Source organism: Micromonospora sp. WMMA1363 (assembly GCF_030345795.1).
Lineage (GTDB): Bacteria > Actinomycetota > Actinomycetes > Mycobacteriales > Micromonosporaceae > Micromonospora.
On sequence record NZ_JAUALB010000001.1, the window covers coordinates 4952056 to 5063702 of the forward strand.

The following is a 111647-nucleotide window of genomic DNA, read 5'->3' on the forward strand; positions in this document are numbered from 1 at the left end:
GCTGTGGACAAGCCCGGCTTCATCGAGCGGTTGCGGACCGCCGGTGCCGGACTCACGCCGCCGAGAGCTGCTCGGCCCGGCTGATCACATGGTCGACGAGGCCGTACTGGCGGGCCTGTTCGGCGGTGAACCAGCGGTCCCGGTCCCAGTCCCGCTGGACCTCGTCCAGGGTGCGTCCGCTGTGTCCGGCAATCAGCTCCTGCATGGTCCGCTTCACGTGAAGCATGTTCTCCGCCTGGATGGTGATGTCCGCGGCGGTGCCACCCATCCCGCCCGACGGCTGGTGCATCATGATCCGCGAGTGCGGCAGCGCGTACCGCTTGCCCGTCGTCCCGGCGCAGAGCAGGAACTGCCCCATCGAGCCGGCCAGCCCCAGCGCGAGGGTGGCCACGTCGTTGCGGACGAAGCGCATCGTGTCGTACACCGCCATTCCCGCGCTGACCGAGCCGCCCGGCGAGTTGATGTAGAGGGTGATGTCCCGGTCCGGCTCCTCCGCCGCCAGCAGCAGGATCTGGGCGCAGATCCGGTTGGCCGACTCGTCGGTGACCTCGGTGCCGAGAAAGATGATTCCTTCCTTCAACAGCCGTTCGAACACCTGGTCGCCGAAGCTGCGCTGCCCGCCGTCCAACATCTTGATCATTGCGTCCGACCTCCACCGCGCCGGCGGGCGACCGCGCGCCCGGGGAACCGGCGCCTCCAGCCTGCGCGCGCTGGTGGACGGGCTCCCAGGGATTCTGCCGGCGGCAGATCGGCCCAGGGCAGAAGAACCGGAACCGGCTAGCGTGCGGCGAGCCTACGCCGGCCCGTCCGGGCCCGCCGCCGCGCCAGCGCCCCGGTGGTCCGCGCGACGGGGCGACCGGCCGGCGCGGCAGCGATCAGCCGGACCCGCAGCCCGCTCGTACCGAGCGGTGAACCGGCCCGGGCCGGCCCGTCGGCGAGGCGGGGCCCGATCATGTCCGGGGTGGCGCCGACGTGAAGCGGCCGCTCGGGGGACATCGCCCGGAGGGGCCACGAGCCGTGAGTGGTCGCCGGGAGGGGCAACGAGTCGATGGTGGTCACCGAGCGGAATCCGCACGCCGTCGGGCCGTCGGTGTGGAACCCGAACCGTGGCCGCGGCTCACCTGACGTGGCACGTGCGACCGGCACCCGGTCGGACTGGTTCGGCCGGGGTCCGTGCCCCACCCGCTCACCCCGTTCAACGCGGCGGAGGTCGTCACGTGCCTCCTCCAGCAGCTCGGACAGGTGGATCCCCAGCGCCCGGCAGACCGCCGCCAGGATCTCGGACGAGGCTTCCTTGCGCCCGCGTTCGATCTCGGACAGATAGGGCACCGAGACTCCGGCGGCGGCGGCGACCTCACGCAGTGTGAGGCCCTGCCGCTGGCGTAGCCGGCGCAGCACGCCGCCGATCACTCGTCGCAGCAAGGACATGCTCCGCCTCGCCTTCGTGGTCGTCGTCCGGGGTCATCCCCATCATGCCCGCCCGGTGATCCCGGTGGCGTCCCACGGCCTCGGCGTACGGACCGCCAGCTACCCGCTATGTTGTGGGCGTGCAGGCGACAGCGGAGTCCGGGCAGGGCCTACGGTGATCCACTTTCCGGCGCAACGGCGCGACCCGCTCAGTGCGCTGAGTCTCCGGCTGGCCGCCGCGCTGGGTCTCGTCCTCGCCAGCGTCGCGGTGGTCTGGTTCGACCGGAGCGGCTACCGGGACGCCAACAACGAGGGCGAGCTGAGCCTGCTCGACTGCTTCTACTACGTGGTGGTTTCCCTCTCCACCACGGGATACGGCGACATCACGCCGGTCTCCGAGTCGGCCCGGCTGGTCAACGTCCTCTACATCACCCCGGCCCGGGTGATCTTCTTGATCATTCTCGTCGGCACCACCCTGGAAGTACTGACCGAGCAGTACCGGACCGGCCGCCGCCTGTCACGGTGGAGGAGAAGCGTGAAGGACCACGTCATCATCTGCGGCTACGGCACCAAGGGCCGCAGTGCGGTCTCCGCCCTGCTGGAGAACGGCTTCGAGAAGCACCGGATCGTCGTGGTCGAACGCAGCGGTGCCGCGCTGCGGCAAGCCACCTCGGCCGGTCTGGTGGCGATCGAGGGGTCGGCAACCCGCTCGGCGACCCTCAACGAGGCGCACGTCCGTACCGCAAAGGCGGTGATCATAGCGACCGACAGTGACGACGCGTCGGTCCTGGTGGCGCTGACCGTCCGGCAGCTCACCGCCGGGCAGGTACGGATCATCGCGGCCGCCCGGGAGGCGGAGAACGCCCCGCTGCTCAGGCAGAGCGGTGCCCACCACGTGATCGTGTCGTCGGCGACCGCGGGTCGGCTGCTCGGCCTGTCCACCTCGGCGCCGCCACTGATCGACGTCGTGGAGGACCTGCTCACCCCTGGCCAGGGCATGGCGCTGGCGATGCGGTCGGCGGAGCGACATGAGGTGGGCAGGTCGCCACGTGAGCTGGACACGCTGGTCATCGCCCTGGTCCGCAGGGGCAAGGTGGTCACCCTGGCCGACAAGGCGGGCGCGATGATCGAGACCGGCGACATGCTCGTGCACGTCCGTGACGATCGCCCGACGTCGGCTCCCGTACCCTGAGTCAACAGCCGCCCGGTGGGTGCACCTCGCTGAACGTCGACGCAGTTGCCGGCCGTCCCGTGGCTGTCCTAGCAGCTCGTGGAGCGTCTCCCGCGGAGCGTGTCCCGCTTGCCGCCGCCTGAGCCCGTCCGCCACCCTTCCCCGACGAGGCGCCACCGCGCCGAAAGAGTGGCCCTTCCGCAGGAGACAGGCGCTCTTTCGGCGACGTGCCCGCCCAGGTGGGACGAGCTGGCGCCTCGGGCGGGTCGGTCAGCCGATCGTCCAGGTGTCGCCGCTGTTCAGCAGGCTGGCGAGCTGCTGCTCCGGGGTCTCGGTGACCGTCGCCCGGGCGGCGTCGAGCTGACTTCGCACGACGCTGTCGTAGGACGGGCGCTGGACCGACCGGAACACGCCGATCGGGGTGTTCCGGAGATCCAGGCCAGGCAGCCGGGATAGCGCGAAGGCGTACGCCGGGTCGACGACCGTGGTGTCGTGCACGACGATCTCCTCGGCCGGAGTGTCCGCGGTTTCGCGGACCTCCAAGCCGAAGCCGCCGGGCGGGTGGACGACGCAGAACTGCCCGTCCTTGCCGAACGTGATCGGTTGACCGTGCTCCAACCGAATCAAGTGATCGTCTCGGGTGGCCGGCTGCTTGAGCTGGTCGAACGCCCCATCGTTGAAGATGTTGCAATTCTGGTAGATCTCCACGAACGCGGAGCCCTCGTGTTCGGCGGCGGTCCGCAGGACCGACTGAAGGTGCTTGCGGTCCGAATCGATCGTGCGGGCGACGAAGGTCGCCTCGGCCCCGAGCGCCAGCGACAGCGGGTTGAACGGCGCGTCGGCCGAGCCGACCGGAGTCGACTTGGTGATCTTGCCCGCCTCCGACGTCGGTGAGTACTGCCCCTTGGTCAGGCCGTAGATCCGGTTGTTGAACAGCAGGATCTTGAAGTTGACGTTGCGGCGCAGGGCGTGGATCAGGTGGTTCCCACCGATGGACAGCGCGTCGCCGTCCCCGGTCACCACCCAGACCGACAGGTCGGGCCGGGTGGCGGACAAGCCGGTGGCGATCGCCGGGGCCCGACCGTGGATCGAGTGCATACCGTAGGTGTCCATGTAGTACGGGAAGCGCGACGAGCAGCCGATCCCGGAGACGAAGACGATCCGCTCGCGGGGGATGTTCAGCTCCGGCATGAAGCCCTGAACGGCGGCGAGGATCGCGTAGTCACCGCAGCCGGGACACCAGCGCACCTCCTGGTCGGACTTGAAGTCCTTCGCGGTGAGCTTGAGGGCGACGGGCTCAGACATTCTTCAGGACCTCTTCCAGCATCGTCTCCAGCTCGTTCGCCGTGAACGGCAGGCCCCGGACCTGGTTGTAGCCGATCGCGTCGACCAGGTACCGAGCGCGGACCACGTGCGCGAGCTGACCGAGGTTCATCTCGGGGATGACCACCCGGTCGTAGGACCGCAGCACCTCGCCGAGGTTCGCCGGCATCGGGGCGAGATGCCGCAGGTGCGCCTGGGCGATAGCGAGCCCGCGCTGGCGCAGTGCTCGACAGGCAGCGCCGATCGGCCCGTACGTCGAGCCCCAGCCGAGCACCAGCACCCGGGCGTCGCCATCCGGGTCCTCGACCTCGACGTCCGGCACCGGGATCGCCTCGATCCGGGCGGCGCGTGTGCGCACCATGAGGTCGTGGTTGGCCGGGTCGTACGAGATGTCGCCGGTCTTGTCGGCCTTCTCCAGACCGCCGATCCGGTGCTCCAGGCCCGGCGTGCCGGGGACAGCCCACGGCCGGGCCAGGGTCTCCGGATCCCGTAGGTACGGCAGGAAGGTCGTGCCGTCCTCGCCGTTTGGTTGCGTCGCGAACTCGATCCGCAGGTCCGGCAGGGACTCGACGTCAGGCAGGAGCCACGGCTCGGAGCCGTTGGCGACGTAGTTGTCGGACAACAGGATCACCGGCGTGCGGTAGGTCAGCGCGATCCGCGCCGCCTCCAGCGCCGCGTGGAAACAGTCCGCCGGGGACCTCGGGGCGACCACGGCGATCGGGGCCTCGCCGTGCCGGCCGTAGAGCGCCATGTTCAGATCGGCCTGTTCGGTCTTGGTCGGCATACCCGTCGACGGCCCGGCCCGCTGCACGTCGACGATGACCAGCGGCAGCTCCAGGGCTACCGCGAGCGAGATCGTCTCACCCTTCAACGCGACGCCGGGGCCGCTGGTGGTGGTGACGCCGAGCGCTCCACCGTACGACGCGCCGAGTGCCGCGCCGATCGCGGCGATCTCGTCCTCGGCCTGCATGGTGAGTACGCCGAACCGCTTGTGCTTGCTCAGCTCGTGCAGGATGTCCGACGCCGGCGTGATCGGGTACGCCCCAAGGAAGACCGGCAGCCCGGACCGGACTCCGGCGGCCACCAGGCCGAGTGACAGCGCCGTGTTGCCGGTGATGTTCCGGTAGGTGCCGGGCTGCATCCGCGCCGGCTTGACCTCGTACCGGACGGCGAAGTCCTCGGTCGTCTCGCCGAAGTTCCAACCGGCCTTGAACGCGGCGACGTTGGCCGCGACCAACTCCGGGCGGGCTGCGAACTTGCGTTCCAGGAATCGCAGTGTCGACTCGTACGGCCGGGAGTACATCCAGCTCAGCAGGCCGAGCGCGAACATGTTCTTAGCTCGCTCAGCATCCTTCTTGGACACCTCGTGTTCCGCCAGCGAGCCGATGGTCATCGAGGTCAGTGCCACCGGGTGGACCACGTAGCCGGCGAGCGAGTCGTCGTCGAGCGGGTTGGTCTGGTAGCCGACCTTGGCCAGGTTACGCTTGGTGAACTCGTCGGTGTTGACGATGATGTCGGCTCCGCGCGGCAGGTCGGCGAGGTTCGCCTTGAGCGCAGCCGGGTTCATCGCCACCAGCACGTTCGGCGCGTCGCCGGGGGTGAGGATGTCGTAGTCGGCGAAGTGCACCTGGAAGCTCGACACGCCCGGGAGGGTGCCGGCGGGGGCGCGGATCTCGGCCGGGAAGTTCGGCAACGTGGAGATGTCGTTGCCGAGCTGGGCGGTTTCGGAGGTGAACCGGTCGCCGGTCAACTGCATGCCGTCGCCGGAGTCCCCGGCGAAACGGATGACCACCCGGTCCAGCTGACGGATCTGCTTGGTCACGCCCACACCTCGCTTCGGTCGGCGCGGTCGCCCGGGCCGCCAAACCTGATCATGACCTCGCCCTGCCCGGCCACGTGACCTCCTCGGCGCACGGCCGCACCCACTGTCGTGGTTGTCCGGCCCGCTGTCGTTTCTCAACTGAGAGCCTACGTCGGATCACCTCGCCAACTTCTCGAGAGGTCCGCCGAATGGGATCCGGAAGGCTGAACCTGCGACCGATTTGAGGCTGTATGGTCGCGCATGCCGTAATCCCGATCGCCGGTTTCGGTGAGGGGCCGGGCACTGCCCGTCGGCAGGTGGTGGCCTCTCCGCCTTCGAGATTGCGCAGGTGTTCGGCGGGCTCGGGATTCCCGTCGTTTTTCTGACAAGGGAGGCATTCGTTTCTGACATGTGCGGCGCTCGATGTCGCTGGACGACGCCGGATGTGGGATGGGGTTCGGTGTTGGCCAGAGTGTCGGGTCGTCGGGTGGATGTCGTGCCGTCGTTGGCCCGATCACCCACGGCGTTCGCCGCGAGAAGCCGGCCGAGCGCACCGGCCACCGGTGCCGTCAGGGTGAGCGGGGTGCACATTCGTGCCGTGTTCGCTGCGGGCGCCGGGCGGAGCCGGTAGGCTGATCCACCGTGACCGGTTACCTGGGCTCGTACGCGACGCTCGGGCTGCTGCTCCTCGCCGGCGTCCTCTTCTTCGCTGCTGCGTTCTCGGCCAACCGGGTGTTACGTCCCACCAGCCCGGCCGAGCCGGCCGGCAAGCGGGCCAGCTACGAATGCGGCCTCGATCCGGTCGGCGCCGACTGGGCCCAGATGCAGATCCGTTACTACGTTTACGCGTACCTCTACGTGTTGTTCGCCGTCGAGGCGGTGTTCCTCTTCCCCTGGGCGGTGGTGTTCGACCGGCCCGGCTTCGGTTTGGTCACCGTCGTCGAGATGGCTGTCTTCGTGGCGGTACTGGCGCTGGGCATCCTCTACGCCTGGCGGAAGAACATCCTGCGCTGGACCTGACGGCGGCGCCCGCCCACCGGGTTGCGGCGGCGGGTGGGGTTGGTCAGGCCAACCCGCGTCGGGTCAGCGTCGGCGGGCGGTCACCCCGGATCGAGGCCACCATGTCGAGCACGCGACGGGTCGGCCGGACCTGGTGTGCGCGGAACACCCGCGCGCCGAGCCACGCCGAGATCGCGGTGGCCGCGAGCGTGCCTTCCAACCGCTCGGAGACTGGCAGGTCCAGCGTCTCGCCGATGAAGTCCTTGTTCGACAGGGCGACCAGCAGTGGCCATCCGGACCCGGAGAGTTCGTCCAGCCGCCGGGTGGTCTCCAACGAGTGACGGGTGTTCTTGCCGAAGTCGTGAGCCGGATCGATGAGGATCCCATCCCGCCGTACGCCCAGCGCGACCGCTCGTTCGGCGAGCGCGGTCACCGTCGCGACCACGTCGGCCACCACGTCGTCGAAGGCGGCCCGGTGCGGCCGAGTGCGCGGTGCCAGTCCGCCGGCGTGTGAGCAGACCAGCCCGGCACCGGTCTTCGCGGCCACCTGGGCCAGCGTCGGGTCGGCGCCCGACCACGTGTCGTTCAGCAGGTCGGCCCCCGCGGCGACGGCCTCCAGCGCCACCTCGGCCCGCCAGGTGTCGATCGAGATGACCACGTCGGGGAAGGCGGCCCGGACGGCGGCGATGGTGTCGACGGTGCGGCGGATCTCCTCGGCCACGTCGACGACGGCCCCGGGGCCAGCCTTGACTCCGCCGATGTCGATGATGTCGGCGCCGTCGGTCATCGCGCGTTCCACGGCGCGCAGCGCGCTGTCCTGGGTGAACGTCGCGCCCCGGTCGAAGAAGGAGTCCGGCGTGCGGTTGACGATCGCCATGATCACCAACTCGCCAGGGTCGAACGACCGCCCGCCGAGCCGAAGCTCGCCCGCCATCCCGCCTCCCGATGATCCTCGCCGCCGGTCGTCCTGGTCGTCCTGGTCGTCCTGGTCGTCCCGGTCGTCCCGGTCGTCCCGGTCGTCTCGGCCGTTTCGGCCGTTTCGGCCGACCCCCGACGGTAGCCGGTGCCTGGCCGGACCGCCCGACCGCCGTTCCCGTCCGGGCCACGGGTTGGCGGTCCGTGGGGTGGTGGGGTCGCCCCGGTCCGTTCGGCATGCCACGATCTGTTCATGGGTCAGGTTCTGCTCCTGCTGGTCGTGGCGCTGACCGTCGCGGCGGTCGTGTTCGGGGTGACGGTGCTGGTGTCCGGTCGGGATCCGGGGCTCGTGCCGGCGGAGCCGGACGGGACGGCGGTGCCGCTGCCCGGCACCCGCCCCCTACGGGAGTCGGACCTCGGTGAGGTCCGGTTCGACACGGCCCTGCGCGGGTACCGGATGGCCCAGGTCGACCAGGCGATGCGCCGGGCGGCGTACGACATCGGATACAAGTCGGAGTTGATCGAGGTGCTGGAGGCGGAGGTCGTGGCGTTGCGCGAGGGACGCACCGACGACGCAGAAGCGCTGCGCAGCGCGCGCGAGCGGGCCGTCGGCGCGCGGCCGGCGCAGGCCGACCCACCGCCCGGCGTCCCGGAGGACGACCCGACACCGCCCGCAGGTGCGGACGACGTCCAGCTCTCGGCTCCCGGCACGGACAGCCAGACCGGCACCCCGACAGGCGGAGCCGACCGGCCCGGCACCCCGACGGCCGAATCCCCTGCCGACAGCGCGGACCGCGCCGGCTCCACCACCGCCGGCTCCGCGGAGATCCCGCCCGCCCCGACCGGCGGGACGGCCCAGGCCAGCGCGGACGGCGAATCGGGCGACGCTGCCGATGAACCCGAGCGGCCCGACGGTCGGCCGGCAGATGCCGCCGGGGACGCCCCGTCGAGCAGCGGCGACAGCGGTACCGAGGCGGACCGGGGCGCCGGTCAGGTCGGTGAGCGCGGCCCGGTGGTGCGCTCGGAGTCGACGTGACGGCGGCGGACGGCACGGACGACCTGCGCGAGGCGGCGCAACCCGGCGCGGCAGAGGTCACCGCGACCGTGATCGTCGAGGCACCCGCCGACCGGGTCTTCGCGGCGCTGGTCGCCTGGGAGCGCCAGTCGGACTGGATCCCGTTCACCCGGGTACGGGTGGTCGAGGGGAACGGCGACGAGGGCAGCCTGGTCGAGGCGGTGACCACGGTCGGACCGCTCACACTCCACGACGAGATGCGGGTCACCCGGGTGGACGCGCCGTACGAGATCGGTGTCGTGCACTGCGGGAAACTCCTGCGCGGTCCCGGCGTACTGCGATGCACCCCGTTGGCCGGCGACCGCACGCAGGTGGTCTGGCACGAGTGGTTCCACCTGCCCGGCGGGCCCGCCGGACGGGTCGTCTGGCCGCTGCTGTGGCCCGGCTCGAAGGTCAGCCTCACGCAGGTGCTCAAGCGCTTCGGGCGGATGGTGGAACAGGGGCGCCTGCCCTGACGGCGAGGTCCGCCGTATCCGGCCCTCCGGCGATCGTGTCTTGGTCTGCTCGACACCCTCGGCACATCCCTGCCCGGCGGACGGGTGGTCAGGGGATCGTCGCGGACGCGGGTGGTGTGGCCGCCGACGCCGGTTGCCAGCCCGGCGAGCGGAACAGGTGTCCGGCCCGGTGCCGCCAGTTCGTCGCCGCGCGGACGTCACGGGCGATGGCGGCGTACTCGTGGAACGCCACCCGGATCGGGTTGTGGGTGGTGATGTTCTTGGTCAGTCCGTAGACACAGCGTTCCTGTTCGGCGGCGAACGACCCGAAGAGCCGGTCCCAGACGATCAGGATGCCGCCGAAGTTGCGGTCCAGATAGCCACCCTGCGAGGCGTGGTGGACCCGGTGGTGCGACGGCGTGTTGAAGACCAACTCGTACCAGCGGGGCAGCCTGTCGATCCGCTCGGTGTGGATCCAGAACTGGTAGAGCAAATTGACCGAGCCGCAGAACGCCAGCACCGCGGGGTGGACCCCGGCGAGGATCATCGGGATGTAGAAGACCCAGCTGGTGAGGCTGGTCCACGGCTGACGCAGCGCGGTGGACAGGTTGAATCGCTGCGACGAGTGGTGCACGACGTGCGACGCCCACAGGATGCGGATGACGTGGTGTCCCCGGTGGGACCAGTAGTAGCAGAAGTCCTGAGCCAGCAGGATGAGCGGCCAGGTCCACCACAGCTCGGCGATCCGTAGCGGGGTGAGGGTGTAGAGCAGCGCGTACGCGGCCGCGATCGGGACCTTCCAGAGCAAATCGGCGAAGACGCTGCCCAGCCCCATGGCGAGGCTGGTTGCCGTGTCGGCTCCGCCGTAGCCGACGTCGTCGTCGCGGTGGATCAGGTACGAGATTCGCTCCAGGACGATGAGCAGCAGGAAGGCCGGGATCGACCAGGTGATGACGTCCGGTAACTCCTTCATCCGACTGCCTCCCCGTGCCGCTTGCTGTGCCGACCATCACAGCTACCGATCGGTAACAGCACCATAGGCAGCCGTGGGCTGCGGGGCAATGGGTGTCGGTGGGGTGGCCTAGCGTTGACCCGTGACTGATCTGGTGATCGGCGCCGACGGGGTGCCCCGCTGCGCCTGGGGGGCGAGCACCCCCGACTATGTGGTCTACCACGACACCGAGTGGGGCCGACCGCTGCGCGGCGACGACGAGCTCTACGAGCGGATGACGCTGGAGGCCTTTCAGTCCGGCCTGTCCTGGCTCACCATCTTGCGGAAGCGGCGCGCGTTCCGGGGTGCCTTCGACGGATTCCGGCTCGAGTCCGTGGCCGCGTACTCCGCGGCGGACGTGGCCCGGCTGCTCGCCGACGCGGGCATCGTGCGTAACCGTGCCAAGATCGAGGCGGCGATCGCCAACGCACGCGCCGCGCTGGAGTTGCCGGATGGGCTCTCCGCGCTGCTCTGGTCGTTCGCGCCACCGCCCCGGCCGGCGCGCCTGGCCTCGTTCGCGGAGGTGCCGGGGCTGACCGCCGAGTCCACCGCGATGGCCAAGGCGTTGAAGAAGTGCGGCTTCCGCTTCGTCGGGCCGACCACGGCGTACGCGCTGATGCAGGCCACCGGCATGGTCGACGACCACCTCGCCGGCTGCCACGTGTCGGCTGCGGGAGGCGACGTGATGGGATGGGGACCATGACGACCGCCGCGTACCGGACCGATCGGACGACTCGCGCCGACGGTGGGGACACCTGGGCCGTGCTGCTGCCGCCCGGCAGGTACGAGGCCGAGCGTCTCGTGCACCACGACACGCTGGAGCTGACCGGCCGCACCGACGGACCCCGACCCCGCCGGGGCGACCGGGTCGCGGTGCTCGCCGACGAGCCGCTGCGGCTGGTCGCGTTGGGCCGGGTCAGCGACGCCGGTGATCGGCGTCCGGAGGTGCCGGAGGACCCGTTGTCCGAACGGGCCGAGGCTTCGCTCGTCGTGGCGTACACCCGGCGGGTTTTCGACGAGCCGGTGCTGGCTGACTCGCTCGCGCTGGACGGGCCGGTAAGCGCGCTGACCCCGGCGGCCTTCCACGAACTGGTCGATCGCCTCGGTCCGCCGCCGCCCCGACGGACCTGGCTGGTCAGCCTGGATCTGCCGATCGAGGCGGCGTCGCCGGCCGAGGCGGTCCGGCTGTTCTGGTCCTACGTGCAGGAGTTGGGCCCGCGTGAGCTGCCCGCCTTTGTCTCGCCGTCTGGCGACGAGCTGGCGATGCAGGCCTTCGTGCTCGGCGAGGAGGCCAACCAGGACCCCGAAGAGGACGACTGACCGGCCGGCACAGCACCCGGTCAGGCATCCCCGCCCGGCCCCGACGGCCGTGCCGTCCCGACTCGGTCAGCGCCCGGTCCGCCCGGCCGGGCTGTACGTCAGGACGGTGCGGTCGAGGCGCGGAGCCCGCTCAGTGTCCGTCGAAGGCTGGCTTCTGCTTGTTGACGAAGGCCATGGTGGCCGAGCGGTGGTCGGCGGTGGCACCGCAGATCGACTGGGCCTGCGCCTCGGCCGCGAGGGCGTCGGCCAGGGTGCCGGCGTCGGCGATGGAGAGCTGCCGCTTGATCGCTCCGTACGCGACGGTCGGACCGGCGGCGAGTCGGGCGGCCAGCTCCTGCGCGATCGGCAGTACCTGCTCGTCGTCGGACACCAGTCGGTTGAGCAGGCCGAGCCGGCTGGCTTCCTCGGCGCGCACCGGCTCGGCGAGCATCAGCAGCTCGACAGCCTTGGCGTGGCCGACCAACCGGGGCAGCGTCCACGAGGCGCCGGTGTCGGCGGCAAGCCCCACCTTCGCGAAGGCCATCAGGAAGCTGGTCGACGGCCCGCCGATCCGGATGTCGGCGAGGAACGCCAGCGAGGCACCCGCCCCGGCGGCCATACCCCGGACCGCGGCGACGACCGGCTTCGGCAGGTTCGCCAGCCGGGCGGCGATCGGGTTGTAGTGCGCCCGGACGGTGTCCAGCGGGTTGTCGCTCGCCGACTCCAGCGTCTTGACGTGCTCCCGCAGGTCCTGCCCGGCGCAGAACGAGCTGCCGGCCCCGGTGAGCACCACCGCGCGGCAGGTCCGGTCTGTCTCCAGCTCGGCCAGGGTGTCCCGAAGCGCCTCCTTGAGCGTCACGTCGAGCGAGTTCATGGCTGTCGGGCGGTTCAACGTCAGGGTGACGACGGCGTCGGTGTGGTCGACGAGCAGCGGTTCGGTCACGATGTCAACGACCCTTCTGTCGCGCGATGCGGTTGCCGGCGTCGAGACAGTGTTCGACGTACCGGTCGGCGGCCGGCCGCAGCCGGGCCGCGTGCCGGTCGAAGAAACTGGCTGCGGCGGTGCCGGGCCAGCGTTCGGGCAGCAGCGCCGGTGGCAGCTGCGGGTCCCGGAACAGGAAGGTACGCCACGCGTGCACGAGCCGGAACCGGGCGGCGTACGCCTCCTCGTCGGCACTGCGGACGGTCACCCCGGACAGCAGCGGACGCTGCTCGGCGACGAACCGCTCGTACGCCCGGCCGATCTCGGTCAGGTCCCAGGCCCGGCGGACGACGCCCACCGCGCCGGGCGTGCCGGCCGAGTGGGCGGCGGTGAACCGTTCGTAGCGCACACCCGCCTCCTCGAGCAGCAGGTCGACGTCCTCGCCGGGGCGGGTGGCCACCCAGGTGCACTCGTCGAGGGTGCCGTAGCCGAGGAAGCTCAGGTTGGCGGCGAGGCGCTGCCGCTCGCGTCGGGAGGTCGGCGCCGTCAGGACGAGCAGATCGAACCGTCCGTCCCAGGTGATCCGGCCGGTGCGGTAGATCCGCGTGGCCGCCTCGTCCAACCGGCGGGCGGCTCTCGGTGTGATCGCGTAGCCCGGCCCGGAGGCCATCCGGAGGGGTTCGAGCCAACCCTGGCGCACCATGCGGGAGACCGCCGTCCGCACCGCGGGCGGCGCGATGCCGAGCGGCGCCAGCAGCTTGACCAGGGCGGCGACCGGCGCTCGGCCGCCCCGGGGCCGGAGGTAGTCACCGTACAGGTCGAAGAGTGCCGACCGTGCCTGCATGACCGCACATTGTGACAGGCCTTCTCAAGATAAGCTAGATGCTGTTACATCAATACCGCCTCGGTTTGGGTCCGGCGGTGTTCATCAGGGAAAATTGTTGGTCGACACCCCGCACAGTTCGCGGGTGGTCGTGGCGAAATGGCTGTGGGGCAACCCACCGACCCTGGTTCAGGTCTGAGGGGAGACAACATGGCGGCGATGAAGCCGCGGACGGGCGACGGTCCGCTGGAAGTCACCAAGGAGGGCCGGGGCATCGTCATGCGAGTCCCGCTGGAGGGCGGTGGCCGGCTCGTCGTCGAGATGACTCCCGACGAGGCCAATGCACTCGGTGACGCGCTGAAGGCAGCCGCCGGCTGATCGGGGGGCGCGCACCCGCGCACCCGCGCGGACGTTCCGTTAGCCCCTGAGTCACCGGCCCGCCGGTGACTCAGGGGCTTCATCTTCCGCGGAGTGCCGCTCCGCACGCTTTCAGGAGGTACGGCGCCGCGTGCTCGCCATCCGTCTGCTCGCCGAGCCTGACCGGCTCGACGTCCTGGCTCTGCCTGTCCGGCCGGCCACCGGGTCGGAGTCACCGGCGGAGCCGGTGCCCGTGGAGATGGCTCTTCCCGACGGCGTGGCCGAAGAGGTGGCCGCGTTGGCGCCAGCGGCCCGGCTGGCTGGCACCGCCGGTGAGGTCTGGACGCAGGTCCGGCCCGGGCGAGCGCCGGGCCGGCTGCTGCTGCTCGGTGTCGGGATGGGTGACGAGGGTGCCTGGCGGGCGGCCGGCGCCGCCCTCGCCCGTGCCGCCACGCAGGAGAGCCACGTCACCATCGCGCTTCCGGTCGGCGCCTCCGCGGCAGTGGTCCGCGGACTCGTCGAGGGGCTGCTGCTGGCGTCGTACCGGTTCCGCCTCGGCGCTGACGCGGACGCACCCGCGCTGGCCGCGGTCGACGTGCTGGTGGCCGACCCGGCCGGGTACGCCGACGCGCTCGAGGTGGCCCGCACCACCGCGGCGATGACCCGGCTCGCCCGCGACCTGGTGAACATGCCGTCGTCGACGAAGAACCCGCAGTGGTTCGCCGAGCAAATGGCCGGCGCCGTCGCCGACCGGGCCGACCTGCACCTGCGCGTTCGGGAGCCGGACGAACTGGCCGCCGAGGGATTCGGCGGGATCCTCGCGGTGGGTACCGGCTCGGCGAACGGCCCGCGCCTGGTCGAGCTGGACTGGCGTCCGGCCGACGCGCGTACCCACGTGGTGCTGGTCGGTAAGGGCATCACCTTCGACACCGGCGGCATCTCCATCAAGCCGGCACCGGCGATGAAGCTCATGCGCAAGGACATGGCCGGGGCCGCGGCAGTGGTCGCGGCGACCCTGGGTGCGGCAGCGCTGCGGCTGCCGGTGCGGGTCACCACCCTCGCCCCGCTCGCCGAGAACATGGTCAGCGGCGCCGCCTTCCGGCCCGGCGACGTCGTCCGCCACTACGGTGGCACGACAAGCGAGACGACCAACTCCGACGCCGAGGGGCGGCTCGTCCTCGCCGACGCGCTCGCGTACGCGGTCCGCGAGCTCAGGCCCGACCTGCTGCTCGACCTGGCCACCCTGACCGGGGCGAACGCGGTGGCGCTCGGCAAGCGCACGGGTGCCCTCTACAGCGACAACGACCGGCTCGCCGCCGCCGTGCTGTCGGCTGTCGAAGCGGCCGGCGAGGCGGCGTGGCGGATGCCGCTCCCCACCGAGTACGTCGAGTATCTCGGCAGCGATCTCGCCGACCTGTACAGTGCGCCGGCGCAGGGTGCCGGGTCGGTGGTGGCGGCACTCTACCTGCGTGAGTTCACCGGCGAGCTGCGCGATCGGTGGGTGCACCTCGACATGTCCGCGCCTTCCTGGACGGATGGTGACGACGCCGAACTGACCCGCGGCGGCACTGGCTGGGGCGTACGCTCCCTGCTGCGCTGGCTGGCCACCCTGGGCTGAACCAGGATCCTGTCCCGCGACGATCCTGCCCCGTGGTGGCCCTGCCTCGCCCGGCACCCCGGGCTGCCCGGGCGAGGACGGCCCGAGCCAGCCGTGGCCGGTTGGCGGCGAGTAGGCCGTGGCCGGTCAGCAGCGGACGGCGGCGAGTAGGCCGTGGCCGACCGGCAGCAGGGCGGGAGTCCAGTGCTCCGACTCCCGGATCGCTTTCAGGGTCTCCCGGGTGGTCACCGTCTCCACGTCCCGGGCCGCCGGGTCGCCGATCCGGCCGCCCGCCAGCGCGCCGTTGAGTGCGAGCACCCCACCTTGACGCAGCAGCCGCTGGGCGGCGTCCACGTAGGCGGCGAAGCCCGTCGACTCGGCGTCGACGAAGACCAGGTCGTACGCCCCGTCGGCGAGCCGGGGCAGCACGTCCAGTGCCCGACCGGTGATGATCCGGGTGCGGCCGGCGGCAAAGCCCGCCTCGACGAAGATGCGCCGGGCGATGCGCTGATGCTCGACCTCGACGTCGATCGTGGTGAGTACACCGTCGGGGCGCATGCCCCGCAGCAGCCAGACACCGCTGACCCCGGTCCCGGTGCCGATCTCCACGACCGCGCGGGCGTTTCCGGCGGCGGCCAGCAGCCGCAGCGCCGCACCGGCGCCGGGCGTCACCGCGTCGAGGCCGATTTCCCGGGCGAGGCTGCGGGCCGTGCGTAACACGAGATCCTCGGTCACGTACGACTCGGCGAACTGCAGAGCCTGGGTCGTCCAGGGGCCGGAACCGGCGACCGTGGCGATGGGACACCTCCGGGCGGCGCGTGTCACACAGGGCGAGTGGGCACTGTGAGCCTAGAGGCGACGTGGAGCGAGCGCAGCCGCGCATCCCGGCATTGACGATCACGGGTGGCAACGGCCGAGTCCGTCGGGGCGTCCGTGCAATCCTGGAAGCGGTGTCCGTTCGAGCGGGCCAGCGGGCCTCAGGTCGTGGAACGGGCCCCGGGACGAGTGGGAGGCAGCGACGTGACCGACGGCTGGGACTGGCGCCGGCCCGGGACGGGTCCGGGACCGGCGGGCTCGCCGCCGTTCGGGTACCTCCCTGCGGGTTCGCCAGGCGGTCCGGCGGGGACGCCTTCCCCGTGGTGGTCCGATGCGCTCGCCGACCCGTGGCGTGATCCGGCCGCTCCCGCGGCGGTGGTGGTGCCGGCCGTGCCCCTGACCGGCGCCGTGCCGGAGCCGGTCACCGACCCCGACGTCCCCGGCCGGCCAGCCCTGCGGCACCTGGTGCTCATTCCGCTGGTCACGGCCCTGCTCGCTGGCTCGCTGGGCGGCGCGCTCGGGTACGCGTTCGCGGTCCGGAGTGGTGGTGCGGGTCCGGTGCTCGGTGCCGGCCCGGCACGGCCGCCGGAGTTGGCCCAGCGCAAGCCGGAGTCGCTGGCCGGGGTGGCGGAGCGGGTGCTGCCGAGCGTGGTGACGGTCCGGGTGGCAGGCGTCGGCGGGACCAGCGAGGGTTCCGGGTTCATCGCGACCGCCGACGGCCACGTGATCACCAACGACCACGTGGTGGCTGGCGCCACCGGCCGGGCCTCGGTGATCTTCCACGACGGCAGCGCGGCTCCGGCCAGCGTGGTCGGGCAGGACCCGGAGTCCGACCTCGCGGTCATCAAGGTCGCGAAGGGCGGTCTGCCGCCGGTGGAGTTCGGCGACTCCGACACGCTCGCTGTGGGTGACCCGGTGCTCGCCATCGGTTCGCCGCTTTCGTTGGCCAACACGGTCACCGCCGGCATCGTCAGCGCGCTCGACCGGACCTTGCGGGCGGGCGAGCCGGGCGGCCCGACCCGATACTACGCAGCGATCCAGACCGACGCGGCGGTCAACCACGGCAACTCCGGCGGCCCGCTGGTTGACGGAGATGGGCGGGTGATCGGCGTCAACGCCACGATCAAGTCACTCGTCGCGGAGGGACAGGAGGCGGGAAACATCGGCCTCGCCTTCGCTATCCCGATCAATCAGGCCAAACGGATCACCCAGGACATCATCGGCACCGGCAAGGCTCGCCGTACGGTGATCGGTGCCCAGATCGGCGGCGCCGGCCGCAGCGCCGGTGGGGGCGTGCGGCTGAACTCGGTGGAGCCGTCGGGCCCGGCGGCCGGGGCCGGGCTACGGGCCGGTGACGTGATCCTCAAGCTCAACGGTCGCCCGATGACCGAGCCGACCGACCTGATCGCGCTGATTCGCAAGTACGCGCCGGGGTCCGTGGTGACCGTCGAGTACCGCCGCGGCTCGTCCCGGCGGAACACGTCGGTGACGCTCGCCGCAGATGCGAAGTGAAGCCCGCACCCTCTCCCCGACGAGCATGCGACGTGCGTAGGCTTGCGCTAACGCCGGAAGGAGGCCCAGCGCGGTGTTCGACAACCTGAACTGGTGGGAGATCGGTGCGCTGCTGCTCCTGGCGCTGCTGATCTTCGGTGACCGGCTGCCCGCCGTCATCAACGACGGTTTGCGGCTGGTGCGTAGCCTGCGCCGGATGGCGACCAACGCCACCAGCGACCTGAGTCGGGAGTTGGGCACCGACATCCAGCTTGAGGACCTGCACCCGAAGGCGTTCATCCGCAAGCACCTGATCAGCGAGGAGGACGAGGCGGCCATCCGGAAGCCGCTGCAGGGCGTCTACGACAACCTGCGCGCCGACGTCACCGGCGTGCGCGACGAGCTGAAGGACGTCGCGACCGCCGCCGACCCCCGCACGAACGGAAGCCGGCCGGCCACTGCCACCGGAAGTGTTCCCACCACCCCGGCCCCCCGCGTCAGCTACGACGACGCGACCTGACCGTCAGCTTTCCCACGTCCCGCGCGCGCAGATTCGGGAGCCGTCGATCTTGTATCGCCGGGCGGTGGAGCCGGTCCGCGGTGGGCGCGCTAGCGGCCGGCGGGTTTGAGGCCCAGCGGCTTGCCGAGGAGCGATTCACGCCGGACGGCGAGCCGGTCGGCGACCTCCACCAGCGCCTTCGCCGCCGGCGAAGCCGGCTCGGCCAACACGATCGGGTTGCCCTCGTCGCCAGCCTCGCGGACCCGGGTGTCGAGCGGGATCTGGCCGAGCAGCGGCACCGGCGCACCGATCGAGCGGGTCAGCGAGTCGGCGACGGTCTGGCCCCCACCGGCGCCGAAGACCTCCATCCGGGAGCCGTCCGGCAGCTCCAGCCAGGACATGTTCTCGATCACGCCGACCACCCGCTGGTGGGTCTGCAGCGCGATCGCGCCGGCCCGCTCCGCCACCTCGGCGGCGGCGGCCTGTGGCGTGGTGACCACCAGGATCTCGGAGTTGGGCAGCAGCTGGGCCAGGGAGATGGCCACGTCGCCGGTGCCCGGCGGTAGGTCGAGCAAGAGCACGTCCAGGTCGCCCCAGTAAACGTCGGCGAGGAACTGCTGCAACGCTCGGTGCAGCATCGGGCCACGCCAGACGACGGCGGCGTTGCCGGCGGTGAACATGCCGATCGAGATGACCTTCACACCGTGCGACTGCGGTGGCATGATCATGTCCTCGACGCGGGTGGGCCGGCCGTCGGCGCCGAGCATCCGGGGCACCGAGTGGCCGTAGATGTCGGCGTCGACCACGCCGACGGAGAGCCCCCGAGCGGCCAGCGCCGCCGCCAGGTTGACTGTCACGCTGGACTTGCCGACGCCACCCTTGCCGCTGGCGACCGCGTACACCCGGGTGCGGGATCCGGGCTGGGCGAACGGGATCACCGGCTCCTCGGTGGTCCCACCGCGCAGCTTCGCCTGCAGCTCCTGGCGCTGTTCGGGGCTCATCACGCCGAACTCGATCTCCACGCCAGTCACGCCGGGCACGGCGCCCACGGCGGCGGTGATGTCGGCCCGTAGCTTGTCCTTCAGCGGGCAGCCCGCCACGGTGAGCAGCAGCTCGACCCGGGCGACGCCGTCGTCGCCGACCGCGGCGGAGCGGACCATGCCCAGCTCGGTGATGGGCCGGCGGATCTCCGGGTCGTTGACGGTGGCCAGAGCGGCCTGGATCGCGTCGGAGACGGTGCTGACGGGTGCTGACATGCCCGCAATGCTACGTCGGAGGTGATCCGTCACCGCCTCTGCCCGGGGACCGGTGTGAGCGAATCGATGGGCTGGACGGAATCCGGCGGAAATGCGACGATCCGAGGCGAACGCCGCTCGCCTGGCCCCTTGAGGCAAGCGGCGTTCAACGTGTCCCGGGCTCGGGCCGGCCGTCGTGCGCGTAGTCCGTGTCCAACTCGTCCCGGGGTTCGTCCAGCCCGTCCCCGCCAGCCGCCCGTTCCTGCGCCCGGCGCTCCAGTCGCTGCCGGCGCTGAGCGGCGTCATCCAGTTCCTCGGCGAGCCGGGCCAGCTCCGAGCGGAGGAAGTCGCGTGTCGCCACCTCGCCCATCGCGTTGCGGAGAGCGGCGATCTCGCGGGCCAGGTACTCGGTGTCCGCCTTCTGCGCCGTCGCCCGGCGCCGGTCCTCCTCCAGCGCGAGCCGGTCCCGGTCCGCCTGGCGGTTCTGCGCCAGCAGGATCAGCGGCGCGGCGTAGCTGGCCTGCAACGACAGCACCAGGGTCAGGAACGTGAAGGTGTACGGGTCGAAGCGGAACTCGGCCGGGGCGAGCGTGTTCCACAGGAACCAGCTCGCGATGACCACCGTCATGTAGACGATGAAGTGGGCGGTACCCATTCCCCGGGCGATCGCCTCCGACCATCGGCCGAAGGCCTCCGGGTCGAACCGGGGCAGCCGCACCCCCCGGGCCTCACGCGGCTGGTCCAGCCGCTCCGCCCGCCGCCGCTCAACCATCCGTACCGTCCAGCCCCTGGTCGGTGGTGGCCGTGGCCGGTGCGGCGGCGTGCCGGTCGCGCCAGTCCCGGGGCAGCAGATGGTCCAGCACATCATCCACCGTCACCGCACCGACCAGCCGATTGTTCCGGTCGATCACCGGCATGGCGACGAGGTCGTACGTGGCCATCCGGCGGGTGATCTCGGGCAGCGGGGTGGTCGGGCGCAACGGGTCGATGTCGTTGACCACGACGCCGCCGAGCAGGTCGGCCGGGGGCTCCCGCAGCAGCCGCTGGAAGTGCACCATGCCGAGGTAGCGACCGGTCGGCGTGGTCAGCGGCGCGCGGGTCACGAAGACCTGGGCGGCCACCGCGGGGGAGAGCTGGGGTTCCCGGACCCGGGCCAGCGCCTCGGCGACCGTCGCGTCCGGCGGCAGGATCACCGGCTCGGACGTCATCACACCGCCGGCCGTGCCCGGCGTGTACTTGAGTAGTTGGCGCACCGGATCGGCCTCGTCCGGCTCCATCAGGTCGAGCAGCACGTCCTGTTCCGGGGGCGGCAGCTCGCCCAGCAGGTCGGCGGCGTCGTCCGGCTCCATCTGCTCCAGCACGTCGGCGGCGCGTTCCCGGTCCAACGCGGCCAGGATCTCCACCTGGTCGTGTTCCGGCAACTCACTCAGCACGTCGGCGAGCCGCTCGTCGTCCAGCGCCGCCGCCACCTCGTTGCGCCGCGCGTCGGGCAGGTCCTGCAGGGCGTTGGCGAGATCTGCCGGGCGCATGTCCTCGAGCACCGCGAGGAGGTTGGCCGTGCCCCGGGTGTCGGCGATCCCGCTCAGCCCGCGGACCCGATCCCACTCGACCTGGTGCAGGTTGCCCCGGCGGGTCAGCCGGCCGGTGTGTTCACGGATGGCCACCCGGGTCAGCGTCCACTCGCCGCGAGTCGACTCCATCGCCACGTCCACCACGCTGCCCGCCTGGCCGGCCGGGTCGATCTGCACCCGCCGGTCCAGCAACTCCTGGAGAACGAGCAGCTCGTTCGGGCGTTTCTCGAAGCGCCGCAGGTTGAGCGTGCCGGTGCCCAGCACCACCGCGTCGGCGTCGATCGAGATGATCCGGTTGATGGAGAGGAAGATCCGCCGTCGCATCGGCATCTCGGCGACCAGGCCGACCACCTCGGGTGGGCGCTTCGTGGGCCGCAGCCGAGCCACCGCGTCGCGTACCCGGCCGACCTGGTCGCCGTTGGGGTCGTAGACGGCGACGCTGGCGAGACGGGCGATGTAGACCCGGGTCGGCGTGCTCACGGGGACCAGCCTAAGCGCCTAGTGTTTATCAGCATGTCGACCCTGGCCTACGAGATCGTGGACGTGTTCACCGACCGCCCCTTCGCCGGTAACCCGCTGGCGGTGGTGTTCGGAGCCGACGCCTTGGCGACCGAGCAGATGCAGGCGCTCGCGCTCGAGTTCAACCTGTCCGAGACGGTGTTCGTGCTTCCGCCCACCCATGCCGGCGCCACCTACCGGGCGCGGATCTTCACGCCGGTCGAAGAACTGCCGTTCGCCGGGCACCCGAGCGTCGGCGCGGCGGTCACCGCGAGCCGACGCGGCCTGTTCGGCGCCGGTCCGATCACCCAGGAGTGCGGCGCCGGCGTGCTGCCGGTCGAGGTTTCGGCGACCGGCGCGACGCTGACCGGGGGGTCCCCCACCCTCGGCCCCGAACTGGACCCGGAGCCGCTGTTGGAGATGGCCGGGCTCACCGCCGACGACCACATCGGCCCGGCCCCCCGCGTCGCCGGCTGCGGCCTTGAGTTCCCGTACCTGCCGGTGCGTCCGGACGCGGTGGCGCGTGCCCGGGTTGACGCCGTGGCGGCACAGCGATACGGGGTTGAGCACGTCAGCGTCTTTTCCTGGGACGCCGACTCGCAGACCGCCCATGCCCGGGTGTTCGTGCCGGGGCTTGGCGTACCGGAGGATCCGGCGACCGGCTCCGCCGCCCTGGGGCTGGGGGTGTGGCTGGTGGCCAGCGGCCTGCTGCCGGGCGAAGGCCGGTCGAGCTACGTCGTACGCCAGGGCATCGAGATCAACCGCCCCTCGTCGTTGGCCTGCACCGTGACCGCGGCCGGCGGCACGGCTGCCGGCGCCACCGTCTCCGGCCAGGTGATGCCGGTGGCCCGCGGCGAGATCCTGGTCCCACCCTTGGTCGGCTGAGGTAACCGGGAAGGCCCTAACGCCTGCGGTAGAAGGTAAGGACCCGGTTGACCCGCGGGCCCGCGGGCCCTGCGGCGATACGGAAGGATGCGGGAGTGACCGATGCGAACCGGACCACCGCGCCCCTGGTTGGCGAGGCGATGAAAAAGGCCGCAGTGGCGTGGATCAGCGTGCCCGGTGGCCCGGCGCTCGCCCTCTGGTGTGTCCACCTGGAAGAGGCGCTCCTGGTGGTCAGCGGGCCGGGCGAGCAGGCCGCACCGGGCCTCGCCGACGCGACCCGCGCGCAGGTCACCCTGCGTGGGGACCACGGTGGCCGGATCGTCACCTGGCCGGCCGACGTGACCCGGGTGACCCCCGGCACCGAACAGTGGGAGACTGTTGCACCGCTGGTCGCCGCCAAGCGGTTGAACGCTCCTGGGCCGGCCGCCGACCTTGCCGCCCGTTGGGCTGCCGACGGCTGCGCCCTCAACCGGTTGGCCCCCACCGGCGAACAGCTGGCCGGCACCGCGTTGCCCGCCGACTCGCTGGCCGAGCCGCCCCGGGAGACCCCGGCGGTTCGGGCCACCCGTAAGCCCTTGCACCTGCACCGGGTCCGTCGCCGCTGAGACGGGTCACGCGAACCGTGGCGTTCGCTCGGACGCCGCAGCTCCCGCCGGCGCCGTCGAGACATCCGCTGGAGTCGGGGAGGGACCACTTCCGCTATCGCAGGCGCCAACAGGGGCGCTGTCCTCTCCGTTGTGGCCCGCCGGTACCGCCGCTACCAGGTCGACCACCTCGGCGAGGGAGCCCAGCTCGGTCCCGGCCCAGGTGTCGTCCCGGTTGAAGACCATGTGACCGGCGAGGTCGGGGGCCGCCAGGCGGACGGCGGTCATCCCGGTCCGCTCCGCCCCGGTCAGCTCCTGGCTGCCACCATCACCGACGTACAGGCAACTCGTTGGTGCCAGACCGAGCCGACGGCACGCGGCTCGATACAGCTCCGGGTCCGGTTTGCAGCGGCCGACCTGCACGGAGTAGACCCGGACGTCGAGCAGCGGGTCGATCGGCAGTTGCGGCAGGAAAGCCGGCAGCTCGTGGGTGCAGTCGCTGACCACGCCGGTACGCAGACCGTGTCGGCGTAGCGCCGCCAGGGTCGGCACCGCCTCACCGCGGAGCCGGGTGTCGGCCCGGACGGCGTGGTGCCGGGAGGCCACTGCAGACCGGAGGGCGTCGTCCGAGGGTTGGATTCCGGCCTGCTGACAAACCCAGCGCAGGGTCGCCTCGGCTGTGCCGAGGCGACCGGTGGCCCGCTCGTAGAAGGTGCGGTCGAGCACCTCGACAAGGACCTCGGGTGGGCAGCCGAGCAGGTCTGCGGTCGTTCGGTGCGCCGCGCCGCGCTGCACCGAACGGGTCAGCGTGCCGAAGAAGTCGAACAGCACCGCCTGGAACGTGGGCATGGGGGAGGGGACTCCGGTGGGGGACGCCGGGGATCGACAGAGATCGTAACCGAGCGCTGACGATCCGGGGTGAACGGAGTTGTGTGAAGCTTGTTTCCGTGCCGCCCGTTACCCCGGGAAGCGCGCCTACCGGTCGGCCGTCGACAGCGTGTCGAGCAGCGCGGCTTCGGCGCTCCGAGACTGTTCGACGCGTCGCGCGTAGGCGAGCACCTCCGGACTGGTGCCGGCCTTCAGGTGCGCCCGGGCCAGGTCTGCCGCGGAGCGTTGATGGGTGCCGAGCACGTCACACACCACTGTGTCGACCGCGGCATCGGTCGCACCGCGCAGCCGGGCCAGTTCCTCGTCGGAGACCGCGTGGCCAGCATGCTCACCGTGTTCGGCCGCTCCGGCGTCCGGACCGGTTGCCTGCAGCCAGGCTTGTGTCATGGCGAGTTCGTCGGACTCGGTCGCCTCGATCGCGGCGACCAGGGTTTTGATCTCCGGGTCGGCAACCCGGTCACGACCAGATCGGATGATCTCGAGGGTCTGTCCGGTGTGCACCGCCATCATCCTGAGGAACAGCACGTCGGCGCCGTTCGTCGACGTGGCCACCGGCACCTCGTCAGTGGCCGAGGGTCCGGGGGCGTCCTGCTCCGGTGTCCTGGCGCAGCCCGCCATCAGAGCGGCGACGGCCAGCAGGGCGATCAGTGGTAGCCGCCGCACGGCGTACTCCTATCTTCGCGTAGCGGGTAGCGGGTTCGCCGACCGGACGGGGCCGCACCAGCCGGGTGTTCCCACCACGGCTGGTGCGGCCGGTTAGGTCAACTCAGACTCGGCTCCAGAGCGCCGGCACGTGCGGCGGTTCCCAGCCGGGCAGCGCGGTGTGCGCCTGGCGGGCCTGGTAGCGAACGCCGTTGTACGTCACCTCGTCGCCGATCTGGTAGGCGGTGCCGGTTGCCCACGTGTCTCCCGGGGTCGACGTGCCGGTCGGGGTCGGCGAGCCGGTCGGGGTCGGCGAGGCCGCGGTGGTGGTCCAGAGCGCCGGCACGTGCGGCGGTTCCCAGCCGGGCAGCGCGGTGTGCGCCTGGCGGGCCTGGTAGCGAACGCCGTTGTACGTCACCTCGTCGCCGATCTGGTAGGCGGTGCCGGTTGCCCACGTGTCTCCCGGGGTCGACGTGCCGGTCGGGGTCGGCGAGCCGGTCGGGGTCGGCGAGGCCGTGGTGGTTGGCGAGGCGGTCGGGGTCGGCGAGGCCGTGGTGGTTGGCGAGGCGGTCGGGGTCGGCGAGGCCGTGTCCGTCGGGGTCGGCGACGGGCCGCCGAGGATCTCGACGTCCACGCACGAGTAGAACGCGTTGGGCGTGTCGGCGATGTTCCACACCGCGAGGATCTTCTGCCGGCCTACGTGGTCGCCGAGGTCGACGGTGTGCGAGACCCTGGTCGCCGGCCGGCGACCGCCGCCGTCCACGAGGCCCACCCGCTCGTCACCGACGAAGTACTCCCAGTTGCTGGTGTTGTGCGGGGCGGTGTTGATCCAGTTGAAGGTGACCGACCTGCCGACCGTGGTGGCGGGCCAGGCTCGGCTCTCGTCGTCGAGCACGGCGAACTCGGGGATGCCGGCGCTGCAGTTCTTCAGCCCCTTCGGGCCCTCGACGCTCTGTGGCTCGAACTGGATGTCCCCGCAGTTGGGCATCTTTCCCTGTGCGCAGAGTGCCTGACGGCTGGGTGGCCCCGCGACGTATCCGTGTGCCTGGGCGGGCGCGGCGACAGCCAGTGTGGCTATCACGGCCCCCGTCGTCGCGAGCGGCAGGCTGGTCCGTAAACGCATTGCTGAAGCTCCTCGGGTCCTTCCGACTTCCGGAGGCCGCAAGGCTAGCCACATGCTGCCTGACCAGCAAGAACAGCCGGGTTGTTACGGCGTTGTCGGCTGACGATCGACCGGCAAGTCCCATTCTGAGCCTGCCGGATACCGGCAGTACGGACATTGGTCGGCGCCGATGGGAGGGTGTGGGGCGGCGGGGCACCCAGGGTCAGTACATGACGGCGCCGGCCGGGGCGCAACAGCCGCTATTCGGCGATGCCGACCGCCTTCGCGCTGGCGGCCCAGAGTCGGGCGGCGAGCCGCGGGTCGGCCGCCTTTGGCAACGGCCGGCGGAGCTGGCAGTCCTGGTAATAGCCGCCGATGCGCAGTCGCCCCGGGGCCTGGCTGGCGAGCCAGACCAGCGTCTCGGCGCCCTTCTCGGGACTGCGGAACGGCAGCAGGCGCATGCCGATCGTGACCAGCCGGCTGTCGGTGCCGAACCGGGTCCGCACCACTCCGGGGTGGAAGCAGTACGCCGGCACGTCCGGCCAACGCCGCGCCGCCTCGGCGGTGAACAGGATGTTGGCCTGCTTGCTGGTGCCGTACGCGTCCATCGCGCGGTACCGGCGCAGCGGGCGGTTGAGGTCGTCCGGGTCGAGCGCGCCGCTGCGGTGCGCGCCGGAGGCGGTGACCACTATCCGGCCGACCCGGTCCCGCAGGAGGTTCGTCAGCAGGAACGGTGCGAGGTGGTTCGCCTGGATCGACAGCTCGAAGCCGTCGACGGTGGTGACCGGCTGGAGCACGATAGCTCCGGCGTTGTTCGCCAGCACGTCGATCCGGTCGTAGGCGGAGCGTAGCCGCTCGGCTAGGCGTCGGACGTCGTCGAGGACGGCGAAGTCGGCGCGGAACAGCTCAGGTCGCTCACCAGCGGTCGCCCGCACCTGCTCGGCGGCGTACTGGAGGCGGGCTGGGTCGCGCCCGACGAGTACCACCTGGTCGCCGCGGACGGCAAGCTCCACGGCGGCCGCCAGGCCGATGCCGGAGCTGGCCCCGGTCACCACCACGAGTCGCCGCCCAGTGAGATCTTCCACAGGCCCATTCACCCCGATCACGGCACGAGGCTACCGTGGCGTCACAACGCCCTTGGGGATCGTCAAGTTCTTGGTTCTCACGTTCAGGTGGCGCCGGCGTGCCCGCCGGACGCTGGAAGGAGCGCATCCATGGCCGCTGTCGGTCGCCCCCGCCGGTCCTGCCTCGCGGTACCGGGTTCCAGCGTCAAGATGCTGGGCAAGGCCCAGGGCCTCCCGGTCGACCAGGTCTTCCTCGACCTGGAGGACTCGGTCGCCCCGCTCGCCAAGCCGGACGCCCGCAAGAACGTCGTCGCGGCGCTCAACGAGGGCGACTGGTCCGGCAAGACCCGGGTGGTCCGGGTCAACGACCTGACCACCCCCTGGACGTACCGGGACGTCATCGATGTCGTCGAGGGCGCCGGCGCCAACCTGGACTGCATCATGTTGCCCAAGGTGCAGAACGCCGCCCAGGTGCAGTGGCTCGACATGACACTCACCCAGTTGGAGAAGACGCTCGGTCTGGAGGTCGGCCGGGTCGGGATCGAGGCCCAGATCGAGAACGCCGCCGGGCTCGTGAACGTCGACGCGATCGCCGCCGCCTCGCCACGGGTGGAGACCATCATCTTCGGCCCGGCCGACTTCATGGCGTCGATCAACATGAAGTCGCTGGTGGTCGGCGCACTGATCCCGGACTACCCGGGCGACCCTTACCACTACATCTTGATGCGCATCCTGATGGCCGCCCGGATGCACGACAAGCAGGCCATCGACGGACCGTTCCTGCAGATTCGGGACGTTGACGCGTTTCGCGAGGTGGCCAAGCGCTCGGCGGCGCTGGGCTTTGACGGCAAGTGGGTGCTGCATCCAGGCCAGATCGACGTCGCGAACGAGGTCTACTCGCCGGCCCAGGCCGACTACGACCACGCCGAGTTGATCCTGGACGCGTACGAGCACTACACCTCGGAAGCGGGCGGCAGGCTCGGCGCGGTGATGCTCGGCGACGAGATGATCGACGAGGCGTCCCGCAAGATGGCCCTGGTGATCGCGGCCAAGGGCCGGGCGGCCGGGATGACCCGCACCTCGGCCTTCACCCCGTTGTCGGAGTAGTTGCCGCCGCGTGCCGCCCGCACCGGACCCGGGCGGCACGCGGCCCTCCACCGCCGGTCAGAAGCTGCTGCCGCTGCTCGACTCGGAGGCGATGGCAAAGATGATCACCACCACGTAGAAGGCGATCAGCAGCGCCAACAGACCGGTCAGGATCCAGCCGACGATGATGGCGGCCTTCGCCATGCCGTCGCCGCCCTCCCCGGTTTGCCGGATCTGCTTGCGCGCCAGGTGGCCGAGGATGGCGCCGATCGGTGCCGTGATGCAGGACGCGATGCCCACCAGCGACAGCACCAGGGCGATGATCGCCATGCTGTTGGTCCGTGGCGGTGCGTGCCCGTAGCCGGGGTACGCCGGCGGCGGGTAGCCAGTCCCCGCGTACGGGTCGGGCGTGGGGTGGCCCGCGGCCTGCGGGACGCCCGCGTACGGGTCGGCGTACGGGCTCGCGTACGGGCTCGTGGGCGCGTACGGGTCGCCGCCCGTGGGCTGGGCGGGGACGGGCTGACCGCTCACCGGGAGTGTCGGGTCGGCCGGCGGCGTCGACTGCTGACCGGACCACGCCGGGTCCTGCCAGCCGCCGGACGGCGGGTTGTAGGTCATCGTCTGCTCTCCATCGGGGTACGGGTGAGTCGTCAGGGTAATCAGCCGTGGGTGAACCTGAGCACACCGCACCCGGGTGCCGCGTTGCTCCGACCTCGGTGAGCGGGCAGGATCCTGGCATGGCGATTGACGCGAGAGCCGGCAGCCGACCGAGACGGGACGCGAGTCGTCCCGGTCTGGCCCGCCGCAGCCGGCTGACCACCGGCCTGGCCGGTCAGGACGAGCCGGCGCCCCTGCCGGAGCCGGTCACCATGCGGCTTGACGGCAGGGTCGCCCTGGTCACCGGGGCAGGCAGCCCGGACGGCATCGGGTACGCGACCGCGCGTCGCCTCGGCGACCTGGGCGCCCGGGTCGCCATCGTCTCCACCACCCGCCGCATCCACGAGCGGGCCAGCGAGCTGGGCGTGACCGGCTTCGTCGCGGACCTCACCGACGAGTCGGAGGTCGGGGCGCTGGCCGACGCCGTCGCGGACCAGCTCGGTGACGTGGAGGTTCTGGTGAACAACGCGGGCCTGGCCAGCCGGGCGAGCCCGGAGGTGCTGCGGCCGGTCGCCCAGCTCAGCTACGACGAGTGGCGGGGTGAGATCGACCGCAACCTGACCACGGCCTTTCTGTGTAGCCGGGCGTTCATCGGCGGGATGGCGGAACGGGGCTGGGGTCGGATCGTGAACCTGGCGGCGACCGCCGGCCCGGTCAACGCCCTGCCGACCGAGGCCGCCTACGCGGCGGCCAAGGCGGGTGTTGTCGGGCTGACCCGGGCGCTGGCGATGGAGATGATCGCGGACGGGGTGACCGTCAACGCGGTTGCCCCGGGCACCATCCACACCGCTGCCTCGACGATGGCCGAGATCAAACAGGGTCTGGGCACCCCGGTTGGCCGCCCCGGCACTCCGGACGAGGTGGCGGCGGCAATCGCGTTCCTCTGCTCGCCGGCGGCCTCGTACATTACCGGCCAGATGCTGGTGGTGGATGGAGGCAACAGCGTCCGCGAGGCGCAGTTCCGCTGATCACGCGGGCGGCGGACCCGACCGGCAGCGGTCTGGACGGGGACGATTCGGGCCGGTGCGGTGCCGCCGGTCCGGATCGCTCAGTACGACGTGCCGTCGTTGCCGGTGATCGCGACCAGGGCGATCCATCCGCAGCAGGCGAGCACGCCGAGCCCGGTGAAGACATAGCTGAGGATCAGTCCCCAGGTGGCGAGTTGTTCCCCCTCCTCGCCGCTGGTGCGCAACTGCCGTTTGGCGAGGTGCCCGAGCACGATGCCGGCGGGCGCGAACACGAAGGCGAACACCAGGGAGAGGATCGCCAGGACGTTCATGCCGCGCCCGGCGGCCGCCGGCGGCCCGTAGGGGGGGTACGGCGGTGGCGGCCCGTACGGCTGGCCCGCGGGCGCACCGTGGGGCGGCGGCGGCTGGCCCGGGTCGTACCCGGGCGGTGGGGGCTGGCTCGGGTCGTACCCGGGCGGTGGGGGCTGGCTCGGGTCGTACCCGGGCGGTGGGGGCTGGCTCGGGTCGTACCCGGGCGGTGGGGGCGGCGGCTGGCCCGGCGGCGGCTGCTCCCACGGTGACGGCGGCCGGTCCGGGTCCGGCGGCGGTGGTTGGCTCACGGTCTCCTCCTCCTGCCGGATCACAGCCCTATTGCCGGACGCTACCCCGAGCGGTGAACCTTTTCACAGCGGTTGTGTCGACTGGCCACCTTGGCGGCGTCGTCTGCGCGGCCGATACTGACCGAGCGTTCAGTTACCTGTGAGTAATGCGTCGACCCCGGAGGCTGAGATGGCCCGACTCGCCCAGACGCCCGGCCTGACCGACGTGCAGCGGTCGATCCTGGAAACCGTCCGGGAGTTCGCGGACAAGGAGATCATCCCGCATGCCCAGCGGCTGGAGCACGCCGACGAGTACCCGACCGACATCCTCGACGGGATGCGGGAGATGGGGCTGTTCGGCCTGACCATCGCCGAGGAGCACGGTGGCCTGGGCGAGTCCCTGCTGACGTACGCCCTGGTGGTCGAGGAGTTGTCCCGAGGCTGGATGTCGATCTCCGGCATCGTCAATACCCACTTCATCGTGGCGTATTTGATTTCCCAACACGGTTCGGCCGAGCAAAAGGCCCGGTTGCTGCCGAAGATGGCCACCGGTGAGGTGCGTGGCGCGTTCTCGATGTCCGAGCCGGAGTGCGGATCCGACGTCTCGGCGATCAAGTCGAAGGCGGCGCGTGAGGGCGACAACTACGTCCTCGACGGTCAGAAGATGTGGCTGACCAACGGCGCGTACTCCGCGGTGGTGGCCACGCTGGTCAAGACCGACACCGGGGCCGACTCGGTCTACGGCAACATGAGCACCTTCCTGCTGGAGAAGGAGCCGGGCTTCGGCGAGACCGCCCCGGGGCTGACCATTCCCGGCAAGATCGACAAGATGGGCTACAAGGGGGTCGAGACCACCGAGATGGTGCTCGACGGGGTCACCGTCCCCGGCACGGCGGTGCTCGGTGGTGAGGAGAAGGTCGGCCGCGGCTTCTACCAGATGATGGACGGCATCGAGGTCGGCCGGGTCAACGTGGCCGCCCGTGCCTGCGGCATCTCGATCCGCGCCTTCGAGCTCGCCGTGGCGTACGCCCAGCAGCGCCGCACCTTCGGTCAGCCGCTCGCCAAGCACCAGGCCGTCGCCTTCAAGCTCGCCGAGATGGGCACCAAGATCGAGGCCGCGCACGCCCTCATGGTCAACGCCGCCCGGCTCAAGGACGCCGGCCAACGCAACGACGTCGAGGCCGGCATGGCCAAGCTGCTCGCCTCCGAGTACTGCGCCGAGGTGGTCCAGGAGGCGTTCCGTATCCACGGTGGCTACGGCTACTCCAAGGAGTACGAGATCGAGCGGCTGATGCGCGAAGCGCCGTTCCTGCTCATTGGTGAGGGTACCTCGGAGATCCAGAAGACCATCATCTCTCGCGGTTTGCTCAAGGAGTACAAGCTTTGAGCTGCTTCGGTCCTGGGGAGCGGGGCGGTCAGCCCAGGCGGGTCAGGCCGGCGGCGGCGCGCTCGACGACCAGACAGCGGTCCTCGACGTAGTCGATGCCGGCCTCCTCCGCGATTCGCCGCGCCTCGGCGGAGACGATGCCGAGTTGGAGCCAGACCGCGGGCGCGCCGATCGCCACCGTCTCGCGGACGACCTCCACCGCATCCGCCGCCGGCCGGAACACGTCCACCAGATCGACCGGATGCGGGATCTCGGACAGCGAGCGGTAGACCCGCTCGTCGAACAGCTCGTCGGCGATCGGGTTTACCGGGATGATTCGCCAGCCGTACCGCTGCATCTTCGCCGGAACGCTGTGCGCGGCCTTACGCGGATCGCGGGACGCGCCGACGACGGCGATCACGGCGGAGCCGGCGAGGATCTGCTGAGGTGAGCGCACCCGCCGACTGTATCTCCGGAGGTCGGGGCATGCCGCCGAGCGCACGACTCAGGCGGTCGTCTCGTCGTCGCCGAGCCCGGGAAGGATCGGGGCCCGCAGAACTCCGACGGCGAAACCGGCCGGGGGATGCGCCACCGCGGCCGGCCCCGGATCGGGGCCGGCCGCGGCGCGGGGGTGCTGACAGTGGATTCCCGTGTCGGGCGAAGGCGCCCGGAAGGGCTTCCTCGTATCTCAGTGCTTGTGCTCGGCGAGCTTCTGGCGGACGTCGTCCATGTCGAGCGCCTCGACCTGTTCGATCAGGTTCTCCAAGGCGGACTCGGGGAGCGCGCCCGGCTGCGCGAACACGATGACGCCGTCGCGGATCGCCATGATGGTCGGGATGGAGCGGATGTCGAACTTCGCGCCCAGCTCCTGCTGCGCCTCGGTGTCGACCTTGCCGAAGACGATGTCGGGGTGTTTCGCCGAGGAGCGTTCGTAGACCGGGGCGAACCGCTTGCACGGGCCGCACCAGTCGGCCCAGAAGTCGACCAGCACGATGCCGTCGCGGCTGGTCACCTCGTCAAAGTTTGCCGTGGTCAGCTCAACGGTTGCCATGGGAATCTCTCCGATCACCGCGGATTAGCTACGTCTGGTGGAACCAGGGCGTACCTCGTCGAATTCCCGCCCTCCGGGGGACGAAACGCCCCGGCTCCGGGACTGGCCGCCGGCGATCATCGTCATCGATCGGGTTGGTTGTGGGCGCGGATGCGTTGCGCATGTGCACGTCGCATTTGCGTGACCAGGCGTGATGGGAGCGCTCCAATCCCGGCGTGCCGCGATAGCCGTTACGAATGGGTAACTTGGGTTGCGACGTGGAGCTACCCCCATGCTGGAGATCACTCCTGGAAGTGATCTCGGTAACCGAGGGTAGTGTCACAAAAAGATAAATGTGATTCTCGTCTCTGTCGGTAACGTGCCGCGTGCGGCAGAATCCTGACATCAGAGCGTGGGCGGCGGGTGCCGGGGAGGGCCCCGCCGCTCATTGCGTCCGCGCCCCGGTCGGGTCGATGTGACATTTCCCCACGGCTGTCGCCCCGTACACCCGCCTTAACCCCCGATAAGGCATGCTGTGCCGAACTCCATCGCCGTCCGTCGAAGGGGACAAGGATGCAGTTCGGCCGCTACTACGAGGAGTTCGAGGTCGGCGCGGTCTACCGGCACTGGCCGGGCAAGACGGTCACCGAGTACGACGATCACCTCTTCTGCCTGCTCACCATGAACCACCATCCGCTGCATCTGGACGCGCACTACGCCGAGACGTCCAGCCAATTCAAGCGGAACGTGGTAGTCGGCAACTACATCTACTCGCTGCTCCTGGGTATGTCCGTGCCAGACGTCAGCGGCAAGGCGATCGCGAACCTGGAGATCGAGTCCCTGCGGCACGTTGCCCCGACGTTCCACGGCGACACGATCTACGGCGAGACCACGGTCCTGGACAAGCGGGAGTCCTCCTCGAAGCCGGACCGCGGCGTGGTCGCCGTCGAAACCCGCGGCTGCAACCAGGACGGCACGCTGGTCTGTGTCTTCCGGCGCAAGGTCATGGTGCCGAAGAAGGAGTACGCGGCGACCGCGGTGCCGGAGGGCGCTGACCCGGAGCGGCCGAGCTTCCCCGAGCCGCGCTGACCCCGCTTACCGCACCGGACGCGTCGGCGTCCGGTGCGGCAGGCCCTCCCGGCGTTTGCGATTGGAAGGGGTTCTGCCCGGTGAACCGAGGCATATGCTGACGCCGGAGGTTCCCATGAGCCACTCCGTCGCCGGAGAGCCGTCCTCTGCCGGCCGCCGCGCCGCACCGCTGACCACCGCCGTCTACTCCGCCGCCGAGTGGGACCTGCTCACCACCCTGCCCTCTCGGGTGGTCGTGGCCGCCGCCTTGCCGGGCCCGGGGCGTCCAGCACGCGGTGTCGCCGCGGGAGTGGCCGGGCTCGACGCCGTCGCCGCCGGCCGGGCCTTCGACAGTGACCTGGTCCGCGCCGTGGTGGCCGCCATCTACGCCCGCCACGACGGCGCGCCGCTGCCAGGCGGCCGGCTTGCCGACCTCGTCGACGTGCTCGCCGCCGCCCGCGCTGCGGCCCGCGTGCTGGACCGGCGGGCGGACCCCGCCGACTCTGCCGCCTACCGGCAGTGGGTGCAGTCGGTCGCGGCCCGGGTGTGCCGGGCCGAGCCGGGCGGGGACGGGTCGGCGGGTCCCGCCGACCGTCGACTCCTCGACCGGCTCGGCGGCGCGCTGGGGCTGCGCTGACGGACCGGCCGGGTGGTCGTACCCTCAAGGCGTGTGTTCGCCAGGTGCCGCCCCGCCGACCGTTGGCGGTGAGCAGGTTGACGTCGGTGTCGGGCCCTGGACGGGCGACCCGCCGGACGACCCGCGGTATGACCCGGAGCTGGTCGCCACCGGTGACCGGCGCAACGTGGTCGACCGGTACCGCTACTGGCGGCGCGAGGCGATCGTGGCGGACTTGGACCGGCGCCGACACGCGTTCCATGTGGCAATCGAAAACTGGCAACACGACCTCAACATCGGCACGGTGGTCCGCAACGCCAACGCGTTCCTCGCCGCCGAGGTCCACATCGTCGGCAGGCGCCGGTGGAACCGGCGGGGCGCGATGGTGACCGATCGCTACCAGCACGTCCGGCACCACGAGACGATCGAGAGCCTCGTCGCCTGGGCGGCCGGCGTGGGCCTGCCTCTGGTCGGTATCGACAACCTGCCCGGCTCCCGACCGTTGGAGACCACCACGCTGCCCCGGCGATGCGTCCTGCTCTTCGGCCAGGAGGGGCCGGGCCTGTCCGACGCCGCCCGGACCGCCTGCGACCAGCTCTTCTCCATCGCCCAGTACGGCTCCACCCGGTCGATCAACGCCGGGGTGGCCAGTGGCATCGCCATGCATGCCTGGATCCGCGCGTACGCCGAGCGGCCGCCGGTCTGAACGGTGGTCGGCGCGGTGTGCCGCCGGGCGCCCGTTTGATCGCCGGCGCGGTGTGCTGTCGGCCCGGACGATCACCGGCGCGGTGTGCTGCCGACGGTGCGTCGCCGGTCGCGGGCCGCGGGGCGCTTGCTGGTTACGGCTGGTAAACCGAAAGTGGCGCTTCGCTTGACGTCGGAGGTCGCCAGGGTGACGGTGGGGTGGTGAGCGTCGAGGTGAGTTGTCCCCGGTGCGGCGGCGCGGTCCGCCCGCCGGACCTCATGCATTCGGAGTCACGGTGCCTACGGTGCGGTCCGGTCCCGCCGCTGCACGTGCCGGAGCACATCGGGGCGGAGATCGTGGCCAGCGTCGTCGACCGGGTCACCGTCGACGCCGAGCCGCCGCACCGGCCGGCGGTGCCGTTGTGGTGCCCGTGGCCGTTGCCGCAGGGCTGGACAATGACCGGGGTCGCGTACGCCGGCGACGACCGCACCGGGGTGCGCGCCACGGTGGTCGCCTGTGCCGGGCCGGAGCCGCTCGGCGGCGGTCCGGCCGACCTGCTCTTCGTCGCCGAGGAACCGGGCGTCGGACTGGGCACGCGCTTCGCCGGCATCATCGGGCCGGACCCGGGGCCGCAGCTCGCCGAGGCGTTGACCGGCCCGGGTCCGGGGCATCCGGAGCACCACGGGCAGGCCCGGATCCGGGTGGCCGGCCACCCGACTCCACTGTGGCTCGCGAACTCGCCGACGGATCGAAGCGCGTACGCCGGTGAGGCTCGGGGAATGTGGCTGTATGCGATAGCCTGGCCGGCGAGTGCGGGACATCTGCTCGCCGAGGACGTGGTGCTGCACGACCTCTCCGAGTGGACGCCACCCGGGCTCGTGTACGGCGCACCGTCTCCGTACCTGCACGGGAAGGCTTGACAAGTCACCCGGAATGTCGGAGAACGGACGCAGGAGTAACTGTACGACATCACGCTGATACCCTGAGTACTGCTGCGGTATTCGGACCCGGCGCCGCGCGAGAGGATGGCCCGCCATGGTCAAGAAGGTCTTCACCTGGGCCGGCATCGCATTCTTGATCTTCTTCGTCGCCTACCGGCCGAACTCCGCCGCCGACGTCTTCAAGTCCCTGGGGGGCGGCATCGTGGACATCGCCCAGGGGTTCGGCGACTTCTTCACCAACATCGTCGCCTAGCCACCCATGGGTAGCCCCTCCGGTCCACCCTTCGACCCCGACGATCCCGACCGGGAGCGCCGGGAACGAGACACGGAACCAATCCCCCGCGTCGACCCGGATGACGGTCTCGGCTACGGCTCTGATCCCGGCCGCCCCGGCGGCCCCTCCCTCTCGGACGACGCTGGTCTTGGTGACGGTCCGGGCTACCCGGGCGAGGGTCCGTCCGGCCGGGCGTGGATCCGCGACCCCGAGGCTGGCTACCAGTCGCCTGAGATCTCCGAGGACGAACTGGCCGGCCTACGGGCCGACGCCTCCGGTATGGCGCCGCGCCGGGTGCTGCCCCTGGAGGACGAGCCGAGTTCGCTCGTCGCGCGCTATCTCTTCCCCACCGAGCGGTATCGGGGCGAGTGGAAGCGGCACTGGATTCATCTGGCCACGCCGCTACTCATCGGCGTGGCCGCCACCTTCGTGCTCGGCTACCTGTCCGGCTTCCTCGCCGGACGGGACGTGGGCGCCCTCACCACCGTCGCCGTACTGCTCTGGTTCGCGGTGATGGGCTGGGTGGCATGGCGGGTCGCCGACTGGTGGTACGACCGCTTCATCCTGACCAACAAACGGGTCATGGTGGTCAACGGCATTATCACCCGTCAGGTCGCGATGATGCCGCTGGTCCGCGTCACGGACATGAAATATGAGCAGACGCCGGCCGGGCGGGCGCTGAACTACGGCACGTTCGTGCTGGAGTCGGCTGGCCAGGAGCAGGCGCTGCGCGAGATCAAGAATTTGCCCAACCCGAACGAACTCTACCTACGGGTCGTCGAGGAGATGTACGAGCCGCAGGCGGTCGAGGCGCGGCTGGGCAAGGAGGCCGACGAGGCCAAGGCCGACGACGGTGCCTGAGGGCTGCTGCCCGAACATCGAATGACCGCACACCATTCTCGGTGGGAACCCGCCGGGCGGGACGCGGTGCGGAGGTGGATCGTGGCAAGCAGTGATCTTCGGGAGGAGGCGTCCCGTGAGTTCGTGGCGACGGTGGGATCCGGCGACCGGGCAGACGACCGAGCCGCCCAGCGCCCACCGCCGGGTAGCGTCGGGCGATGAGCACGCGGATCGACCTGCACGCCCACTCCACCGCCAGCGACGGCACGCTCACCCCCGCCGAGCTGGTCCGGGCGGCGGCGGAGGCCGCCCTCGACGTCGTCGCGATCACCGATCACGACACCGTCGCCGGCTGGGAACCGGCCGTCCGTGCGCTGCCGCCCGGGCTGTGCCTGATACGCGGAGCGGAGCTGTCCTGCCGATGGTACGGCGAGGAGCCTCCGGTACCGCTGCACCTGCTCGCGTACCTCTTCGACCCGCACGCCCCGGAACTGGTCGCGGAACTGGCCCGGGTGCGCCGTGCCCGCGAGGAACGCGGTGCGCGGATCGTCCGGCTGCTACAGGCGGACGGCGTCGACGTGAGCTGGCCGGAGATCCTGGCCGGGGCGGGCGGCGGGACAGTCGGCCGGCCGCACATCGCCCAAGCGCTCATCCGGGCCGGGCTGGTCGCCACCACCACCGAGGCGTTCGGCCCGCACTGGCTGGGTGGGCGATATCGACTACCCAAGGAGGACATCGACGTCTTCCGCGCGGTCCGGCTGGTCCGCGCGGCCGGCGGGGTACCGGTCTTCGCCCACCCGCGCGCCACCAGGCGGGGGCGGATCGTGCCCGACGCGCTGATCGCGGACCTCGCCGCCGCCGGGCTGATGGGGCTGGAGGCCGATCACGAGGACCACTCGCCCGCCGAGCGGGCGCACGTCCACGCCCTCGCCGCCGAGCTGGGCCTGCTGACGACCGGATCGTCCGACTTCCACGGCACGCACAAGACGGTCCGTCTGGGGGCGTTCACCACCGGTGACGAGGCGTACGAGCGGATCGCCGCAGCCGGGGTGACCGAGGTCGCTTCCGGGTGATCCGAGTTGCCAGCCGTGATCGCACCGCTAGGTTGTTCGGGTGGATCTCAAGCTCTTCGGTGAGGTTTTCGTGACCTTGCTGGTGATCGTCGACCCGCCGGGCATGATGCCCATCTTCCTCGCGTTGACCGGTCCGCTGGCGGCGCGGGACCGGAACCGGGCCGCGTGGCAGGCGGTCGCGCTCGCGCTCGGGGTGATCGTGATCTTCGCGGTGGCCGGGCAGACCCTGCTCGACTACCTGCATGTGGACCTGCCCGCGCTCCAGGCCGCCGGCGGACTGCTGCTGGTGCTCGTCGCTCTCGAACTGCTGACCGGTAAGGCGGACGACCCCAGCCAGCAGGCCACCTCGAACATCGCGCTGGTGCCGCTGGGCACCCCGCTGCTCGCCGGCCCCGGTGCCATCGTCGCCACCATGCTCTTCGTGCAGCAGGCCGACGGCGCAGCCGACGTCACCGCGATCGCGGCCGCCATCGTCGCGGTGATGCTCGCGGTCTGGGTGGTGCTGCGCTTCTCCGGCGGCATCGTCAAGGTGCTGCGCCCCGGTGGGATCGAGGTATTGACCCGGATCGCCGGTCTGCTCCTGGCCGCGATCGCGGTGCAGCTCATCGCCGACGCGGTGGCCGCGTTCGTGGAGCAGTACGCGACCATGGTCTGATCCGGTCGGGGGTGGATGGCAGGATCACGGTGTGCGACGACCCTCCTCCGCCGGACGACCATCCACGGCCACCCCCCGGCCCCGCGGCCCGGAGCCCGAGCAGCTCGGCTTCGAGGGCATGCCGGAGCGGCTGTTCGTCTGCACCCCCAGCCGGCTCGGGGCCTACGCCGACTGCCCCCGGCGCTACCGCTACTCGTACCTGGACCGACCAGCCCCACCGAAGGGCCCGCCGTGGGCGCACAACTCGCTCGGCGCCAGTGTCCACACCGCCCTGAAGAACTGGTTCGCCCTGCCCGCCGCGCGGCGTCGCCCGGAAGTGGTGGGCACCCTGCTCAAGGGCACCTGGGTCCGCGACGGGTACCGCGACGACGAGCAGGAGCGGGCCGCCTACCGGCGGGCGCTGAGCTGGCTCGAGGCGTACGTCGAGACGCTGGACCCGAGCGCCGACCCGGTGGGCGTGGAGCGGGTGGTCGCGGTGAAGACCGGGGTGCTGGCCTTCAACGGCCGCGCCGACCGCATCGACTCCCGACCCGGACCGGTCGGCCCCGAACTTGTCATCGTGGACTACAAGACCGGCCGCAGCGGGCTGGACGCGGACGACGCGCGGGGCTCGCAGGCGTTGGCGCTCTACGCGTACGCGGCCGAGCGGACGTTCCGTCGCCCGTGCCACCGGGTGGAGCTGCACCACCTGCCGACCGGGACGGTAGCCGCGCACGAGCACACCGCCGAGTCGCTTGCCCGGCAACTCACCCGGGCCGAGCAGACCGCCCGGGACATCATGGCCGCCGAGCGTGCGGTCGCCGGCGGCGCCGATCCGGACCAGTCCTTTCCTGTCACACCCGGGCCGCGCTGTGGCTGGTGCGACTACCGGCGCTCCTGCCCGGCCGGGGCGCAGACCCCGGGCAAGGAGCCGTGGGCCGCCCTCGCACGGACGCCGGACGGGGCCTGACGCCCGACGCCGGGTTCGGGGGCGCCGGGGCGAACGCGGTGAGCGACCGGGTTGTCGAGGACGGTGAACGACCGGCCCTCACCGTCGGACGTCGGCGGAGCGGTGGACCTGGCAGGTGGGGCAGAGCCCCCAGAACGTCACTTCCGCCTCGTCCACCTCGAACCCGTGCGCGGGGTGCGGGTCGAGGCAGGGCGCGCTGCCGACAGCGCAGTCGATATCGGCGATCTCGCCGCAGCCCCGGCAGACCACGTGGTGGTGGTTGTCGCCGGCCCGGGCCTCGTAGCGGGCCGGGCTGCCCGCGGGTTCGATCCGGCGGGACAGGCCGGCCCGGGACAACGCGCCGAGCACGTCGTAGACCGCCTGGGTGGAGACCGAGTCGAGGCGCTCCCGGACCCGGCGGGTGATCTCCTCCACCTCGAGGTGGCCGCCCGAGGCCAGCACCTCGAGGACGGCGAGGCGCGGCCGGGTGACCCGAAGGCCCTTCGACCGGAGCAACTCCTCACCACTGGACATGTGCCAATGACAGCACGCGGGTGGGAGGTCGACAACCGAGCTCCCGAACGTGGTCGCCACGACCACCGCCGGAACGGGGAAGCACGTGAACCGGTCCGGGCGGGGGCGCGTGTAGCCCCGGTGAGAGTCCTGGGCGGGTGGGCCGGCGCACCGTAGGCTGACCTCCCGCGATCGCGTCTGCCGGAGGTGCCGATGTTCAAGGAGATCCAGGGTCTACCGGTGCATGCGCTGGTCGTACACGCGGTCGTGGTGTTCGTACCGCTGCTCGCGCTGCTGTCGATCGCGTACGTGGCGCTGCCCCGGTTCCGGTCCCGCATCGACTGGGCGATCGTGCTGCTGGCGGTGGCGGCGCCGGTCACCGCCTGGGTGGCGGTGCAGTCCGGCGAGGCGCTGACCGACGTGTTCGTCGCCCGCGGACTGCAGGGCCCGATCGTCGATCAGATCTTCGAACACTCGCGGTACGGCGACCTCCTGTTTCGGTACGTGCTGCCGTTGGCCGTGGCCGCCGTCCTGCTGCTCGTGGTGACCAGCGGTCACCCCCGTGTCCCGAAGCTTCCGTTCTGGGCGACCCCGGCGTTGTCGGTGGTGGTGGTCGTCCTGGCCGGCGTCAGCCTCGTGTACGTCTACCTCACCGGCCACTCCGGTGCCGAGGCGGTCTGGGGCAACACCCTCTGACCCGGCTCAGAAGATCAACCGCGAGCAGAGCAGGCACATCAGCACCAGCAGCACCATGCCGGCCACGGCGGCGACGGTCCAGGTGACGTGCTGTGCCCGCTGCTCGGCCAGATCCAGCTCGGCCAGGTCCTGCGGGGGGAGTCGCCGGGGCGGTGGCGGCTGCACGTGTAGCGGTGGGCGCCAACCGGTCGGTGGAGGCGTGGTCGGCGGCGGACCGGCGTATCCGCCGGGCGTCGGGTGGGCCGCCGGCCGGTACGCGGCGGGCTCGTCGGGGGCGGCCGGCTGGTCCCCCGGCCCCGGGTCGGGCCGTCGCCAGTAGTCGTCCGGGGAACTGCCGGGGGTCGTCACGCCGTCCGACGCTACCAACGCGACTGCCCATGCCGGCGAATGCGTGGTCGGGGCCGCCGCGCCGAGCGGGAGACGGTGGTCGGGGCCGCCGCGCCGAGCGGGAGACGACGGTGCCGGCGGACGCGCTCGCCGCTTCCGGACCGTGCGCCAGGTCCGCGGTGGCCGGCTGCGCCCAGCCGGCGAGCGGCGGCGCTGCGCTAGTCTTGCCGCTCGTGGGCACCGAGGAGCCTGGGACATCCGGCGTGCGTGGCGACGACGACCGGCGGGTCGACCTGAGCGACGACGATTTCGTGGTGCTGCCCGAGCAGACCACCGACGACACCGACCGGGGCTGGGGCGAGCGTTCGACCGGACACGACGAGTGGCTGCTGGCCGAGCGCCCGCCGCACTGGGACTGATCCGGTCGAGGCGTCACGCCAGGGTCCCTGGTCAACGCGAGGCGTCAAGCAGGGACCCTTCCGTGGCCCCTCAGCTGGAGGTGCTGGCGGCCGGGGCCTTCGTCGAGCCGCCGGTGGAACCGCCGGCCGAGCCGGTCGACGACGGTGAGGAGCCGGACGTCGACGAACTGGTCGATGACGAGCCGGCGTCGCCGCTCGACGCGGCGGGCTTGTCGGCAGCGGGGCCGTTGCCGGAGTCGGAGCTGGAGTCGGAGCTGGCGGAACGGGAGTCGGTTCGGTAGAAGCCCGAGCCCTTGAACACGATGCCGACGGAGTTGAACAGCTTCCGCAGCCGCCCCTCACACGCCGGGCACTCGGTCAGCGGCTCGTCAGAGAAGGACTGCACCGCCTCGAGCTGGTGGCCGCACGTGGTGCAGGCGTACTGGTACGTGGGCACGTTCTCCTCCGGATCTGGCACGGCCGGGTTGGCACTCGACATCTTCGAGTGCCAATGGTGCGTCATCACCGGCGGATTCGTCCAGCGGAAGTGTGGGGCGCGACACCTGGGTGGGCCGGTCACACCCGCGAAGTGGGATCCAGCGCACGCAGCCCGTCGGCGGGGGTGACCACGGCACGGACCCGGCGGTCGTGCGCCTCGGCGGGCAGCGCCTCGACCAACTCGCCGTCGTGCAGCGGCACCACGGTCAACGCGGTCGACGAAACGCGGGCGAGCGCCCGGTCGTACGACCCGCCACCCCGGCCCAGCCGCACTCCCCGGCGGTCCACCGCCAGCGCCGGCACCACCACCAGCTCCGCCCCGGCCACGGCGGTCACCCCGAGCCTGGACCCGGCCGGCTCCCGCATTCCCCGCCCGGCCGGCAGCAGCGCGTCCGGTCCGGTCCAGGGCGCCCAGTCCAGGTCGAGGTCGTCGCGGAGCACCGGCAGCAGCAGCTCGCCGTCCGGCGGCAGCGCCGCGTGCAGCACCGCCGGCAGGTCCCGGCCGCCCGGCTCGGAGGCTACCGGCACGTACGCCGTCATGCGGTGCGGGCGCAGTCGGCGCACCAGCGCCACCAGGTCGGCCTGGACCCGCCCGGCGGCCGCGGCCCGTTGCGGCGCGGTCAGCGCCCGGCGGCCGGCGAGCAGCGCGGCGCGGGTTGCCCGCTTCGCGCCGGTGCGCGCTTCCGCTTCATCAGAAAAATCTGGCACCGCAACACTCCTGACGCAGCGCTCGCCGAGTGGTGGCTCTGTGTCAGCATCGCAGCATCGGCCGGCGAAGTTCCGGGGGGACCGAGTGACACTGCGCGGGCGCCTGACCGCAGCCTTCCTGACGGTGGTGCTCGGCCCGGTGCTGGCCGGGGCGTTCTTCGTCGGGTCGGCCGTGACGGTCGTCGACCGTAGCCGGTCCGCCGAGCGGCTCGCCGTCGCGGCAGCCGCCGTGCGCACCTCGGTCGACGCCCTCTGCCAGCAGCTACGGGCCGCCGCCGACGCGGTGGCGCTGACCGACAACCGCCCGGCCGCCGCCGGCCAGGTGGTCAGCCGGGGCTTGGCCGCCGCCGTGCTGGTGACCGACGTGACGGGCCGTGTCGTGCACGCCACCCCGGACGCGCCGCCGGCCCCCTGGCGGGACTGCTCTGTCGGCGCCCCGGCCGCCGGACCGCTGTGGGCCCTCGCCGCCGGGGTGGAGGTGCGCGACACCACCGGGTCGCCGCTGGGCACCGTCATCGCGGCGCAGCCCGTCGACCCGGCCTTCGTGGCGCGGCTCGCGGCGGTCACCGGTGTAGCGGTCACCCTGCTCGACGGCTCCGACACGCCCGTCCGGCTCCGTCACACCACCGAGCCGGACGGGGTGCGCGAGGCGGTGCTCGCCGCCGCCGGCGGGCTCGACGGCGAGCGGGTCGTCGGCACCGCGGACGGCCGGTACATCCGGCGCGTCGGTCCGGCGGAGGGGCAGCCGCTGCCGCTGGTGCTGTCGGTCCCCAGCGACCAGCCACCCGGCCTGTACGCCGCCCTGGTGGCTGCCGTGCTGGTGGCCACCCTGCTGGCGGTGGCCGCCGCGGGGCGGCTGGCCCGGGCCACCACCCGTCCACTGGTTGAGCTGGCCGGTGCGGCCGACCGGGTGGCCCGAGGGGATCTGACGGCGCGGGTACCGGTGCGCAGCCGCGACGAAATCGGGCGGTTGGCTGGTGCGTTCAACCGGATGACCCGGGAGACGGGGACCTACGTGACCGCGCTGACCAGCAGCCGGGACCAGTTGCGCGGGCACCTGGCGGTGCTGGGCGACACCCTGGCCAGCACCCACGACCTGCAACGCATCCTGCGCGTGATCCTGCACAGCGCGATCGCGGCCACCGGCTCCCGGGCCGGCGCACTGCTGCTGGTGGACGGGGGCGGGGCGCTGGTCGCGCAGTGCACGGAAGGACTGACGGCCCGCACCGACCGGCCCGGCCCGGTGCGGATACCGCTGGACGGTGTGGTGGGTGCGGTCGCGGTGACCGGGGAGCCGCGTCACGGGCGGGTCGAGTCGGCCGCCGCGCCGCCGGGAGAGCCGCGCTGCAGCACGTACGTGGCGGTGCCGTTCGTGACCCCCGGAGAGGGCGCGACACGTCCCGACGGTCCCGCGCCGGACCTCACGGCCCCGGCGACGGTGCTCGGCGTGCTGGCCCTGTACGACCGGCTCGGCGACGACGAGTTCGACGACGACGACGTGGTGACGCTGCGTACCTTTGCTGGTCACGCGGCGGTGGCGGTGAACAACGTGCGGGTGCACGAGGAGGCCCAGCGGCTGTCCCTGACTGACCCGCTGACTGGCCTGTGGAACTACCGGTACCTGCGAGAGTCCATCCGTCGCGAGGTGGAGCGCGCCAGCCGGTTCGGTCGGATGCTCAGCGTCCTCGCTCTCGACCTGGACCGCTTCAAGCACGTGAACGACACCTACGGGCACACCGCCGGGGACACCGTGCTGGTCGAGTTCGCCCGCCGGGTGCGCGGCGAGATCCGCGAGGTGGACCTGGCGTTCCGGCGGGGCGGCGAGGAGTTCGTGGTGCTGCTGCCGGAGACCGACGCCAGAGGCGCGACCATCCTGGCCGAGCGGCTCGGCGTCGCCATCCGGGAGGTGCCGATCACCGTCGACGGTCCGGGCGCACCGGCCCTGGTGCCGGTGACCGTCTCCATCGGCATCGCCGTCTACCCCGACAACGGCGGCACCGGGCATCAGGTGCTGGACGCCGCCGACGGGGCGCTGTACGCGGCAAAGGCCGGCGGGCGGGACACCTGGCGGGTCGCTGTCGTGTCCCGCGCCACGCCACCGCTGCGGGAGATCCCGGTGCCGGCCGGCGCGGTCAGCCCGGACGACGGTCTGCCCCGGGCCGGCAGTGTCCAGGCTGACCCGGAGCCGACCCCCGCCCCTCGTGCCCGTCCGGAACTGACCGGCCCCGGGGCCGCACCCGGTGCCGCGCGCCCGGCTCCGGGGGGCGGCGCGTCTTCCGGTCCTCACCCGCCACGACAGGGCCGTGGCCGATAGTCTCGCGACATGTCGGAGCACTCAGCGAACCCCTCAACGTCGGCCGCCGCGACCGGCCGTCCCCGCGCGGTCAAGGCCGTCATCCCGGCCGCCGGACTCGCCACCCGGTTCCTGCCGGCCACCAAGGCAGTTCCCAAGGAACTCCTCCCGGTGGTCGATCGGCCGGTGCTGCAGTACATCGTCGAGGAGGCCACCCAGGCCGGCATCAACGACGTCCTGCTGATCACCGGGCGGGGTAAGACCTCGATGGTGGACCACTTCGACCGTCGCCCCGACCTGGAGGAGCGGCTGGCGGAGAAGCCCGGACTGCTCGCCGCCGTCAAGCGGACCGAGGAGCTGGCCGCCATCTACACCTGCCGGCAGCCGGAGCAGCTCGGCCTGGGCCACGCCGTCGGGTACGCCGAGTCTCACGTCGGCGACCAGCCCTTCGCGGTGCTGCTCGGTGACGAGTTCGTCAAGCTCGACCAGCCGTTGCTGCCGGCGATGCTGGAGCTCCAGGCCCGCACCGGTGGCGTGGTGCTGGCTTTCTTCGAGGTCGACCCGGCCGAGACCAAGCGGTACGGCATCGCGTCGGTCGAGCCGGCCGAGGCGGAGCTGACCGACGTCGGTGAGGTCGTCAAGGTGACCGGCATGGTGGAGAAGCCGAAGCCGGAGGACGCTCCCAGCAACCTCGCCGTGCTGGGCCGCTACGTCCTGCCCGGCCGAATCTTCGACGCGATTCGTCGGACCGGCCCGGGCAGCGGCGGGGAGATCCAGCTGACCGACGCGATGGAGCTGCTGCGCACCGAGGGGGTGCCGGTGCACGCCATCGTCTACCGGGGTACCCGTTACGACACCGGCATGCCGCTGGGCTACCTCCAGACGGTTGTGCAGATCGCCGCCGAGCGCGACGACATCGGTCCGGATTTCCGCAAGTGGCTCGCCGACTTCGTCAACTCCGACTCGTCGGGTGGTCCGAGTACATGACCGCGACGGCCGACGCCGAGGCGGCCGCGAACGAGTTGACGCCGCTCGCCGACTACCTGGGCAGCGTGCTGCGCAGGTTGCGCGCGTTGCCTCCGCTCGACCTCGACCTCACCCAGGCGTACGGCAACGTCCTTGCCGAGGACATCGTCGCGCCGCACTCCTTTCCCGCCTTCGACCAGGCGGCCGTGGACGGGTACGCGGCCCGGTGGGAGGACATCGCCGGTGGCGGCCGGGGCGTGGGTTACGTCCCGGCCCAGGCCGGCTCACCGGGCGGGCGTACCGTCCGGCTCAACGTGGTCGGCGATCTGGGTGCCGCGAGCTGGCGCCCGGTCCGGCTCACCCCGGGGGCGTGCTTCTCCGTCGCCGCCGGGGCGCCCCTGCCGATCGGCGCCGACGTGGTGGTCCCGGTGGAGTGGACCGACCAGGGCATGGCCGCGGTGGAGATCCGCCGCACCCCCAAGCGCGGGTACGGCGTCCGCAAGGTCGGTGAGGAGATCCCGGCCGGCGTCCTGCTCGCCCGCGCCGGTACGTACGTCACACCGGCGCTGGTGGCGGTGCTCGCCGCCACGGGCATCGGGCACGTGGTGGTCCGCCCCAGCCCGCGGGTGGTCATTGTGGCCACCGGCGACGAACTCGTCGAGGTGGGCCGGGGCAGCCAACCCGGTCAGGTGGTCGACGTCAACTCGCACGCGCTGACCGCCGCGGCGGCCGAGGCGGGGGCGCTCGCGTACCGGGTGGGCATCTGCGACGACGACCCGGAGGGGCTGCGCGGCCTGCTGGAGGACCAGACGCTGCGCGCCGACCTGATCATCACCACCGGCGGCACCGGCACCGGGCCGGGCGACATGGTCCGGCGGATCATGTCCCGGCGCGAGGGGAATCGGGCGGGGCCGGTGACTTTCACCGCGGTGGCGCTCTATCCAGGCACCGCGCTCGGCTTCGGCACGGTCGGCCCTGAGGAGGTCCCGGTGGTGTGCCTGCCCGGTGATCCGGGCGCCGCGCTGATCGGCTTCGAGGTGCTGGCCCGGCCGGCGATCAACCTGCTCGCCGGTGCAGAGCCGGTGTTCCGGCCCAGCGTCCGCGCGCACCTGCTGGAAACCGTCTCCTCCCCGGCCGGGCTGCGCGAGTTCCGCCCGGCGCACGTCGCCGAGCGGCGCGGCGGCGGTTACACCGTCCAGCCGCTGCGCGGGGGGCCGCTGACACTCGCCGGGCTGGCCGAGGCGAATGGGCTGATGGTGCTCGGTGAGCGGGTCACCACCGCGGCCGCCGGCTCCACCGTGGACGTGCTCCTGCTGGACCGCCGCCGGTGAAGGTACTTGCCCCCGGTGCGCCGGGGGGCGGAGGATCGGGCGGGTGAGCCTTCTGGGACGCCGTACGCCTGGCTGGCCGGTCACCCTCACGGACGGTTCGGTTCTGCTGCGACCGTACCGGCGTTCGGACGCCACGGCCTGGTCCGAGGTGCGCCGCGCGAACCAAGCCTGGCTCGCGCCCTGGGAGTCCTCCCTGCCCGGCGGCTGGGACGAGCTGAACTCGCCGGCGGCCTTTCGCTGGGTGTACCGGGACCAGCGCCGCTCCACCCGGACCGGCGAGGGGATGCCGTTCGTGGTCTGCCTCCGCGCGGGCGGGCGGGAGCGCCTGGTCGGGCACGTGAACATCGGCAGCATCGTGCGCCGGGCGTTCTGCTCCGGATACGTCGGCTACTGGGTGGATTCCCGGGTGGCCGGGCGGGGCGTTATCCCGACCGCGTTGGCCCTCGCCGTCGACCAGGCTTTCGGTCCGGGCGGGCTGCACCGGGTCGAGGTGAACATCCGACCGGAGAACCGGCCTTCCCGCCGGGTGGTGGAGAAGCTCGGCTTTCGCGAGGAGGCGTACCACCTGCGATACATGCACATCGACGGCACCTGGCGTGACCATATCGGGTACGCGATGACCAGCGAAGATGTCGCCGCCGAGGGTGGGCTGCTGGCTCGCTGGCACCGGGTGCGCGCGACAACCGGGTGAACCGTCCCACCCGTGACGATCGGCGCGGCGCGGCACCATCGGGCACGGGCGCCCGTAACCTCAGGTAACTGCAAGCTACGGCAAGCGCAGCCCGCCCGTACGATCCTCGTCCCCGAGGCTGATCGGTGAAAATCCTGCGGTCGGTTGGCGGTTGCTCCGAATTCGGTGACGGGAGGGGTGAGGGTGCCGACCTCGGTGCTCCTCGCCGTCCTCGCCGCCGCCGGCCTGCTCGCCCTCGCGCCGGCCCTGGTTCGCCGGTACGACGCCACCGAGCGGCTGGCGGCGGAGCGGGCGCAGTCGACGGCGCGGGTGCTCCAGCGCCGCCGGCGACGTCGCACTGTCCCCGGCCGCCGCCCGGTCAACCCGCCCCGCACTCTCGTCGTCACCTTGAGTGATGATGGCTTGGCCGGTCGGCTCGCGACCCCGATCTCCGGCCCGCCCGCCGGGTCCCGCCGGCCGGACCGGCTGCGTGCCGTGCCGCCGGCGGACCGCTCCGGTGGCACTCGGCTCCGCGCCGGCGGCGCCGGTGACCCGCGTCGCGCGGGCGGCGCTCGTCGTCGTCCGCCGCGCCGCCGGCAGCACACCCCGGCCGTCTACCGGCGCCGCCGGGTGCTCGCCGCGTTGCTGCTGCTCAACGCGGTCGAGCTGGTCGGCGTGCTGGTGGTGGGACCCGGATTTTGGATCAGCTTCGCGGTCACCGGCACTCTGCTCGCGGTGTACATGGTGCACCTGCGCTCGCGCGCCGTCGCCGACCAGCGGCGCCGCCGAGCGCAGGCCCGCGACGCGGCCTGGCTGGCCGCCCGCCAGGCCGAGGTCCGCCGCGAACAGGCCCGCCGGGCGGCTTCCCGCCGTGAGGCCCAGCGTCGCCTGGCGGCCCAGCGGGAGGCCGTCCGCCGTGCCGCGATGGGCCTGGACCGGCCGGCCGACCTACCGCCCGCAGCGAACGGGGGCACGGTCTCCTATCGCCGTACCGGCGGCTTGCGCGGTCGGCCCTACCAGTCCGGTCGCGGAACCCACTCGGCGTGATCACCCCGGCGGCCGGGTCGCTCCGCCGGGGTGATTCGCGGGACGGGCCGGGAACCTGTTAGCCTTGTCGCCGGCCCGCCCGGTACACACCGGGTGGACCGACGCCGGTTCACCGGCGGAGGGGCTGTGGCGCAGACCGGTAGCGCACCTCGTTCGCATCGAGGGGGTCAGGGGTTCAAATCCCCTCAGCTCCACCCATACCGTCAACGACCAGTGGAAACGCTGGTCGTTGATCATTTGGCACAGATCCGGCACAACTCAGCCCGGAAGCGCCACCCCGGAGCGGTTACCCGCAGCCTCCCGGAGCGCCGTGCTGACGATGTTGCGGCGACGGTTCTTCTTCGGCCACCAGTGCACGTAGGTCTCCAGCGTGATTCGCAGGCTGGAGTGCCGTAGAGCGTTCTGCACGTCGGTCGGGTCAGCGCCCGAGGTGATCAGGCGAGTGGCGAAGTAGTGCCGCAGGGAGTGGAAGGTGCCTTCCTCGGGCCAGCCCGCCGCCTTGCGCCAGCCACGCCACAGGTCAGACCAGCGCTGATCATGGATCGGTCTACCCTGTTCGTCGGTGAACAGCAGCGGTACCGCCCGGCACTTCGCCTGCTTTCCTGGATCCGGAGTTCCGGCGGTGATGTCGGACAGCTCGACCAACGCAGGCGGGTACTTGCGGACGTGCTCGGCGAGCACCAGCGCAACATGGTCGTCGAGGTCCACGTCACCGACAGAGCCAGCCTTCGGAGGAGCGAGGTAGAACCCCCCGTACTGGCTCTTGTGGAAGCGAAGCTGCTGAACCACGTGCAGCTCCTGGCGAGGCCGGTCGACGCACCGCACGCCGTCCTCCAGGCCAAGCACTTCACCCAGGCGCAGCCCTTCACCGGCACCACACCAGATGGCCGCCTGGTACCGGTCGGGAACAGCGTCGACCAAGGCGAGCATGTCCTCATCGGTCGGAACCCACTTCGGAGCCCGGGAAAAGCCCCGCAGGATCGCCGACAGCCGCACCGCCTTGCACGGGTTGTCGGAAATGACCTTGTCCGCAACAGCGGCGTTCATGACGGCGTTGAACAGGTCGAAGTAGGTCTTCACCGACGACTGCGCCACGTTGTTGCGCAACAGGAGCGCCACCCACTCCAGTACGTCCGTGACCGTGATCGCCCGCATCTGCCGCTTGCCGAGATGCGGATAGAGATGGTGCCGAAGGCGGGACTCCGTGTGGCGCTGGTAGTCGAGGGCCTGCCCGATCTGCCGCGAGAGCCGCCACCGCTCGCCGTACTCACGGAAGTTCACCTGCCGTTCCGCCTGGTCGACCTTGGTCTCTTCCGCGATGCCGGCGCGGGCCTCCAGGTCGAAGGCGTCAGCGTCGACCTTGCGCTCAAACAGCTTCTCGCGGACCACACCGGCGGCATCGGTGTAGCGCACCCGCCAGCGTTTGCCCCGGCCATGCCGCTTGGAGGGGAGCCGCTTCTTGTCCGGCCCCCGCTTGGTCAGGTACCACAGGTCATCGATAGGCACGTCAGGCCGCTTTCTTGTCGAACCAGGCCCGCACGTCGGCGGGGTCGTATCGGAGATGGGACTGTACAAATAACGGCTGATCGACCGATCAAGGGAGAGACGCCAGATGACGACCGAGACCACCGTGGGACAGCCGGCCGTGGAGCCGGTGGGTGCGGTCACGGATGAGCAGTTGATCGCGATGCTGGTCGATCGGGCTCGTGGTGACGGGTTGAAGCTGACCGGCGAGGGTGGGCTGCTGCAGCAGCTGACGAAGCGGGTCCTCGAGTCGGCGTTGGATGGGGAGATCACCGACCACGTCGGCTACGACAAGCACGACCCGGCGGGTCGGGGTAGCGGGAACACCCGTAACGGCAGCCGGACCAAGACGGTGCTCACCGACGTCGGGCCGGTCGAGGTGCGGGTCCCACGCGACGCCGCCGGGACGTTCGAGCCGCAGATCGTGCGTAAGCGGCAGCGGCGTCTGACCGGCGTCGACGACATGGTCCTGTCGCTGTCGGCCAAGGGCCTGACCCACGGCGAGATCGCCGCGCACCTGGCTGAGGTCTACGGCGCTGAGGTGTCGAAGCAGACCATCTCCACGATCACCGACAAGGTCATGGACGGCATGGCCGAGTGGCAGAACCGGCCCCTGGACCGGGTCTACCCGGTCGTGTTCATCGACGCCATCAACGTCAAGATCAGGGACGGTCAGGTCGCGAACCGGCCGATCTACCTCGCGATGGCGGTCACCGTCGACGGCCACCGCGACATCCTCGGTATCTGGGCCGGTGACGGCGGCGAGGGCGCCAAGTACTGGCTGCACGTGCTCACCGAGTTGAAGAACCGCGGCGTGGCCGACGTGCTGATGCTGGTCTGTGACGGGCTCAAGGGACTGCCGGAGACGGTGGAGACGGTGTGGCCGCGCACGATCGTGCAGACGTGTGTGGTGCACCTGCTGCGCAACTCGTTCCGCTACGCCGCCCGGCAGGACTGGGACAAGATCGCCAAAGCGCTGCGGCCGGTCTACACCGCGGCGACCGAGGACGCCGCCACCGAGCGGTTCCTCGAGTTCGCCGAGGCGTGGGGCCGTAAGTATCCGGCGATCGTGAAGCTGTGGGAGAACGCGTGGGCGGAGTTCGTGCCGTTCCTCGCCTTCGACGTGGAGATCCGCAAGGTCATCTGCTCCACGAACGCGATCGAGTCCGTCAACGCCCGTATCCGCAGGGCCGTGCGAGCTCGTGGCCACTTCCCGAACGAGCAGGCCGCACTCAAGTGCGTCTACATGGCCTTGATGAGCCTCGACCCGACCGGAGCCGGCCGCCGACGCTGGACCATGCGCTGGAAAGCACCACTGAACGCCTTCCAGATCGCCTTCGAAGGCCGGCTCACCCCGGCCAACAACTGACCACCTCAACAACCAAGATCAGCCGTTAACTTGACACTCCCTCTGGCCTGTGTGTCTGCCGCCGGACTCGTCGGCTGTGCTGCGATAACCAGACACTAACAGTTGATAGCTCGACATACCAACTGTTTGGCTCAAGATCTTTTTTGGAGTCCCGTTGAGCAGGGGCTCCGCCCTGAACAACTGATAGGTGACTGATAGGCTCGGTGGCGACGAGCGACATCCACAGCGAGGACAACTCATGCCATCCCCCCGTCCGCGCCTCTCGCCAACAGAGAGCAAGCACCAACAGGTGGCGCGTCACATCCGCAACGACATCGAAGCCGGCGTGCTGCGCGACGGTCAGGTGCTCCCGTCGACCCGAGAGCTGGCGGCAGAGTGGGATACCAGCGTCTTCACCATCAGCGAGGCGATGAGGCTGCTCGTTGGCGAGGGTTTGATCGAAAGCAAGTCACGCTCTAAGCGGGTAGTGCGCAACCCGAACCAGGCTCGCAGGGGCGTAATCCGGCTATCGAAGCCGCACGTCATCCTGATCGGCGGCTACCCCGGCAGCGGGAAGACCGAGCTCGGACGGGTCCTTGCTCGACAGACCGGCTGGCCGATGCTCGATAAGGACACAGCGACTCGCCCGGTTGTCGAAGCCGCCCTTGAGGTTCTCGGCTTATCGCCGCACGATCGGGAGTCCGAGACGTACCTGCGGGAGATCCGACCACGCGAGTACGAGGCACTGGCCGCCGCTGCGCTGGAGAACGTGGGATGCGGCAACAGTGCTATTGTCACTGCGCCGTTCATCCGCGAGTTCAGCGACTCGGCGTGGACCAGTCGAACCGTGGCATCGTTTGCGAATCTAGAAGCGACCGTCACCTTCGTTTGGCTGTACTGTGACCCAGTAACCATGCATACCTACATCCGGCGACGAGGTGCAGCGCGCGACGCTTTCAAACTATCGGACTGGCCCGCCTACCTGGCCACCATTGATTTGGCCTTCCGCCCGGCAGCGCCGCACCTTGTCGTGGAAAACTGTGCATCGAGCGCGCCCTTGCAGGCTCAGGCAGCAGAACTGCTCGACACCATACTCAAACGCACATCCTCATGATGCGCGGGGTCATCCTCTACGGACCTCCCGCCGCCGGCAAGGACACCATTACCCGTGCACTAATCGACATCGATCCGGCCTACCGGCTATTCCCTCGGTTGAAGACAGGGCCAGGGAGGACCGCCGGGTACCGTATGACGACCATCGAGCACATCGACCAACTGCGCGCCGCAGGCGATGTCGTGTGGGAGAACCGACGATACGGAGCCCTATACATTGTCGATCGACCCACGCTAGAGGCGGACCTCAAGCACCACATAACCGTGCTGCACCTCGGCCAGGTCGAAGCCGTTCAGGAAATCAGGTCGTCCGTACCCGCAGCGCGCTGGCTCACTGTCTACATTTACTGCGTCCGCAATGTCGCTCAGGAGCGCATCGCCGCACGAGCAACAGGCGACACTGAAGCCCGGCTACAGGCATGGAGTGAGACGCCCCCGTTGTCAGACGCAGACCTAACCATCGACACCGGGGTCGTCTGCCCAGACGAGGCCGCCCATCAGATTCATGAACGCTTCATGCAGCTCACTGCGTGAACTCGTAGCTATATTGCGACCAAAAGGCGCTGAAGGGAAGCCGTAAAAGCATGACCACCCCAAAAGAACGAGACGAATTTGAGCGAATGAGGCTCGTTGCTCAGATTGAGCGAGCCCGCGCGTTCATCACGCAATACGAGGAACACCAAGAGTTCTACCGACGCCAGGTTGAAGACAGTCGGTACGAACTTGGTAGGCTCGATGAACGGCTAGGAGGCTCGGACCATGACCGTTGATCAGCATATGCAGGCGCTCCGTGACCTGCTGCGCGCCGACCATGAGGCATGGATCGCCGAGGTCCAGGGTTGGGCCGACGACGCGGAAGCAGCTGGCGATGAGGAGCGACACCGACGCCACGTTGAGCACGTCGCGCGGCTCAAGGCCATGCCGTACCCGTGGGAGCAGTCGACCGCCGCGTAGCCGGCTTCTCCTTGTGGCTGAAGCGTGGTGTGTTCAGACTTTCTTTCCTTGGTCAAGGGCGGGCCTGCGGCCCGCCGCCGTGTCGCGCCGGGGCGCGCGTGCGGCCTGGCGGCCGGTCACGCCCCGGCGCACGGCGCGACGTGCAGAGGACGAAACCAGCAGCCAGCGAGGCAGAGCGACAGCGGGACGCGGGGAAGCTGCCCACGTTCGCCGTAGGCAGGTCCGAGGATGCCGCAGCAGGGTTGACCGGCTAGCCCCAAGCATGGGGGCGGTGGCCGTCGAGGGCACGCGGGTCGCCCAGGAGCCGGCGCTGCGGCCGTGCGGGGTCAGATCGACTGCTCACCTGGGAGGGGGAGGGGTGGCCGTTGGTGGCCAGCTTCGCCGCCAGGGGCCGGGTTCGTGTCGGGCGAGGTTGGGTCAACTGCGCCACTGTGGCGGTGTCGGTCGGGGTCGGGGTCCGCAACACGAAGGCCGACTAGTCGATCTGTTGTGCCACTGGTTACCGGACAAGGCGACGGGCGGGGTGCAGACCGGCCACCTGCACGAAGATCTCCCGCTTGTCTGTCGCGCTGCCCTGGCTGTTCAGCACGTATCCGGTCAGCCAAGCCCAACGGTGGTAGGTGGGCTTTGGGCACACCGAGATCACTCGAAACAGGAAGCGTTTGCCCGTGAACTGCACTGATGCGTCACGGGTGATCCAGAACTCCTGGCCAGAGACCGGGGGCTGAACTTCCGCCATCGCCGCACCTCCCTGCCGCTGAGCCCTGCCCGGTCGGGTATGGGGGAGCCCGACCGGGCAGGGGGTGCCGCCGCACCGAGGCGAGTTCGGGTCCTCCACGACCAGCGCAGCGGGATGGCCGCACCGTACCAATCCTGGTCTACCTACGTCTAGATACGTAGAAGGTCGGAGCGGCTCGTGTCGAGACTTCTAGCGTCGAGAGCATGGAGCCCGACCCGGACGCCGACATCGACCACGGTGCGCCGCTGCCGCCCTACCGGCAACTTGCGGGGATCCTGATGGCCCGGATTCGTCGCGGTGACTGGCAGCCCAACCGGGCCATCCCCTCCGAGGTCCAGCTTGTCCAGGAGTACGGCCTTGCCCGCGCGACCGTCCGACGCGCTATCGCCGTGCTCGTGGAACAGGGCGTGCTGTTCGTGGTGCCGCAACGTGGAACGTTCGTCAAGCCGGAGAGCGAACGACCGTCGATGCCCGATGCATGATCATCGGGCACAGATCCGGCACAACTGAGCCCGAAAACCCCTGTAAAACGTCGAGAGTCGATGAGGGCTGCCGCCCTGGTCGGGCGGCAGATCTGCCCGTTTGGGATCGATCTTGGACGTTAGGGGTTCAAATCCCCTCAGCTCCACCCACAAAAACACAGGTCAGAAGGCTCAGCCGCCCGCAGCGGCCGGGCCTTCCGCCGTGCATCGTCAGCTACCCGTATCCGGCCCCGGAGCGGCTGGAAGGCCTCTCCAGACATCGCGGTCGGCCACGGCGGTAGGGAACGCCGGGCCAGGCCCGTTCCCTGGACCATCCGCAGGCTGTGAGTAGAGTGACCTTGCCGCATTGACATCCCCCCGGACCCGGGCCTCGGCCCGGCCACTGCGCAACGGGTCGCGGCCGCCAGCGCCAGATGCGGGCGGACGGGGGCACGGCAGTCGAGGCCTTCGCCATCGTCGAGGCCCACCGCCACGCTGGTGTCTGTACGCGAACACGGTGCGGCTGTCTTTGTGCGAACACGGCGCGGCCCCGGATCACGAGATCCAGGGCCGCGCAGTTCCTGCCTGCGGCTACGTCACCGCCGAGGCGCGCGGGCCGCCTGCCCGTTCGCCCTGATCTGCAATTGCCCAGGCCGACTGGACGCACCGCAGCGCGGTGTGGGTCGCCTTCAGCGGCAGCTCGACGTGCGCGTCGTCGCGCACGTCGTGGCCTGCGATTGCGGCGTCTGCTGTACCGCCTTCGGCAGCACGAGACCGCGGGGCGGCCGAACTGGGCGGAATCTGCCCGCTGACGGAGCAGCACGCGCCCGGTTCCGGCCGGCTTGGGCCCCTAACCTGGTTCTCAGCGTCGACCCGTACGGTAGCCTGAAGATCAACACAACGACGCCATCCGTCGAAACGGGTCAAGCCCGAGGCAAAGCAGCAGCAGAAGCGGTGATCGACATCAACAAGCCCGTCGCGGTCGTGGAACGTCAGCTTGACGCCTACAACAGCCATGACCTGCAAGCTTTCGTCAACACCTACGCCGTCGACGTGCGGATCGACCGCCGTGACGGGTCGCGGATCACCGGGCGGGAAGCCCTCCGTGACGCGTATGCCGATCAGTTCTCTGCAGGGCGATGCCGTGCGGAAATCATCGCTCGCATGACCGAGGGTGACTGGGTGATCGACCATGAGGTGGCGCACGGACTGGCCGACGAGCCGATCCGTGTGCTGGTGGCGTACCGCGTGCACGACGGTCTCATCAACCGCGTCCACTTCTTCGCCTGACAGGATCCTGATGGGTAGATACGTGATCACCGGGGCCACCGGCGGCATCGGCGGAGCTGTCGCGGAGCTGCTGCACGACCAGGGGCATCAGCTGGTCCTGGTGGGTAGCCACGCAGGGCGCCTCGAAGCAGCGGCCCAGCGATTGGGCGGATGCGAATTCCTCGTTCTCGATCTGCTTGACGTGGAGGGGATCACCGCTCGCGGATCCCTCCCGGCCGCTGGAGATAGCCCCGTCGATGGTCTCGTGCACAGCGCCGGTCTGGCCGATCTGGGCACAATCGCCAACTCGACGGCCGAAAGCTGGATGAGTCAGTATGCGGTCAACGTGGCGGGTCCGGCTGCACTCACCCGTTGTCTGTTGCCTGCGCTGCGGACTGCTCGTGGCCACGTCGTCTTCGTCAACTCCGGCCAGGGCCTGCACACCAACGCGGGCTGGGGCGCATACTCCGCGAGTAAACACGCGGCCCGCGCGCTCGCGCAGGCGTTGCGGGCGGAGGAAGGTCCGAACGGTATTCGCGTGACCAGCGTCTATCCCGGCAGGACAGCCACGCACATGCAGCAGGACATCCGTCGACAAGAGGGTGCGCAGTACGAGGCGGAGGCGTACATCCAGCCGCGCAGCGTGGCCCGGACCGTGCTGGCAGCGCTCATGTCGCCCCCCGACATGGAGGTCGCCGACGTGTCCGTCATCGCTCCTGCCGGGTGAGGCAGCAGCCGACCTGCGCGGTCGGCAGCACCAAACCCAGCTCGGACGAAGGCTGCCGCACCACCCTCAACAGCGACGAAGGCCGACTGAATCCACCGACGGGATCGGGCGTTGGGGTTCGTCCGGGGCGTCGCACCGGGCCGCGCCTCCCGGTAGACGCCGCCTACGGCGCCTGGCGGGGGTTCGGTGCGGATCCTGGTGGGGTGGTGGAGAGGCAGGCAACGGAGCCCCGGACGTTACCGTGGTCCCTCGGTCAGGTCGATTACCCATGAACCGGGTGCACGGATCTGCCGCGATGATGTGCCGTGCGAACCGTAGGTCGACCGCTGCGGCCGGTGCGGGTTACCGTCGGCAGGGCGCCGCAGCCGTCCACCGTGTGCTTACCATTCTGATATGCCGCACCCCATCATGTTTGACGAGGCAGACCCACTCCTGAGGCGACTGCGGGCGCTCGCCCTGGCCTTCCCCGACGCGGCCGAGAAGGTTTCCCACGGCCGTCCCGCCTTCTACACCACCAAGGTCTTCGCCTACTACGGGGGATCGGTGAAAGTCGACGGCGTCCATCGGCAGCACGAACAGTCGGTGCTCGTGCTGGTTGATCCCGACGAGCGTGCGGCGCTGTCGGACGAACACCGCTGCTTCGTGCCAGCCTACCTGGGCGCCTCCGGGTGGATAGGGGTCGACCTGACCGGCGACACCGACTGGGACGAGGTCGACGAGCTACTCGACGCCAGCTACCGACGTACGGCTGGAGCGCGCAGGGTTGCCCTGCTCGACTCCCAGCGGTCCCGAACATGACGCCGGCCGAAGCCATACACAGTGACGACCGCCACGACAGCGCCGGCCCCGCCAACGCACGGGGCTGCCGCAGCCCGCGTGGCGCGGATGCCGCTCCGACCCCGCTGGTGAGCGCGTCCAGCGGCCGGTGGAGTGGGCCGTCGCAGTCGAAGTAGACAGAACCAGTGGGTTTTGACTGCTCAGTCGGGGACTAGGTCCAGCGGGCGTGTACCACAAGCATTGTCGGCTGCACCGCCACCTGGACTGCATCGCCCCGCAACTGTCCCGGAATCGCGTTGAATGTGAACAGGCAGTCGTCGTTGACGGTCCACGGTGGGATTTCGCCGGCCTCGTACGCGGCGTGCATCGCGGGAAGGTCGAGCCGGTGGGAGGTGCCGATTGTGCGGTGTGGTCCGCGCAGTGCCACCGGTTCGGTAGGGGCGTGCTGCTTGACCACGACGGACACCCCCCGCCTTTCCAGCCTTGACCGAGCCGTTGAGCGCGTTGTCGTCCGAGGTGACCTCGCTGACGGTACCGGCGTGCCGGCAGCCCGGCGAGTCGGGTTGGCCTACCGTCATGGCGAGCGCCGAGCTGGATGAGTTGATCGTCGCGGATGCCGAGGATATGCCGCGGGCCGCAGCGCGGTGATGACGCCGATTGTGCGTGTCGTTGATCCGGCGTTGTTCGGCGGTGGGGTCCTTCTTCTCCGGGGTGTTGAAGGGCAATTCGGAGACCGAGGTTGTTGCACCCAGCCCCACAACGGCCGCCAGCGCGGTAACGACGGCTTTGAGGAATATGCACTACCTCCCGCAGGCCGGGCGGGGGAGGGTATAAATTCGGCTTCAACGCATGACTCGCGGCGCTGACGCCGGGGGTGGCCGGCAGTGGGCGAAGGTGTTTCCATGACGGCATGACTGAGACGGCAGGTGCGCATCGTGCCGGACGCGGCGGTGACGGTCAGCCACTCCGTCTGGGGGTGGCATTGCGGCCCCGTGTTCCACGCCGGTCTTCCAGGACGGCCCGCGTGTTCATGACCCAACCTCCCGAGCCCGCGATGACGACGCCGTTGCAGGAGGGATCACCGAAGTGAATGACGAAGTATGCGAGGTCGTAATCACCTCCGACAACCCTGACTGGCTCATCCAATTTACCCGAACGTTGGTCGAGCAACGCCTTGCGGCTTGCGGCCACAACATCACAGCTATCCGCTCTATATACCGCTGGCAAGATTCGATCAACGACAGTCAGGAAGCCCGGGTAGCTCTGCACACACGCCGCCCTCTGGTGACACGGATCACCGAACTTGCGAACGCGGAGCACGCCTACGACGTTCCGTGCGTGATAGCCCTACCGATTGTCGCCGGCAGTCCCGCCTATCTGGAATGGGTCCTCGCGGAGACGACAGCGGAGTAGCGGTGCGGGCAACTTCGCGTCGGCTGGGGTGAGTCGTTCGTAGACTCGGCGGCGTGCCCGAGATCGTCCAGTTGTTGGCCTCGCCCGTGCACCGCTACGTGGGCCGGCCCGCGGAGGGCCCCGCGCCGGCGCCACCCGGTGAGCTCGTTGACGAGGTGCGGCTCCGGGCCGGTCTCGGTATCCTCGGCGATCGTTACTTCGGCAAGCCCGCGCACCGCAACGCGAGTGTCACGGTGATCGCCCGGGAGTCGCTACCGCTCGGTTCGGATCTGGTGCAGGTGCGGCGGAACATCCTCACCGCCGGTATCGCCGTGGACGAGCTGGTCGGGGCGGTGCTCGTGCTCGACTCGGGTGACGGGCCGGTCCGGCTGCGGGTGAACCGACCGGCGAACCCGTGTGCCTGGATGGACGTCACGATCGGCCCGGGTGCGTTCCGGGCGTTGCGCCGCCGTGGTGGCGTCCGCTGCGACCCCTTGGACGACGGGGTCCTTCGCGTCGGCCCGGTGGCGGTTGCCGTCGAAGGCTGATGCCGTCCCGGGCCGGTCAGGCCGGGTTCGACCCGGTCGGCGCTCACCCCGCCGCAAGGGCGGCCGCGGTGCGGATGAGCGCGGGCTCGACGGCGAAGCGACCGTGGATCACGGTCGGTGGGTCGGCGATGGGCGCGGCGGCCACCCGGGCCGGGGCGATTCGTGCGGTGAACGTGCCGGCCTCCGGGTCCAGTTCCAGGTGCGCGTCGTGGAAGTCCAGCCAGGTGCCGACCAGCGGGTGCCAGATCTTGTAGACCGTCTCCTTGGCGCTGAAGATCACCGCCGGCCAGGAGGTGCCCGCCGGCAGCTGGGCGAGGATGGCCTCCTCCGCGGGCAGGCAGATCAGCCGGCGTACTCCCGGGGCGAGTTCCTTGTGCTGCTCGGCGTCGAGGCCGACCGCCCGGATCTCGCCGGACCGGGCCGCGGCGGCGGCGCAGTAGCCCCGGGTGTGGGTGATGGCTCCGACGATCCCGGCGGGCCACACCGGCGCGCGGTCGGTGGCGGAGGGTACCGCGACCGGCGGCACGCCGAGCGCGGCGAGGGCCCGGCGGGCACAGACGCGGCCGGCGGTGAAGTCGCGGCGCCGGCTCTCCACCGCACGTTCGCCGAGGCAGGCCAGCTCGGCGGGAAGCAACTCGCCGGTCCAGTCCGCGGTGCCGGCGACCGCAACCGCGACGGCCGGTGGCAGCAGGTCACGCATCGGTGTTCCCGCAGAGGTGGGCCCTGCCATCGGACCGCTCAACCGTCAGGTCGTCCTCGACGGCCAGCTGCGCCTGCACGCCGACCAGCCGGCGGACGCCCTCGCGGCTTCCGGAGCCGGGGGGACGGTGCGGTAGGTGGTGGCGGGTTGGCCAGGCGAGCGCATGGTCCACGGTCGGCGTCGTGACAGCCATGGTCGGTCAACGTACCGCAATCGGGCAACGCCGGAATCCTCGCTGCGCTGTTGTGGCGTCGCCCAGGGGCGAGGACATGAGTGTCCACTGTAGCCCGAACCCGGGCGGACAGGACCGGAAGGGAAGGGATGTGCGCACCGCAACCGATCGGCTGTGGCGCTCCGTCCCGACGTGAGGACGGACCGTCACATGTTGTTGGTAGGGCATCCGTCCGGTGTGGCGTCGGTCGGAAATTTGACCGGAGGCGCCCCATTGTGCCGCTCCACACGGCTGGCTAAGCTCTTCCATGCGCGCTCCAATCGCCCGCTTCCCCCGTGGCAGGCGATCGGAGCGCGCGTCTATTTGCAGCGCGTCTATTTGCAGCGCGTCTACTTCAGCGCGTTGGTGTCGGCCCGCACCGCACACACCTGCGGCCTCTCGTCGTGTGCCCCGCTCCACCGTAGTCCGCCCGGTCAAGCACGGCAGGTGTCCGTCTCGTATCCCGGAGGTGACGGAACACACCGCCGCGACCCGATGGTGGAACGCCGCCGTCGGTCAGATCCAGCGGCCGTCCAGCCACATCCGGTTGGACCAGTCGCCGTACGGGATCGTCTCGCCGACGAAGATCGGATAGAAGTACGCGAAGCAGAGCGCGACCAGCAACACGTACGCGCCGGCGACGACGGCACCGACGAGCCGGCGGTCGTAGCTCGCCTCCCGCACGGCGGCGCCCCCGACCGCCGGCTCCGGCGGTCCGACGATCGTCCCCAGCACGTACGTCACCGCGAGCACCAGGAACGGCAACGCCGGCGCGGTGTAGAAGGAGAACATCGTCCGGCCGCCGTCGACGGCGAACCAGAACCACGGCAGCAGGCCGCCGGCCACGCAGAGCAGGATCGCCCCGGCGCGCCAGTCCCGCCGCGCGAGGCCCAGCCAGGCGAGTGCGGCCAGGGCCGGTAGGAACGACCACCAGAGCAGGGGAGTGCCGAGCAGCAGCACCTCGGAGGCGCAGCTCGCCGCCCCGCAGGGCCCGTCGCCGGACCAGTAGAACGCCACCGGTCGCCCCAACAGCAGCCACTGCCACGGCCACGACTGGTACTTGTGCGGGTCGTCCAGCTGTGCGTGGAAGCCGTACGCGGCCTTGTGGTACTCGACGAGGTTGTTCAGCGCCCCGATGACGGGGGTGTCGCTCAGCGGGGCGTTCGGGTAGCGCTCGGCCAGCCGGTAGTAGCCCTCGTCGCCGAGTAGCCAGCCGGACCAGGTGGCGACGTACGTGACCGCCATCAGCAGCCCGGCCGCCACGAGCCAGGGCACCTCGTCCAGCATCGTGTCCCGCCACGGCCGGCGTACCCCGGCGGAACGGCGTGCACCCACCTCCCAGAGGACGACCAGCAGCGCGAACACCGGCAGGAAGTACAGCGCACTCCACTTCACCGCGCAGGCGCAGCCGAACAGTACCCCGGCGGTCAGCCGCCACCACGGCCAGTTCCGCCAGCCGCCGGCCGGTCGGCCGGCGCGCCCGGGGCGACGTGGTTCGAGGCCGGCTTCCATCGCCCGCGCCCAGCGGCGCCGCCGGGAGTCCCGGTCGAGCAGCAGCGCGCCGAATGTGGCCAACACGAAGAAGAGCAGGAAGATGTCGAGCAGCGCGGTGCGGGACAGCACCAGGTGAAAGCCGTCCAGGGCAAGCAGCAGACCGGCGGCGCAGCCCAGCGCCGTCGATCGGAACATCCGCCGCCCGATCCGCACCAGCAGCAGGACCGACAGCGTGCCGGCGACGGCGGCCGAGAACCGCCAGCCGAACTCCGGGGCGGTGGTCACCAGGTGCCCGGCGACCGACACCCCGTGCTCGGTGTCGGAGTAGCCGAAGGCCCACTCGCCGAGCCCGATCAGCCACTTGCCGAGAGGCGGATGGACCACGTACGACGGGGCGCCGTCCTGGTAGTTCCACTCGACGCCCCGGTCGACCAGCCCCCAGGCGTCGCGGGCGTAGTAGACCTCGTCGAATACCTTGCCCGGCGGGTGGCTGAGGTTGAGGAACCGCAGGATCGCCGCGATCGCGACGATCACTCCGGTGGCAAGCCAGGACCGCCCGTCGAGGTGGGCGTCGACGGTGGCCAGCCGGCGGCGCACGATGCCGGGGACCCCGCCTCCGCTGACACCGGGGGGTGCGTCCCGGTCCGTGAGAGCGACGTGTTCCGGCTCGGCCTGGCCTGTGGGGTGCGCTGTCGACGCCTGGGTCACCCCGCGATCGTAGGCTGCCAGGGTGGCCGGTGGTGTCAGTCGGCCCGCGAATCCGTACGGCCATCGATGAAGGAGAACGTCTCGTGGGTGAAGAGCGTGCTGCCGGGCGTCTGATCCTCCTCGGCGCGCCGCTCGGGAATCCGGCCGACGCGTCCATCCGCTTCCGCGAGGTGCTCACCGGCGCCGACGTGGTGGCCGCCGAGGACACCCGCCGGCTCACGCGCCTCGCGCGTGACCTGGACATGACCGTTCCCGGACGGATCGTCTCGTACTTCGAGGGCAACGAGGAGCGTCGCACTCCGGAGCTTGTCGACGTGCTGGTCGCCGGGCACGTCGTCGCCCTGGTCACCGACGGTGGGATGCCCAGCGTCTCCGACCCCGGCTACCGGCTGGTCCGGGCGGCGCTCGACGCCGGGGTGTCGGTCACCGCCGCGCCCGGCCCGAGCGCGGTCACCACCGCCCTCGCCCTGTCCGGGCTGCCCAGCGACCGGTTCTGCTTCGAGGGCTTCCTGCCGCGCACTCCCGCGGCCCGTCGGTCCCGGCTCCGCGCGCTCGCCGCCGAGGAGCGCACCCTGGTCTTCTTCGAGGCGCCGCACCGGATTGCCGGCGCCCTCACCGACCTGGCCGCCGCGTTCGGCGCCGACCGGCCGGCCGCGTTGTGCCGCGAGCTGACCAAGACGTACGAGCAGGTGCTGCGCCGCCCTCTCGGCGAGCTGGCCGGGTGGGCTGTCGAGGGCTCGCCGCGCGGCGAGATCACCCTGGTGGTGGCCGGTGCGCCGGAGGTTGTGGCTGAGCGCCCGGGCGACGACCGTCTGCGCGCGGCGGTGGCCGAGCGGGAGGCGGCCGGCCGATCCCGCCGCGACGCGGTCACCGAGGTCGCCACCGAGTACGGCCTACGCCGCCGAGAGGTCTACGACATCGTCCACCGCGCAGGTGCGCGATAGGGAGCCCAGTTACTACCTCGGGTGCTGACCGGGGTCGTCCTTACCAGGCGGTCACGAGGAAGCCGACCGTGATGAGCAGCGGGCCGGCGGCCGAGGCGGCGATCGCCCACCGGCGTGCGCGCCGGTCGGCCAGCCGGGTGGCCCCGGTCCAGTGGGCGATCCCCGCGCCGCAGCCCGCAACGGCGAGTAGCCCGAGCAGCCAGCGCAGGTGCCCGCCCGCGCCGGTGCCCGCGTACGCGGTGCCGGCGTCCGGGCCGGTCATCCGGGCTGGCACCAGGCTGCCGGAGGTCGTCAGTTCTCGGGGCACCCCGGTCACCACCACGCCGTGCGCGACCCACCGGTCGGTGGAGGCGACGAAGTTGCCCCGGCAGCGCTGGGTGAGCCCGCCGCCGGTGCAGTCGTCGATCACCACCTGCCCGGTGGTGCCGTGCCCGACAGCCAGCCACAGCGGTGCTGCGCTAACCCAGGCGAAGAAGGCCGCCACCAGACTGAGGGCCACCAGGGCGACCAGGCTGGGCAGCGGGTCGGGCGGGTGCGCGGGCCGGCGGACCTGCCGTCGCCACCTCCGGAACCGGGCCACCCGGCCGCGGCCGGGGTCCGATTCCCGCTTGACCGGCGTACCGTCCCAGTGCACCTCCTCGATCGGCGCCCATACCTCCTCGCCGTCCGGTGGGTCGCTGGGGCGGGAGCGGCCGCGGCGGAGCCGGCGTGGTTGCCGGACCGGAACCCGGCGCGGAAGCGAGTCAACGGGCGCCCCGGTGGTCGGCTCGATCTCGACCGCGGGGTCGGCCGCTGGCGGTGCGGCCGGGACCGGCCGGGGGTGTGGTGCCACGGCACCCCCGCGGGGCGGTGCTCCGGATTCCTGACGGCCGCCGGCCGGCGGGCCGGCCGGATGCTCGTCGGCTCGTCTGCCACTCACGGTGTTCATTGCAACACCGGTACGTGTGTCTCATCGGGCACGTCAGGCCGCGTGTCGAGGACAAATCGGACTGGCGCCTGCCCGGCTGACGCGCGGCTGTCGACCCGCGCACCCCATTGATTCGCAGCCGTCCCGTGCGGGTCACTAGGCTTGCTGGTCATGAGTCACGTTCTCGCGGCGGTTGCCTGGCCCTACGCCAACGGCCCGCGCCACATCGGCCATGTCTCCGGCTTCGGTGTTCCCTCCGACGTCTTCGCCCGGTACATGCGCATGGCCGGCCACGACGTGCTCATGGTCTCCGGCACCGACGAGCACGGCACGCCGATCCAGGTGCAGGCCGACGCCGAGGGGGTCACCCCACGCGAACTGGCCGACCGGTACAACCGGGTGATCGTCGAGGACCTGCACGGCCTCGGGCTGTCGTACGACCTGTTCACCCGCACCACCACCCGCAACCACTACGCGGTGGTGCAGGAGCTGTTCGAGGGGATGCACCGTAACGGCTACATCGTCCCGAAGACCACCATGGGTGCGATCTCACCGTCCACGGGCCGGACCCTGCCCGACCGCTACATCGAGGGCACCTGCCCGATCTGCGGCTACGAGAGCGCCCGCGGCGACCAGTGCGACAACTGCGGCAACCAGCTCGACCCGATCGACCTGGTCGACCCGAAATCGAAGATCAACGGGGAGACGCCGACGTTCGTCGAGACGGAGCACTTCTTCCTGGACCTGCCGGCGCTCGCCGACGTGCTGCGGCAGTGGCTGGACACCCGGGAGGGCTGGCGGCCGAACGTGCTGCGCTTCTCGAAGAATCTGCTGGACGACCTCCAGCCACGGGCCATCACCCGGGATCTGGAGTGGGGTGTGCCGATCCCGTTGGAGGGCTGGCGGGGCCGCCCGGACAAGCGTATCTACGTGTGGTTCGACGCGGTGATCGGCTACCTGTCCGCCTCGATCGAGTGGGCCCGCCGTTCCGGCGACGCCGAGGCGTGGCGGAGGTGGTGGTCCGCGGACGGGCCGGGCAAGGAGTCCAGCGGGTACTACTTCATGGGCAAGGACAACATCGTCTTCCACTCGGTGATCTGGCCCGCCCTGCTCGCCGGCTACTCGGGCGAGGGCAGCAACGACGGGCGGCCCGGCGAGCTCGGCCCGCTGAACCTGCCGACCGAGGTGGTCTCCAGCGAGTTCCTGACCATGGAGGGACGCAAGTTCTCCTCGTCCCGCCGCGTGGTCATCTACGTCCGGGACTTCCTGGAGCGGTACGACGCCGACGCCCTGCGCTACTTCATCGCCGTCGCCGGCCCGGAAAGCAACGACACGGACTTCACCTGGGCCGAGTTCCTCCGGCGCAACAACGACGAACTGGTCGCCGGCTGGGGCAACCTGGTCAACCGGTCGATCTCGATGGCCGCGAAGAACTTCGGCGCGATCCCACCCATCGATCCGGCCGGGCTCACCGAGGCCGACGAAGCGTTGCTCGCGGTGGCCCGTGCCGGCTTCACCGCCGTCGGTGAGCTGATCGCCAAGCATCGGCAGAAACAGGCCATCGGGGAGGCGATGAAGGTGGTCGCCGAGGCCAACCGTTACCTGTCCGAGCAGGCGCCGTGGAAGCTCAAGGGTGCGGCGGACAAGCCCCGGATGGGCACCATCCTGCATGTCGCCCTGCAGGTGGTGAGCGACGCGAACACGCTACTCACCCCGTTCCTGCCGCACTCCGCGCAGAAGATCCACGAACTGCTCGGCGGTACCGGCGTGCACGCTCCGATGCCGGTGATCAAGGAGGTCGACGACCTTGACGGCGGGCCCGCGTATCCGGTGCTGACCGGTGACTACTCGGTCGGCGCGCGCTGGCAGCCGGTGCCGCTGGAGGTGGGCCGGCCGCTCGCCGCGCCGAAGCCGGTCTTCCGTAAGCTCGACCCGTCGATCGTGGACGAGGAACTGGCCCGGCTGGCCGGTTGACCCGGCGGCGGCCCCGGATGCCCGTGCCTCCGGGGCTTGCCGGGCGGCCTCGATCAGCACGCGACCGACGCCCAACGCGCGCCATCGCGTCCGCGACCGGTCAGGCGCGCGCCATGGCCGGCGTTCCGACGAAGTCCATGAGCGCGTGGTTGAACTCGGGCGCGTTGGTCCACGGGATGCCGTGTGATGCGCCCTTCAGCGTGACCAGCCGGCTGTCGGACAGCATCGGTTGCAGCCGGCCGCCCGTCTTCGGGTACGGCAGCACGGCGTCCTTGTCCCCCTGCACGATGAGCACCGGAACGTCGATGTTCGGCAGGTCACCACGGAAGTCGGTCTGCCAGGCGTCCACGCAGTCATGGGTGCCCTTCGCCGACGCCCGTACGCCGATCTCCCAGTGCGCCCGGAACGCCTCCTCGCTGACCAGCTTTCCCTTGTTCTCCTGGTAGTTGAAAAAGTTCTCGCAGAACTGGGTCAGGTAGGCGAACCGGTCGTCGATGATCGCCTTCTGGAAGCCGTCGAACAGACTCTTCTCGACACCCTCCGGGTTGTCCTGCGTCTGCAGCAGGTACGGCGCCAGCGGGGCGAGCAGCACCGCCCGCTGCACCCGGTCCGATCCGTACGCCCCCAGGTAGCGGGTCACCTCGCCGGTGCCCATCGAGTGGCCCACCAGGATCGCGTCCCGCAGGTCCAGTTCCGTCATCAGCACGTCCAGGTCGGCGGCGAACGTGTCGTAGTCGTACCCGAACGTCGGCTGCGCGGAGTTTCCGAAACCGCGCCGGTCGTAGGTGATCGTCCGGTAACCGGCGGCCAGTAGCGGTCCGACCTGCTTCTCCCAGGTCGCTCCACTGAACGGGAACCCGTGGATCAGCACGATCGGCTGACCCGAACCGTGATCCTCGTAATACAGGTCAATGGGGGCGGAGTTCTCCGTCCCCACGGTGACGAACGGCATCGTCTCTCCCCACGGTGTGCTCCTCATCGGTCGCCTGGCGCATTCCCGGCCCACCGGCCGGTATGCGTCGCCGGCCGACCGGCGCGCGCCGGTGATCCGGGCGCTCAGAGCACGTACGGGTGGTCCACCACCTGGTCGTCGGTCACCTCGGTGCCGGGCGCCCACGCCTCGTAGATGCCCCGCTCGTGGCACTGCGCGCCGGTCGTCGCCACCGCCTCGGGACCCGGCTGGCACAGCCGCAGGCGCAGCCAGCCGGCTTCCTCCCGCAGCACCAGGCAGGGCACCCTCCGCCACCGGGCGAAGCGCACCCGACGGGCCGCCGAGTCGACCGGGTACCGGGCGGCCCGGGTCATCGCCAGCACCCGGAAACCGCCGGGCATGTCGGCGACCGCCTCGTACTCGCCTCCGGCGTAGCCGCCGACCAGTTGGGTGGAGCGGGGCGCATCCCCGGTCGGCACGTACTCCTGGTCGGGCGACAGACCCGGCACCGCGGCCAGCAGGTGCCGCCACTGCGGGCCCACCATCCGCAGCCAGCCCCGCTGCTCCGCCTGGTAGGTGTACAGCACCACCTCGGTCCCGTCGGCGGGGTAGGCGAGCAGGGCGGCGTTCGCCGGCATCGGCAGGTCGGCGAAGTCCCTGGTGACGAACTCGGGCACCAACTGACTGCTGCTCGGGACGAAACCGGTGCCGAGCACCGCAGCACCCAGCCGGTCACGGGGAGTCAGCATCGTCAGCCCGTGGTGGCCCGGGCCCACCGGCACGTCGTAGTCGGCCGGGTCGGCGGCCCGCCAGCGCAGCGCGTACGTCACCTCGGTGCCGTCCCGGGCCCCCGCGCCGTCACCGCGTAGCACCGCCGTCGCCGCCGGGGTGCGTAGGTGGGCAACGTCGTACTCCCGGTAGCAGAAGCCGTGCGGCAGCCACCCGCGCACGTAGCCGGCGAGCTGCCGGGGGGAGAGGACCTTCACCATCCGGGTGCCGGGGCGGATCACCGCCGACCGCCGGACCTTCGTGAGGAGCGCGTCGTCGGCCGCCAGCGGCTGTTGGGAAAGACGGTGCAGGTACGCCCACCCGTGCTCGCGGTGCAGCGGCACCAGCAGCGGCGCCTCCGGCTCCTCAACCGGCTCCGGCGCGCCGTGGACCGCCGTTACTTCGGTGACGTGCACGAACGTGCGCCACGGCAGCACGGAGCCTGGCCGGGGTGCCCACTCGAAGCCGGCCACCTCGTCCGCGCTGAACAGCTCGTACGCGGCACCTCGGGCGATCTCCTCGGCTGGATACACCGCACCGCCGTACGCGACATGCAGCCCTGTTCGCTCCCCGGCCGCACCGCTGGCCCGAGGGGTGACACTCATGCTCTCACCTCCTGCCCGCGACGCCTGTCCACGCGGCGACGCTAAGTGTGGGCGGCGTAGCCCAGGTGAACAGCAGGGGACGGGTGGATGGACAGGGCAGATGTGTGATGCTTGCGACGATGAGCAAGCAGACCGAGTCCCGGAAGCAGCGTGCGGCCCGCCGGGCCGGGGAGTTCCCGCCCGCGCCCGAGCCGCTGCCCCGTCCGGTGCTGGACAGCCACACCCACCTCGACATCACGGTCGACGAGGCCGGTGTGCCCCCGCGAGACGCGACGAGCCAGTCGTGGGGGATCGACCCGTCGGCCGGCCAGGTCGACGACCCGGTCGGAACGGCCATCGAGGTGGCCGCCGCCGTCGGTGTCGACAGGCTGGTGCAGGTGGGGGTCGACGTCGAGTCGTCCCGGTGGGGCGTGGAGGTGGCCCGCACGTACCCGGCGATCGTCGCCACTGTCGCGCTGCACCCCAACGAGGCCCCCCGCCTGACCGATCTGGACGAGGCGCTGCGGGCCATCGAGGCGCTAACCGCCCAGGACCGGGTGCGGGGCGTCGGGGAGACCGGAATGGACTTCTACCGCACCGGCGAGGAGGGGCGCGCCGCGCAGGAGGAGAGCTTCCGCGCCCACATCTCCATCGCCAAGCGGTACGGCAAGACCCTGGTCATCCACGACCGGGAGGCGCACGCCGACGTGCTGCGGATCCTCGACGACGAGGGCGCTCCGGACACCGTGGTGATGCACTGCTTCTCCGGTGACGCCGACTTCGCCCGCGACTGCGTCCGCCGCGGCTACCTGCTCAGCTTCGCCGGCACGGTTACCTTCGGCAGTGCCGGTCCGCTCCGCGGGGCCGCCGCGTTGACCCCGTTGGGTCAGATTCTGGTGGAGACCGACGCGCCGTACCTCACCCCGATGCCGCACCGCGGCCGGCCGAACGCGTCGTACCTGATTCCGCTCACCGTCCGCTCCCTCGCCGCCACGACCGGCGCCGACCTCGACGACCTCTGCGCCGCGATCTCCGCAACCGGAGAGCGCGCGTTCGGCCCGTGGTGAAGCGGGCGAGCGACCGCAGACGCTCCGGCGCAACAGGTGGCCGCGACAGGTTCGCCAGGACCCTCGGCCCAAGCGGGGAAACGGGTCCCTTCCGATCACCGTGCCCGCGCCGCATACGCTACGGGGCGTGACCGGTCTCCTCGGCCCGGCGGAGATCCGGGACCTTGCCGCCCGCCTCGGCGTCGCACCCACCAAGAAACTCGGCCAGAACTTCGTGCACGACCCCAACACGGTCCGGCGGATCGTCACCACCGCCGGGCTCGCCCCGCACGACGTGGCGCTGGAGGTCGGCCCGGGCCTCGGCTCGCTCACCCTCGCCCTGCTGCCGGTCGCCGCGCACGTGCACGCCATCGAGATCGATCCCACGCTCGCCGCGGCGCTGCCGGGGACCGCCGTCCGGCATGCCGGCGCCGACGCCACCCGGCTCACCGTCCACCGGGCCGACGCGCTGCGGGTCACCGCCGAGCAACTCGCCGGCCCGGCACCGACCGCGCTGGTGGCCAACCTGCCGTACAACGTCGCCGTGCCGGTGGTGCTGCACCTGCTCGCCGAGTTGCCGACCCTCCGGTGCGGCCTAGTGATGGTGCAGAAGGAGGTGGCCGACCGGCTCGTCGCCGGTCCCGGCTCCAAGGTGTACGGCGTGCCGTCGGTCAAGCTCGCCTGGTACGCCCACGCCCGTGCGGCGGGGCGGGTCCCGCCCAACGTGTTCTGGCCGGTGCCGAACGTCGACTCCGGACTGGTCGCGTTCACCCGTCGCGATCAGCCCCGTGCCGACGTACCCCGGGAGCGGGTCTTCGCCGTGGTGGACGCGGCGTTCGCGCAGCGTCGCAAGACCCTCCGCGCGGCCCTCGCGGGCTGGGCCGGTGGCGCCGACCGCGCGACCGAGGCTCTCACCGCCGCCGGGGTGGATCCCGGCGTACGCGGGGAGTCACTGACCGTCGCGCAGTTCGCCGCCATCGCCGCGTCGGCCCCCGCCGCCGGCGGCGCCGCGCAGTAGGCTGGCGCCGTGCCCGCCAGGGCCGTCCCCATGTGTACGTGTACGGCGCCGCCGCCAGCCGGTCGCCGACTCCACCGAGGAGCTGATCGTGAGCAAGCCGTTCGACATCCGGTCGGTCGTCCGGGACGTCGCCCGGTGACCGAGGCCTGGCGACCGGACGACGACGAGCCGCGGGGTGCCAGCGGTCCGGTGCGCGTGAAGGTACCTGCCAAGGTCAATTTGCATCTTGGGGTGGGTCCGCTGCGCCGCGACGGTTACCACGAGCTGAACACGGTCTACCACGCGATCTCCATCCACGACGAGTTGACCGCCCGCCGCGGCGACACCCTCATTTTGACCATGGAGGGCGAGGGCGCCGGCGAGCTGGCGCTGGACGACTCCAACCTGGTCGTCCGGGCCGCGCACGCCCTCGCCGGCTACGCGGGGGTCCTCCCGCACGCCCGGCTGCACCTGCGCAAGCACATCCCACTCGCCGGCGGCCTTGCCGGGGGGAGCGCCGACGCCGCCGCGGCGCTGGTCGCGTGCGACGCGTTGTGGGGCACCGGGCTGTCCCGCGACGAGCTGGCGGGCATCGCCGCCGACCTCGGCTCCGACGTGCCGTTCTTGATCCACGGCGGCACCGCGCTCGGTACCGGGCGGGGTGAGGCGGTCAGCCCGGTGCTGGCCCGCCCCACCTCCTGGTACTGGGTGGTAGCGATCGCCGACGGCGGCCTGTCCACTCCGGCCGCGTACCGGGAACTCGACCGGCTTCGCGACGCCGGGGCCGCCGGCACGCCCCTCGGCAGCACCGACATGCTGTTCGCCGCACTCCGCCAGCGTGATCCCCGGGTGCTCGCCGCGGCCCTCGGCAACGACCTCCAGGACGCGGCTCTGTCCCTGCGTCCGCCCCTGGCCAACACGCTCAAAATGGGAGAGGCGGCCGGTGCGCTCGCCGGTATCGTCTCCGGGTCCGGGCCCACCTGTGTCTTCCTGGCGTCGGACGCGGCCGACGCGGAGCGGATCGCCGTTGAACTGCGCGCCGCCGGGGTTTGCCGGGAAGCCCGCGTCGCGCACGGCCCGGTCGCCGGCGCGCGGGTTGTCTGAGCGCTGCCCCGATCCGGCCACCGTCGGCCGGCCTTGGTCGAAAGGACGCCGCCGGCACCGCGACGTCGCGGCTCGCGACATCGCGGTCAGCCGGAAGGACCGTCCCGTCGGGACGGAGTTGATCGAGGTGGGCGGCGCGCCGTGCCGGGCGAGGGGTGGTCCGCGTACCCTTGGGCCGGGCGTCCCCAGGTGCCGGAGCCGGCACGGGACGCCCTGATCATGGGAGGTGCAGTGGCCAACATCGTCAACCTGGACCGGGTGTCCAAGGGCTACGGCGCGGCCGGGCCGCTGCTCACCGACGTCTCGCTCGGCCTCGACGACGGCGACCGGGTGGGGGTCGTCGGCCTCAACGGCGCCGGCAAGTCGACCCTGCTGCGCCTGCTCACCCGGCAGGAGGAGCCGGACGACGGCCGGGTTACGCACCGTCGTGACCTGCGTGTCGCCTGGCTCCCGCAAGCTCTCCAACTCGCTCCGGACGCCACCGTCCGGGACGTCGTCCTCGGCACCGCGTGGCTCGGCGAGAGCATGGGCGCCGAGCACGAGTGGGCCGGGGACGCTGGTGTCCGGGCCGTCCTCGACGGCCTCGGCATGCCCCACCTCGGCCTCGACGCGCCGGTCGGCCCGATGTCAGGCGGGGAACGCCGCCGGGTGGCCCTCGCCGCGCTGCTGGTCCGCGACTCCGATCTGCTTGTCCTCGACGAGCCAACCAACCACCTCGACGTCGGCGGCGTCGACTGGCTGGCCCGACACCTGCTCGGCCGTAAGGGCGCGCTCGTCGTGGTCACCCACGACCGGTGGTTCCTCGATGCGGTCTGCACCACCACCTGGGAGGTCGCCGACCAGGCCGTCCGGGCGTACGAGGGCGGCTTCGCCGCCTGGACGCTCGCCCGCGCCGAGCGCGAGCGGATCGCCGCCGCCACCGAAGCCCGCCGGCAGAACCTGCTCCGCAAGGAGATCGCCTGGCTGCGTCGTGGTGCCCCGGCCCGCACCTCCAAGCCGAAGTTCCGCATCGAGGCGGCCAACGCGCTCATCGCCGACGTGCCGCCTCCACGCGACACCATGTCGCTGCAACGGCTCGCCACCGTCCGGCTCGGTAAGCAGGTGTATGACCTGGAACACGTGCGCCTGCACGCCGGCCCCAAGGAGATCCTGCGCGATCTCACCTGGCAGGTCGGTCCCGGTGACCGGATCGCGGTCCTCGGCCGCAACGGCGCCGGCAAGACCACCCTGCTGCGGATGCTCGCCGGCATCACCCGCCCGGACGGTGGCCGCTTCGCAGTCGGCGCCACGGTGCGACCAGCGTTCCTCTCCCAGGAACTCGCCGAGCTCCCCGGCCACCTGCGCGTCTTGGAGGCCGTCGAGGAGGTCGCCCGGCGGGTCCGCCTCGGTGACCGGGAGATCTCCGCCGCTCAGCTCGCCGAGGTATTCGGCTTCGACGACCGCCGGCTGTGGACACCCGTCGCCGACCTCTCCGGCGGGGAGCGGCGCCGGCTCCAGATGCTCCGGCTGCTGGCCGGCGAGCCGAACGTGCTGCTGCTCGACGAGCCCACCAACGACCTTGACACCGACACCCTCGCCGCGCTGGAGGACCTGCTCGACTCGTGGCCCGGCACGATCGTCGTGGCCAGCCACGACCGGTACCTCATCGAGCGGGTGACCGACTCCGTTTACGGGATGTTCGGCGACGGCCGGCTGGTGCACCTGCCCGGCGGCGTCGACGAGTACCTCGTCCGGGCCGCTGAGGGGGGCCCGGACGCCGCCCTGAGCCCGCCGGCGGAATCCGCCACGCCGGCGCCGGCCGGCATGTCCGCGGCCGAGGTACGCCAGGCCCGCAAGGAGCTGGCAAAACTGGAACGGCAGGTCGGCAAGCTCGAACAGAAGGAGGCCGACCTGCTCGACCGGCTGGCCGCCCACGCCACCGACTACGCGACGGTCGCCGACCTCGATGCCCAGCTCAAGGACGTACGGGCCGAACGGGAGCAGGTCGAGGAGGCCTGGCTGGCCCTCGCCGACCAACTCCCCGCCGGCTGACGGTCCCGTGGCGACGTGCGGGGCCGTGTGCGGCGTCACACCGGGACATGCGGGAGAATCACCGGCGACCCGCACTCGAACGTCGTTGGAGACTCAGAGATGGCCCACACCCCCGTCAACCACCCCGCGCGGCCGATCTACCGGGCGATCGGCGGGCTGACCGGTCTGTACCTGGTCGCCTTCGGCGCGCTCGGTCTCATCGCCAGCGCCGGCAACGAACTCCTCGCCCAGGACGGCACCACGGTCCTCGGCCAGGGGACGAACCTCGGTTTCTCGCTGCTCAGCGCCCTGCTCGGGGCCGCCGTGCTGGCCGGCACCGCGATCGGCCGCAACGTCGACGTGACGATCAACCAGTGGCTGGCGTACGCCCTGCTGGCCCTCAGCCTGGCCGGTCTCGCCTTCATCCGGACCGAGGCGAACATCTTCAACTTCAGCGTCGTCACCGTCGTCGTGCTGATGGTGGTCGGTCTGGTCCTTCTCATGGTCGCCATGTACGGCAAGGTCGGCACCGACGAGGAGCAGGATGCCTGGCAGAAGGCTCGATTGGTGCTCTGACACGGCGGCGTCCGGCACGGCCACGGTGCCAGGTCCTGTCGGCGCGGTGCCGGCCCGCCACGGACGAGCCTCGCCGTTGCTGCTGGCCTCGCGTGCTGAGCTGTGGTTCGGGTGCCGAGCACGGGCCGGATTGGGGTACGCGCGGCCGCTCTTCGGGTGACAATTCAGATTGATGTCGTTACCCGGACGGAGGGGACATGGCGCACTTTCCAGTGAATCATCCGGCACGATCGATCTATCGGGTCCTCGCCGGGCTGATCGGCCTCTACATCCTGGTCTTCGGTGTCTGGGGTGTCGCCCAGACGTTCGGTGACCCGCTCTTCGGCCGCGACGGCAACTGGATACTCGGTCTGCGCACCAACCTCGCGTTCTCGTTGGCCTCGGTTCTCTTCGGGATCGTGCTCCTGGTCGGTGCGTCCCGACGGGGCAACCTCGGCCACTACATGAATCTGACCGCCGGCATCGTCTTCCTGGTCACCAGCATCCTGATGATGTCGGTGCTGCAAACCCCGGCCAACTTCCTCAACTTCTCGATGTCGACCGTCGTCGTGTCGATGGTCTTCGGGCTGATCCTGCTCGGGACGGGCCTCTATGACAAGGTCGGCCCACAGGAGCACGCCGAGGCGGAGCGACGTAACCGGGTCGGCGCCGAGCGGCCCTGATCACCCTTTCCGGACGGTGATCAGGCCCGGCTTCGCCTCGAGGTGCGACAGGCCGTTCCAGGCCAGGTTCACCAGGTGCGCCGCCACCGTCTCCTTGCGGGGCTTGCGCACCTCCAACCACCAACGGCCGGTCAGGGCGACCATCCCCACCAGGGCCTGTGCGTAGAGCTCGGCGAGCTTCGGATCGTATCCCCGGCTGGAGAACTCGGCGCCCAGAATGTGCTCCACCTGGTGTGCGACGTCGTTCATCACGCTGCTGAAGTTGCCCGTCGCCGACATCAACGGCGACTCCCGGACCAGCACCCGGAACCCGCTGGTCTCCTCCTCGATGTACGTGAGCAGGGTCAGCGCCGCCTGCTCCAGCAACTCGCGGGGGTGACCGGCGGTCAGCGCGGTGGTGATCCGGTCCAGTAGGCTGCGGACCTCCCGGTCCACCACCACGGCGTACAGCCCCTCCTTACCGCCGAAGTGCTCGTACACCACCGGCTTGGAGACCCTGGCCCGGGATGCCACCTCCTCGATCGACGTGGCGTCGAACCCGCGCTCGGCGAAGATCTGCCGGGCGATCGAGATCAACTGCTCACGCCGCTGGGCGGCCGACATGCGTACGCGGGAGGTCTTGGCGGCCGTCGCCGGGACCGCCCGGCGGCGCCGGGCACCGCCTGCACCGACCGGCGTGTCCGTCATGTCGTCACCTCGCCGGCGCTCGGTGACGCCCTGTTGTGGGATGGAGCCGGTCACCCGGCCATACTGCCAGGTGAGGTCGGGCGGTACCGTCCGGTTACCGCTCGGCGCCCGGTTTCACCAGCTTGGCCGCGATCCGTTCCGACGTCGGCCACCGGACGTCCCGCGCGACCCCCAGCGTCTCGAACAGCCAGATCACCCCGGGCGGAGATGTCCACCTGTCCCGGCAGGACACCGTGCCGGGCGCTGGTCGGATCGGCGTGGTGCAGGTTGCGCCAACTCTCGCCGAACGACAGGATCGCGGCGGTCAGAGGTTCGGCAAGATCGAAGGGATCATGAAGGAATGGCGGATGGCGGCGGGGCTGTGAGGCGCTAAGGTGTAGCGGCGGAGCAAGCACGCTTGTATCGCGATCGGCCGTGGTGTAATTGGCAACACCCAAGATTTTGGCTCTTGAGTTTCAGGTTCGAATCCTGGCGGCCGAGCTCCCCCGGAGTCGACGAGGCCCCGGCGTCGACGCGTCGATGGGGTATCCGACAATCTTCCCATGCTCTCTGGTTAGCATTGCCGCGAGACTGTCGCCGTCCCGACGGGAGCCACGTCGTGTCCCAGCAGCCCCAGCTCCGCACCGTCGTCGTGCTCGCCGCCGGTGAGGGCAAGCGGATGAAGTCCGCGCTGCCGAAGGTGCTGCACCCGCTGCTCGGCCGTACGCTTGTCGGTCACGTGCTGAGCGCGGCCGAGCCGCTTGCCGCGGACCGCACCGTGGTGGTGGTGGGTCATGGCGCCGACCAGGTGCGCGCCCACCTCGCCGAGATTGCTCCGCAGGCCACGCCGGTGCTCCAGGCGGAGCAGCTCGGCACCGGGCACGCGGTCCGCATCGCGCTGGACGCGGTCCCGGAGATCAGCGGTACCGTCGTTGTGATCAACGGTGACGTCCCGCTGCTGCGGCCGGAGACGGTCGGCGCGTTTGTCGAGGCGCACGAACGGGGGGCCGCCGCGGCTACCGTGCTCGCCGCGGAGGTGCCTGACCCCACTGGACTCGGCCGAGTCCTGCGCGACGTCGACGGTCGCCTCCAGCAGATCGTGGAGCAGCGCGACGCCACCCCCGCCCAGCGGGAGATCCGAGAGATCAACGCGGGAATCTACGCGTTCGACGCGGTGCGGCTGCGAGCTGCGCTCGGCAAGCTGTCCACCGACAACGACCAGGGCGAGGAGTACCTGACCGACGTCTTCGGCCTGCTGGGCTCGGCCGGCGAGCCGGTGGCCGTGCACGTGGCAGCGGACCATGTCGAGACGCTGGGTTGTAACGACCGGGTCGAGCTGGCCGCGCTGCGGCGGCTGCTGCGCGACCGGGTCAACGAGGCCTGGATGCGGACCGGGGTCAGCCTGCTCGACCCGGATACCACCTGGATCGACGTGACGGTGGCGTTGGACCGGGACGTCGTCGTCGACCAGAACACGCAGCTGCGGGGCTCGACGGTGGTCGGCGCCGGTGCGCTGGTGGGGCCGGACGTCACGCTGGTGGACACGGTGGTCGGGCCGGACGCCTCGGTGGTGCGCAGCCACGCGGTGGGGGCGGAGGTCGGCACGGGGGCCAGCGTCGGCCCGTACGCGTACCTGCGGCCCGCGGCGCGGTTGGCGGAGAAGGCGAAGGTCGGCACGTTCGTCGAGGTGAAGAACTCGGAAATCGGCACCGGGTCGAAGGTGCCGCATCTGACGTACGTCGGGGACGCGACGATCGGCGAGCAGAGCAACATCGGCGCCGCGACCGTGTTCGTGAACTACGACGGGGTGAACAAGCACCGCACGGTGATCGGTAGCCACGCCCGCACCGGGGCGGACAACATGTTCGTCGCGCCGGTGGCGGTGGGCGACGGCGCGTACACGGCGGCGGGTTCGGTGATCGACCACGACGTGCCGGCCGGGGCGCTCGGGGTGGGCCGCGCGCGGCAGCGCAACATCGAAGGCTGGGTGGTCAAGCGGCGGTCCGGTACGGCTGCGGCGGAGGCGGCGGAGCGGGCCCGGCGGGCAGCAGAGGGTGTGGCTGCGTCGGGTTCGGTGGAAAGCGAAGGTGACGCACTCCATGGGGATGCCAAGCCCGTGAGCCACGCCGTGGGCACGGGAGATACTGCAACTGAATAGCCCCCGGCCCACCACCACCGCGCCGGGTACCACCGACCAACGGGAGCAGACGGGCCATGGGCAGCATCGTCGCCGAAAACCGCAAGAGCCTGATGCTCTTCTCCGGACGGGGTTTTCCGGAGTTGGCCAAGGAGATCGGCGAGGTGCTCGGCGTCGCGCCGACGCCGACCGACGCCTACGAGTTCGCCAACGGCGAGATCTTCGTCCGGTTCAAGGACTCGGTACGTGGTTCGGACGCCTTCGTGGTGCAATCGATCACACACGGCGTCAACACCTGGGTCATGGAGACCCTGATCATGATCGACGCACTGAAGCGCGGTTCGGCCAAGCGGATCACGGTCGTCCTGCCGTTCTATCCGTACTCCCGACAGGACAAGAAGCATCGCGGACGGGAGCCGATCTCTGCTCGGCTGGTCGCCGACCTACTCAAGACCGCTGGCGCGAACCGGATCCTTACCGTCGACCTGCACACCGCGCAGATCCAGGGCTTCTTCGATGGCCCGGTGGATCACCTCTTCGCGATGGACGTGCTGGCCGAGTACGTGGAGCGCCAGTACGCGGGCCGCCCGATGACGGTGGTCGCGCCGGACTCGGGCCGGGTGCGGGTGGCCGAGCGATGGACCGACCGGCTGGGCGGTTGCCCGCTGGCGTTCATCCACAAGACCCGGGATCCGTTGAAGCCGAACCAGGTGGTGGCGAACCGCGTGGTCGGCGAGGTCGAGGGCCGGGTTTGCCTGATCGTCGATGACATGATCGACACTGGCGGCACGATTGCCCGGGCCTCCGACATCCTCCAGGAGTCGGGTGCAGCGGAGATCATCGTCGCCTCCACCCACGCGCTGCTGTCGGACCCGGCGACCGAGCGACTGAAGAACAGCCCGATCAGCGAGGTCGTGGTGACCAACACGTTGCCGCTGCCGCCGGAGAAGCAGCTCGACAAGATCACCGTCCTGTCGATCGCGCCGCTGTTGGCCCGGGCGATCCGAGAGGTGTTCGACGACGGCTCGGTGACGACGCTGTTCGGTGGCCTGAGCTGACCTGGTCGGGCGGTGGCCTGCTGACCTGGTCGGCGGTGGCCTTGGTTCGGCTGAGGTGTGCGGCCACCCCCGGCTGGACGGACCCCGGGCGCGGCGGGGCGCCCGGGGTGTCGGTTCGCCGTCCGGACGGTGGTGTGGGGACTGCCGAAAGCTCCGGAATCGGCTCGGGTAGACTGGTCCGGTTGCCACGGCGAGGGTGCCCGGCGGGCCGCTGACATAGCACCGCACGGAGGCGCCGTCATCGACGCGGTGCTCCGGGCAGTCGCTCATGACGCATGAGCCCCTGCGAGCCCCTCGCCCCAGCACCGCCAGACGACAAGCGCCGCAGCGAAACATCAGGAGTTTCCCCGTGTCCGAGGTAAAGATCAGCGCCGAGCCCCGTACCGAGTTCGGCAAGGGTGGTGCCCGTCGTACCCGTCGGGCCGGCAAGGTGCCAGCCGTGCTGTACGGCCACGGCGAGAAGCCCAAGCACATCGCACTGCCGGCCCGTGATTTCGCCGCGGCCATCCGGCACGGCGGTGCCAACCAACTCCTCGCGATCGAGATCAGCGACGGCACCCAGGTGCTGGCGCTGCCGAAGGCGATCCAACGCGACCCGATCAAGGACACCTTCGAGCACGTGGACCTGCTGCTCGTTCGCCGAGGCGAGAAGGTCACCGTCGAGGTCCCGGTCCAGCTCGCCGGCGAGGCCGCGAAGGACACGCTGATCGTGCATGACCACGCCACCCTGTCGGTGACCGCCGATGCCACCCGGGTGCCGGACCACCTCGAGGTCTCCATCGACGGGCTGGAGGCGGGCAACCAGGTCACTGCCGGTGACGTGAAGCTGCCGGCCGGCGTCGAGCTGGCCGTCGACCCGGAACTGCCGGTCGCCGCGGTGACCGCCGCCCCGACCGCCGAGCAGCTCGAGGCGACGCTGCCCGAGGTCGAGGAAGCCGCCGAGGAGGCTGAGGCCGAGGTCGGCGAGGAGACCGAGGGGTCCGAGGGTGCCGAGGCGCCGACCGCGGAGAACGTCGAGGCAAAGGCCGAGGCCTGATCGGTCCGCTGCGCAGCGACAGGCGTCCCCGGTTCCACGGGGGCGCCTGTCGGCGTATCAGGGCGGGTCGCTGGTCCGGCAGTCCGCCCCGGCGGCCGGTGACGGGCGGGTGGGGCCGCGGGGCGAGTACGGAGAGGGGCGTGCGGTGACGGACGAGGCGGAGTCGTGGCTGGTGGTTGGCCTGGGCAATCCGGGCCGCGAGTACGCCGGCAACCGGCACAACGTGGGCTTCATGGTGGCCGACCTGCTCGCCGAGCGGGTGGGGGCGACGTTCAGCCGACACAAGCGGGCGGTGGCGGCGGTCGCCGAGGCGCGGTTGGGCTTCGGCGGCCCCCGGCTGGTGCTGGTCAAGCCGTTGACGTATATGAACTTGTCTGGTGGTCCGGTGGCCAGCCTGGTGCGGTTCTACAAGGTGTCGCCGGCGCAGGTGGTCGCCGTGCATGACGAGTTGGACATCCAATACGGACAGATGCGGGTGAAGTGCGGCGGTGGCGAGGGCGGGCACAACGGCCTCCGGTCGATGACGAAGTCACTGGGCACGAAGGAGTACGTCCGGGTGCGGTTCGGGATCGGCCGGCCTCCGGGGCGGCAGGATCCGGCGGACTTCGTCCTGTCCGACTTCGCGGCGGTCGAGCGCAAGGAGCTGGATTTCCTGGTGGACCGGGCCGCGGATGTGGTGGAGTCGGTCATCAGTCGGGGTGTGGAACCGACGCAGAACCTCTACCACGGGGCCTGATCCGGCGGCTGCTGGCAAGGCCGGGGCTTTCCGGCGCTCCGCCGAGCGGGGCGTTCGCCGCTTCGGGTGACGGGGAGCGGTAGTCTGCGCCTTCTGGGGCGTGGCGTGGTCGGCGACGGCCCTCGGGACGTGGCGACACGGGATCGTGGTGCGGCGACGGGAGCAGGGTGATGGGCAGTCCTCCAATGATCGACGGTGGGTTCGCCCGCTGGCTTGCTGGCCGGGCGGGCCAGGCCCTGCTCGGCCTGCGGGACGAACTGGGCTTCGCTGACGCGGGCGCGCTGAAGTCGGCCGGGGACAAGGTCTCGCACGACCTGATCCGTACGGAGCTGGCGAAATGGCGACCCGGTGACGCGGTCTTGTCGGAGGAGGACGAGGGGTCCCGACTGGCGTGGGCGGCGGAGCCGACCGAGGGCTCCGGGTCCCGGCTGACCGCGGACCGTGTGTGGATCATCGACCCGCTGGACGGCACCCGCGAGTTCGCCGAGGAGGGGCGCTCGGACTGGGCGGTGCACGTGGCGCTCTGGACCCGTAACTCGCCCATTCCGCACGGGCTCGCGGCGGGAGCGGTCGGGCTGCCGGCGCAGCACCGGGTGCTGGGGACGGACTATCCGCCGGCGTACCCGCCGATGACGCTGGAGGCGGCGACCGCGGGTGGTGGGCGGACTATCCGGCTGGCGGCGAGCCGGAGCCGGCCGCCGGTGTTCCTCACCGATCTGGCCGAGGACGTCGGCGCCCACCTGGTGCCGATGGGTTCGGCGGGTGCGAAGATCGCGGCGGTGATCACCGGCGACGTCGATGCGTACATCCACGCCGGTGGCCAGTACGAGTGGGATTCGGCGGCGCCGGTGGCGGTGGCGACCGCCACCGGCCTGCACGCTTCCCGGATCGACGGCTCTGCGTTGGAATACAACGAGGCGAATCCGCGCCTACCGGACCTGTTGGTCTGTCGCAAGGATCTCGCCAGTCGGTTGCTTGCGGCGTTGCAGCGGCATTCCAGGTAGCCTGAGCGCTACTTCCTGGCAAATCCGACCGGAAAGGTCTGGAAATGATCGTGCGAATCGAGTCGGCGTCATGACCAGCAGGTCCGCGTACCAGGTGTCCCACCTCGATGCGTTGGAGGCCGAGAGTGTCTTCGTGATGCGCGAGGTGGTCGCCGAGATGGAGCGGCCGGTGCTGCTCTTCTCCGGTGGCAAGGACTCGATCGTGATGCTCCGGCTGGCGCAGAAGGCGTTCGCGCCGGCGAACATCCCGTTTCCGGTGATGCACGTCGACACCGGCCACAACTTCCCCGAGGTCCTGGAGTACCGGGACCGGCGGGTCGCCGAGTTGGGCCTGCACCTCGTGGTGGCGAGCGTGCCGGAGGCACTGGCCAGCGGGCTGGTGCGGGAGTCCGCTGACGGGATGCGTAACCGGATCCAGACCCCGGTGTTGCTGGACGCGGTGGAGAAGCACCGCTTCGACGCGCTCTTCGGCGGTGCCCGCCGGGACGAGGAGAAGGCCCGGGCCAAGGAGCGGGTGTTCAGCTTCCGGGACGAGTTCGGCCAGTGGGACCCGAGGAACCAGCGTCCGGAACTGTGGGCGTTGTACAACGGCCGACACCACCTGGGCGAGTCGATCCGGGTGTTCCCGCTGTCGAACTGGACCGAGCTGGACGTCTGGCACTACATCGCCCGCGAGCGGATCGAACTGCCGGCGATCTACTACGCGCACGAGCGCGAGGTGATCGAGCGCGACGGAATGCTGTACACGGTGAACGAGTTCTTCCGCCCGCGCGCGGGGGAGGAACGGTTCAAGGCGCGGGTGCGCTACCGGACGGTGGGCGACGCGTCCTGCACGGCGGCGGTCCGCTCGGCGGCCGACACGGTGGAGAAGGTCATCGAAGAGGTCGCCGCCACCCGGATCACCGAGCGGGGGGCGACCCGCGGTGACGACCGGGTCAGCGAGGCCGCGATGGAGGACCGTAAGCGGGAGGGCTACTTCTGATGACCACCGAGACGATCTCGTCCGGAGACGCGGCGGCGGCCCACGCCGGCGGCGCTCCGGCGGTGCCGGAGGCCCGGCCGATGGATCTGCTGCGGTTCGCGACCGCCGGCAGCGTGGACGACGGCAAGTCGACGCTGATCGGCCGACTGCTCTACGACACGAAGTCGCTGTTCACCGACCAACTCGCGGCGGTGGAGGCGGTCAGCGCGGCACGGGGCGACGAATACACGAACCTGGCGTTGCTCACCGACGGCCTGCGGGCCGAGCGGGAGCAGGGCATCACCATCGACGTGGCGTACCGCTACTTCGCCACCCCCCGGCGGAAGTTCATCATCGCCGACACCCCGGGGCACATCCAGTACACCCGGAACATGGTCACCGGGGCGTCCACCGCCGATTTGGCGCTGATCCTGGTCGATGCGCGGAAGGGGTTGGTGGAGCAGTCCCGCCGGCATGCGTTCCTCTGCTCGCTGCTGCGGGTGCCGCACCTGGTGTTGTGTGTGAACAAGATGGACCTGGTCGACTGGTCGCAGGAGGTGTTCGAGCGGATCGCCGACGAGTTCTCGGCGTTCGCGGCGAAGCTCGAGGTGCCCGACCTGGCCGTGGTGCCGATCTCCGCGCTCAGGGGCGACAACATCGTGTCCCGGTCGGGCAACATGCCCTGGTACGAGGGGCCGTCGCTGCTGCACCACCTGGAGCGGGTGCACATCGCCAGTGACCGCAACCTGGTCGACGTGCGTTTCCCGGTGCAGTATGTGATTCGTCCGCAGTCGACCACCGTCACCGACTATCGGGGATACGCCGGTCAGATCGCCTCCGGAGTGCTGAAACCGGGCGACGAGGTGATGGTGCTGCCGTCGGGATTCACCAGCCGGATCGCCGCGGTGGAGACCGCCGACGGGGCGGTCGCCGAGGCGTTCCCGCCGATGTCGGTGACCGTCCGCCTGGCCGACGAGATCGACATTTCCCGGGGCGACATGATCTGCCGGCCGAACAACTTCCCGGCCGTCGCCCAGGACATCGAGGCGATGGTCTGCTGGATGGACGAGACACGCCCGCTGCAGGTCGGCGGCCGGTACGCCATCAAGCACACCACCCGCTCGGCGCGGGCGATCGTGCGTGGCCTGCACTACCGGCTGGACGTCAACTCGCTGCACCGGGACGAGGCAGCCGGGGAGCTGAACCTCAACGAGATCGGCCGGGTCCGCCTGCGCACCACGATTCCGCTGTTGGCGGACGAGTACCGCCGCAACCGCACCACCGGCGGCTTCGTCATCATCGACGAGGCGACGAACCGTACCGTCGGCGCCGGCATGATCGTCGAAGCGAGCTGACCGGGTCCGCCAAGAGTTGCCCGCGGCCTTTCAGCGGAGGCGGGTGGTGCCGGCGGTGGGGATGGCGGTGACCGTGCCGGGGGCGGTGAAGCCGCGCTCGGCGTACGCGGCCCGCACCGCAGCGGCCACCGTCTCGGCGCGGTCGGCGTCGACCAGGGCGAGGACGCAGCCGCCGAAGCCGCCGCCGGTCATCCGGGCACCCACCGCCCCGGCGGCGAGCGCGGCCTCCACCGCGGTGTCGATCTCCGGGACGGTGATCTCGAAGTCGTCCCGCATGGACGCGTGCGAGTCGGTGAGCAGCGACCCGATCTCGCGGACCCGGCGGGCGCGCAACAGCACGACAGTGTCGAGCACGCGCTGGTTCTCGGTGACGACGTGGCGCATCCGGCGGCGGGTCTCGTCGTCGGGCAGGCGGCGCAGCGCGTCGTCGAGGTCCGCGACGGCCACGTCGCGCAGGGCGGGCACCCCGAGGGTCGAGGCGGCCCGTTCGCACGAGCGCCGGCGCGCGGCGTACTCGCCGTCGGCGTGCCGGTGCGGTGCCCGGCTGTCGATGACCAGCATGGTCAGCCGGGCCTCGTCGAGGTTGAACGGGATGTGCTCGACCGAGTCGTCGCGGCAGTCCAGGAAGAGCGCGTGCCCCGCGCGGCAGCGGATCACCGCTGACTGGTCCATGATTCCGGTCGGTGCGCCGACGTAGCCGTTCTCGGCCCGCCGCGCGAGCCGGGGCTGCTCTCCGCTGGGTAGGTCGAGACCGCCCAGGTCGACCAGGGCCGCCAGCACGGCGGCCTCCAACGCCGCCGAGGAGGAGAGCCCGGAGCCGAGCGGCACGTCGGAGGCGATCGCCAGCCGGGCGCCGGGCACGGCGTACCCGGCGTCGCGCAATGCCCACACCACCCCCGCCACGTACGCGGCCCAGCCGGTGACCAGCCCCGGTTCGTCGGCTGCCGCGGGGCCGAACTCCACCGGATCCCCGGTGAGCTCCGACCACACGGTCCAGCCCGTGTCGTCGCGTGGCGCGGCGGCGACCACGGTATGCAGCGGCAGCGCGAAGGGGAGCACGTAGCCGTCGTTGTAGTCGGTGTGCTCGCCGATCAGGTTGACGCGGCCGGGGGCTGCCCAGCAGCCCGCCGGCTCGGCACCGTATCGCGATCGGAAGCCGGCGGTGGCCCGCGCCGCGGTGCCGGCGGTGGCCCGCGCCGCGGTGCCGGCGGTGGTGGTGTGTTCGACGTCGGCGGTGGCGCCTGGCGCGCCGCCGGCCGGATCGGTCATGCCTCCCCCGGTGCATGGTCGCGGTAGAACGTCCAGGCGTCGCGGACCATGTCGTGCAGCGTCGGTTTGCCGGGCACCCAGCCCAGCTCGGCACGGGCCAGGTCGGAAGAGGCGACCAGCTCGGCGGGATCGCCCTCGCGACGCGGTGCGACCTCGACCGGCAGCGGGTGACTGGTCACCTCGCGGACCACGTCGACCACCTGACGGTTGGTGAAGCCGTTGCCGTTGCCCAGGTTGTAGATCCGATGCCGCCCGGCGACTGCGGCGTCGAGCGCGAGCAGGTGGGCGTGGGCCAGGTCGGCGACGTGGATGTAGTCGCGGACGCAGGTGCCGTCGACGGTCGGATAGTCGTCGCCGAAGAGCTGGAGCTTCTCCCGCCGGCCGGCGGCCACCTCAAGCGCGATCGGGATGAGGTGCGTCTCCGGGGCGTGCCGTTCGCCGAGGGCGACGTCGCCGTCGAGGTGGGCGCCGGCGACGTTGAAATAGCGCAACGAGACGGCGGCCAGGCCGTGCCCGAGCGCCTCGGAGGTGAGCGCCATGTCGACGGTGAGCTTGGTGGCGCCGTACGTGTTGGTGGGAGCGGTGACCGCGGTCTCCGGGATCGGCAGCTCGGTCGGGTTGCCGTAGACGGCGGCGGTGGACGAGAAGACCAGCCGCGGCACCCCGGCGGCCCGCACCGCGTCGATCAGCGCGAGGGAGCCGACGACGTTGTTGCGCCAGTACAGCTCGGGCTTGACCATCGACTCACCGGCTGCGATTAGGGCGGCGAAGTGCAGCACGCCGTCGAAGCCCGCGTCGGGGGTGAGTACCTGCGCCACATCGCGCAGGGGGGCCTCGACGTGCGTGGCCTCGGGGGCGAGTGCCGGTCGGTGGCCCGTCCGTAGGTCGTCCAGAACGACGACCCGGTGGCCGGCGTCGATCAGCATCCGGGTCACCACGCTGCCGACGAAGCCGGCGCCACCGGTGACGAGCAGTTTCACGTCGGTCCTCCTCCTGCCTGACCATCGTGCCTCGGCCTTTCGATGATCACCCTACGGCTGCCGGCAACCCAACCGGATGCTGCGGCATCATCTCACCACAAACCATCATGTTTAAACAGACCTGAACATCGCCACCTCGTGAGGGCAGCGATGTCTACGATCCTTCTCATGCGGGAAGCGGGTGGTCCCGGCCCCCGACGTCGGGCGCGGGGGAGGCCCCGTCGCGAACCGGGGCCGGTCGCCCGGGCGGTCGCCCGGGTCGTGGTCCGGGTCGCCACCGGAGCGACCCGGCTGGTCACCGACCTGCTCGGGGCCAGCCCGGCGGCCGGTCGGGAACGGATCAGCGAGGACGAGCTGCGTGACCTGGTCGCCGCGGCCGCCGTGCTGGACCCGGTCGAGCGGCGGATCATCGACGAGGTGCTGGCGGCTGGCGCGAGCCTGGTCCGCGAGGTGATGATGCCCCGCACCGAGGTGGTCTTCCTCTCCGCCGCGCTGACCATCGCCGAGGCGGAGCGGCTGGTGCGGTCCGAGACCCACACCCGCTACCCGGTGGTCGACGGCACCCACGACGACGTGGTCGGCTTCGTGCACCTGCGGGACGTGCTGCTCCGGCCGGACCAGGATCCGTGCACCACGGTCGGCCAGCTGGCCCGTGAGGTCAAACGGCTGCCCGGCAGCAAGCGGGTGCTGGCGGCGCTGAACGAGATGCGCCGGGAGGGACATCACCTCGCGGTGGTCATCGACGAGTACGGCGGCACCGCCGGCATCGTCACCTGCGAGGATCTGATCGAGGAACTGGTCGGTGAGCTGCACGACGAGTACGACACCCCGCCTGAACCAGTCGCTCCGGGGCTGCCCACTGTGGTGGACGGCCGGCTCAACCTCGCCGACTTCGGCGAACGCACCGGGGTGACCCTGCCGATCGGGCCGTACGAGACGGTCGGCGGGTACGTGATGGCGGCGCTGGGTCGGTTGCCGGTCGTCGGTGACGAGGTTCCGGTGGCAGCCGAGGAGCCGGCCGGCGGTGGGCCACAGCAGGAAGGCACGCCGGGCGGCTGGTCGTTGCGGGTGCTCGCACTGGAGGGGCGGCGGGTGGCCCGGGTAACCGTCTCCGCCGCGCGGCCGCCCGCGCCGCGACGCACGGTCACCGCCCCCGGGCTGGCGGGCCGTGGCCGACCCGCCGGCCCGTCATGACGTGAGCCGGGTGTTGCTGACAGAATTGCCGGCATGTCCGACGTACCCGCTCGCCCGCGCGTCTTCTCCGGCATCCAGCCGACGGCCGACTCGTTCCACCTCGGAAACTACCTGGGCGCGGTGCAGCACTGGGTGGCGTTGCAGGAGACTCACGACGCGTTCTACTGCGTCGTCGACCTGCACGCGATCACCGCCGGGCACGAGCCGAAAGTGTTGGCCCAACGCACCCGGACAGCCGCCGCGCAGCTGCTTGCCGTCGGCCTGGACCCGGACCGTTGCACGCTCTTCGTGCAGTCCCAGGTGCCCGAGCACGCCCAACTGGAGTGGGTGCTGGGTTGCATCACCGGGTTCGGCGAGGCCAGCCGGATGACCCAGTTCAAGGACAAGTCGCAGAAGCAGGGCAACGAGCGGGCCAGCATCGGCCTGTTCACCTACCCGATCCTCCAAGCCGCCGACATCCTGCTCTACCAGGCCAACGCGGTGCCGGTCGGGGAGGACCAGCGTCAGCATCTGGAACTCTCCCGGGACCTGGCCCAGCGGTTCAACTCGCTGTTCGGGCCGACGTTCACGGTGCCCGCGCCGCACATCGTCAAGGACACCGCGAAGATTACCGACCTGCAGGACCCGGCAGCCAAGATGTCGAAGTCGTCGTCTTCCCCGGCCGGGATCGTGCTGCTGCTCGACGATCCGGCCCGCTCGGCGAAAAAGATCCGCTCCGCGGTCACCGACACCGGCCGCGAGATAGTCTTCGACGCCGAGACCAAGCCGGGCGTCTCCAACCTGCTCACCATCTACGCCGCGATGTCCGGCCGGAGCATCGACGACCTGGTCGCCGCGTACGCTGGCAAGGGCTACGGCGACCTGAAGAAGGACCTGGGCGAGGTGGTGCGCGAGTTCGTCACGCCGATCCAGGAGCGCACCCGGGGCTACCTCGACGACCCGGCCCAGCTGGACAAGCTGCTCGCCGCGGGCGCGGAGAAGGCGCGGGCGGTGGCCGCGCCCACGCTGCGGGCCGTGTACGAGCGGGTGGGCTTCTTCCCTCCCGTTCGCGGCGAGTAGCCTCGCGCCGCGTACGGGTGTGGTCGTGAAGTCGGTGGCCGGAGGGGTGGCGCGAGGCGTGGATCTCAGGGACGGGGCGCCGACGGTCGGTGACACCATCCAGATCGGCATCGCCGTGGACATTCCCGAACCGTGGGGCGAACTGCTCACCCGCCGCCGGGTGGCGGCGGGTGACCAGCAGGCCGTCCCCGCGCACGTGACGCTGCTCGGGCCGACCGAGATCCCGGTCGCCACGCTCCCGGCCGTCGAGCGGCACCTTGACACGGTCGCCGCCGCTCACCTGCCGTTCACCCTGCACCTGCGCGGCACCGGCACGTTCCGGCCGGTCACTCAGGTGGTGTTCGTCGCGGTCGCCGCCGGTATCGGCGAGTGCGAGCTGCTCGCCGCGGCGATCCGCGCCGCGCCCGAGCTGTACCGGGAGGCCCGTTTCCCGTACCACCCGCACGTCACGGTCGCGCAGGACGTCGCGCCGGAGGCACTGGACCAGGTGTACGAGGATCTGGCCGACTTCTCGGCGATGTTCGAGGTGGAGGCGTTCACCCTGTTCTCGCACAGCGGGCAGGCGCGCTGGCAGCCCCGCCGGGACTTCCGGCTCGGCGGCTGAGACGACCGGCCGCGGTCGGTGCGTCGGTGCGGCCGGGACGTAGGCGCGGCGGCCCGGGTGCCAGCAGGTCGCGCCCCGCGCCCGCGACGCGCCGCCTGACGAGGGCGGGTGGGTGGTTGCCCCCGCGCGGGCGGAAGATCGGCGAGGATGACGGCGTGAACGTGTTCGGTCGTATCGAGGCGGACATCGACCGGCGGATCGGCGGCGTGCGCCGCCGGTACGGCGCGATCGACCACGTGTGGCGGGCCGGTGTGCTCTACAACGACATGCTCGCCGGCCGGTTGGCCGCCGCGATCGCGTACTACGGTTTCTTCGCGGTCTTCGCGCTGGCGCTGGTGGCCTACTCCGTCTTCGGCGCGATCCTGGAGGGCAACGACGAGGTCACGGCCGCCGTCGACGGCTTCCTGCGGGAGAACCTGCCGTTCCTGGACCCGAAGCAGATCGCCGAGAGCAGCGGCACCGTCGGGGTGGTCGGCCTGATCATCCTGGTGTTCACCGGTGTCGGCTGGGTGCAGGCGATCCGCTCGTCCCAGCGGCTCATGTACGGCTTCGACCAGCAGCCGGGCAACCTGGTCGTCCGTCGGTTGGTCGACCTCGGCGTACTGCTCGTCGTGTTCGTGCTGCTCGGTGTCTCGGTGGCGGCCGTCGACGCGCTGGAGTCGCTGCTGCGGTTCCTGCTGCGCAGCACCGGCTCGGTCGGCCTGACCACGGTCAGCGCGGTGCTCAGCGTGCTGGTGAACGTCGTGCTGGCGACCCTGCTGCTGGTGGCGGTGCCGAGGTTGCGACTGAGCCGATCCCGGCTGCGCCCGGTGGTGCTGCTCGTCGCGGTCGGCATCACCCTGCTGAACACCGTGGGGCGTCACTACGTGGTGCGGACCGAGCGGAACCCGGCGTACACGGTGGTCGCCGGGGCGGTGGGCCTGCTGCTCTACCTCTACCTGCTCAACCAGCTGGTGCTCTTCGGCGCGGCGCTGGCCGCGACCAACCGGCGGGGGCGGGTGGTGGACCTGGCGAGAGGGCCGGCACGGGTGGACCCGGACACTGCCACCGACCCCGGCATCCCGGGTGGTGCCGGCTGAACCGGCGGGAGGAGAGAACAGGTGCGGATCGCGGTTGACCCGGATTCGTCGGTGCCACCGTACGAACAGTTGCGCACGCAGGTCGCGGCGCAGGTGGGGGATGGTCGCCTGACGGTCGGCACCAGGCTGCCGACCGTCCGGCGACTCGCGGCGGACCTCGGTCTGGCGGTGAACACGGTGGCTCGGGCGTACCGGGAGCTGGAGGGGGCCGGGCTGGTCGAGACGCGGGGGCGGCACGGCACGTTCGTCGCGCCCGGCCGCGATGATGCCACCGACCGGTTGCAGCGGGCCGCCGCCGAGTACGCGGGGACGGCGGTCCGGCTGGGGGTGCCACCCGAGGCTGCGCTTGCCCTGGTCCGGGCGGCGCTGGCGGTTCGGCCGGGCTGACCCGGCGGACGACCGGAGTCGACGACCTGCGACGGGTCTGGACGGCCCGCTGGACGCCGCTCATGTCCCGTGACACGTCCGGGTGAAGGCTTCTGACCGCCGGCATCAAGGGTCCATGTCATGCCGGCGGCACGGAACGGATCTTGTCGGTACCCGAACCAGGGATGAGGCGACGAACCGGGTATCCGTCCTGGTGCCGGCGACGATGATGGGCGGGTGGGCGCTCTCGTGACACTCGACCTGCCGGACGACTCGCCGATGCTCGGCCTGCCGTGGATCATCACCTTCGGTCCGCTCGGTGACGCCGACGAATGGGAGGCGGTGGTCTGCGGCCCGTACGAGCGATCGCACGCGCTGGCCCTCGGCGAGGCGGTGGTCGCCGAGGAACAACTGATGGCGGTCGTCGAGCCGCTGTTGCCCGCGCTCTCGGTCGACGAGATCCGGGGTGAGATCGCCGCCGCGCAGATCGCCGCCGAAGACGAGGCGGCCCAGATCGACAGTGCCGACCTGTACGGCGACTTCGAGGACACCATCGACGAGGAACTGGAGGCGGCGGCAGAACGGGATCGGCGTGTTGGTCCGGCGACGCCGCCGAGCGAGGGGGAGCTGCGGGCCGGCTTCGCGCGCATCGCGGCCCGCCTGCCCGGTGTCGAAGGCTGACCCTGCGTCACCGGAGTCGACAGATCCAGGCCGGTGTCGGCGCTGTCGTCGTCCTCGGCCCACGGCCCGTCGACCGGGGACCGGCATGCGGCCGTACCCGGCCGACGCGCGGTCGTCAGCGGTGGAGGATGGCCCACCGGCGCCCCGGGAACGGTCTTCCCGGGGCGCCGGTGCCACCTCACCCCCCACCACAAGGGGTCGGTAGCCCAGCCGCCCGCCGGCGCGGAGCACTGCGGACGACCAGGTCGACAAGGGCTTACCCGCTCAGCGCAGTTCAAACCACGCGGTGGCGTCGACCGGTTGTCCATCACTGGGGCCGAACCGACCCGGGACCGGCCGCCGGAGCGCAGGAGGGCGCGTCGTCGTTGATGCGAGAGGATGGGGGCGTGGAAGCTCTTCGACTCATCCTCCGGTACCTCCACCTCATCGGCTTCGCGTTACTGCTCGGCGGAGCGATCGTCCAGTACGTCACGGGCCGCCTCCGGATCAACTCGGCGATGCTCTGGGGCGCGTGGACGATGCTGCTGACCGGTATCGCCCTGTCCGCCCCACTGCGCGACGGGGACGAGCCGGCCCCCGCGAAGCTTGTTACCAAACTGGTGCTCGCGTTACTGATCTTTGTCATGGTCTTCTTTTCCCGCAAGCGGGAGGTGGTCAACCGGGGGCATTTCCTCGCGATCACCGGGTTGACCCTGGTCAACGCCGCAGTGGCGGTCTTCTGGCGGTAACGTCCGACAGGAGAGAGCCATCCGGAAACAGACGTTCGTCGCACCCGAACACCATCCACCGGCACGGAGCGTGATCTACCCCAGCGCAGATTACGTCGGGGTAACAGGCGGTCAACAGTCTCATGCACGCCTGTCGGCCAGTGGAGGGGGTGGGCGTACGCTCTGCGTCCGTAACGTGGGACGCCGGCGGCACAGCGCAGGCCGGTGTACAAGGGCTGCTCACCGCGAACACCGCGGTGAGCAATGGAAGGAGACGTCTTGCGCTCGGTGCGTGGGATGCGGATCGCCTCGGTCTTCGCGGTGGGTGGCCTCGTGCTGGCTGCCGCCGCGTGTGGTGAGGCTCCCGAGGAGAACAACAACGCCGGCGGCGGGAAGAAGTTCAGCGCCTGCATGGTGACCGACACTGGCGGCATCGACGACAAGTCGTTCAACACCTCGGCATGGCGGGGCCTGGAGGGGGCCAAGGCCGAGAACAGCGACGTCGACATCAAGTTCGTCGCGTCGAAGGCCGAGGCGGACTACGAGGTCAACCTGACCCAGTTCGTCAACCAGGGATGCGACTTCATCCTGGCCGTCGGCGGCCTGATGGGTGGCGTCACCTCCAAGATCGCCCAGGCGCACCCGGACCAACAGTTCGGCATCGTCGACACCAAGGTGGCGGAGAGCAACGTCTACCCGATGCAGTTCGACACCGCCCAGGCCAGCTTCCTCGCCGGCTACCTGGCAGCCGGCCTGAGCAAGACCGGCACGGTGGGTACGTACGGCGCGGTGAAGATCCCGCCCGTGACCGTCTTCATGGACGGCTATGCCGACGGCGTGGCGCACTACAACGAGGCCAAGGGCAAGAGCGTCAAGCTTGTCGGTTGGGACAAGGCCACCCAGGACGGCTCGTTCACCAACGACTTCGTCAAGCAGGACGAGGGCAAGAAGGTCAGCGACGCGCTGGTCGCCCAGGGCGCCGACATCGTGATGCCGGTCGCCGGCGCCGCCGGTCTCGGCACCACCAGTGCGGCCAACGCCTCGGGCGGCAAGTTCAACACCATCTGGGTGGACGTCGACGGCTGCGAGAGCACCCCGTACTGCCCGGTGATTATCACGACCGTGGTGAAGAACATCCCGGACGCCGTCAAGGAGGCCGTGCTCAAGGCCGCCGCCGGCGAGAAACTGGAGGCGAACCCGGGCTTCCTGGGCACGCTGGCCAACAACGGCGTGTCGCTCGCCCCGTACCACGATTTCGACAGCAAGATCCCGGCCGACCTCAAGGCCGAGGTCGACAAGCTGAAGGCGGACATCGCGGCCGGCACGATCAAGGTCGAGTCGCCGTCCTCTCCGAAGTGAAACGTCGCCAGCCACCCACGGTGAGATGATCATCATGGGTGGCCGGCGGGCGACAATGCGTGACGATCGGGCCGCTCCGGCGCCACCGGGATCCGTCCCCGGCGACGGGGCGGCCGATCGGTTCCACCCGCCCCCGTCCCGGCCGGCGGTCCGGCAGCTACGCTGCACCATCGCTTCGCACTCCAGGAGGTTGCGCTGAGACTCGAACTGCGCGGCATCACCAAGCGGTTCGGTGACCTGGTCGCCAACGACCACATCGACCTGACGGTGGAGCCTGGAGAGATCCACGCCCTGCTCGGCGAGAACGGCGCCGGCAAGTCGACCCTGATGAACGTGCTCTACGGGCTGTACCAGCCGGACGAGGGCGAGATCCTGGTCGACGGCGAGCCGCTGAAGCTGCGGGGCCCGTCCGACGCGATCGCGGCCGGGATCGGCATGGTGCACCAGCACTTCATGCTGGTGCCGGTCTTCACCGTGGCGGAGAACATCATGCTCGGCGCCGAGCAGGTCCGCGGTGGCGTCGCCGGCTTCCTGGACCGCCGGCGGGCCCGGCGCGAGGTCGCCGAGGTCTCCGAGCGCTACAACCTCCGGGTCGACCCGGACGCCGTCGTCGAGGACCTGCCGGTCGGCATCCAGCAGCGGGTCGAGATCGTCAAGGCGCTCACCCGCGACGTCGACCTGCTCATTCTCGACGAGCCGACCGCGGTGCTCACCCCGCAGGAGACCGAGGAACTGCTCACCGTCATGCGGTCGCTCAAGGCCGCTGGCAAGTCGATCGTCTTCATCACCCACAAGCTTGGTGAAGTCAAGGCCATCGCGGACCGGATCACCGTCATCCGGCGCGGAAAAACCGTCTGCACGGCCTTGCCCGAGGCGAGCCGCGACGAGTTGGCCGCGCTGATGGTCGGGCGCAGCGTCCGGCTGACCGTGGACAAGGAGCCAGCCACGCCCGGCGATCCGGTTCTGGAGGTTGCCGGGCTGGTGGTGGACGACGACCGGCAGGTGCGTGCGGTCGACGGCGTCGACCTGACGGTGCGCGCCGGTGAGGTGCTCGGCGTGGCGGGCGTGCAGGGCAACGGTCAGACCGAGCTGATCGAAGCGATCATGGGCCTGCGCCCGGTGATCGCCGGCTCGGTCAGCCTCGTCGGTGAGCGCATCGACGGCTGGTCGACCAAGAAGGTGCTCCGCGCGGGTGTCGGCTACGTGCCCGAGGACCGCAGCGTCGACGGGCTGGTCAAGGAGTTCAGCGTCGCGGAGAACCTGGTGCTGGACATCTACGACCAGCCGCCGTACGGCCGGGGCCTCGCGCTGCGGCCGGACGAGATCGCGAAGTCGGCGCAGGAACGGATCGACCAGTTCGACGTCCGCACCTCGTCGGCCGACGCGGCGGTGGGCACGCTGTCCGGCGGCAACCAGCAGAAGGTGATCGTGGCCCGGGAGCTGTCCCGGCCGCTGAAGCTCTTCATCGCCGCCCAGCCCACCCGCGGCGTCGACGTCGGCTCCATCGAGTTCATCCACAGCCGGGTCATCCGGGAACGCGACATCGGCACCGGCGTCCTGGTGGTGTCCAGCGAACTCGACGAGGTGATCGGCCTGGCCGACCGGATCGCGGTGATGTACCGCGGCCGGATCATCGGCGTCGTCGGCTCGGACACCCCGCGCGAGGAGATCGGCCTGCTGATGGCCGGCATCACCCCGGACAGCGCGCCCCGCACCGGCGCCGGCCCGACCGCCACGGACGGGGCGGAATCGACCGGCCCGGCCGCCACCGACGGCGCGGCTCCGGCCCCCGAGGGCCCTGGCAGCGAGGACAAGGCATGAGCAACCCGAACCCCGGCTCCCCGGACAAGGAGCCGGCGACCGAGGAGCAGGCCGCCCAGACGGCGCTCGGCAACACCGAGCGGGCCGAGGCGGAGACCATGCCGAGGGCCCCGGAGACCCCGGCGGCGAAGCCGTCCCTCGGGCGGCTCTTCCTGGACAATCTCTGGGCCGCCAACACCTTCACGGTGACCCTGCTGTCGCTGGTCCTCGCGATGGTTGTCGGCGCGATCCTGATGATCATTTCCGATCCGGAGGTGCTGGCCGCCTACGGTTACATCACCGCCCGCCCGTCGGATGCGATCAACTCCAGCTGGACCCTGGTCAGCGAGGCGTACGGGAACCTGTTCAAGGGTGCGATCTTCGACCCGGACGCGGTCGGGTTCAACGCGGCCATGAGCCCGATCTCGGAGACCCTGACCTATACCGCGCCGTTGGTCTTCACCGGCCTGTCCGTGGCGCTCGCCTTCCGGGGCGGCCTGTTCAACATCGGCGCCCAGGGCCAGGCCACCATGGGTGTCATCCTGGCCGCGCTGGCCGGCTTCCTGCTGCCGCTGCCACCGGGGCTGCACCTGCTCGTGGCGGTGCTCGCGGGTGCGCTCGGCGGGGCGATCTGGGGCTTCATCCCGGGGATCCTCAAGGCGCGCACCGGCGCGCACGAGGTGATCAACACGATCATGCTGAACTATGTCGCGGTGTACTTCCTGACCTGGCTGATCGTGCAGAACGGCGTGCAGGACCCGAACCGGACGGATGCGATCAGCAAACCGGTGGACGCCTCCGCGCAGCTGCCCCGCCTGCTTGGCGACAACCTCCGGGTGCACGGCGGGATCATCCTCGCGGTCCTGGTGACCTGGGCGGTCGCCTGGCTGCTGAACCGCTCGACGCTCGGCTTCGAGCTGCGCGCGGTGGGCGCCAACCCGGACGCCGCGCGTACTGCCGGCATCAGCGTCACCCGGACGTACGTGCTGATCATGGTCTTCGCCGGGGCGCTGGCCGGCCTCGGCGGGTCGCAGATGGTGCTCGGCACCACCGCCACCGCTCTGACCCCGCTGGTGGTCGCCCAGATCGGCTTCGACGGCATCCTGGTGGCGCTGCTCGGTCGGGTGCGGCCGTGGGGGGTGGCGCTCGCGGCGCTGCTCTTCGGCGCACTGCAGGCCGGCGGCAACCGGATGCAGGCGTACTCGGGGATCTCGCTGGAGCTGGTCACCGTGCTCCAGGCGTTGATCGTGATCTTCATCGCCGCACCGGCCCTGGTGAAGGCGATCTTCCAGCTCCGGGCCGCGCGGACCGCCCGGCTGCAAACGAGCCTCGCGAAGGGCTGGTGACGCGTGTCCACCATGGCTGTCGAGAGCGTCGCGGTCGCCCCGGTCGACGAGGGGTTCTGGACGCGTACCCGCAAGGTCGGCGTGGTGCTGGCCGCGCTCGGTCTGCTGGCGGCTGTGCTATTCGGGGCGCTGGCCACCGACCAGCAGGCCCGGTTCACGCTCAGCGAGGACGCCGCCGGCGCCGCGCTCCGGATCAACGGCACGCTGGGCGCGATCCTGTTCGGGGTGGTCGCGCTCGCTGCCGGCGTGGCGATGCTCGCCGGGCTACCGAAGCGCTGGTTCACGCTGGTGCTCGCCGTCGGCCTGGTCGCCTTCGTGCTGAGCTTTCTCTGCTGGCAGGTCTCCGCGGCCCCCACCGGGCAGAACTTCATGCCGCTGGTGAACATTGTTCGGGGCACCTTCATCCTGGCGTTGCCGCTGATCTTCGGCTCGCTCGCCGGCGTGCTCTGCGAACGCTCCGGCGTGGTCAACGTGGCCATCGAGGGGCAGCTGCTGATGGGCGCGTTCAGTGGCGCGCTCTTCGGCAGCGTCTCCGGCAACGTCTGGGTCGGCCTGGTCGCCGCGGCGATCGGCGGCGCTCTCATCTCGCTGCTGCTCGCGGTATTCGCCATCCGCTATCTGGTCGACCAGGTGGTCATGGGCATCGTGCTCAATCTGCTCGCGGTCGGGGTGACCGGCTTCCTCTACGAGCGGCTGATGCAGACCAACGCGCAGCGGTACAACAGCGCGCCGCGGTTCAGTAACTGGGAGATTCCGCTGCTGTCGGACATCCCGGTGCTCGGGCCCGCCCTGTTCCGCGCCAACATCTTCCTCTATCTCGGCCTGCTGCTCGTCCTGGTGATCCACATCGGGCTGTTCCGGACCCGGTGGGGCCTGCGGACCCGCTCGGTCGGCGAGCACCCGACCGCGGCGGACACCCTCGGCGTCAAGGTGCTACGGCTGCGCTACCGCAACGTGATTCTCGCGGGTGCGGTCGCCGGCATCGGCGGCGCGTCGTACACCCTGGCGCTCTTCTCGTTCACCAAGAACATGATCGGTGGTAAGGGCTTCATCGCTCTCGCGGCGTTGATCTTCGGCCGGTGGAGCCCGACCGGTGCGCTGCTCGCGGCGCTGTTCTTCGGGTTCGCCGACCAACTCGCCACCTACCTGGGCGCGATCAACAGCACGATCCCGAGCCAGTTCCTCGCCATGCTGCCATACCTGGCGACGATCCTGGCGGTGGCCGGCCTGGTCGGGAAGGTCCGGGCGCCGGCCGCCGACGGCAAGCCGTACATCAAGGGCTGACGGCCGCCGCGCGGGGCGGCGGCGCGCCCGGCCGAGCGAACCGCGCCGCCGCCCCGCGCGGCCGGGTAGGAGGTCCGGTCCCGGCAACCCGTGATGACGGGTTGATGGCTGAGTGACGGCGGCTGCCGTCCCAGCCACCGTCGGTACGCCGCCCCGGCGGCGACGGAACGGCCCGACTCGGCGGACCCGCCCGGGTTGTCGGGCCCGCCTGGTCGCCTGGGGTGGCCACGACTGAGCTCGAGAAATGGGGGAGAATCGGGGAATGGAGATCGACTGGGGGCGGCTGCGGGCGGCGGCGACCGAGGCCATGCGGCACGCGTACGCCCCGTACTCGAAGTTCCCGGTGGGGGCGGCCGCCCTGGTCGACGACGGCCGAGTCGTGGTCGGCTGCAACGTGGAGAACGCCGCGTACGGCATGACGCTCTGCGCCGAGTGCGGCGTGGTCTCCTCGCTGCACGCCACGGGCGGTGGGCGGATCGTGGCCCTGTCCTGCGTGGACGCCACCGGCGAGCCGCTGATGCCGTGCGGACGCTGCCGGCAGCTGCTCTGGGAGCAGGGCGGCCCGGAGTGCCTGGTCGAGGCGAAGGGCGGCCCGCTACGGATGGCCGAGCTGCTGCCGCACGCGTTCGACGTGGCCGACATCGAGGCGGTGACCGGGGGAAATCCGGTGCCGGTGGTGCCGGAGCGGCTGGCCGCCTGGCGCGGGCGGGGCACGGTGTTCGTGCATCCCGACCTGTCCGCCGGGCAGCAGGTCTGGACGGCGTACTGGGAGCGGGCGGCTGGGGACACCGAGGGCGCCGAGACCGGGGTGCTGGAGGAAGGCCCGAGCTGGGACGACCCGGCCGAGGCGATCACCTGGGGGCTGGCGCGGACGCCGCGGGTCGTGGTGGTGGACGCGGCCGGCACGATTTTCTGGGCGGGCGAGGGTGAGCCGCCGATGGAGATCCCGGTTCGCTGGGGTTGAGCTTCCGTGGCGGCGGTCCGCGAGTCGGTGTCCACCTTGACGACGAGGAAAGATTTTTATCATGAGTGCTTTTGCGGCGGTTGATGTCATTCGGGCCAAGCGGGACGGCGGAGTGCTCTCGGACGCGCAGATCGACTGGGTGGTCGACGCGTACACCCGGGGGGTTGTCGCGGACGAGCAGATGTCGGCCCTGGCGATGGCGATCCTGCTCAACGGGATGACCGTGCCGGAGATCGCCCGGTGGACCGCGGCGATGATCGCCAGTGGGGAGCGGTTGGACCTTTCCGCGGTCAACCGACCAACCGTGGACAAGCACTCGACCGGCGGTGTCGGTGACAAGATCACCCTGCCGCTCACCCCACTCGTGGCCGCCTGCGGTGCCGCCGTGCCGCAGCTCTCCGGACGCGGTCTCGGGCACACCGGCGGCACGCTGGACAAGCTGGAGTCGATTCCGGGCTGGCAGGCGGGACTGAGCAACGAGGAGTTCACCACCCAGCTCCGCGACGTCGGCGCGGTGATCTGCGCGGCCGGGGCCGGGCTCGCACCTGCCGACCGCAAGCTGTACGCGCTGCGCGACGTCACCGGCACCGTCGAGGCCATCCCGCTGATCGCCAGCTCGATCATGAGCAAGAAGATCGCCGAGGGGACCGGCGCCCTGGTGCTGGACGTCAAGGTCGGCTCGGGCGCGTTCATGAAGTCCGTCGACCGGGCCCGGGAGTTGGCTCGCACCATGGTCGAGCTGGGCGGCAGGCACCGAGTGCGGACCGTCGCCCTGCTCACCGACATGTCCACCCCGCTGGGACTGGCCATCGGCAACGCGATCGAGGTGACCGAGTCGGTCGAGGTGCTGGCCGGCGGCGGACCGGCCGACGTGGTCGAGTTGACCCTGGCACTGGCCCGGGAGATGCTCGACGCGGCCGGCCTGCCGGACGCCGACCCGGCGGCCGCGCTACGCGACGGCCGGGCGATGGACGCCTGGCGGGCGATGATCCGGGCGCAGGGCGGCGATCCGGACGCCCCGCTGCCCACCGCCCGTGAGGTCGACGTGGTGCGGGCCGACTCGGACGGCTTCGTGGCGGAGGTGGACGCGTACGCGATGGGGCTGGCCGCGTGGCGGCTCGGCGCGGGGCGCGCCCGTAAGGAAGACCCGGTCTCGGTGCCGGCGGGTGTGCTGCTGCACAAGCGTCCCGGTGACCCGGTCCGGGCAGGTGAGACCCTGTACGAGCTGCGCGCCGAGGATGCCGGCCGCATCCCCGCAGCCCGGGACGATGCCGCCCGGGCAGTGCGGATCACGCCGGTCGCCCCCGCCGCGACACCACTGGTGATCGAGCGGATCAGCTGACCCGCCATTTCGTTTCACCGGGCGGTGGGGCTATCCTCCCTGGCCAGGGGGATAACCCGGCGTCGAGCCGGCACGAGCAGCAGACGAGGATGATCCGTCGTGTCCGTACCTGCCCCCGATCCCCGCGCGGTACGTGAGGCGAGCCTGGACGAGCTTTCCCGGCTGCGCCTGCCGCTGCCGCCGCCACGGTTTCCCCTGGTGTGGGAGCCCGGCGACGAGATCGGCCTGCGCCCGACCGGCGAGATCGAGGCACGCGCCGCGGTGCTGCACCTCATCCTGGCCCGCTGTTTCGGGATGCCGCCGCAGGCGGCGATGAGCTGGCTGCTCACCTCGCACCTGATGGAGAAGGTCACGCCGCCAGAGTGGCAGTTCGTCACCGGTGGCAGGGGTGACCACCGATCCTTCGTGCTGCACCACGACGCGCTGTTCGCGCTGGCCTGGGTACTGGGTCTGACCAAGCAGCTCGACCCCACGTTGCCGGTGGACGAGCGGCTGGTGGAGCGGATGCCGAACATCGCCGCCGGTGAGACGTTCCGGCACTGGCGGTCCCGGATCCTGGCCGCACCGCAGCATCCCGCCGAGGCGGCGGCCCTGCTCGACCTCTACTACTGCCTGGACTGGGCGTATCTGGAGGTGGAGCAGGCCGGTCGAGGACTACCCGGGTGGGCGGACGCGAACGCGATCGGGCAGCGACGGTGGGCGCTGGAGTGGGCGGTGATCCTGCGCGGTCCGTACCACGACGAGCCCCCCGGCTGGGAAGAGGTCGACCTCTCCACCTGAGTCGACCCTCTCCACCTGGGGGCTCAGCGCGGCCGGTGGACGCCGAGGCGGACGGACACGGTCACCGCGGCCGGCTCCGGCAGGGCGGCGATCCGGGCCGTGAGCCCGGCCGGGTCGGCATGCCAGGCGCTCGGGCCCATGGCGACCAGGGTGGCCACCTCGGCGCGGCTCAGGGCCAACCGGGTCCGGTGTCCGCTGCCCGACTCCTCGACGAAGTGTCCGCCCAGACTGGCGGCCACCCGGTCCGCCTTGGCCGGGTCCACCTTGAGCAGGTCGAGCGCGTCCACCAGCTCGGCGAGGTGATCCTCGGCCGGGGTGACCACGAGCAGCGTGCCCGCCGGGTGGAGCACCCGACGGAATTCGGCACCGTTGCGCGGGGCGAACACGTTCAGCAGTACGGCGGTGGACGCGTCGACCAGTGGCAGCCGCTGCCAGGTGTCGGCCAGCGCCGCCACCGCCCGAGAGTGAGCGCGGGCCGCGCGGCGCAGCGCCGGTTTCGACACGTCCAGTGCCAGGCCGACGGCGTCCGGGAGCGCCGCGAGCACCGCCGCGAGGTGCCAACCTGTCCCCCCTCCGGCATCGACCACCAGGGGGCACGCCCGGAAGCTCGGCCCGGAAGCCGTGTCCGGCTGGTGTGCGCCGCCCACCGCCGCGTAGGGGCCTGGCGCGGTCGCCGGTGCGTGGACCGAGGTCTCTGGCGGGTGGGCTGAAGCAGCGCAGAGGGCGGGCGGGTGACCGGCGCGGTAACGGGCGACGGCCTCGGTGGCGGCTCCGGCCAGGGCGTCGGAGACGAGGTCGTAGTGGCCGGCGGCGAGGAAGCCGGCGCGGGCGGCCACCATCTCGGCGGTGTCACCGACGTGCGGGGCGCGGCCGGCGAGCAGATTCACGTACCCCTGGCGGGCCACGTCGAAGGTGTGCCGGTGTGGGCAGCGCAGCGCGCGGGCGGTGCCGGCCGCGACCTCGCTCAGCGGCGCGCCGCAGACCGGGCAGCGCAGACGCTCGACGATCCGGGTGTCCATCTCAGGCGCAGGCGCGTTGTTCGCGCCCTTCCCGCCACCGTGGGTCAGCCATGGGTCGATCCTAGCTTTCCAGCCGAAATGCCATCGATCTCGGCTGGTGGGTCGGACGTCACCACGGTATCCCGGACTTCCGGCGGCCGGCGCCGACTAGGGTCTGACCATGGTCGCGAGTATCCGGTACGAGGACATCATCAAGGTTCCAAAGGCACTGCTGCACGATCATCTCGACGGTGGCCTGCGGCCGGCGACGATCGTCGAGCTGGCCGCGGAGGTCGGGCACGAGCTACCCACGACCGAGCCGGAAGCGCTCGGCCGCTGGTTCGTCGAGGCGGCGGACTCCGGTTCGCTGGAGCGCTACCTGGAGACGTTCGCGCACACGGTCGCGGTCATGCAGACCGCGTCGTCGCTGCGTCGAGTGGCCCGGGAGTGCGCGCAGGACCTGGCCGCAGACGGTGTGGTCTACGCCGAGGTCCGCTTCGCCCCCGAGCAACACCTGGAGCAGAACCTCACGCTGGACGAGGTGGTGGAGTCGGTCGTCGCCGGTTTCGCGGAGGGCAGCGCGCTCGCCGCCGAGGCGGGTACGCCGATCCGCGTCGGCACCCTGCTCACCGCCATGCGGCACGCCGCCCGGTCGCAGGAGATCGCCGAGCTGGCCGTGCGGCACCGGGACGCCGGCGTGGTGGGGTTCGACATCGCCGGCGCCGAGGCGGGTTTCCCGCCCACCCGGCACCTGGACGCCTTCGAGTACCTCCAGCGGGAAAACTTCCACTTCACCATCCATGCCGGCGAGGCGTTCGGACTGCCCTCGATCTGGCAGGCCATCCAGTGGTGCGGGGCTGACCGACTCGGGCACGGCGTCCGGATCGTGGACGACATCACGCCCGGCCCGGAGCCGGTGCTCGGCCGGCTCGCCGCGTACGTGCGGGACAAGCGGATCCCGCTGGAGCTGTGCCCGTCGTCGAACGTCCAGACCGGCGCGGTCACGTCGATCGCCGACCACCCGATCGGGCTGCTGCGGGAGCTGCGCTTCCGGGTCACCGTCAACACCGACAACCGGCTGATGAGCGGCACCTCCATGTCGCGCGAGATGGCGCTGCTGGTCGACGCGTTCGGGTATGGCTGGCGGGAGCTCCAGTGGTTCACGATCAACGCGATGAAGAGCGCGTTCATCCCGTTCGACCAGCGTCTGCAGATCATCGACGAGGTGATCAAGCCGGCGTACGCGAAGCTGATCGCCTGACCGACGCACGGGCCGCCGGCGGCCCGGTGGCGCCGCGGCCGTGCGGGTGGTCCGGCGGGCGTCAGGAGCGGTGCGGGTGGCCGGCGAGCAGGCTGGCCACCCGGCGCAGCACCTCGCCCGCGCGGGCGGCCTCCGCGCCGAGGCTGGTCTGCCGACGCAGCACCGCCGGCTCGGCGCGGAGCAGTGCCACCCCCCGGCGGACCAGCACCTGGGGCGCCTTTCGCTGCTCGGCGAGGTCACGGGCCAGCCGGCGGACGAAGGTCGCCCCGCGTGGCCGTCGGAGGGCGTACGCGCCGGCGAGCACTCCGCGGCGGCGGCACTCCGCGACGATCTCGGCCGCGAAAATCCCTTCGGCAACGAAAAGTGACGAACCGGCTAGGTCAAATGACCGCGTGGCCACCTTGCGGTCCTGCTCGATGGCGTAAACCGGCACGTCCGCTTGGCCGTCCCGAGCCAGTCGGACAATCGTTTTCACGGCTGCTCCGGCGTCCCAGGAAGCGGGCGATTCCCAGTCCACTCGGCCGTGCTGTCGCGGCAACGTAGGGTCATCGCCATCTTTGTAGAAGTCGTCCAAGCAGAGCACGGGAAGCCCAGTTCGTTGGGCTATGTACGACTTCCCGGAACCCGAAGGGCCAGCGAGCAGGATGACTCGGTAGGGGTGCTTCATTACTTTCAGTGACTCCAGCCAGACGGGCTGCTATCAGATCCCAAGAACATTCCACCACACCGTCGGCAAGGGCCAACCTGGGCTTTCTCTTTCCGGGGAGGCGTGATGGAATCTCGGATGGTCCGACCCCACGGGTCGGCCACTGGGCGTTGCCCGACGGTAACGCGGACGCTGCAATCGCGAGGGCGGTGACGTGAGCAAACGGCCAAAGACGGCAGAATCCTTCCTGTCGCGTCTGCGCCGGCCGGCCGGCCGGCTCCGCGACATGCCGATCTGGTCCAAGCTCGGTCTCATCATGATCGTGCCGACCATCGCCACGGTCGTCGTGGGGACCAGTGGTCTGGTCGACCACCTGCAGACGCTCAACAACGCCAACCGTGCCGGCGACCTCACCACCCTGGTCGGCTACTCCGGCGAGCTGGTCCACCGGCTACAGGACGAGCGGACCGCCGCGATCCGGCTGCTGGGCGTGCGGAAGGGCCAGTCCAACGAGGCCTACCGGAAGACGTTCGAGCAGGCGGCAGCCCGGGTCGACGAGGCCAGGGCGCCGTACTCCCGGCAGCGAGCCGAGGTCGACGACCTGCCCAGCACCGTGGAGAGTCATCTGCGCTCCATCGACCGGATCCTGGCCGACCTGCCCGGCACCCGCAGCCAGGTGCTCAACGCCCGGCTCGGCCGCGACCAGGCCGAGAAGGAGTACGAGCAGCTGCTCGCGGACCTGCTCAACATCCGAGACTCGGCGACGCAACTGGCCGGTGACACCGACCTGAGTGACCTGATGCGCCCGGCGACCGCTCTCGCCCGGGACAAGGAGTATCTGACCCAGCAACGAGACGTGGTGCACGAGGCCTTCATCCAGGGGGCGCTCACCCCGGAACTGCGCAACACCTACATCTCGACCTTTACCGGTCAGTTGCAGTGGGAAGAGACCTTCAAGTCGATCGCCAGTCGGTCCGACCAGGAGTTCTACGAGCAGACTGTCGCCGGCCCGGACTCGCGCGAGGCGAACAGCTACAACAGCAATCTGCGCAGTTTGTCCGACGCCCGTGACCCGAGACTCGCCGGCTTCACACCGGACCAGTGGAACAACGCGATGACCGCGTACGCCGGCCTGGTCCGGCAGGTGGAAGCGAAGATCGACGCCGATGCCGTGCGAGTTGCCGACGACATCCGCTCCGACGTGCAGCGTCAGGTCTTCCTGGAGACCGGTTTGCTGCTCAGCATGCTGCTGCTGGCCATCCTCTTCGCCTACCTGGTCGCCCGCTCGATGGCTCGCTCCCTGCGCGACCTGCGGCAGGGTGCGCTCTCCATCGCCCGGTACGGACTGCCGCAGGCCGTCGCCCGGCTGCGGGACCCGCAGGTGACCGGCGGACTCACCCCGGTGCAGCTGGCCAACCAGATCGCCGAGCCGCTGCCGGTGCACAGCAAGGACGAGTTCGGTCAGGTGACCGAGGCGTTCAACGCGGTCCACCTCGAGGCCGTGCGGACGGCCGCCGAGCAGGCCGCCCTGCGGGCGTCGGTCGCGACCATGTTCGTCAACCTGGCCCGCCGGTCGCAGATCCTGGTCGACCGGCTGATCGGGCATCTCGACCGGCTGGAGCGCGGCGAGGAGGACCCGGACCGGCTGGCCGAGCTGTTCCAGCTCGACCATCTGGCGACCCGGATGCGCCGCAACGACGAGAACCTGCTGGTGCTCGCCGGTGCGGACTCCACCCGGGTACAGCGGGAGCCAGCCGCACTGATCGACGTGCTCCGGGCCGCCCAGTCCGAGGTCGAGCACTACACGCGGATCGAGTTCGGGGTCGTCGACCGGGACATCGAGGTGGCCGCACACGCCGTCAACGATCTGGTCCACCTCGTCGCCGAGTTGTTCGACAACGCCACGGCGTTCTCGCCACCGGACTCGCAGGTCGTCGTCGAGGCCCGCCGGGTCGGCGAACGCGCCTCGCTCTACGTCGAGGACCGCGGCATCGGTGTGAGCCCGGAGCAGCTCCGGGAGCTCAACGAGAAGCTCGCCACGCCGCCCCAGGTGGACGTTGCGGTGTCGCGGATGATGGGTCTGGTGGTGGTCGCCCGGCTGGCATCCCGGCACGGTGTCAAGGTGGAGCTGCGCTCCGGCGCCGAGCGGGGCACCGTCGCGGACGTGACCCTGCCCGGCTCGGTGCTGGTGCCCCGGGCGCTCGCCGGCCGGATGCAGCCGCCTTCGGCGCTGTCGCCGGCCGCCACCGGCCCAGCAACCGCCTTCGACGCCCTCCCCGCGCTCGGGAACGCCCCCGCCGCGTCGCCCGCGGGTCCCCACCCCGGCGAATCCGGCAACCAGGTGACGCTCGGCGGTCGACCGTTCGACCCAGCACATCGCAACGGCTCCGACATGCCCGCCACTGCGGGCGCGGCCCGGGGGATGCCGGCCTGGTCGGACCTCACCGGCGCCACGGCCGCTGTGAACGGCGCCAACGGTGGTGCGGCGTACACCCCGCGCAGCTCGGACAACCAGTCGACCGAACCGCTGCCGCAGCGCCGCGCGTCGGCGGACCCGGGCGCCACCGGACAGCAGCCCGCGATTCCGCGGCAACGTCCCACCAGCGCGGACGTCCGCCCGTACTCGGCTCCGCCGGTCTCCACGCCGCCGGACCCGTACTCCGGGTCGCCGACCTTCAGCCCGCCGACATCGGGTATGCCGGTCTCCGCCTCGCCGGTCTCCGCCTCGCCCGTCTCCGGTCAGCCGATCTCGGCTGCCCCGTCGTCCGGTCAGCCGTACCCGGCGCCCCTGCCACAGCGTCCGGTCGCCTCGGCGCCCACCCCAAGCGCGTCCGCCCCGCCGGCCTGGCCGCCGGTGCCGGGCGTCAACCGGGACACCGCGCCCCCGGCGGTGCCGGAGCGGCTTGCCGCAGCGCTGGACATGACAACCGAGCTGCCCCGGGTCGCCCGCCCGACCGTGGAGCCACCGGCCACCCCGGAACTGCAGGCCGGCCCGGCCCCGGTCACCCGCCCGGCCCCGACCATGCCGCCCGCGGTGGCCCGGCCGACCACCCCGCAGCCGCCTCAGAACCGGCAGCGGTACGCCGACGAGACGATGGAGCTGCCAATCTTCCGGGAGCTCGAGTCGGCCTGGTTCCGTACCCGCCGGTCGGGGCCGGAGGAGGCTCCCAAGGTCACCGGGACGAACCGTGGCGCCGCGACCCAGCAGAACGCCAAGGTCGAATTGGCCGTTCCACAGTCACCACCCGCAACGACAGGTAACACACCGATGGCTGAAACCCCGACGACCGGCGGAGCGCCGCGCCAGCAGTACGGCCCGACGGTGAGCGGGACCGACGCGCCCGCCGCCGGGTTCGCCCAGCGGCGCGTGGCGGCCGGCGGCGGCTGGCAGACCGCCGCGGACGACGGGTGGCGGGCCGCCTCGGCAGCCAGCGAGGTGCCGGTAGCGTCGACCACCTCTACCGGATTGCCGAAGCGCACCCCGATGGCGCAGTTGGTGCCCGGTGCCGTGGAGAAGCCTGCGACGTCGGTGCAGCGGCGTACGCCAGAGTCGGTCCGGGGCCTGCTCTCCGCGTACCACCGCGGCGTCCAGCGGGGGCGTGGTAACCCCTCCGACAGCAACCCGACCAGCCCGGAGGAGACTCCGGGCGGGCAGTCCTCGCAGTCTGGCTCAGGCCCCGTGGCCGAAAGCGGGCAGAAGGAGCAAGAAGGATGACTACTACGCAGGATCTCGGCTGGCTGCTCGCCAACTTCGCCGACCGGGTGCCCGGAGTCGCGCACGCGGTCGCGGTGTCGGCGGACGGCCTGCTCCTCGCGGCCTCGCGGGACCTTCCGCGGGACCGGGCCGACCAGCTGGCCGCCATCGCGTCCGGGCTGGTCAGCCTCACCCAGGGGGCGGCTCGCTGCTTCGAGGGCGGGGCGGTGCTGCAGACGGTGGTCGAGATGGACAACGGCTTTTTGTTCCTGATGTCGATCTCGGACGGCTCGTCGTTCGCCGTGCTCGCCGCCCGCAGCTGCGACGTCGGCCAGGTCGGCTACGAGATGGCGCTGCTGGTCGACCGGGTGGGTGACGCGTTGACCCCGCAGCCGCGTGCGGCTGCGGGCGTGCTGGGTTGATGTTCCGCTGACCGTGCGGTCGGCGGGGCAACAACGACAACGAGGGGTTCGACCGGCGCGAGCCGGTACTGGGTACGAAGGAGGTGAGCGGCGACATGGCCGATCGTGACGAGCCGACCGGCGCGTTGGTCCGTCCATACGCCGTGACCCGTGGTCGTACCCGCCCCCGACTCGACATCGCGATGGAGGCGCTCGTCGAGACGACGGTGCGCGGTCGGGCCGCTACCGCCGGCAACGGCGGCCACGGCCGTGAGCACCAGTACATCGCCGCGCTGTGTGACGGACGCGTGCAGTCGCTAGCCGAGATCGCGGCGCGGATGCAGCTTCCGCTCGGTGTGGCCCGGGTGCTCATCGCCGACATGGCGACGGACGGCCTGGTCGCGGTCCACGAGCCGACCATTCTGGACGACTCGGACGACGCGGTGGGCACTGAACTGCTGGAGAGGGTGCTGAGTGGACTTCGCAGGCTCTGACATGTCGCACCGCCCGCCGACCCCGAGCGGGCGCGTGACGTCGGCGAAGATCGTTATCGCCGGTGGATTCGGCGTCGGTAAGACGACGCTGGTCGGCTCGGTCTCGGAGATCACGCCGCTGACCACCGAGGCGATCATGACTTCCGCGGGCGTGGGCGTCGATGACAACCGGCAGGTGCCGGGCAAGACGACGACCACGGTGGCCATGGACTTCGGTCGTATCTCGATCGACCGTGACCTGATCCTGTACCTGTTCGGTACACCCGGGCAGACCCGGTTCTGGTTCATGTGGGACGAGCTGGTCCGTGGCGCCATCGGCGCGGTTGTCCTGGTCGACACCCGCCGGCTCGCCGACTGCTTCGCGGCGATCGACTTCTTCGAGCACCGGCGGCTGCCGTACCTGATCGCGATCAACTGCTTCGACGGGTTGCAGTACCACGACCCGCAGGACGTCCGGGACGCACTGGCGATCTCCACCGACGTGCCGGTGGTGGCGTGTGACGCCCGGAACCGGGAGTCGACCAAGCACGTGCTGATCTCGTTGGTCGAGTACGTGCTCACCATGCGTCGTTCGCGCGCCGTGGCACCGGCCTGATCGTGCCCGGGTCGCGCCCGGTGGTGACTCCGGGCCGTCGCCGGGCGCGTCGTGGCCTGCGGGTACTACGGTGCGGTGCCGGCTGGTCCGCGCAGCGGGACGCCGGGCGCTTCCGCACCGCGCCGACCGCCGACTACTCCTGACCGTGCCCGGCCCGATGTTCGGGCTTGCCGAGGATGAGACCGCGGCCCCAGCTCCACGGGGCGACGCGCACGACGAGGCCCCCGGCAGCCGGGGGCCTCGTCGTCAGGAACGGTGCGCGGGCTGGTGCTGCCCCCGCGTGTGAGGAGTCAGGACCGGTAGCTCGCGGAGCGGTACTCGTACTCCCGTTCGTCGTCACGGTCGCCGGTGTCACGGCTGAAGTCCCAGCCCCCGGCGGACTCCCGACCTGGGCGCCCACCCACCGCGAAGCCGCCGATCTCCTGACCGCGACGCCATCCGCGGAAGTAGCCCGTGGTGTTCTCGGCGAGGCTCGCCGCGTCCCGCACAATCCGCAGTGGACGCTCTTCGTGTAGCGGCGAACCGGGGACGAGATTGGCCTGCGGCACCCGCTTCGGCAAGCCGGCCGACGTCTCGGTGCCGACCGCGGGCTGGGCTGCCTGCTCCGCCGCCTGCCAGCCGCTGTCCGCGGTGGAGGACCAGCTCAGGTCGGTGCTGTCGTCGTGACCCACGAACCAGGCCGACTTCGCCTGGGCGAAGATCAGCAGGTCGCCGTCCCCGTCGTCGGCGACCGGTGGGAGCCGGTGCGCGACCGGCTGCGGTTGGTGTTCGGCAGCGGGAGGTCCCGCGCGCAGGCCCTGCCGGCCGCCGCGGGCATCCTCCCGATCGACGAGTCGCAGCGGCGGCGTCTCCAGGTCCGGATCGGTGCCGTCGCGCAACGCACGGTCGGCCAGCGGTGGCGGCTCGACCAGGCGCAGCATCGGCGGCTCCTGCGGCAGGTCGTCCGCGAGCCAGGGCGGCGTGACCCGGCGCTCGTTTCCGGGGTCGGTAGGGGCGTCAACCCCCCGACCGCCGTACGAGCCGACCACCGGGTTACGCGCCGAACTGTCGGCCGGGTCTTCCAGGTTGTTGATCAGGGGCCAGTTTGCCCGGGAGCCCGGGGCGGTCGGCTCCTCGCTGGGACGCGGGGTGGGGACGGGCATGCTGAGATCTGTGGCGCTGGGGCCGGCGGCAGGAGCCGGGGACCCGGTCGTGTTCTTGGGGCGGGGCGGGATCATCGTGCGCTGCCGTTCCGCGCGAGCGCTGTTGATCGCTGCCGTGGTCAGCGTCGGACGGAAGGGCTCGCCGGCCTCGGCTGGGGGAACCGCCCCACGTTGCGTTGGCGCGATGGGCGTGATGCCGGGCGGCGGGGGCGGCGGTGCCGAGATCGGGCGGTTCGTCGGGCCGTCGATCCGACTCGGTGTAGCCGCTGGACGGGCCGGCGGCGCGGAGACGGGTGGGCCGGCCAGCGCTGCGGGCGTGACCGGTGGTGGGGCGACCGGGGGCGGTGCCACCGGTGCCGGCGCGACCGGGGGCGGACCGAGTGGGCGGGGAGACGGCGGTGGCGTGGCGCCGGCAACCGGCTCCGGGCGGGCCCGCCGGGCGCCGGGCGCCGCTTGGGCGGGCTCCGCGGAGCGGACCGAACGCAGGTTGGTGCCGGTCGTGGCGCCGGACAGGTCGCCGACCGCGTCGCCGCGCCGGGCGGCCGCTCGGCGGCCGGGCCCTGGGGTGCCCACTCGGTCGTCAAGCGCGCCGACCAGCGCGTCACAACCGGCGTCGCAGGCCCGCACGGAGGCGACGGCTTGGCGAATCGTCTCGGACACCGCCGAGGTGAGGACCCGGTTGACCGTCGCCCGGCGGGGCGTCTCGGAGACGGCCAGCCGCAAACTGGTCACGGCGGCCCCGACCTCGTCGGCGTCGGCGACGCCGCCAGCGGTGAGGCTCGCCGCGGCGCGTTCGGCGGCGTCGTCCCGGTCCGAGCCCACGCCGCCCAGCATGCCGGGCTCGGGAAGGGCGTCCAGGACCGCCAGTGCGACGGGCTCGGCCGGATCGGGGTACGCGCGCAGCGCGGCCGGGTACAGCTCGCGTAGCACCTCACGCAGGGCCACCGCAGCCGAGTGCCGGCCGTTGGCGAGCGCCGCGTGCGCGGCGAGCACCTGCTTGTAGCCCGCGAGATCCCGGGGGGCGGGCAGCGTGACGGCCGAGAGCGCCCCTGCCTGCAGGGCGCGCGCCAGGCCGACGGCCCGACGCTCCGCTGGTGGTGACTGCATCTCCTCCAGGGAGTCGTCGTCGGCGAACCGCTCAGCGAAGTCGTCCACCGAGTCGTCGTCGGCGATCGCCAGCGGCCGACCGGCGGCGCTGAGTAGCGAGGTGATCGTGTGGTCGTCGCTGTCGGCGGCGATCGCCGCACCGCTCGGCCCGCCCGACCGGTCCACGAGCAGTGTGACCAGCTGGGCGTAGCCAGCGGGGTCGTCGCTGATCTCGCGGACATGCAGCAGACGGCCTGCGTCGTCGACCACAGCGGACGTCAGCGCCGATCCGGCCGAAGTCGGTCGGCCGGCCGGATCCGCCGAGGCCAGACCGCAGTACACGCGCACGAGCGCCACGGCGTCGTCCTCCTCCCGGGACACAGATCTTTCTCTGCCAGAGACTGATGCTCCCTGGTAAGGATCAGTCGCGCCAGTCCACGACGGCAGAGATCTTGCCGACAATGGTGCGCCAACCCAAACTTGCGGTTTGTGCC

General features: G+C 71.1%; 115 protein-coding genes, 2 tRNA genes and 4 pseudogenes (1 of these 121 running past the window's edge). 79 read left to right on the forward strand and 42 right to left on the reverse strand.

The window, feature by feature from the left end; genetic code table 11:
• Positions 1–52: 52 nt before the first annotated feature.
• Together QTQ03_RS23075 and QTQ03_RS23080 are read right to left on the reverse strand one after the other, a co-directional pair.
• Positions 53–640 (reverse strand): ClpP family protease, encoded by a 588-nt coding sequence (locus QTQ03_RS23075; RefSeq protein WP_289279847.1) that lies wholly within the window; start codon positions 638–640, stop codon positions 53–55.
• 137 nt (positions 641–777) lie between these two features.
• Positions 778–1428, reverse strand: a complete 651-nt coding sequence (locus QTQ03_RS23080) for a helix-turn-helix domain-containing protein (protein WP_289279848.1) — start codon at positions 1426–1428, stop codon at positions 778–780.
• A 154-nt stretch (positions 1429–1582) separates the two neighbouring features.
• On the opposite strand from QTQ03_RS23080, the gene QTQ03_RS23085 reads away from it, so the two are divergent.
• Entirely contained in the window at positions 1583–2599 is a 1017-nt protein-coding gene (locus QTQ03_RS23085) for a potassium channel family protein (RefSeq protein ID WP_289279849.1), read from the forward strand.
• Positions 2600–2848: 249 nt separating this feature from the next.
• Here the strand turns inward: QTQ03_RS23085 and QTQ03_RS23090 are convergent, their stop codons facing one another.
• On the reverse strand, positions 2849–3883 hold the full coding sequence (locus QTQ03_RS23090) for a 2-oxoacid:ferredoxin oxidoreductase subunit beta (protein WP_289279850.1): 1035 nt from the start codon (positions 3881–3883) through the stop codon (positions 2849–2851).
• Entirely contained in the window at positions 3876–5723 is a 1848-nt protein-coding gene (locus tag QTQ03_RS23095) for a 2-oxoacid:acceptor oxidoreductase subunit alpha (protein ID WP_289279851.1), read from the reverse strand. The genes QTQ03_RS23090 and QTQ03_RS23095 overlap by 8 nt, the downstream gene beginning before the upstream one ends.
• 621 nt (positions 5724–6344) lie before the next feature.
• Between QTQ03_RS23095 and ndhC the strand changes: the two genes are divergently transcribed.
• Positions 6345–6722: an NADH-quinone oxidoreductase subunit A gene (gene ndhC, locus QTQ03_RS23100; RefSeq protein WP_289279852.1), complete on the forward strand. Its 378-nt coding sequence runs from the start codon at positions 6345–6347 to the stop codon at positions 6720–6722.
• A gap of 43 nt (positions 6723–6765) precedes the next feature.
• Here the strand turns inward: ndhC and folP are convergent, their stop codons facing one another.
• Positions 6766–7635 carry a dihydropteroate synthase gene (folP, locus tag QTQ03_RS23105; protein WP_289279853.1) on the reverse strand — a complete coding sequence of 290 codons (870 nt, stop codon included), beginning with the start codon at positions 7633–7635 and terminating at the stop codon, positions 6766–6768.
• 234 nt (positions 7636–7869) lie between these two features.
• Between folP and QTQ03_RS23110 the strand changes: the two genes are divergently transcribed.
• Positions 7870–8652, forward strand: coding sequence for a DivIVA domain-containing protein (locus QTQ03_RS23110; protein WP_289279854.1), 783 nt, complete (start codon positions 7870–7872; stop codon positions 8650–8652).
• Entirely contained in the window at positions 8649–9146 is a 498-nt protein-coding gene (locus QTQ03_RS23115; protein ID WP_289279855.1) for an SRPBCC family protein, read from the forward strand. The genes QTQ03_RS23110 and QTQ03_RS23115 overlap by 4 nt, the downstream gene beginning before the upstream one ends.
• An 88-nt stretch (positions 9147–9234) precedes the next feature.
• Here QTQ03_RS23115 and QTQ03_RS23120 read toward each other — a convergent pair whose 3' ends face one another.
• The gene (locus QTQ03_RS23120) at positions 9235–10098 is read right to left on the reverse strand and encodes a sterol desaturase family protein (protein WP_289279856.1); all 864 of its coding nucleotides are present in this window, start codon (positions 10096–10098) and stop codon (positions 9235–9237) included.
• A 121-nt stretch (positions 10099–10219) separates the two neighbouring features.
• Between QTQ03_RS23120 and QTQ03_RS23125 the strand changes: the two genes are divergently transcribed.
• Positions 10220–10819: a DNA-3-methyladenine glycosylase I gene (locus QTQ03_RS23125; RefSeq protein WP_289279857.1), complete on the forward strand. Its 600-nt coding sequence runs from the start codon at positions 10220–10222 to the stop codon at positions 10817–10819.
• Positions 10816–11436 (forward strand): hypothetical protein, encoded by a 621-nt coding sequence (locus tag QTQ03_RS23130; protein WP_289279858.1) that lies wholly within the window; start codon positions 10816–10818, stop codon positions 11434–11436. The genes QTQ03_RS23125 and QTQ03_RS23130 overlap by 4 nt, the downstream gene beginning before the upstream one ends.
• Positions 11437–11566: 130 nt before the next feature.
• Here QTQ03_RS23130 and QTQ03_RS23135 read toward each other — a convergent pair whose 3' ends face one another.
• A complete protein-coding gene (locus QTQ03_RS23135) occupies positions 11567–12358 on the reverse strand; it encodes an enoyl-CoA hydratase-related protein (protein WP_289279859.1) in 792 nt (263 codons plus the stop codon).
• A gap of 4 nt (positions 12359–12362) precedes the next feature.
• A complete protein-coding gene (locus tag QTQ03_RS23140) occupies positions 12363–13181 on the reverse strand; it encodes a PaaX family transcriptional regulator (protein WP_289279860.1) in 819 nt (272 codons plus the stop codon).
• Positions 13182–13370: 189 nt separating this feature from the next.
• On the opposite strand from QTQ03_RS23140, the gene QTQ03_RS23145 reads away from it, so the two are divergent.
• Positions 13371–13538, forward strand: a complete 168-nt coding sequence (locus QTQ03_RS23145) for a DUF3117 domain-containing protein (RefSeq protein ID WP_007455245.1) — start codon at positions 13371–13373, stop codon at positions 13536–13538.
• Positions 13539–13668: 130 nt separating this feature from the next.
• On the forward strand, positions 13669–15135 hold the full coding sequence (locus QTQ03_RS23150; RefSeq protein ID WP_289279861.1) for a leucyl aminopeptidase family protein: 1467 nt from the start codon (positions 13669–13671) through the stop codon (positions 15133–15135).
• A gap of 126 nt (positions 15136–15261) precedes the next feature.
• On the opposite strand, the gene QTQ03_RS23155 is transcribed toward QTQ03_RS23150, so the two are convergent.
• On the reverse strand, positions 15262–15849 hold the full coding sequence (locus QTQ03_RS23155) for an O-methyltransferase (RefSeq protein WP_289280955.1): 588 nt from the start codon (positions 15847–15849) through the stop codon (positions 15262–15264).
• A 285-nt stretch (positions 15850–16134) separates the two neighbouring features.
• On the opposite strand from QTQ03_RS23155, the gene QTQ03_RS23160 reads away from it, so the two are divergent.
• Together QTQ03_RS23160 and QTQ03_RS23165 are read left to right on the forward strand one after the other, a co-directional pair.
• The gene (locus tag QTQ03_RS23160; RefSeq protein WP_289279862.1) at positions 16135–17442 is read left to right on the forward strand and encodes a S1C family serine protease; all 1308 of its coding nucleotides are present in this window, start codon (positions 16135–16137) and stop codon (positions 17440–17442) included.
• 73 nt (positions 17443–17515) lie between these two features.
• Positions 17516–17941, forward strand: a complete 426-nt coding sequence (locus tag QTQ03_RS23165; RefSeq protein ID WP_289279863.1) for a twin-arginine translocase TatA/TatE family subunit — start codon at positions 17516–17518, stop codon at positions 17939–17941.
• A gap of 89 nt (positions 17942–18030) precedes the next feature.
• On the opposite strand, the gene QTQ03_RS23170 is transcribed toward QTQ03_RS23165, so the two are convergent.
• The 3 genes from QTQ03_RS23170 to QTQ03_RS23180 form a co-directional block, all read right to left on the reverse strand.
• Positions 18031–19176 carry an Mrp/NBP35 family ATP-binding protein gene (locus QTQ03_RS23170; RefSeq protein ID WP_289279864.1) on the reverse strand — a complete coding sequence of 382 codons (1146 nt, stop codon included), beginning with the start codon at positions 19174–19176 and terminating at the stop codon, positions 18031–18033.
• A gap of 145 nt (positions 19177–19321) precedes the next feature.
• Positions 19322–19927, reverse strand: coding sequence for a DUF1003 domain-containing protein (locus tag QTQ03_RS23175; RefSeq protein WP_289279865.1), 606 nt, complete (start codon positions 19925–19927; stop codon positions 19322–19324).
• On the reverse strand, positions 19920–21206 hold the full coding sequence (locus tag QTQ03_RS23180) for a magnesium transporter MgtE N-terminal domain-containing protein (protein WP_289279866.1): 1287 nt from the start codon (positions 21204–21206) through the stop codon (positions 19920–19922). Before QTQ03_RS23180 ends, QTQ03_RS23175 begins: the two co-directional genes overlap by 8 nt.
• A 33-nt stretch (positions 21207–21239) precedes the next feature.
• On the opposite strand from QTQ03_RS23180, the gene QTQ03_RS23185 reads away from it, so the two are divergent.
• Positions 21240–22109 (forward strand): PhzF family phenazine biosynthesis protein, encoded by an 870-nt coding sequence (locus QTQ03_RS23185; protein WP_289279867.1) that lies wholly within the window; start codon positions 21240–21242, stop codon positions 22107–22109.
• Positions 22110–22204: 95 nt separating this feature from the next.
• The gene (locus QTQ03_RS23190; RefSeq protein WP_289279868.1) at positions 22205–22714 is read left to right on the forward strand and encodes a hypothetical protein; all 510 of its coding nucleotides are present in this window, start codon (positions 22205–22207) and stop codon (positions 22712–22714) included.
• A gap of 6 nt (positions 22715–22720) precedes the next feature.
• Here QTQ03_RS23190 and QTQ03_RS23195 read toward each other — a convergent pair whose 3' ends face one another.
• From QTQ03_RS23195 to QTQ03_RS23210, 4 genes are all read right to left on the reverse strand, one after another.
• Positions 22721–23542, reverse strand: coding sequence for an HAD family hydrolase (locus QTQ03_RS23195; RefSeq protein ID WP_353890611.1), 822 nt, complete (start codon positions 23540–23542; stop codon positions 22721–22723).
• 126 nt (positions 23543–23668) lie between these two features.
• Positions 23669–24244: a DUF305 domain-containing protein gene (locus QTQ03_RS23200; RefSeq protein ID WP_289279869.1), complete on the reverse strand. Its 576-nt coding sequence runs from the start codon at positions 24242–24244 to the stop codon at positions 23669–23671.
• A gap of 103 nt (positions 24245–24347) precedes the next feature.
• Entirely contained in the window at positions 24348–25346 is a 999-nt protein-coding gene (locus tag QTQ03_RS23205; protein ID WP_289279870.1) for a carbohydrate-binding protein, read from the reverse strand.
• Between the two features lie 239 nt (positions 25347–25585).
• Positions 25586–26410, reverse strand: a complete 825-nt coding sequence (locus QTQ03_RS23210) for an SDR family NAD(P)-dependent oxidoreductase (protein ID WP_289279871.1) — start codon at positions 26408–26410, stop codon at positions 25586–25588.
• Between the two features lie 129 nt (positions 26411–26539).
• On the opposite strand from QTQ03_RS23210, the gene QTQ03_RS23215 reads away from it, so the two are divergent.
• Positions 26540–27496, forward strand: a complete 957-nt coding sequence (locus tag QTQ03_RS23215; protein ID WP_289279872.1) for an HpcH/HpaI aldolase/citrate lyase family protein — start codon at positions 26540–26542, stop codon at positions 27494–27496.
• A 57-nt stretch (positions 27497–27553) separates the two neighbouring features.
• Here QTQ03_RS23215 and QTQ03_RS23220 read toward each other — a convergent pair whose 3' ends face one another.
• Positions 27554–28093 (reverse strand): DUF4190 domain-containing protein, encoded by a 540-nt coding sequence (locus QTQ03_RS23220; protein ID WP_289279873.1) that lies wholly within the window; start codon positions 28091–28093, stop codon positions 27554–27556.
• A 119-nt stretch (positions 28094–28212) separates the two neighbouring features.
• Here QTQ03_RS23220 and QTQ03_RS23225 point away from each other — a divergent pair, with 119 nt between their 5' ends.
• On the forward strand, positions 28213–29100 hold the full coding sequence (locus tag QTQ03_RS23225) for an SDR family NAD(P)-dependent oxidoreductase (protein ID WP_289279874.1): 888 nt from the start codon (positions 28213–28215) through the stop codon (positions 29098–29100).
• 80 nt (positions 29101–29180) lie between these two features.
• Here QTQ03_RS23225 and QTQ03_RS23230 read toward each other — a convergent pair whose 3' ends face one another.
• Entirely contained in the window at positions 29181–29699 is a 519-nt protein-coding gene (locus tag QTQ03_RS23230; protein ID WP_289279875.1) for a DUF4190 domain-containing protein, read from the reverse strand.
• A gap of 169 nt (positions 29700–29868) precedes the next feature.
• Between QTQ03_RS23230 and QTQ03_RS23235 the strand changes: the two genes are divergently transcribed.
• Entirely contained in the window at positions 29869–31065 is a 1197-nt protein-coding gene (locus QTQ03_RS23235; protein ID WP_289279876.1) for an acyl-CoA dehydrogenase family protein, read from the forward strand.
• 28 nt (positions 31066–31093) lie between these two features.
• On the opposite strand, the gene QTQ03_RS23240 is transcribed toward QTQ03_RS23235, so the two are convergent.
• Together QTQ03_RS23240 and trxA are read right to left on the reverse strand one after the other, a co-directional pair.
• Positions 31094–31501, reverse strand: coding sequence for a CoA-binding protein (locus QTQ03_RS23240; RefSeq protein ID WP_289279877.1), 408 nt, complete (start codon positions 31499–31501; stop codon positions 31094–31096).
• 231 nt (positions 31502–31732) lie between these two features.
• Positions 31733–32095, reverse strand: coding sequence for a thioredoxin (trxA, locus tag QTQ03_RS23245; RefSeq protein WP_289279878.1), 363 nt, complete (start codon positions 32093–32095; stop codon positions 31733–31735).
• Positions 32096–32647: 552 nt separating this feature from the next.
• On the opposite strand from trxA, the gene QTQ03_RS23250 reads away from it, so the two are divergent.
• The 9 genes from QTQ03_RS23250 to QTQ03_RS23290 all read left to right on the forward strand — a co-directional run bounded on the left by QTQ03_RS23250 (position 32648) and on the right by QTQ03_RS23290 (position 39175).
• Complete coding sequence (locus QTQ03_RS23250) at positions 32648–33163, forward strand: MaoC family dehydratase (RefSeq protein WP_289279879.1); 516 nt, start codon at positions 32648–32650, stop codon at positions 33161–33163.
• Positions 33164–33257: 94 nt separating this feature from the next.
• Positions 33258–33779 (forward strand): hypothetical protein, encoded by a 522-nt coding sequence (locus tag QTQ03_RS23255; RefSeq protein WP_289279880.1) that lies wholly within the window; start codon positions 33258–33260, stop codon positions 33777–33779.
• 31 nt (positions 33780–33810) lie between these two features.
• Positions 33811–34464, forward strand: coding sequence for a TrmH family RNA methyltransferase (locus QTQ03_RS23260; RefSeq protein WP_289279881.1), 654 nt, complete (start codon positions 33811–33813; stop codon positions 34462–34464).
• A gap of 200 nt (positions 34465–34664) precedes the next feature.
• Positions 34665–35363 carry a DUF6758 family protein gene (locus tag QTQ03_RS23265; protein ID WP_353890612.1) on the forward strand — a complete coding sequence of 233 codons (699 nt, stop codon included), beginning with the start codon at positions 34665–34667 and terminating at the stop codon, positions 35361–35363.
• Between the two features lie 115 nt (positions 35364–35478).
• A complete protein-coding gene (locus QTQ03_RS23270) occupies positions 35479–35637 on the forward strand; it encodes a hypothetical protein (protein ID WP_289279882.1) in 159 nt (52 codons plus the stop codon).
• Between the two features lie 6 nt (positions 35638–35643).
• Positions 35644–36519, forward strand: coding sequence for a PH domain-containing protein (locus QTQ03_RS23275; RefSeq protein ID WP_289279883.1), 876 nt, complete (start codon positions 35644–35646; stop codon positions 36517–36519).
• 197 nt (positions 36520–36716) lie between these two features.
• Positions 36717–37571: a PHP domain-containing protein gene (locus QTQ03_RS23280; protein WP_289279884.1), complete on the forward strand. Its 855-nt coding sequence runs from the start codon at positions 36717–36719 to the stop codon at positions 37569–37571.
• 40 nt (positions 37572–37611) lie between these two features.
• Positions 37612–38226 carry a MarC family protein gene (locus QTQ03_RS23285; RefSeq protein ID WP_289279885.1) on the forward strand — a complete coding sequence of 205 codons (615 nt, stop codon included), beginning with the start codon at positions 37612–37614 and terminating at the stop codon, positions 38224–38226.
• A gap of 118 nt (positions 38227–38344) precedes the next feature.
• Positions 38345–39175: a RecB family exonuclease gene (locus QTQ03_RS23290; RefSeq protein WP_502889886.1), complete on the forward strand. Its 831-nt coding sequence runs from the start codon at positions 38345–38347 to the stop codon at positions 39173–39175.
• A 78-nt stretch (positions 39176–39253) separates the two neighbouring features.
• Here the strand turns inward: QTQ03_RS23290 and QTQ03_RS23295 are convergent, their stop codons facing one another.
• Entirely contained in the window at positions 39254–39688 is a 435-nt protein-coding gene (locus tag QTQ03_RS23295) for a Fur family transcriptional regulator (protein ID WP_289279887.1), read from the reverse strand.
• A 192-nt stretch (positions 39689–39880) separates the two neighbouring features.
• Here QTQ03_RS23295 and QTQ03_RS23300 point away from each other — a divergent pair, with 192 nt between their 5' ends.
• Positions 39881–40363 (forward strand): DUF2231 domain-containing protein, encoded by a 483-nt coding sequence (locus QTQ03_RS23300; protein ID WP_289279888.1) that lies wholly within the window; start codon positions 39881–39883, stop codon positions 40361–40363.
• Positions 40364–40369: 6 nt separating this feature from the next.
• Here the strand turns inward: QTQ03_RS23300 and QTQ03_RS23305 are convergent, their stop codons facing one another.
• Positions 40370–40711: a hypothetical protein gene (locus tag QTQ03_RS23305; protein WP_289279889.1), complete on the reverse strand. Its 342-nt coding sequence runs from the start codon at positions 40709–40711 to the stop codon at positions 40370–40372.
• Between the two features lie 212 nt (positions 40712–40923).
• On the opposite strand from QTQ03_RS23305, the gene QTQ03_RS23310 reads away from it, so the two are divergent.
• Both QTQ03_RS23310 and QTQ03_RS23315 read left to right on the forward strand, forming a co-directional pair.
• Positions 40924–41109, forward strand: coding sequence for a hypothetical protein (locus QTQ03_RS23310; RefSeq protein WP_289279890.1), 186 nt, complete (start codon positions 40924–40926; stop codon positions 41107–41109).
• A 62-nt stretch (positions 41110–41171) separates the two neighbouring features.
• Entirely contained in the window at positions 41172–41390 is a 219-nt protein-coding gene (locus QTQ03_RS23315) for a hypothetical protein (protein WP_289281039.1), read from the forward strand.
• A gap of 14 nt (positions 41391–41404) precedes the next feature.
• On the opposite strand, the pseudogene QTQ03_RS23320 reads toward QTQ03_RS23315, so the two are convergent.
• Together QTQ03_RS23320 and QTQ03_RS23325 are read right to left on the reverse strand one after the other, a co-directional pair.
• Positions 41405–41611: pseudogene (locus QTQ03_RS23320) on the reverse strand (FmdB family zinc ribbon protein); the annotation flags it as partial.
• Positions 41612–41664: 53 nt separating this feature from the next.
• Positions 41665–42294: a 5-formyltetrahydrofolate cyclo-ligase gene (locus tag QTQ03_RS23325; protein ID WP_289279891.1), complete on the reverse strand. Its 630-nt coding sequence runs from the start codon at positions 42292–42294 to the stop codon at positions 41665–41667.
• A gap of 85 nt (positions 42295–42379) precedes the next feature.
• Here QTQ03_RS23325 and QTQ03_RS23330 point away from each other — a divergent pair, with 85 nt between their 5' ends.
• The 6 genes from QTQ03_RS23330 (at position 42380) to QTQ03_RS23355 (ending at position 48795) form a co-directional block, all read left to right on the forward strand.
• Positions 42380–44608 (forward strand): diguanylate cyclase, encoded by a 2229-nt coding sequence (locus QTQ03_RS23330; protein WP_289279892.1) that lies wholly within the window; start codon positions 42380–42382, stop codon positions 44606–44608.
• Between the two features lie 9 nt (positions 44609–44617).
• On the forward strand, positions 44618–45574 hold the full coding sequence (locus tag QTQ03_RS23335) for a UTP--glucose-1-phosphate uridylyltransferase (RefSeq protein ID WP_289279893.1): 957 nt from the start codon (positions 44618–44620) through the stop codon (positions 45572–45574).
• On the forward strand, positions 45571–46884 hold the full coding sequence (locus QTQ03_RS23340) for a molybdopterin molybdotransferase MoeA (protein ID WP_289279894.1): 1314 nt from the start codon (positions 45571–45573) through the stop codon (positions 46882–46884). The genes QTQ03_RS23335 and QTQ03_RS23340 overlap by 4 nt, the downstream gene beginning before the upstream one ends.
• Before the next feature lie 43 nt (positions 46885–46927).
• Positions 46928–47575, forward strand: coding sequence for a GNAT family N-acetyltransferase (locus tag QTQ03_RS23345; protein ID WP_289279895.1), 648 nt, complete (start codon positions 46928–46930; stop codon positions 47573–47575).
• A gap of 177 nt (positions 47576–47752) precedes the next feature.
• Positions 47753–48601, forward strand: coding sequence for a divisome protein SepX/GlpR (gene sepX / locus QTQ03_RS23350; RefSeq protein ID WP_289279896.1), 849 nt, complete (start codon positions 47753–47755; stop codon positions 48599–48601).
• Positions 48602–48721: 120 nt separating this feature from the next.
• A tRNA-Ala gene (locus QTQ03_RS23355) sits at positions 48722–48795 on the forward strand.
• Between the two features lie 64 nt (positions 48796–48859).
• Here the strand turns inward: QTQ03_RS23355 and QTQ03_RS23360 are convergent.
• Entirely contained in the window at positions 48860–50107 is a 1248-nt protein-coding gene (locus QTQ03_RS23360) for a tyrosine-type recombinase/integrase (protein WP_289279897.1), read from the reverse strand.
• A gap of 181 nt (positions 50108–50288) precedes the next feature.
• Between QTQ03_RS23360 and QTQ03_RS23365 the strand changes: the two genes are divergently transcribed.
• The 4 genes from QTQ03_RS23365 to QTQ03_RS23380 all read left to right on the forward strand — a co-directional run bounded on the left by QTQ03_RS23365 (position 50289) and on the right by QTQ03_RS23380 (position 53540).
• Positions 50289–51494 (forward strand): IS256 family transposase, encoded by a 1206-nt coding sequence (locus tag QTQ03_RS23365; RefSeq protein WP_289280611.1) that lies wholly within the window; start codon positions 50289–50291, stop codon positions 51492–51494.
• Positions 51495–51783: 289 nt separating this feature from the next.
• Positions 51784–52587 (forward strand): GntR family transcriptional regulator, encoded by an 804-nt coding sequence (locus QTQ03_RS23370; protein ID WP_289279898.1) that lies wholly within the window; start codon positions 51784–51786, stop codon positions 52585–52587.
• 134 nt (positions 52588–52721) lie between these two features.
• A complete protein-coding gene (locus QTQ03_RS23375; protein WP_289279899.1) occupies positions 52722–53120 on the forward strand; it encodes a P-loop NTPase family protein in 399 nt (132 codons plus the stop codon).
• 225 nt (positions 53121–53345) lie between these two features.
• Positions 53346–53540, forward strand: a complete 195-nt coding sequence (locus QTQ03_RS23380; RefSeq protein ID WP_289279900.1) for a hypothetical protein — start codon at positions 53346–53348, stop codon at positions 53538–53540.
• Between the two features lie 499 nt (positions 53541–54039).
• On the opposite strand, the gene QTQ03_RS23385 is transcribed toward QTQ03_RS23380, so the two are convergent.
• Complete coding sequence (locus tag QTQ03_RS23385; protein ID WP_289279901.1) at positions 54040–54279, reverse strand: hypothetical protein; 240 nt, start codon at positions 54277–54279, stop codon at positions 54040–54042.
• A gap of 203 nt (positions 54280–54482) precedes the next feature.
• Between QTQ03_RS23385 and QTQ03_RS23390 the strand changes: the two genes are divergently transcribed.
• The 4 genes from QTQ03_RS23390 (at position 54483) to QTQ03_RS23405 (ending at position 57534) form a co-directional block, all read left to right on the forward strand.
• Positions 54483–54761, forward strand: a complete 279-nt coding sequence (locus QTQ03_RS23390; protein ID WP_289279902.1) for a GntR family transcriptional regulator — start codon at positions 54483–54485, stop codon at positions 54759–54761.
• A 933-nt stretch (positions 54762–55694) separates the two neighbouring features.
• Positions 55695–56030, forward strand: a complete 336-nt coding sequence (locus tag QTQ03_RS23395; RefSeq protein WP_502889813.1) for a nuclear transport factor 2 family protein — start codon at positions 55695–55697, stop codon at positions 56028–56030.
• A gap of 7 nt (positions 56031–56037) precedes the next feature.
• Complete coding sequence (locus QTQ03_RS23400; RefSeq protein WP_289280958.1) at positions 56038–56736, forward strand: SDR family oxidoreductase; 699 nt, start codon at positions 56038–56040, stop codon at positions 56734–56736.
• Positions 56737–57129: 393 nt separating this feature from the next.
• Positions 57130–57534, forward strand: a complete 405-nt coding sequence (locus QTQ03_RS23405; protein WP_289279903.1) for an MmcQ/YjbR family DNA-binding protein — start codon at positions 57130–57132, stop codon at positions 57532–57534.
• 190 nt (positions 57535–57724) lie between these two features.
• Here QTQ03_RS23405 and QTQ03_RS23410 read toward each other — a convergent pair whose 3' ends face one another.
• On the reverse strand, positions 57725–57970 hold the full coding sequence (locus tag QTQ03_RS23410) for a hypothetical protein (RefSeq protein ID WP_289279904.1): 246 nt from the start codon (positions 57968–57970) through the stop codon (positions 57725–57727).
• 26 nt (positions 57971–57996) lie between these two features.
• Between QTQ03_RS23410 and QTQ03_RS23415 the strand changes: the two genes are divergently transcribed.
• The 3 genes from QTQ03_RS23415 to QTQ03_RS23425 all read left to right on the forward strand — a co-directional run bounded on the left by QTQ03_RS23415 (position 57997) and on the right by QTQ03_RS23425 (position 59453).
• Positions 57997–58161, forward strand: coding sequence for a hypothetical protein (locus QTQ03_RS23415; protein ID WP_289279905.1), 165 nt, complete (start codon positions 57997–57999; stop codon positions 58159–58161).
• Positions 58162–58599: 438 nt separating this feature from the next.
• Entirely contained in the window at positions 58600–58926 is a 327-nt protein-coding gene (cutA, locus tag QTQ03_RS23420) for a divalent-cation tolerance protein CutA (RefSeq protein ID WP_289279906.1), read from the forward strand.
• A gap of 53 nt (positions 58927–58979) precedes the next feature.
• Positions 58980–59453 (forward strand): molybdenum cofactor biosysynthesis protein, encoded by a 474-nt coding sequence (locus tag QTQ03_RS23425; RefSeq protein WP_289279907.1) that lies wholly within the window; start codon positions 58980–58982, stop codon positions 59451–59453.
• A 43-nt stretch (positions 59454–59496) separates the two neighbouring features.
• On the opposite strand, the gene QTQ03_RS23430 is transcribed toward QTQ03_RS23425, so the two are convergent.
• The 3 genes from QTQ03_RS23430 to QTQ03_RS23440 all read right to left on the reverse strand — a co-directional run bounded on the left by QTQ03_RS23430 (position 59497) and on the right by QTQ03_RS23440 (position 62566).
• Positions 59497–60153 (reverse strand): 4'-phosphopantetheinyl transferase family protein, encoded by a 657-nt coding sequence (locus QTQ03_RS23430; protein ID WP_289279908.1) that lies wholly within the window; start codon positions 60151–60153, stop codon positions 59497–59499.
• A complete protein-coding gene (locus tag QTQ03_RS23435) occupies positions 60146–60346 on the reverse strand; it encodes a hypothetical protein (protein ID WP_289279909.1) in 201 nt (66 codons plus the stop codon). Before QTQ03_RS23435 ends, QTQ03_RS23430 begins: the two co-directional genes overlap by 8 nt.
• 534 nt (positions 60347–60880) lie before the next feature.
• Positions 60881–62566 carry a dolichyl-phosphate-mannose--protein mannosyltransferase gene (locus QTQ03_RS23440; protein WP_289279910.1) on the reverse strand — a complete coding sequence of 562 codons (1686 nt, stop codon included), beginning with the start codon at positions 62564–62566 and terminating at the stop codon, positions 60881–60883.
• An 83-nt stretch (positions 62567–62649) separates the two neighbouring features.
• Here QTQ03_RS23440 and rsmI point away from each other — a divergent pair, with 83 nt between their 5' ends.
• Positions 62650–63510 (forward strand): 16S rRNA (cytidine(1402)-2'-O)-methyltransferase, encoded by an 861-nt coding sequence (gene rsmI, locus QTQ03_RS23445; RefSeq protein WP_289279911.1) that lies wholly within the window; start codon positions 62650–62652, stop codon positions 63508–63510.
• Positions 63511–63550: 40 nt separating this feature from the next.
• Here the strand turns inward: rsmI and QTQ03_RS23450 are convergent, their stop codons facing one another.
• Entirely contained in the window at positions 63551–64438 is an 888-nt protein-coding gene (locus QTQ03_RS23450; protein WP_289279912.1) for a hypothetical protein, read from the reverse strand.
• Between the two features lie 150 nt (positions 64439–64588).
• Here QTQ03_RS23450 and metG point away from each other — a divergent pair, with 150 nt between their 5' ends.
• Positions 64589–66391, forward strand: a complete 1803-nt coding sequence (gene metG, locus QTQ03_RS23455) for a methionine--tRNA ligase (protein WP_289279913.1) — start codon at positions 64589–64591, stop codon at positions 66389–66391.
• A 100-nt stretch (positions 66392–66491) separates the two neighbouring features.
• Here the strand turns inward: metG and QTQ03_RS23460 are convergent, their stop codons facing one another.
• Together QTQ03_RS23460 and QTQ03_RS23465 are read right to left on the reverse strand one after the other, a co-directional pair.
• A complete protein-coding gene (locus QTQ03_RS23460; RefSeq protein WP_289279914.1) occupies positions 66492–67343 on the reverse strand; it encodes an alpha/beta fold hydrolase in 852 nt (283 codons plus the stop codon).
• A 104-nt stretch (positions 67344–67447) separates the two neighbouring features.
• Positions 67448–68695 carry a hypothetical protein gene (locus QTQ03_RS23465; RefSeq protein WP_289279915.1) on the reverse strand — a complete coding sequence of 416 codons (1248 nt, stop codon included), beginning with the start codon at positions 68693–68695 and terminating at the stop codon, positions 67448–67450.
• Between the two features lie 107 nt (positions 68696–68802).
• On the opposite strand from QTQ03_RS23465, the gene QTQ03_RS23470 reads away from it, so the two are divergent.
• The 6 genes from QTQ03_RS23470 (at position 68803) to QTQ03_RS23495 (ending at position 75069) form a co-directional block, all read left to right on the forward strand.
• Complete coding sequence (locus QTQ03_RS23470) at positions 68803–69741, forward strand: TatD family hydrolase (RefSeq protein WP_289279916.1); 939 nt, start codon at positions 68803–68805, stop codon at positions 69739–69741.
• 127 nt (positions 69742–69868) lie between these two features.
• On the forward strand, positions 69869–70738 hold the full coding sequence (gene rsmA, locus QTQ03_RS23475; protein ID WP_289279917.1) for a 16S rRNA (adenine(1518)-N(6)/adenine(1519)-N(6))-dimethyltransferase RsmA: 870 nt from the start codon (positions 69869–69871) through the stop codon (positions 70736–70738).
• A 135-nt stretch (positions 70739–70873) separates the two neighbouring features.
• Positions 70874–71821, forward strand: a complete 948-nt coding sequence (locus QTQ03_RS23480) for a 4-(cytidine 5'-diphospho)-2-C-methyl-D-erythritol kinase (RefSeq protein WP_289279918.1) — start codon at positions 70874–70876, stop codon at positions 71819–71821.
• Positions 71822–72052: 231 nt separating this feature from the next.
• Positions 72053–73852, forward strand: coding sequence for an ABC-F family ATP-binding cassette domain-containing protein (locus QTQ03_RS23485; protein ID WP_289280959.1), 1800 nt, complete (start codon positions 72053–72055; stop codon positions 73850–73852).
• A gap of 99 nt (positions 73853–73951) precedes the next feature.
• Positions 73952–74407: a DUF4383 domain-containing protein gene (locus QTQ03_RS23490; protein WP_289279919.1), complete on the forward strand. Its 456-nt coding sequence runs from the start codon at positions 73952–73954 to the stop codon at positions 74405–74407.
• Between the two features lie 197 nt (positions 74408–74604).
• Complete coding sequence (locus tag QTQ03_RS23495; RefSeq protein ID WP_289279920.1) at positions 74605–75069, forward strand: DUF4383 domain-containing protein; 465 nt, start codon at positions 74605–74607, stop codon at positions 75067–75069.
• On the opposite strand, the gene QTQ03_RS23500 is transcribed toward QTQ03_RS23495, so the two are convergent.
• Together QTQ03_RS23500 and QTQ03_RS23505 are read right to left on the reverse strand one after the other, a co-directional pair.
• A complete protein-coding gene (locus tag QTQ03_RS23500; protein WP_289279921.1) occupies positions 75070–75756 on the reverse strand; it encodes a TetR/AcrR family transcriptional regulator in 687 nt (228 codons plus the stop codon).
• Positions 75757–75850: 94 nt separating this feature from the next.
• Positions 75851–76055 (reverse strand): annotated as a pseudogene (locus QTQ03_RS23505) (acyl-CoA desaturase); the annotation flags it as partial.
• A 109-nt stretch (positions 76056–76164) separates the two neighbouring features.
• Here QTQ03_RS23505 and QTQ03_RS23510 point away from each other — a divergent pair.
• The 8 genes from QTQ03_RS23510 (at position 76165) to QTQ03_RS23545 (ending at position 84022) form a co-directional block, all read left to right on the forward strand.
• Positions 76165–76236, forward strand: a tRNA-Gln gene (locus QTQ03_RS23510).
• A 118-nt stretch (positions 76237–76354) separates the two neighbouring features.
• On the forward strand, positions 76355–77893 hold the full coding sequence (glmU, locus tag QTQ03_RS23515) for a bifunctional UDP-N-acetylglucosamine diphosphorylase/glucosamine-1-phosphate N-acetyltransferase GlmU (RefSeq protein WP_289279922.1): 1539 nt from the start codon (positions 76355–76357) through the stop codon (positions 77891–77893).
• A 56-nt stretch (positions 77894–77949) separates the two neighbouring features.
• Positions 77950–78930, forward strand: a complete 981-nt coding sequence (locus QTQ03_RS23520) for a ribose-phosphate diphosphokinase (RefSeq protein WP_289279923.1) — start codon at positions 77950–77952, stop codon at positions 78928–78930.
• 349 nt (positions 78931–79279) lie between these two features.
• Positions 79280–79966 carry a 50S ribosomal protein L25/general stress protein Ctc gene (locus QTQ03_RS23525; protein ID WP_289279924.1) on the forward strand — a complete coding sequence of 229 codons (687 nt, stop codon included), beginning with the start codon at positions 79280–79282 and terminating at the stop codon, positions 79964–79966.
• A gap of 145 nt (positions 79967–80111) precedes the next feature.
• On the forward strand, positions 80112–80702 hold the full coding sequence (gene pth / locus QTQ03_RS23530) for an aminoacyl-tRNA hydrolase (protein ID WP_289279925.1): 591 nt from the start codon (positions 80112–80114) through the stop codon (positions 80700–80702).
• 170 nt (positions 80703–80872) lie between these two features.
• Complete coding sequence (locus tag QTQ03_RS23535) at positions 80873–81706, forward strand: inositol monophosphatase family protein (protein WP_289279926.1); 834 nt, start codon at positions 80873–80875, stop codon at positions 81704–81706.
• A gap of 70 nt (positions 81707–81776) precedes the next feature.
• Complete coding sequence (gene cysD, locus QTQ03_RS23540) at positions 81777–82688, forward strand: sulfate adenylyltransferase subunit CysD (protein WP_289279927.1); 912 nt, start codon at positions 81777–81779, stop codon at positions 82686–82688.
• Positions 82688–84022: a sulfate adenylyltransferase subunit 1 gene (locus tag QTQ03_RS23545; protein ID WP_502889814.1), complete on the forward strand. Its 1335-nt coding sequence runs from the start codon at positions 82688–82690 to the stop codon at positions 84020–84022. Before cysD ends, QTQ03_RS23545 begins: the two co-directional genes overlap by 1 nt.
• 30 nt (positions 84023–84052) lie before the next feature.
• On the opposite strand, the gene galK is transcribed toward QTQ03_RS23545, so the two are convergent.
• A complete protein-coding gene (galK, locus tag QTQ03_RS23550; RefSeq protein ID WP_289279928.1) occupies positions 84053–85291 on the reverse strand; it encodes a galactokinase in 1239 nt (412 codons plus the stop codon).
• Positions 85288–86217: a UDP-glucose 4-epimerase GalE gene (galE, locus tag QTQ03_RS23555; RefSeq protein ID WP_289280961.1), complete on the reverse strand. Its 930-nt coding sequence runs from the start codon at positions 86215–86217 to the stop codon at positions 85288–85290. Before galE ends, galK begins: the two co-directional genes overlap by 4 nt.
• Before the next feature lie 222 nt (positions 86218–86439).
• Between galE and QTQ03_RS23560 the strand changes: the two genes are divergently transcribed.
• The 14 genes from QTQ03_RS23560 to QTQ03_RS23625 all read left to right on the forward strand — a co-directional run bounded on the left by QTQ03_RS23560 (position 86440) and on the right by QTQ03_RS23625 (position 100836).
• On the forward strand, positions 86440–87465 hold the full coding sequence (locus QTQ03_RS23560) for a hemolysin family protein (RefSeq protein ID WP_289279929.1): 1026 nt from the start codon (positions 86440–86442) through the stop codon (positions 87463–87465).
• 33 nt (positions 87466–87498) lie between these two features.
• Positions 87499–88524 carry a tryptophan--tRNA ligase gene (trpS, locus tag QTQ03_RS23565; RefSeq protein WP_289279930.1) on the forward strand — a complete coding sequence of 342 codons (1026 nt, stop codon included), beginning with the start codon at positions 87499–87501 and terminating at the stop codon, positions 88522–88524.
• Between the two features lie 25 nt (positions 88525–88549).
• Positions 88550–89128 carry a 2'-5' RNA ligase family protein gene (locus QTQ03_RS23570; protein ID WP_289279931.1) on the forward strand — a complete coding sequence of 193 codons (579 nt, stop codon included), beginning with the start codon at positions 88550–88552 and terminating at the stop codon, positions 89126–89128.
• 155 nt (positions 89129–89283) lie between these two features.
• Entirely contained in the window at positions 89284–90207 is a 924-nt protein-coding gene (locus QTQ03_RS23575; RefSeq protein WP_289279932.1) for a YhjD/YihY/BrkB family envelope integrity protein, read from the forward strand.
• 21 nt (positions 90208–90228) lie between these two features.
• Complete coding sequence (locus QTQ03_RS23580) at positions 90229–90594, forward strand: GntR family transcriptional regulator (protein ID WP_289279933.1); 366 nt, start codon at positions 90229–90231, stop codon at positions 90592–90594.
• 216 nt (positions 90595–90810) lie between these two features.
• Positions 90811–91254: a hypothetical protein gene (locus QTQ03_RS23585; RefSeq protein ID WP_289279934.1), complete on the forward strand. Its 444-nt coding sequence runs from the start codon at positions 90811–90813 to the stop codon at positions 91252–91254.
• A gap of 386 nt (positions 91255–91640) precedes the next feature.
• A complete protein-coding gene (locus QTQ03_RS23590; RefSeq protein ID WP_289279935.1) occupies positions 91641–91982 on the forward strand; it encodes a hypothetical protein in 342 nt (113 codons plus the stop codon).
• 276 nt (positions 91983–92258) lie between these two features.
• Positions 92259–93320, forward strand: a complete 1062-nt coding sequence (locus QTQ03_RS23595) for a BMP family lipoprotein (protein WP_289280962.1) — start codon at positions 92259–92261, stop codon at positions 93318–93320.
• A 255-nt stretch (positions 93321–93575) separates the two neighbouring features.
• Positions 93576–95141 (forward strand): ABC transporter ATP-binding protein, encoded by a 1566-nt coding sequence (locus QTQ03_RS23600; protein ID WP_353890644.1) that lies wholly within the window; start codon positions 93576–93578, stop codon positions 95139–95141.
• Entirely contained in the window at positions 95138–96466 is a 1329-nt protein-coding gene (locus tag QTQ03_RS23605; RefSeq protein WP_289279936.1) for an ABC transporter permease, read from the forward strand. The genes QTQ03_RS23600 and QTQ03_RS23605 overlap by 4 nt, the downstream gene beginning before the upstream one ends.
• Before the next feature lie 3 nt (positions 96467–96469).
• Positions 96470–97750, forward strand: a complete 1281-nt coding sequence (locus tag QTQ03_RS23610) for an ABC transporter permease (RefSeq protein ID WP_289279937.1) — start codon at positions 96470–96472, stop codon at positions 97748–97750.
• 262 nt (positions 97751–98012) lie between these two features.
• The gene (locus tag QTQ03_RS23615) at positions 98013–98714 is read left to right on the forward strand and encodes a cytidine deaminase (RefSeq protein WP_289279938.1); all 702 of its coding nucleotides are present in this window, start codon (positions 98013–98015) and stop codon (positions 98712–98714) included.
• 61 nt (positions 98715–98775) lie between these two features.
• Positions 98776–100056, forward strand: a complete 1281-nt coding sequence (locus QTQ03_RS23620; RefSeq protein WP_289279939.1) for a thymidine phosphorylase — start codon at positions 98776–98778, stop codon at positions 100054–100056.
• 99 nt (positions 100057–100155) lie between these two features.
• Entirely contained in the window at positions 100156–100836 is a 681-nt protein-coding gene (locus QTQ03_RS23625) for a DUF4272 domain-containing protein (RefSeq protein WP_289279940.1), read from the forward strand.
• Positions 100837–100859: 23 nt separating this feature from the next.
• Here QTQ03_RS23625 and QTQ03_RS23630 read toward each other — a convergent pair whose 3' ends face one another.
• Positions 100860–101855: a putative RNA methyltransferase gene (locus tag QTQ03_RS23630; protein WP_289279941.1), complete on the reverse strand. Its 996-nt coding sequence runs from the start codon at positions 101853–101855 to the stop codon at positions 100860–100862.
• Positions 101856–102015: 160 nt separating this feature from the next.
• Here QTQ03_RS23630 and QTQ03_RS23635 point away from each other — a divergent pair, with 160 nt between their 5' ends.
• Positions 102016–103095 (forward strand): adenosine deaminase, encoded by a 1080-nt coding sequence (locus QTQ03_RS23635; protein WP_289279942.1) that lies wholly within the window; start codon positions 102016–102018, stop codon positions 103093–103095.
• 61 nt (positions 103096–103156) lie between these two features.
• On the opposite strand, the gene QTQ03_RS23640 is transcribed toward QTQ03_RS23635, so the two are convergent.
• Positions 103157–103570 carry a hypothetical protein gene (locus QTQ03_RS23640; protein ID WP_289279943.1) on the reverse strand — a complete coding sequence of 138 codons (414 nt, stop codon included), beginning with the start codon at positions 103568–103570 and terminating at the stop codon, positions 103157–103159.
• A gap of 385 nt (positions 103571–103955) precedes the next feature.
• Here QTQ03_RS23640 and QTQ03_RS23645 point away from each other — a divergent pair, with 385 nt between their 5' ends.
• The 4 genes from QTQ03_RS23645 to QTQ03_RS23660 all read left to right on the forward strand — a co-directional run bounded on the left by QTQ03_RS23645 (position 103956) and on the right by QTQ03_RS23660 (position 108925).
• On the forward strand, positions 103956–107456 hold the full coding sequence (locus QTQ03_RS23645) for a sensor histidine kinase (protein ID WP_289279944.1): 3501 nt from the start codon (positions 103956–103958) through the stop codon (positions 107454–107456).
• Positions 107453–107857 (forward strand): roadblock/LC7 domain-containing protein, encoded by a 405-nt coding sequence (locus tag QTQ03_RS23650; protein ID WP_289279945.1) that lies wholly within the window; start codon positions 107453–107455, stop codon positions 107855–107857. The genes QTQ03_RS23645 and QTQ03_RS23650 overlap by 4 nt, the downstream gene beginning before the upstream one ends.
• Positions 107858–107952: 95 nt before the next feature.
• A complete protein-coding gene (locus QTQ03_RS23655; RefSeq protein WP_289279946.1) occupies positions 107953–108330 on the forward strand; it encodes a DUF742 domain-containing protein in 378 nt (125 codons plus the stop codon).
• Between the two features lies 1 nt (position 108331).
• Entirely contained in the window at positions 108332–108925 is a 594-nt protein-coding gene (locus tag QTQ03_RS23660; RefSeq protein ID WP_289279947.1) for a GTP-binding protein, read from the forward strand.
• Between the two features lie 290 nt (positions 108926–109215).
• On the opposite strand, the pseudogene QTQ03_RS30765 reads toward QTQ03_RS23660, so the two are convergent.
• The 3 genes and pseudogenes from QTQ03_RS30765 to QTQ03_RS23670 all read right to left on the reverse strand — a co-directional run.
• Positions 109216–110511 (reverse strand): annotated as a pseudogene (locus QTQ03_RS30765) (transposase); the annotation flags it as partial.
• A 74-nt stretch (positions 110512–110585) separates the two neighbouring features.
• A pseudogene (locus QTQ03_RS30770) lies at positions 110586–111534 on the reverse strand (transposase); the annotation flags it as partial.
• A gap of 40 nt (positions 111535–111574) precedes the next feature.
• Positions 111575–111647 carry the final stretch of a SatS C-terminal domain-containing protein gene (locus QTQ03_RS23670; RefSeq protein ID WP_289279949.1) on the reverse strand. Its footprint extends 893 nt past the window's final position, so 73 of the gene's 966 nt are visible here — the last part of the coding sequence; its start codon lies beyond the right edge, outside the window — the gene reads right to left on this strand; it ends in the stop codon at positions 111575–111577.

What these genes read in the sequence shown, in the direction of transcription:
- QTQ03_RS23655 (WP_289279946.1), top strand. Translation starts at nt 107,953, where the DNA reads ATGGCCGATCGTGACGAGCCGACCGGCGCGTTGGTCCGTCCATACGCC.
- QTQ03_RS23375 (WP_289279899.1), top strand. Translation starts at nt 52,722, where the DNA reads ATGACGACCATCGAGCACATCGACCAACTGCGCGCCGCAGGCGATGTC.
- trpS (WP_289279930.1), top strand. Translation starts at nt 87,499, where the DNA reads ATGTCCGACGTACCCGCTCGCCCGCGCGTCTTCTCCGGCATCCAGCCG.
- QTQ03_RS23465 (WP_289279915.1), bottom strand. Translation starts at nt 68,695, where the DNA reads ATGAGTGTCACCCCTCGGGCCAGCGGTGCGGCCGGGGAGCGAACAGGG.
- QTQ03_RS23365 (WP_289280611.1), top strand. Translation starts at nt 50,289, where the DNA reads ATGCTGGTCGATCGGGCTCGTGGTGACGGGTTGAAGCTGACCGGCGAG.
- QTQ03_RS23385 (WP_289279901.1), bottom strand. Translation starts at nt 54,279, where the DNA reads ATGGCGGAAGTTCAGCCCCCGGTCTCTGGCCAGGAGTTCTGGATCACC.
- QTQ03_RS23205 (WP_289279870.1), bottom strand. Translation starts at nt 25,346, where the DNA reads ATGCGTTTACGGACCAGCCTGCCGCTCGCGACGACGGGGGCCGTGATA.
- QTQ03_RS23405 (WP_289279903.1), top strand. Translation starts at nt 57,130, where the DNA reads ATGCCGCACCCCATCATGTTTGACGAGGCAGACCCACTCCTGAGGCGA.
- QTQ03_RS23170 (WP_289279864.1), bottom strand. Translation starts at nt 19,176, where the DNA reads ATGTCAGCACCCGTCAGCACCGTCTCCGACGCGATCCAGGCCGCTCTG.
- QTQ03_RS23380 (WP_289279900.1), top strand. Translation starts at nt 53,346, where the DNA reads ATGACCGTTGATCAGCATATGCAGGCGCTCCGTGACCTGCTGCGCGCC.
- QTQ03_RS23185 (WP_289279867.1), top strand. Translation starts at nt 21,240, where the DNA reads ATGTCGACCCTGGCCTACGAGATCGTGGACGTGTTCACCGACCGCCCC.
- QTQ03_RS23250 (WP_289279879.1), top strand. Translation starts at nt 32,648, where the DNA reads ATGCAGTTCGGCCGCTACTACGAGGAGTTCGAGGTCGGCGCGGTCTAC.
- QTQ03_RS23450 (WP_289279912.1), bottom strand. Translation starts at nt 64,438, where the DNA reads ATGAACACCGTGAGTGGCAGACGAGCCGACGAGCATCCGGCCGGCCCG.
- QTQ03_RS23340 (WP_289279894.1), top strand. Translation starts at nt 45,571, where the DNA reads ATGACCGCGACGGCCGACGCCGAGGCGGCCGCGAACGAGTTGACGCCG.
- QTQ03_RS23605 (WP_289279936.1), top strand. Translation starts at nt 95,138, where the DNA reads ATGAGCAACCCGAACCCCGGCTCCCCGGACAAGGAGCCGGCGACCGAG.
- QTQ03_RS23110 (WP_289279854.1), top strand. Translation starts at nt 7,870, where the DNA reads ATGGGTCAGGTTCTGCTCCTGCTGGTCGTGGCGCTGACCGTCGCGGCG.
- QTQ03_RS23130 (WP_289279858.1), top strand. Translation starts at nt 10,816, where the DNA reads ATGACGACCGCCGCGTACCGGACCGATCGGACGACTCGCGCCGACGGT.
- QTQ03_RS23630 (WP_289279941.1), bottom strand. Translation starts at nt 101,855, where the DNA reads ATGGACACCCGGATCGTCGAGCGTCTGCGCTGCCCGGTCTGCGGCGCG.
- cysD (WP_289279927.1), top strand. Translation starts at nt 81,777, where the DNA reads ATGACCAGCAGGTCCGCGTACCAGGTGTCCCACCTCGATGCGTTGGAG.
- QTQ03_RS23120 (WP_289279856.1), bottom strand. Translation starts at nt 10,098, where the DNA reads ATGAAGGAGTTACCGGACGTCATCACCTGGTCGATCCCGGCCTTCCTG.
- QTQ03_RS23215 (WP_289279872.1), top strand. Translation starts at nt 26,540, where the DNA reads ATGGCCGCTGTCGGTCGCCCCCGCCGGTCCTGCCTCGCGGTACCGGGT.
- QTQ03_RS23460 (WP_289279914.1), bottom strand. Translation starts at nt 67,343, where the DNA reads ATGCCGTTCGTCACCGTGGGGACGGAGAACTCCGCCCCCATTGACCTG.
- QTQ03_RS23545 (WP_502889814.1), top strand. Translation starts at nt 82,688, where the DNA reads ATGACCACCGAGACGATCTCGTCCGGAGACGCGGCGGCGGCCCACGCC.
- QTQ03_RS23300 (WP_289279888.1), top strand. Translation starts at nt 39,881, where the DNA reads ATGTTCAAGGAGATCCAGGGTCTACCGGTGCATGCGCTGGTCGTACAC.
- QTQ03_RS23270 (WP_289279882.1), top strand. Translation starts at nt 35,479, where the DNA reads ATGGTCAAGAAGGTCTTCACCTGGGCCGGCATCGCATTCTTGATCTTC.
- QTQ03_RS23140 (WP_289279860.1), bottom strand. Translation starts at nt 13,181, where the DNA reads ATGCAGGCACGGTCGGCACTCTTCGACCTGTACGGTGACTACCTCCGG.
- metG (WP_289279913.1), top strand. Translation starts at nt 64,589, where the DNA reads ATGAGTCACGTTCTCGCGGCGGTTGCCTGGCCCTACGCCAACGGCCCG.
- galK (WP_289279928.1), bottom strand. Translation starts at nt 85,291, where the DNA reads ATGACCGATCCGGCCGGCGGCGCGCCAGGCGCCACCGCCGACGTCGAA.
- QTQ03_RS23235 (WP_289279876.1), top strand. Translation starts at nt 29,869, where the DNA reads ATGGCCCGACTCGCCCAGACGCCCGGCCTGACCGACGTGCAGCGGTCG.
- QTQ03_RS23255 (WP_289279880.1), top strand. Translation starts at nt 33,258, where the DNA reads ATGCTGACGCCGGAGGTTCCCATGAGCCACTCCGTCGCCGGAGAGCCG.
- QTQ03_RS23500 (WP_289279921.1), bottom strand. Translation starts at nt 75,756, where the DNA reads ATGACGGACACGCCGGTCGGTGCAGGCGGTGCCCGGCGCCGCCGGGCG.
- QTQ03_RS23280 (WP_289279884.1), top strand. Translation starts at nt 36,717, where the DNA reads ATGAGCACGCGGATCGACCTGCACGCCCACTCCACCGCCAGCGACGGC.
- QTQ03_RS23275 (WP_289279883.1), top strand. Translation starts at nt 35,644, where the DNA reads ATGGGTAGCCCCTCCGGTCCACCCTTCGACCCCGACGATCCCGACCGG.
- QTQ03_RS23595 (WP_289280962.1), top strand. Translation starts at nt 92,259, where the DNA reads ATGCGGATCGCCTCGGTCTTCGCGGTGGGTGGCCTCGTGCTGGCTGCC.
- QTQ03_RS23075 (WP_289279847.1), bottom strand. Translation starts at nt 640, where the DNA reads ATGATCAAGATGTTGGACGGCGGGCAGCGCAGCTTCGGCGACCAGGTG.
- QTQ03_RS23470 (WP_289279916.1), top strand. Translation starts at nt 68,803, where the DNA reads ATGCTTGCGACGATGAGCAAGCAGACCGAGTCCCGGAAGCAGCGTGCG.
- trxA (WP_289279878.1), bottom strand. Translation starts at nt 32,095, where the DNA reads ATGGCAACCGTTGAGCTGACCACGGCAAACTTTGACGAGGTGACCAGC.
- QTQ03_RS23335 (WP_289279893.1), top strand. Translation starts at nt 44,618, where the DNA reads ATGTCGGAGCACTCAGCGAACCCCTCAACGTCGGCCGCCGCGACCGGC.
- QTQ03_RS23615 (WP_289279938.1), top strand. Translation starts at nt 98,013, where the DNA reads ATGGAGATCGACTGGGGGCGGCTGCGGGCGGCGGCGACCGAGGCCATG.
- QTQ03_RS23090 (WP_289279850.1), bottom strand. Translation starts at nt 3,883, where the DNA reads ATGTCTGAGCCCGTCGCCCTCAAGCTCACCGCGAAGGACTTCAAGTCC.
- QTQ03_RS23435 (WP_289279909.1), bottom strand. Translation starts at nt 60,346, where the DNA reads ATGGCTGTCACGACGCCGACCGTGGACCATGCGCTCGCCTGGCCAACC.
- QTQ03_RS23430 (WP_289279908.1), bottom strand. Translation starts at nt 60,153, where the DNA reads ATGCGTGACCTGCTGCCACCGGCCGTCGCGGTTGCGGTCGCCGGCACC.
- QTQ03_RS23390 (WP_289279902.1), top strand. Translation starts at nt 54,483, where the DNA reads ATGGAGCCCGACCCGGACGCCGACATCGACCACGGTGCGCCGCTGCCG.
- QTQ03_RS23220 (WP_289279873.1), bottom strand. Translation starts at nt 28,093, where the DNA reads ATGACCTACAACCCGCCGTCCGGCGGCTGGCAGGACCCGGCGTGGTCC.
- QTQ03_RS23650 (WP_289279945.1), top strand. Translation starts at nt 107,453, where the DNA reads ATGACTACTACGCAGGATCTCGGCTGGCTGCTCGCCAACTTCGCCGAC.
- QTQ03_RS23490 (WP_289279919.1), top strand. Translation starts at nt 73,952, where the DNA reads ATGGCCCACACCCCCGTCAACCACCCCGCGCGGCCGATCTACCGGGCG.
- QTQ03_RS23195 (WP_353890611.1), bottom strand. Translation starts at nt 23,542, where the DNA reads ATGCCCACGTTCCAGGCGGTGCTGTTCGACTTCTTCGGCACGCTGACC.
- galE (WP_289280961.1), bottom strand. Translation starts at nt 86,217, where the DNA reads ATGCTGATCGACGCCGGCCACCGGGTCGTCGTTCTGGACGACCTACGG.
- QTQ03_RS23535 (WP_289279926.1), top strand. Translation starts at nt 80,873, where the DNA reads ATGGGCAGTCCTCCAATGATCGACGGTGGGTTCGCCCGCTGGCTTGCT.
- QTQ03_RS23620 (WP_289279939.1), top strand. Translation starts at nt 98,776, where the DNA reads ATGAGTGCTTTTGCGGCGGTTGATGTCATTCGGGCCAAGCGGGACGGC.
- QTQ03_RS23295 (WP_289279887.1), bottom strand. Translation starts at nt 39,688, where the DNA reads ATGTCCAGTGGTGAGGAGTTGCTCCGGTCGAAGGGCCTTCGGGTCACC.
- folP (WP_289279853.1), bottom strand. Translation starts at nt 7,635, where the DNA reads ATGGCGGGCGAGCTTCGGCTCGGCGGGCGGTCGTTCGACCCTGGCGAG.
- QTQ03_RS23225 (WP_289279874.1), top strand. Translation starts at nt 28,213, where the DNA reads ATGGCGATTGACGCGAGAGCCGGCAGCCGACCGAGACGGGACGCGAGT.
- QTQ03_RS23560 (WP_289279929.1), top strand. Translation starts at nt 86,440, where the DNA reads ATGCGGGAAGCGGGTGGTCCCGGCCCCCGACGTCGGGCGCGGGGGAGG.
- QTQ03_RS23080 (WP_289279848.1), bottom strand. Translation starts at nt 1,428, where the DNA reads ATGTCCTTGCTGCGACGAGTGATCGGCGGCGTGCTGCGCCGGCTACGC.
- QTQ03_RS23175 (WP_289279865.1), bottom strand. Translation starts at nt 19,927, where the DNA reads ATGGTTGAGCGGCGGCGGGCGGAGCGGCTGGACCAGCCGCGTGAGGCC.
- QTQ03_RS23660 (WP_289279947.1), top strand. Translation starts at nt 108,332, where the DNA reads ATGTCGCACCGCCCGCCGACCCCGAGCGGGCGCGTGACGTCGGCGAAG.
- QTQ03_RS23635 (WP_289279942.1), top strand. Translation starts at nt 102,016, where the DNA reads ATGGTCGCGAGTATCCGGTACGAGGACATCATCAAGGTTCCAAAGGCA.
- QTQ03_RS23290 (WP_502889886.1), top strand. Translation starts at nt 38,345, where the DNA reads ATGCCGGAGCGGCTGTTCGTCTGCACCCCCAGCCGGCTCGGGGCCTAC.
- QTQ03_RS23145 (WP_007455245.1), top strand. Translation starts at nt 13,371, where the DNA reads ATGGCGGCGATGAAGCCGCGGACGGGCGACGGTCCGCTGGAAGTCACC.
- QTQ03_RS23520 (WP_289279923.1), top strand. Translation starts at nt 77,950, where the DNA reads ATGGGCAGCATCGTCGCCGAAAACCGCAAGAGCCTGATGCTCTTCTCC.
- QTQ03_RS23495 (WP_289279920.1), top strand. Translation starts at nt 74,605, where the DNA reads ATGGCGCACTTTCCAGTGAATCATCCGGCACGATCGATCTATCGGGTC.